We start from the raw sequence: 113,745 nt of genomic DNA on the forward strand, positions 1-113,745 counted from the left end.
CTCGGGCGCGATCCAGCATCTGGCCGGCATGAAGGACTCCAAGGTGATCGTGGCGATCAACAAGGACGAAGAAGCGCCGATCTTCAGCGTGGCCGACTATGGCCTGGTGGCCGATCTGTTTGAGGCTGTGCCCGAGATGGCCAGCAAGCTGTAAAAACGTGCCTGCAACCACCCCACGCCGCCACAGCATCCCGCTGACGCTGGATGTGAGGGGCAGCGTGGTGGTAGGCAAAAGCACATCAAGGCATCCCCTGGGGGATGCCTTTTTTTGTGTGTGCGGCGCACCCGAACCACGAGCAATGACAAGACGATAAGACGAGGAGACAACGATGAGCTACAAGGCACCTGTCAAGGACATGCTGTTTGCGATGGAGCACCTGGCCCGCATCGACCAGGTGGCACAGATCCCCGGTTTTGAAGAAGCGGGGCTGGAGACGGCGCAGGCCGTGCTGGAGGAATGCGCACGCTTTAACGAAGAGGTGGTGGCGCCGCTGAATGTGGTGGGAGACCTGCAGCCCTCGACCTGGAAGGATGGCCAGGTCAGCACCACGGCGGGGTTCAAGGAGGCCTTTGCGCAGTATGTGCAAGGCGGCTGGCAGGGCCTGCAGCACCCTGTGGATGCCGGCGGCCAGGGCTTGCCCAAGACGATTGGCGCGGCCTGCGTGGAGATGCTCAACAGCGCCAACATGAGCTTTGCGCTCTGCCCCTTGCTCACCGATGGCGCGATTGAGGCCTTGCTCACCGCCGGCAGCGATGCGCTGAAAACGACCTACCTGGACAAGCTGGTCTCCGGCCAGTGGACCGGCACGATGAACCTGACCGAGCCCCAGGCCGGCTCGGACCTGGCGCTGGTGCGCACACGTGCCGAGCGGCAGGGCGATGGCAGCTACCAGGTCTTTGGCACCAAGATTTTCATCACCTACGGTGAGCACGACATGGCCGAGAACATCGTGCACCTGGTGCTGGCCCGGGTGGTGGGGGCGCCCGAGGGCGTCAAGGGCATCAGCCTGTTTGTGGTGCCCAAGTTCCTCGTCAATGCCGATGGCACGCTGGGCGCGCGCAACGATGTGCACTGCGTGAGCATCGAGCACAAGCTGGGCATCAAGGCCTCCCCCACCTGTGTGCTGCAGTATGGCGACCACGGTGGTGCCACCGGCTTCTTGGTGGGCGAAGAGAACCGGGGCCTGGAGTACATGTTCATCATGATGAACGCGGCCCGCTATGCCGTGGGCCTGCAGGGCGTGGCCATTGCCGAGCGGGCCTACCAGCAGGCAGCGGCCTTTGCCAAGGAGCGTGTGCAAAGCCGCCCGGTCGATGGCAGTGTGGCCGGCAGCGCCACCATCATCCACCACCCCGATGTGCGCCGCATGCTGATGACCATGCGCGCCTACACCGAAGGCTGCCGCGCGATGGCCTTGACGGCAGCTGCCGCCTTTGATGCCGCCCATGCCCATCCCGACCAGCAGGTGCGCCAGGACAACCAGGCGTTCTACGAATTCATGGTGCCGCTCATCAAGGGCTACAGCACCGAGATGAGCCAGGAGGTGACCAGCCTGGGCGTGCAGGTGCACGGCGGCATGGGCTTTATCGAGGAGACGGGCGCCGCCCAGCACTACCGCGATGCCAAGATTTTGACCATCTATGAAGGCACGACCGCCATCCAGGCCAATGACCTGGTGGGCCGCAAGACCGCGCGCGACGGCGGCCAGGCTGCGCGTGGCATCGCCAGCCAGATTGCGCAGACCGAGCAGGCGCTGAAGGCCAGCAGCTCGGGCGCTGCCCAGGCTTTTGTGCGTGCGCTGGCGCAGGCGCGGCAGGACTTTTTGGCCGTGGTCGACTACGTGGTGGCCGGCAGCAAGACGGCGCCCAACGATGTGTTTGCGGCCAGCGTGTCGTATCTGATGCTGGCGGGCAATCTGGTGGCCGGTTGGCAGATGGGCCGGGCCTTGCTGGCAGCCGAGCAGCAACTGAGCCAAGGCGCGGGCGACAAGGCGTTTCTCGAAGCCAAGGTGACAACCGCGCATTTCTATGCCACGCATATTTTGGTAAAAACCTCGGCATTGCGTGAAGAAATCCTGCATGGTGCGGCCCCGGTGATGGCGCTGCCGCAGGACAGCTTCTGAGCGCCATGCCCCCACACAAAGCCCCCCGTGCGCCTGGGCCAAGGTGCACGGGGTCTGCGCCGCCCAAGCGACGCAGCAGGCTTTTGCCCTTTGAAGGAGACCTTGTATGTCCAAACTTCCCGGCGCGTTGCAGAACGTGCCTTTCCCGGTCATCGGCTCGCCGCTGTTCATCGTCAGCAACCCGCAGTTGCTGATTGCGCAGTGCAAGGCCGGCATCGTCGGCTCCATGCCGGCGCTCAATGCCCGCCCGGCCGAGCAGCTCGATGACTGGCTGGCCGAAATCACCGAAACCCTGGCCGCGCACAACCGCGCCCACCCAGACCAGCCCGCCGCGCCATTTGCCATCAACCAGATCGTGCACCGGACCAACGAGCGTCTGGAGCATGACATGGCGCTGTGCGAAAAGTACAAGGTGCCCATTTTGATCACCTCGCTGGGTGCACGCGAGGACGTGTTCCAGGCCGCCCATTCCTGGGGCGGTGTGGTGATGCACGACATCATCAACAACAGCTTTGCACACAAGGCCATCGACAAGGGGGCCGATGGCCTGATTGCCGTGGCCGCTGGTGCCGGTGGCCATGCGGGCATCAAGAGCCCGTTTGCGCTGGTGCAGGAAATCCGTGAATGGTTTGACGGCCCGCTGGCCTTGTCGGGCAGCATTGCCCATGGCCGTGCGGTGCTGGCAGCCCAGGCCATGGGCGCCGACTTTGCCTATATCGGCTCGGCCTTTATCGCCACCGATGAGGCGCGAGCCGTCGAAGAGTACAAGCAGATGATCGTCAGCTCCAACTCGGACGACATCATCTACAGCAACCTCTTTACTGGCGTGCATGGCAACTACCTGAGCCCGTCGATCCGCGCAGCTGGCATGGACCCGGACAACCTGCCGGTCTCCGACCCCAGCTCGATGAGCTTTGGCAAGGAGCGCAAGGCCTGGAAAGACATCTGGGGCAGTGGCCAGGGCATCGGCGCCATCAAGCAGGTGGTGCCCGCTGCCGAGCTGGTGGCCCGGCTCAAGCGCGAGTACTTCGACGCCCGCGACGCGCTGCTGGCTGGCGGCCCGAGCCGCGCGTCAGCCCCTGCACAGGCGGCGTAACGCGCAGATACCTACACCGGCCGCCTGGGCTGAACTTTGGCCCTGCGGCGCTGTCCAACCGCGCTTGACGGCTACGGTGTGATGCGATGGAGAATCAGTTTTTTGCCCAGGGTGCCCCCCAGCCGCTGCAGCGCCGCCGCTGCCTGGTATGGGCTGCCGCTGCCTTGGTGGCTGGGGCTGGCCTTATGACCAGCGTGGCGCAGGCTGCCGATGCCAGCCTGCCTGCCGGTGCACGCAGCATCCGCATCAGCCAGGCGCAACTGCAGCAGGCAGTCGCTGCGAAGTTTCCGCTGGCCCGCTCCTGGCAGGGCATGGTCGTCATCCAGCTGCAAAAGCCCAGCGTGCAATTGCTGGCAGCCAGCAACAGCCTGCGAGCCGCCTTCGATATCTGGGTGACCGAGAAGCTGATGGGCAACGAATACCCTGGCCAGATGACCCTGGATTTTGGCCTGGCCTTCGATGACGCCGACGCCAGCATTCGCCTGCACAACGTGCGTGTGCAGCAGCTGCAGATGCAGGGCGTGCCTGCTGCCTACCAGGGCATGTTCCAGACCTATGCACCCCGCCTGGCCGAGCAGGTATTGCAAGGCCTGCTGGTCTATGAGCTGCCGGCCAGCCAGCGCATGCTGCTGCAAGGCCTGGGCTATACGGTCGAGCGCATGGAGGTGCAGGAGCAAGGCCTGCGCATTGTGCTGGCGCCCAAGACAGCCACTGCTGTGCCAGCGCGTTAGGCCAGCGTGTAGGGATAGTGGGCGGATAAGCCTGGTGTCAGTTGCTCCATCAGCGCCAAGGCTTGCAGTACCACATCCTGCCCCTGGTCCAGCCCCTGGTCTTGCGCAGCTTCGAGCTGCGCCATCAGATCGGCCAGCTGCAGCCATTGCCCGGCATCGATACCCAGCGGCTGGGGCAGGGCATCAGGCCCGGCACCGTGGTCCAGAAAGGCGACGGCCTGCTGCTGGTCACGGCTCAGCAGCCAGGCGTCACCGGTGCCCGAGCAGGCAAACACCCACCAGTCCTGGCCCAGCATGGCCAACGGGGCGTCGCGCCCCCAGGTCTCTTGGGCCGCGGCCAGGTGGTCCAGCAGCACAAAATCGCCGGCGATCTCGGTCGTGGGCAGGCCATGACCGGGCATCAGGCCAGGCACCACAGCGGGCCAGGTGCTGCCGGGCCAGAGCCGCTGGGCAATGGCAGCCGGCGCTTGCAGGGCCAGCATCTCAGTCGTTGCCTTCCTTGCGGGCGGGCGATTTTCCGGTCAGCCGGTCCTTGAGGGTCAGCACCCGGGTGACGGCGCTGCCCATGCCCATCAGCTGCAGGGCGGTGTCGGGGTTGAGGCGCTGCACATCGTCAAACCAGGTCATCAGCTTGTCGATCAGGTCGTACATCTCCTGCATGCGCTGCTGGGCGTACTGCTCATCGGCGGAATGGGTTTCCTGCAGCAGGGCCGAGCGCAGCATCGACTGCGTGGGTTCGATCTCGCGGCGGCGGCGCTCTTCGGCCAGGGTGCGAAAGATCTCCCAGACATCAGCCGGCGCTTCAAAGTATTCGCGCCGGTCGCCCGGCTGGTGGCGCATATGCACCAGGCGCCAGGATTGCAGCTCCTTCAAGCCCATGCTGACATTGGAGCGCGAGAACGACAGGCCCTCGGCAATCTCGTCGGCATTGATCGGCTGGGGCGAGAGAAAGATCAGCGCGTAGATCTGGCCCACGGTGCGGTTGATGCCCCAGCGGCTGCCCATCTCGCCAAAATGTGACACGAATTGGCGGGTGAGCTCGGGCAGCGGCGTTGGGGCTTGTTTCATGGCTGTGATTATCGGTTTTTTCTGGAAGCACTGAAATGCCCAGGCCGCCGCCACCCGGCCAACCACCCGGCGCCGTGTAAAGAAGGCAGATTTCGCTCGATCAGCGGGGCGGCAGCGTCAACGGGCGCGGATCCCCAGGCGTTACACATGCAGTGGCACTGCGCGCGCGGTGCCACACCTTTGTCAGAACATTGCCAGCCTGCGCTGCCATGGCTTGCCCATTGTGGTGTCGCTGGCCAGAGACTATCTTGCCTACCACAACAACCCATAACAAACGAAATCTGTGGCTGGACATGACCAAAGGGGCTTGCTGTGCTGCCATCGTCTGGCACCACCTGGCTTTCTACGGCCCGATGTCGGATGTCGCAGCGCAAGTCACCCCCGGCATCATTGACTGGCTGGCGGAATATGCGCGCATTGCCGTGCAGATTTTTCTGGTCATGGGCGGCTTTCTGTCGGCGGCCAGCCTGGCCCCGCAAGGTGTGGCCCGCTTTGGCAGCCCGCTGGCCAAGATCGGCCAGCGCGCGCTGCGCCTGCTCGCGCCTTACTCCGTCGCGCTGTTGCTGGCCGTGCTCATCGCAGCGCTGGTGCGGCCCTGGTTTGCCCACGACTCCGTCCCCGCCGAGCCTACCTGGCAGCAGCTGATCGCCAATGCGCTGATGCTGCAGGACATCAGCGGCGAAGATGCGCTGTCGGCCGGCGTTTGGTACGTGGCGATTGACTTCCAGCTGTTTGCCGCCGTCACCTTGCTGTTTGCATGGAGCCGCCGCTGGGCCCGCCAGTGGCTGGGCCTGCAGCTGGGTCAGTGGGTGGTTCTGGCGCTGACGGCCATGTCGCTCCTGGTGTTCAACCGCCACAGTGAGCTGGACATGTGGTTTGTCTACTTTATCGGTGCCTATGGCATGGGCATGCTGGCCTTCTGGGGCAGCCAAAGCGCCAAGCCCTGGTCCTGGACGGCCTGTCTGCTGGCGCTGGGTCTCGTGTCACTGGAGGTCGATTTCCGCCTGCGCATCGCGGTGGCGCTGTGCGGCGCCGTCGCGCTGCTGTGGCTGACGCGCCTGCCGCACGACAGCCGCCTGGTCGACTGGCTGGGCCGCCAGGCGACCGTGCGCTGGCTGCAGTCGCTCGGCCAAATGGGCTACTCGGTGTTTCTGGTGCACTTTTCCATCGTGGTGCTGTGCAACGCGGTGGTCTCGCATGTCTGGCCCAGCCAGCCCTGGCTCAACTGGCTGGGCATGGGCCTGGCCTTTGCGCTGTCGCTGCTGGCCGGGCGCGCGCTCTACCTGGGGGTGGAGGCGCGCACGCCCAGCCTGCGCTCGGTGGCCCGCTGGGAGCTGGGCCTGGTCGGCGGCGGTCTGCTGGTGACCCTGGTGGGCGCACGCTTGTCGATGTAAGCACGCCCTTTGCCGGCGCTGGTCTGTTGGCCGCTCAGCGGTGCAGATCGCCAGCGCGCTCGGGCTGGTAGCTGATGCCGGTCACGCGCACGGTCATGGTCTTTCCTCCCACGGAGGGCCAGGCCAACTGGTCGCCAATCGCCAGGCCCAGCAGCGCACTGCCCACCGGTGCAAATACCGAAATCTTGCTGCTGGTGTCGTCCAGGTCCTTGGGGTAGACCAGGGTCAGCTGGAACTGCTTGCCCGATTCGGCAATGTCGAAGTTGACGCTGGAGTTCATCGTCACCACATCCGGCGGAATATCGCTGGGCTCCACGATATCGGCGCGGGCAATCTCGGCCTCCAGATCCGCCTTGCCGGGGAAGGCACTGGCCGGCATGGCCTCCAGCAGCGCTTCCAGGCGGTCCACATCCAGGGATGACAGGATGAGTTGGGGTTTGCGAGACATGAAAACTTCCTCCGGAGTATGTAATCCCCGAATGTAGGCTATGCCCCATTTCGCACCAAAACGGTGCGAATAGCCCTGGTGCAGGCGGCGCTTGCAGAGGCTGCCGGGATGGCGGACAATGCATGAAATACTGTATATAAAAACAGTCATAATCCGTTAGTATGCCTGCCCGCCATCCCTCCACCCACACCGTTGACTCTGCCCCGTTTGAAGACGCGCAGACCCTGCACCGCTGCGCGGACGAGCTGGACGGGCCTGTGCCGGTGCGTGTGCCACTGCCGGTGGCCCGCAAGGGGCGCGGCGCGGTTGGCACGCCCCGCCACCGTTTTGCCAGCGATGTGCGGGAATGGGCCGACGATGGCTGGACCCCAGCAGCTGCTCAAGCGGCCGTCGGCGCTGAGCCAGAATTGGATCTGGAAGAAGGCGCCTGGTGGCAGCAGGACGCCGAGAGCCTGCCGACCCAGGTGCACGCGGAGCGGGCGCGCAGCGCGATCCAGAAAAACGACTCACCCGATATCTTCTTTGATCACTCGGTCAACCCCTACCGGGGCTGCGAGCATGGCTGCATCTACTGCTATGCCAGGCCGTACCACAGCTACCTGAACCTCTCGCCGGGGCTGGATTTTGAAACCCAGCTGTTTGCCAAGACCAATATTGCCCAGGTGCTCAAGGCCGAGATCAGCCGCCCGCGCTACCAGCCGGCCTCGCTCAATATCGGCTCGGCCACCGATTGCTACCAGCCCATCGAGCGGGAGCTGGGCCTGACGCGGCAGCTGATCGAGGTGCTCAGTGAGGCCGAGCATCCTTTTTCACTGATCACCAAGAGCAGTGCGGTGGAGCGCGATATCGACCTGATCGCCGCTGCAGCGCGCAAGAATGCGGCGGCCGTCTACATCACGATCACCAGCCTGGACCCACAGCTGACCCGCCTGCTCGAGCCCCGGGCTGCGGCGCCGCACCGGCGGCTGCGCACCATACGCCAACTGGCGGAGGCCGGCATTCCGGTCGGGGTGAGCGTCGCACCCCATATTCCGTTTTTGACCGAGGACATGGAAGAGGTGCTGGCGGCCGCGCGCGAGGCCGGCGCCACCACGGCCTTCTACACCGTGCTGCGCCTGCCTTGGGAGCTCAACGGCGTGTTCCAGCAGTGGCTGCAGGCCCATTACCCGCAGCGCGCAGCCAGGGTAATGCAGCGGGTGCGCGACCTGCACCAGATCAGCGAGGCCGACCGGCTGCGCGGCAAGAGCTATGACAGCCAGTCGTTCAGCCGCATGAAAGGCCAGGGCCTGTGGGCCGACCTGGTGCGCCAGCGCTTTGTGCGGGCCTGCGCGCAGCTGGGCTATGGGCGCGAGCGGCAAGAGATGGATTGGCGCGGTTTTGAGGCCTGGCGCGCCCAGCAGCTGCAGCAGACAGTGCGCCAGGCGGGCGCCGCGCAGGCGCCGCACCCGGGGCAGGGCACGCTGTTTTAGCCGCGCTTGCGTGCAGCAGCGACCGTGGTCGGCGGCTGCGCTGCAACGGTTGCTGGAGCAGAGGCAGACGCCAGGTGCGCCAAAGTGGCGGGCGGTGCAGAGCGGCCCTTGCAGCTGGCAAAAATATCCAGATCGGGCTGGTGCAGCGCGGTCTGCACATCGGTGAGGCCCAGCATCGAGTGGAACAGGTTGTCGTGGCTGATGCGGGCAGTGCCCACGGCCTGCTGCAGGCAGCTGGTGCTGATGCCCATGCGTTGCTGCATCGCGGGCGAGAGCCAGGTGATCCAGGGCACATGCTTTTGGACATCGGGTGCGACGGAGTAGGGCAGGCCGTGCAGGTAGATGTTGTTCTCGCCCAGCGATTCGCCATGGTCGGCCACATACATCATCGCCGTGGGCTGGCGCTGGCCCTTGCTGGCGAGCCAGTCGATCAGGCTGCCGAGCATGCGGTCGGTGGCAACGACGCTGTTGTCATAGGCATTGATCAGCGATGCGCGGTCGCAGGACTGTAGGTTGACGTTGTTGCACTCGGGGCTGAAGCGCTTGTCCTGGCCCAGCGAACGCTTGAAATAGGCCGGGCCATGGCTGCCCATCTGGTGCAGCACCACCACCACGCCTTTGGCGCGTTGCTCGGCGGGCAGCGCATTGATGCGTTCATCGAGGCCTTCGAGCAGGGCCATGTCCACGCATTCGCCGTCCTGGCACAGCGCCTTACGGGCCGCGGCGGGCAGGTCCGTCTCGGTATTGGCGTTGTGCACGCGGGCGCAAACGCCCTTGCAGCCCGATTGGTTCTCGACCCAGAGCACAGCCAGGCCGGCGCGCTGCAAGACATCGAGCAGGTTTTCATAGGATTTGTTGCTGTCCTGGCTGCTGCGCCCCAGGTGGGAGAACATGCAGGGCACCGACACGGCGGTGCTGGTGCCGCAGGACCAGGCGTTGGTGGCGATGGCGAGGTCCTGGCGGGCGGACAGCAAAGGCGTCGTGGGACGCTCATAGCCATTGGTCGCAAAATTGCCGGCGCGGCCGGTCTCGCCGACGACCAGCGCATAGATCGGGAAGCTGGTCTGGCCAGCATAGCTGGCACCCAGCTTGGCATCTTCGCCAATCGGGTACAGCGTGGTGTCGCGGTGGTGAATTTGCTGGGCCACCAGGTTGCCTGCGGCGTAGACGGTGGACAGCGGGTTCATCATGTAGCGCAGGTTGGTGTGGTTACGCATGGCTGACGAGATGGGGCGAAAACCCGCCACCACCACGACGGCCATGGCCAGGACCGCCAGCAGCACCATGCCCAGCTGCTGGAGCACTGGGCGCCAGCCCTTGCGGTGGGGCAGGGTCTGGCGCCAGATCCACCAGGTGGGGGGAATAGCGATGGCGCCCACGGTGACCACCAAGCTCCAGTGCAGCAGGTCGGCCGCTTCCTTCACATCGGTTTGCAGCACATTGACGAGCATCGAGGCATCGATGGCAATGCCGTAGTTCAGCATGAAGCAGGCAGCAAACGCGGCGATCCAGCACAGCGCGATCATCACCGGTTTGGCGGCGCGGCCCCAGCTGAGCAGGTTCAAGAGGGCCCAGCAAGCGCAGGCAATGGCCAGGCCCAGGCTCAGGCCCAGCACCCACTGCTGGGCGCTGCTCAGGCCGTCTGCCTGCGAGAGGGCCTTCCACAAGGCCAGATTGCCCACGCTGGCCAGCCACAGGCTGACGACCAGGCTCCACAGCCACACGGGACGTGCGGGCGAGCTACTGCTGGTTGTGGCCAGGTCGGCGCTGAAGGGCAACGCGGCCGAGTGGGGCGGAAACGCCGCGGTGTCGGCGGCCTTGCCTGTGGGGGTGATAAACCGGGCAAAGAAATTCATCCCGCCATGGTCGGCAGGCTAGCTTAACAAGTGATTAATAGGACCAGCGCCATAAAAAAACCCGCCGAAGCGGGTTTTTGGAGAGGGTCTGGTGCAGGGCCAGGCAGCGCCTGGCCGGTGCTATCAGCGCTTGGCGATAGGTTGCACGTCGCGGGCCACCGAGCCAGTGTAGAGCTGGCGTGGACGGCCAATCTTGTACTCGGGATCGGCCATTTGCTCGTTGAGCTGGGCGATCCAGCCGACGGTGCGGGCCAGCGCGAAGATGCCGGTGAACAGCTTCACAGGGATGCCGATGGCGCGTTGCACGATGCCCGAATAGAAGTCCACGTTCGGGTACAGCTTGCGCGAGACGAAGTAGTCGTCTTCCAGAGCGATCTTCTCGACTTGCTTGGCCAGTGCGAACAGCGGATCGTTTTCCAGGCCCAGCTCGGCCAGGATCTCGTTGCAGGTTTCCTGCATCAGCTTGGCGCGTGGGTCGTAGTTCTTGTAGACGCGGTGGCCAAAGCCCATCAGCTTGACGCCGCTGGACTTGTCCTTGACCTGCTCCATGAACTCGCCGACCTTGGCGATGCCGCCGTTGGCCTGGATGTTTTCCAGCATGTTCAGACAGGCTTCGTTGGCGCCGCCGTGGGCAGGGCCCCACAGACAGGCAACGCCGGCGGAGATGGCCGCAAACGGGTTGGTGCCCGAGGAGCCGCACAGGCGCACGGTCGAGGTCGACGCGTTTTGCTCGTGGTCTGCGTGCAGGATGAAGATGCGGTCGAGCGCGCGCTCTACCACCGGGTTCACCACATACTCTTCACAGGGGTTGCCGAACATCATGCGCATGAAGTTGCCTGCATAGGACAGGTCATTCTTCGGGTACATGTAAGGCTGGCCCGTGCCGTACTTGTAGGCCATGGCCACCAGGGTTGGCAGCTTGGCGATCAAGCGGATCGCAGCGATGTTGCGGTGCTCGGGGTTGGTGATGTCGGTGCTGTCGTGGTAGAAGGCCGACATGCCACCCACCAGACCCGTCAGAACGGCCATGGGGTGCGCATCGCGGCGGAAACCACGCAGGAAGAACTGCATCTGCTCGTTGACCATGGTGTGCTTGGTCACCGTGTCTTCGAACTCGGCCTTCTGCGTGGCATTGGGCAGCTCGCCGTACAGCAGCAGGTAGCAGGTTTCGAGGTAGTTGCAGTTCTTGGCCAGTTGCTCGATCGGGTAGCCGCGGTACAGCAGCTCGCCCTTGTCACCATCGATATAGGTGATGGCCGACTGGCAGGCAGCCGTCGAGAGGAAACCGGGGTCGTACGTGAACATGCCGGTCTGCGCGTACAGCTTGCGGATGTCGATGACATCCGGGCCGATCGAGCCCTGGTAAACCGGAAGGTCTACGCTTGCTGCGCCGTTGCTAAACGATAGCGTGGCTTTGTTGTCTGCTAGTTTCATAAAACTGGTTCCTTCTCGAGTTAGTCCGCAAGAGATGCACGTGGTTTTCGGCTGCGCAGCATCTCCAGCACTTCATGAACATCTGGCGTGTCGAGGTCGCCTGTTGGTTCCTTGCGCTTGAGCATCAAGTCCAGCAGGTCGTTGTCCGACAGGTTCATCAAAGTGGTCAGCCCTTGCGCCTGGCGGACATTCAGGCTTGCTCCGTATGTGCGGAAGAACTGCTCGACGAAGATGTCGTTCTCCACCAGGCCTCGGCGGCTACGCCAGCGCAGCAGATCGCGCGCACGTTCATCCAGCAGTTCGTTTTCCATCATTGCTCAATCTGGTTCTTACACCGCACGGCGAACCATCAATTCCTTGATCTTGCCAATCGCCTTGGTGGGGTTGAGGTGCTTGGGGCACACGTCCACGCAGTTCATGATGGTGTGGCAACGGAACAGACGGTAGGGGTCTTCCAGGTTGTCCAGGCGCTCACCGGTGTGGTCATCGCGGCTGTCGGCGATGAAGCGGTAGGCCTGCAGCAAACCGGCGGGGCCCACGAACTTGTCGGGGTTCCACCAGAACGAGGGGCAGCTGGTCGAGCAACTGGCGCACAGAATGCACTCGTACAGGCCGTTGAGCTCTTCGCGCTCTTCGGGCGACTGCAGGCGCTCCTTCTCGTTGGCGACAAAGCTGTCGGCCATCAGGTAGGGCTTGATCGAGTGGTACTGCTTGAAGAACTGGGTCATGTCCACGATCAGGTCGCGGATCACGGGCAGACCGGGCAGGGGCTTCAAGACGATGTCACCCTTGAGGGTGTTCATGTTCGTCAGGCACGCCAGACCGTTCTTGCCGTTGATGTTCATCGCGTCCGAGCCGCACACGCCTTCGCGGCAGGAGCGGCGGAACGAGATCGATGGGTCGAGCTCCTTGAGCTTGACCAGGGCGTCCAGCAGCATGCGCTCATGACCGTCGAGCTCCACCTCCACCGTCTGCATGTAGGGCTTGGCATCTTTATCGGGATCGTAGCGATAGATTTTGAAAGTACGCTTCATTTTGGGATGTTCTTTCGTGGGCTGCGTGGATTTAGAAGGTACGGACCTTGGGCGGTACCGACGGCACGGTCAGCGGCTTGAGTTGCACTGGCTTGTACTCCAGGCTGTTGGCAGCGCTGTACCACAGGGTGTGCTTGAGCCAGTCGATGTCATTGCGGCCCAGTGGGTACTTGGGATCATCGGCAGGGTGCTCGTAGTCATCCACGGTGTGGGCGCCACGGCATTCCTTGCGGGCGGCGGCCGAGACCATGGTGGCTTGCGCCACTTCGATCAGGTTGGCCACTTCCAGCGCTTCCATGCGGGCGGTGTTCCAGACCTTGGACTTGTCCTTCAAGGTGACGCCACCGACGCGGGCGCGGATGTCGGCAATCTTCTTGACGCCTTCGTCCATGCTCTTTTGCGTGCGGAACACACCGGCGTGCAGCTGCATGCAGGCGCGGATGTCGTTGGCCACATCTTGTGCGTACTCGCCGCTGGTCGACTCGTCGAGCTTGTTGAGGCGTGACAGCGAGAAGTCCGATGCGTTCTCAGGCATCGGCTTGAACTCGCCATAGCCATTGACGTAGTTGACGATGTGCTTGCCAGCCGACTTGCCAAAGACCAGCAGGTCCAGCAGCGAGTTCGTGCCCAGGCGGTTGGCGCCGTGCACCGACACGCAGGAGCATTCGCCCACCGCGTAGAGACCGTTGACCACCTTGTTCTCTTGACCATCCCAGACAACGACCTGGCCGTTGATGTTGGTGGGGATACCACCCATCTGGTAGTGGATGGTGGGCACCACAGGAATCGGCTCCTTGGTGATGTCCACGTTGGCGAAGTTGTGGCCGATCTCTTCCACCGAAGGCAGGCGCTTGCGGATGGTTTCTGCACCCAGGTGGGTCATGTCCAGCAGGATGTAGTCCTTGTTCGGACCGCAGCCACGGCCTTCCTTGATTTCCTGGTCCATCGAGCGCGAGACGAAGTCGCGTGGCGCCAGATCCTTCAGGGTTGGCGCATAGCGCTCCATGAAACGCTCGCCATCGCTGTTGCGCAGAATAGCGCCTTCACCGCGGCAGCCTTCGGTCAGCAGCACGCCCGCGCCGGCCACGCCGGTGGGGTGGAACTGCCAGAACTCCATGTCCTGCAGCGGGATGCCTGCGCGTGCAGCCATGCCCAGGCCGTCGCCGGTGTTGATGAAGGCATTGGTCGATGCCTGGAAGATACGGCCTGCGCCGCCGGTGGCCAGCAGAACCGCCTTGGCGTGCAGCTCGTACAGGTCGCCGGTTTCCAGCTCGATGGCGGTCACGCCGATCACGTCACCGGATTCGTCGCGGATCAGGTCCAGCGCCATCCACTCGACGAAGAAGTTGGTCTTGGACTTGACGTTTTGCTGGTAGAGCGTGTGCAGCATCGCGTGGCCGGTACGGTCAGCCGCTGCGCAAGCGCGTTGCACGGGCTTTTCGCCATGATTGGCGGTGTGGCCGCCGAAGGGGCGCTGGTAGATCGTGCCATCGGGGTTGCGGTCAAAAGGCATGCCGAAGTGTTCCAGCTCGTACACCACCTTGGGTGCTTCGCGGCACATGAACTCGATCGCATCCTGGTCACCGAGCCAGTCCGAGCCCTTGATGGTGTCGTAGAAGTGCCATTCCCAGTTGTCGGGCGACATGTTGCCCAGCGAGGCGGACACGCCACCTTGCGCTGCCACGGTGTGCGAGCGGGTGGGGAAAACCTTGGACAAGGCAGCCACGGACAGGCCAGCCTTGGACAGTTCCAGCGCAGCGCGCAGACCGGAGCCACCTGCGCCGATGATGACGACATCAAACTTGCGCTTGGTGATGTTCTCTTTTGTATAGCTCATTGTTCTCTTTCAATCGCGGGTATCACAGACGCCACAGAACCTGCAGGCCCCAGCCGAGGCAGCCCACCAGCCAGACCAACACAAAAATCTGCAGCACCAGGCGCAGGCCGACGGGCTGGACGTAGTCCATGAAGATTTCACGCATGCCCACCCAGGCGTGGTAGGCCAGCGCCACCAGGGTGCCCACGGTGATGAACTTCATCCATTGCTGTGCAAAGATGCCAGCCCACTGTTCGTAGCCGATGGGGCCTTTGATGAGCAGCACCTGGGCCAGCAAGGCCACGGTGAACAAGGCCATCAGCAAACCGGTCACGCGCTGGGCCAGCCAGTCGCGCAAACCGTAGTGCGCACCGGTCACGACGCGTTTGGAGCCGTAATTGACGGACATGGGGAATCCTTTCTTATTTATCAGTAAATGCAGTCGCGGGCGATCAGTACAGGCCAAACAGCTTGGCACCCAGGATGGCGGTCAGCGCCAGGCTGATGGCAAAGCATGCGATGGCCGAGTTCTTGCCGAATTCCTTGTTGACCGACTTGTGCGAGACATCCATCCAGATGTGGCGCAGGCCAGCGCAGAAGTGGTGCAGGTAAGCCCAGATGAGCGCCAGCACGGCCAGCTTGATGAACCAGCCCGCAAAAATACCGGCGCCGGTGTTGAAGGCGGCGGTGAAGCGGGCGTAGGAGAATTCGGAAGAGATCGAGGTGTCGAGCAGCCAGATCACGAAGGGCAGCAGAAAGAACATCACCAGACCGCTGGCGCGGTGCAGGATCGACAGCTTGGCTGCTACCGGCAAGCGGTAGGTGGTGAGGTCCGAAATGGGGTTGATATTGCGAAACTCAGGCCGCTTCTTCGTGGTATCTGTCATGGTGTGAAATCTTTCGTGGATGTAACTGCTATGTAATCGCTAGGCTCAAACCTGCAAAATTTTATTGCAATGCAGCGCGCAGGTCTAAGGGTTTCTCTTTAACCCCGTGGTGACTACTCAGACTTGACCGGTGCATTAGCTCAGGGTATTGCTGTAATGGTGGGTGTCCGTCCGATAAAGACCTCGTCGTAATTCCATGGGAACATCGTTATAGGTGTAAGCGACACGCTCGACGCTCAGCAGGGGGGTCTGGCCGTCGATATCGAGCAATTGGGCCTGTGCCGCATCGGGTAGCACGGCACGCAGCTTTTCCTGGGCGCGCACCATGCGCACGCCGTACTCCACCTCGAACATCGCATAGGTGGCGCCGGGGTAGTCGCGCATCTGCTCGGCCGTCAGGCCCTTGAAGCTGCTGCTGGGCAGCCAGATGTCTTCGACAATCGTGGGAATGCCGGCAAACACCAGCACGCGGCGCACATGGATCAGCGACTCACCTGTGGGTACCTGCAGCAGCTTGCAGATCTCGCTGGCGCCCTTGATGCTGCGGCAGGAGATGATGTTGCGCTGTGCCGGGCCTTCTTCGTTGAGGTCGCCGCTGTCCGGAAGCAGACGCAAGAAGCGGTACTGCACATTGCGCTCGGCATGGGTGGCCACAAAGGTGCCCTTGCCCTGGCGGCGCAGCAGCAGGTTGTCGGCAGCCAGCTCGTCGATGGCCTTGCGCACGGTGCCTTGGCTGACGCGGTAGCGGGCGGCCAGCTCCATCTCGCTGGGGATCATCTCGCCCGGTTTCCAGGCGCCGGCCTCCAGGCTTTGCAGGATCAGGCCCTTGATTTGTTGGTAGAGGGGGCTGAATGCCGGGGTCGCACCACCCACGCTGTCGCCAGCGGACGTGATTCCGGTGTCGTTTGCATTGGGGGTGGAAGATGTCATGCGCTTGTCTTGGGAGAGATTCAATCTCTCAGGTGTCACAGTGGATGTGACATCCAACGGTTCAAATTTACAGCGCGCATTGTATAGCGCATCCGGGGTCAATCATATCTTATATAAGACATAAGACAAATTGACTGAGTGATCTGTTCAAGAGTACACTTACGCGCTGTTTACAGACCTGCCATCGGGGGATCCCGATCGCTGATTCCAGTCGTTTGACACCCTCTCCGATGCTGGCCTGCTTGGACACCTCATTTCTATTTTCTGGAGTTTTCCCATGAGCAAGAAGCCCGTACGTGTCGCCGTCACCGGTGCCGCTGGTCAAATCGGTTATGCCCTGTTGTTCCGCATCGCTTCGGGCGAAATGCTGGGCAAGGACCAGCCTGTCATCCTGCAACTGCTGGAAATTCCTGACGAGAAGGCACAGAACGCGCTCAAGGGCGTGATCATGGAGCTGGAAGACTGCGCTTTCCCGCTGCTGGCCGGTATCGAAGCCCACAGCGATCCGCTGCAAGCCTTCAAGGACACCGATTACGCGCTGCTCGTGGGTGCCCGTCCTCGCGGCCCAGGCATGGAGCGTGCTGACCTGCTGGCTGCCAATGCCCAGATCTTCACCGCCCAGGGCAAGGCCCTGAACGCTGTCGCTTCGCGCAACGTCAAAGTGCTGGTGGTCGGCAACCCTGCCAACACCAATGCCTACATCGCGATGAAGTCGGCTCCCGACCTGCCAGCGAAGAACTTCACCGCCATGCTGCGTCTGGACCACAACCGCGCTGCCTCGCAACTGGCTGCCAAGGCTGGCTTCAAGGTCGGCGACATCCGCAAGCTGACCGTCTGGGGCAACCACTCGCCCACCATGTACGCTGACTACCGTTTCGCGACCGTGGACGGCAAGTCGGTCAAGGACGCGATCAACGACCAGACCTGGAATAAGGACGTGTTCCTGCCTACCGTGGGCAAGCGTGGCGCCGCCATCATTGCCGCTCGTGGCCTGTCGTCGGCTGCATCGGCAGCGAATGCCGCCATCGACCACATGCGTGACTGGGCTCTGGGCTCGGCGGGCGAATGGGTGACCATGGGCGTGCCTTCGAACGGCGAATACGGCATCCCAGCGGGCATCATCTTCGGCTTCCCCGTGACCACCGAAAACGGCGAATACAAGATCGTCGAAGGTCTGGAAATCGACGCGTTCTCGCAAGAATGCATCGACAAGACCCTGGCTGAGCTGCAAGGCGAGCAAGACGGCGTCAAGCACCTGCTGTAATCCAAGGCCGATCCGCATGCTTGCATGGAATGCCCAGCTCTACAGCCGGTTCGAGGACGAGCGCACGCGCCCGGCCGCCGAACTGCTGGCGCGCGTGGCCCTGCCCAGCGATACCGCCTATGTGGTGGATCTGGGTTGCGGGCCGGGCAATTCCACCGAGCTGCTGGCCCAGCGCTTCGTGCAGGCACGGGTGCTGGGTATCGACCAGTCGCAAGACATGCTGGCCGCTGCGCGCCAGCGTCTTGCGCAGGTGCATTTTGAGCAGGGCGACATCGCCCACTGGCAGGCTCCACTGCACAACGGGCGTTTGCCCGACCTGATTTTTGCCAATGCGGCCCTGCAATGGGTGCCGGGCCACGCGCAGCTGCTGCCCCGCTTGATGGGCATGTTGGCCCCCGGTGGTGTGCTGGCCGTGCAGATGCCCGACAACCGCGATGAGCCCACCCACCGCCTGATGCGTGAGGTGGCAGCGCTGCAGCCCTGGGCTGCAGAAATCGGCGATCCGCATGCCTTGCGCACGGATTTGCTGTCTTTGAATGATTACTACGATGTGTTGGCCCGTGGTGCGCAGGTGGATGCCTGGCGTACGGCGTACCAGCACCCAATGGACAGTGCGGAGGCGATTGTCCAATGGGTTCGTGGCACGGGTCTGAGACCCTTTCTCCAGCCTCTGCGTGCCGAGTTGCAAACCAGCTTTGTGGCCGAGTACACCCGCCGCATCGATGCCGCCTACGGCCTGCGCAGCGATGGCCAGCGCCTGCTGGCCTTTCCCCGCTTGTTTTTGGTGGCCAAGCGCCCCATCTGACGATTAGTAGCCATGAGTGTCTCCGCCATCCATCCCGCACAGGTACTGCTGGGCGCCCAGTCTGGGGCCCTGGCACTGCCGGTCTGCGACCACTACAGCGGTGTGGAAGACCGCATGCGCAAAAGCCTGGCCTTGCAGGCACAGATGATGCAAGAGTTTGGCCGCTGCGTGTTCGATGTGACCTTGGACTGCGAAGACGGCGCGGCCGTCGGCCAGGAAAAGGCCCATGCCCGGCTGGTTGCGTCGCTGGCCAAGAACGCCGCGCCCGGCGCCCGGGTTGCTGCCCGCGTGCATGCGGCCGACCACGCCGCGCTGGCCGAAGATATCGCCACCATCGCCGGTGAGGCGGGCGAGCAGCTCTGCCACATTATGGTGCCCAAGGTCGAGTCGGTCGATGACATCGACCAGGTCGACCGCTTGCTGCAAGCGGCCACCAGCACCCCGGTGCCGCTGCATGCGCTGATCGAGTCGCCCCAGGCGGTGCACCGCGCTTTCGAGATTGCGGCCCACCCCCGCGTGCAAAGCATCAGCTTTGGCCTGATGGATTTTGTCTCTGCCCATGGCGGCGCCATCCCCTCGAGCGCGATGGGCGTGCAAGGCCAGTTCACGCATCCGCTGGTGCTGCGCGCCAAGCTGGAGATCGCAGCCGCCTGCCACGCCTACGGCAAGGTGCCCTCGCACTGCGTGGTGACCGAGTTCAAGAACCCCGATGCGATGGAGCAGGCGGCCCGCCGTGCCTACGGCGAGCTGGGCTACACCCGCATGTGGAGCATCCACCCCGCGCAGATCCGCCCCATCCTGCAGGCCTTCGCGCCCACGCAGAGCCAGGTCGATGAAGCGGCCCGTATTGTGCGGGCGGCGGCGGACGCCCAATGGGCACCGATCAGCGTCGACGGCGTCTTGCATGACCGTGCAAGTTATCGTTACTTTTGGCAAATTTTGGAGCGTGCCGCGCAGACGGGTTGTCCGTTGCCGGGTACAGTGCGGGAGTGGCTGTAACCATCCGGGTCCAGCCCTTTTCCTGTTTCTTGCGTTGTATCGCGGGAGTTGTTATGAAAAATCGCGTGATTTCTTTGTTGGTCCTGGTGCCTGCGCTGACGTTGTCCATGGGCAGCGTGCAGGCGCAAGAGAAAAAGGCGGCCAAGCCAGTGGCTGCCAAAACCACCGCCGCCAAGAAGGCACCGGCCAAAAAGGCCCCTGCCAAGCGTGCGTCCACCGCCAAAAAGGGCGCAGCGGTTGCCGCTGGTGCCGGCGCAGCCGCTGCGGCCGCGTCCATTCCTGCCCAGCAGACCCTGACCCCCGCCGAGCTGGCCATTGCCGAGCAGGTCTACCAAGGCCGCATCAGCTGCGAGCTGGGTGCCTCGATCAATATCGCCAAGGACTCGGTCAACCCCGGCTACTTCTTCGTTGAAGGCAAGGGCTTCAAGTACCACATGGCTCCCGTGGCCACCTCGACGGGCACCATCCGCCTGGAAGACCAGCACGCTGGCGCCATGTGGCTGCAAGTGGCCAACAAGTCGATGCTGATCAACCGCAAGCTCGGTCAGCGCCTGGCCGACGAATGCATGAGCCCTGAGCAAAACCAGGTTGCCGAAGCCATCAAGAAAAACCCACCTGCCGCACTGTTTGAAGGCAACGGCCGCTGATAAGAACAGCGGCGCGGCTGCCCGAGGCCTTGCGAGCGCCCCACCATTGAAATAGAGAACCGGAGAACGTATGTTGAAAGCCTACCGCGACCATGTGACTGAGCGTGCCGCTCTGGGCATCCCCCCACTGCCGCTGGATGCCAAGCAGGTCGCTGACTTGATCGAGCTGATCAAGAACCCGCCTGCCGGTGAAGAAGCATTTCTGCTCGATCTGCTGACCCACCGCGTGCCGCCAGGCGTGGACGATGCCGCCAAGGTCAAGGCTTCCTTCCTGGCAGCCGTGGCACATGGCGACCTGAAAGTGGCGCTGATCTCCAAGGCCAAGGCCACCGAGCTGCTGGGCACCATGGTGGGTGGTTACAACGTGCATCCGCTCATTGAGCTGCTCGATGACGCAGAAGTGGCCGCCGTGGCTGCCGATGCGCTCAAGAAGACGCTGTTGATGTTCGACTTCTTCAATGACGTCGCAGACAAGGCCAAGGCCGGCAATGCCAAGGCCAAGGAAGTGATGCAAAGCTGGGCCGACGCCGAGTGGTTCACCTCGCGCCCCGAAGTCGACAAGAAGATCACCGTCACCGTGTTCAAGGTGCCCGGCGAGACCAACACCGACGACCTGTCGCCTGCGCCAGACGCCTGGAGCCGCCCCGACATTCCTCTGCACTACCTCGCGATGCTGAAGAACACGCGTCCTGACGCGGCCTTCAAGCCTGAAGAAGACGGCAAGCGCGGCCCGATGCAGTTCATCGACGACCTGAAGAAAAAGGGCCACCTGGTGGCCTACGTCGGCGACGTGGTCGGCACCGGTTCTTCGCGCAAGTCGGCAACCAACTCCATCGTCTGGGCCACCGGCCAGGACATTCCCTTTGTGCCCAACAAGCGCTTTGGTGGTGTGACCCTGGGCGGCAAGATCGCTCCGATCTTCTTCAACACCCAGGAAGACTCGGGCTCGCTGCCGATTGAAGTGGACGTCTCCAAGCTGGAGATGGGCGACGTGATCGACGTGCTGCCCTACGACGGCAAGATCCTCAAGAACGGTGAGACCGTTGCCGAGTTCCAGCTCAAGAGCGATGTGCTGTTTGACGAAGTGCGCGCCGGCGGCCGTATCAACCTGATCATTGGCCGCTCGCTGACCGCCAAGGCCCGCGAAGCGCTGGGCCTGCCCGCATCGACCGTGTTCCGCCTGCCCCAGGCGCCTGCCGAATCCAAGGCCGGCTTCACCTTGGCGCAGAAGATGGTCGGCCGCGCTGTCGGTCTGCCAGAAGGCCAGGGCGTGCGCCCAGGCACCTACTGCGAACCGCGCATGACCACCGTGGGCTCGCAAGACACCACGGGCCCGATGACCCGCGATGAGCTCAAGGACCTCGCTTGCCTGGGCTTCTCCGCCGACATGGTGATGCAGTCCTTCTGCCACACGGCCGCCTACCCCAAGCCCGTGGACGTCAAGACCCACCGCGAACTGCCCAACTTCATCAGCAACCGCGGCGGCGTCGCCCTGCGTCCTGGTGATGGCGTGATCCACAGCTGGCTCAACCGCCTGCTGCTGCCTGATACCGTGGGCACCGGCGGTGACTCGCACACCCGTTTCCCGATCGGCATTTCCTTCCCCGCAGGCTCGGGCCTGGTGGCCTTCGGTGCTGCCACTGGCGTGATGCCGCTGGACATGCCTGAATCGGTGCTGGTGCGCTTCAAGGGCGAAATGCAGCCGGGCGTGACCCTGCGCGATCTGGTGCACGCGATTCCGCTGTACGCGATCAAGGCCGGTCTGCTGACCGTCGCCAAGGCCGGCAAGATCAACGAGTTCTCCGGCCGTATCCTGGAGATCGAAGGCCTGCCGGACCTGAAGGTCGAGCAAGCGTTCGAGCTGTCCGACGCGTCCGCCGAGCGCTCTGCCGCTGGCTGCACGATCAAGCTCAACCCCGAGCCGATCAAGGAATACCTGACCTCGAACGTGGTTCTGATGAAGAACATGATCGCCGACGGTTATGCCGATGCCAAGACGCTGCAGCGCCGTATCGAGAAGGTCGAAGCCTGGCTGGCCAAGCCCGAGCTGCTCGAAGCCGACAAGGACGCCGAATACGCGCACATCATCGAGATCGACCTGGCCGACATCAAGGAGCCTATCGTCTGCTGCCCCAACGATCCAGACGACGCCAAGTTCCTGTCCGAAGTGGCCGGCACCAAGATCGATGAAGCCTTCATCGGCTCGTGCATGACCAACATCGGCCACTTCCGCGCTGCAGCCAAGCTGCTGGGCGGCCAGCGTGACATCCCCGTCAAGCTGTGGGTGGCACCGCCCACCAAGATGGACCAGAGCGAGCTGATCAAGGAAGGCCATTACGCTGCCTTTGGTACCGCCGGTGCCCGCACCGAAATGCCCGGCTGCTCGCTGTGCATGGGCAACCAGGCCCAGGTGCGCGAAGGCGCGACGGTCATCTCGACCTCGACCCGCAACTTCCCCAACCGCCTTGGCAAGAACACCAATGTGTTCCTGGGCTCGGCCGAGCTGGCCGCGATCGCATCGCGCATCGGCAAGCTGCCCACCAAGGAAGAGTACCTCCAGGAAATGGGCGTGATCGATGCCGACAAGGCCTCCGTATACCGCTACATGAACTTCAACGAAATCTCGGAATACGCCGAGGTTGCCGAGAAGATCTAAGCCTTTTGGCCTGCGTGCAGGGGTTTGCAGCCTCTGCCCTTGCAACCCGCTTCGGCGGGTTTTTTTACGCCATTTGCGTGGGGTATGCATGCTGCGTCGTGCAGAAAAAACTGAGGTATGCACAATGTTCGCTGGCCGCAGGCTGGCGCCTGTGCGCCCGCGGGCCTGGCTGCGCCAGGTTTGCGCGCCCAAGTTTTGAAATGCCCGACTGGAGAAATGAGTCCGATGACGATGTGGAAATATGTGGTGGCGCTGCTGGTGCCTGGTGTGATGGCCAGTGCCAGCCTGGCGCAGGTGCAGAGTGGCGCCACGGACAGCGCAGCCTCTGCCGAGGTGACAACTGCGCAGGCGACGCCTTGCGACGGCGCGGTGATGTATGCGCTGGACAACTGGTACCAGGTGCAGCGCTGCGAAAGCGCGGGCTTCTTGCTGCCCGAAGACATTGCCCAGAGCAGCGCCGATTTTCTGGCCGCGCACCAGGGCATCGAGCAGGATGTGCGCAGCCAAAGCCCGCGCGCGCAGCAAGCGCTGGCCTTTGCCGGCACCAGCCCCTGGGACTGGAATGACCCGGGCAACCGCAGCACCTTGGAAAACCTCTGCCGCGATACCTTGCAGTCGCAAAAGCGCATGGTGACGGAGCCCAGCTGGCGCGAATCGCTCAGCTGCGCGCGCTGATAGAGCGGAGCGGGCAGGGCGCTCAAACTCCAAACGTCCAGCCTTTGTGGGGCTAACCAATCTGAAGCCTTGCAGCAGCCTGTAAAGCCAGGCTGCCCAGGCCGCCAGGGCCGTGTCGCCAAAGGATCCTCTGCAGAACCCTCGCCAAGCGGGATGGGCGTGGATCGCCCGAGACCGCGTTCAGACCACGGCAGGGAGTTTTGCAGAGGGTCCCTAGCCCAGGCGCACGTCGAAGTACGCCTCTTCCACGCCAATCCCCTGAAAGCCCGCCTGCCGCGCCTTGTCAAAGGCCTTGAGCCAGGCGCGTGCCAGCACCTCTTGCTGGGCGGAGATCTCACCGCCTTCGGCGGCATCGGTAAATGCACTCAGGGCTTCGCGCATGTCTTGTTGATCGGGGAAAAACTTGCCGATCTCTCTGGCAAAGCGCGCTTCTGCGCGGTGCTTGAGGGCGGGATCAATGCCGTGGCAATCCTGCAGGCTGATGGCGATCGGGGTAGAGACTTCCATAGATTAGGGTGACTGTTTAAATAAACAGTGTCTAGTATCCCTGCTAACTGTTTATTTGTACAGTTTTTTTATCGCGATAGTCACTGAATGTGTGTGTCGGCTGCGCTGCGCTGGCAAAGCGGGTGGGGCGGCCTTGGGCCCAGTGGCCACCCGGGTTTGCGCAGCGCGTATACAATACGGGCCCCTTGTGCCTGGGAACGCCGCATTGTTCCTGGGCCACTTTTCGTAGCCATGGGTTCCCTCGCCCCCATTGACCAAAAAGGAATGTCATGAACTCCGCTCATGCCGTGCAGACCCCTGTCTCGCGCGTGCCCTTCTATCTCTCCTTGCTGGTGGCCTTCCATATCGCCATCGTCATTGCCAGCAACTACCTGGTGCAGCTGCCCATCTCGCTGTTGGGTTTTCACAGCACCTGGGGGGCTTTCAGCTTTCCCTTTATCTTTCTGGCCACCGACCTGACCGTGCGTCTCATTGGCAAGGCTGAGGCGCGCCGCGTCATCACCCGCGCCATGCTGCCAGCGCTGCTGGTGTCCTATATCGTTGGCGTCATCTTTCATGAAGGGCGCTTCAATGGCTGGGAGGCGCTGCAGACCTTCAACAGTTTTGTCTTCCGCATTGCGCTGGCCAGCTTTGCCGCCTATGTGCTGGGGCAGTTGCTCGACATCCAGGTGTTTGACCGCATTCGCCAAAAGAGCCACGCCTGGTGGATGGCACCCGCTGCCGCCTCGGTGTTTGGCCAGGCGCTCGATACTGCTGCCTTTTTCTCCATCGCCTTCTGGCGCAGTGCCGACCCCTTCATGGCCGCCAACTGGGTGGAGATCGCACTGGTGGACTATGTGATCAAGCTGGCGGTGAGCCTGCTGCTGTTTGTGCCCGCCTATGGCGTGGTGCTGGCCGCGCTGGTGCGCTCGATGCGCATGCCGGCGGCGCCTGCTGCGGCATCCTGAGAGCCTTTGGCAGGTGCCAGCGCGCAGAAATCGCCCGATTTCACTCCAACCCGCAGGGACAGTGGCTTTGCGCTGCCCGGGAAGGGAGCGGTCTGCGTCGTTGCAAATCCTCGCAATAGCCGGGCTATTGCTGCGGTATTGCGCGGCTGGGCGCCCCCCTCGCATCCCATCTCGCAAAGACACTGTCGCGGCGCGAGGAGACTTTGAACAGGTTCTAAGCTACATGCCGCAATAACAAAGGCCGCCAGAATCAAATCTGGCGGCCTTATGCATGGGGCGGTGCGCTTTGGTGGCGCACGGCGCCGTACCAATCAGGTCTGGCTTTGCAGGTAGTTGGGCAGGCCCATCATATGGATCAGGCCGAGTTGCTTTTCCAGCCAGTAGGCATGGTCTTCTTCGGTGTCGCGCAGCTGGGCCAGCAGAATGTCGCGGCTCACATAGTCGCTGTGCTTCTCGCACAGTTCCATGCCCTGGCGCAGGCCGGCACGCACTTCGTATTCGGTGTCCAGGTCCTTTTGCAGCATCTCGGGCACGGTCGCGCCGGGCGTGAATTCCTTGGGGCGCATATCGGGGCGGCCGCCCAGCATCAGGATGCGGCGCAGCAGTGCGTCGGCATGCTGGGTCTCTTCCTGCATCTCATGGTCCAGGCGGGTGAACAGCTTGGTAAAGCCCTGGTCTTCGTAAATGCGCGAGTGGGCAAAGTACTGGTCGCGTGCGGCCAATTCGCCACGCAGCAGGTCCTTGAGGTAGTCGACGACGTCGGGATGGCCTTGCATGTTCTTGTTCTCGGGTGAGTTTGCGAAGCCTGCAGTATCGCGTGTCTGCGTGCGCTTGGTTGCGAAAGCAGCCAAATGCCCATGTAGCACCGCTCTGGATGCGGGCTGTAAGCAGATGCATTCGCATTGCCTATGCAGCCAGTGCGGCTCGGGTCAGGGCTGGGTCGCACCGGTTCTGGCAAGATCAACGGTTTTGAAGGGAGCGAGCGTGAACCCATCCGAAGCCTGGCAAGAGCAAGTGCACCCCATCGACCCGGCAGTGCGCGCCGACATCGAAGCCAAGCTGGCGCAGATCGAGATCGAGCACCAGGTGCGCATTCTGTTTGCCTGCGAGTCCGGCAGCCGGGGCTGGGGCTTTGCATCGCCCGACAGTGACTACGATGTGCGCTTTATCTATGCACCGCGCCTGCCCTGGTACCTGAGCGTGAGCGAGCAGCGCGATGTGATCGAGCTGCCTATCTCCGATGTCTTCGATGTCAATGGCTGGGAGCTGCGCAAGGCGCTGGGCCTGCTCAAAAAGGGCAATGCCACCTTGATCGAATGGTTTGATTCTCCCGTGGTCTACCAGGCCGATCCGCTGTTTGTGGCCGACATGCGCGCCGCCATCGAGCGCGTGCACCTACCCGAGCGCACGCACTACCACTACCTGCACATGGCGCGCAAAAACTACCGCGAGTACCTGCAGGGCGAGACGGTGCGGCTCAAGAAATACCTCTATGTGCTGCGCCCGCTGCTGGCCTGCCTGTGGCTGGCCGAGGGCCGGGGCGTGGCACCGATGCGCTTTCAGGATCTGGTCGATGGCACGGTCGCTGACCCGGCCGTGCTTGACGCGATTGCGGCGCTGCTGGTGGTCAAGCGCGCGGCCAAGGAGTCCGAGCATGGTGCCGCGATGCCGGTGCTCAATGACTTTATCGAGACGACCTTGGCGCAGCTGGAAGCCGCCCCCGCGCCGCAGACACCGAGCGTGGACTTTGCGCCGCTCGATGATTTGCTGCTGCGCACCGTGCTGAGCGGCCACACGGGTTGATCAGGCGCCTGGGTCAGGGGCTTGCACGGCCTGCACGGCGGATTGCAGGCTGAGCAGCAGCTTGTGCACCAGCGGGTTGTCTGGCTGGCTGCGCCAGACCGCCAGCAGCTCGGACTGCGGCTGCTCGCCCAAGAGCGGGATGAACACCACATCGGGCATGCCCACGCGCTGCAGCGCGGCGGGCACAATGGCCGCGCCCTGGCCCAGCGACACGAGCGACAGCACCGACAGCCAGTGCCGCACCTCATGCCGCACCTCGGGCGCAAAGCCATGGGCCATGCACATCTGGTAGATGCGCTGGTGGTAGAGCGGCGAGACAGCGCTGGAGAACAGCACCAGGCGCTCGTGCTTGAGCTGCGCCAGATCGAGCGCGGCATGGCCCGCCAGCGCATGCGGGCGCGGCAGGCAGGCCACAAAGGGCTCTTGCATCAGCAGCTGGCTGCGCAGGCCTTCGGGCAGCATCACCGAATGCACCAGGCCCATGTCCAGCTCGGCCTGCTGCAGGCCCAGCAGCTGCTCGGCGCTGTTGAGCTCGCGCATGTCGATGCGCACCTGCGGATGCGCGTTCTGAAAATGGGCCAAAGCCTGGGGCACGCCCCGGTAGAGCGCCGAGCCGACAAAGCCCAGGCGCAGATGGCCGCGCACGCCCTGGCCGACATCGCGCGTCTCCTGCGCCGCCTGCCCGGCCAGCGCCAACAGTTGGCGCGCGCGTGGCAGCAGGTGGGCGCCGGCAGCGGTCAGGCGCACGCCCTTGCTGCTGCGCTCAAACAGCGCAGCGCCAATTTCTTCTTCCAGCTGGCGGATGGCGACCGACAGCGGCGGCTGCGAGATGGACAGGCGCTGGGCCGCCCGGCTGAAGTGCAGCTCTTCGGCCAGCGTTGCAAAGTAGTTCAGCAGCCGCAGCTCCATGGGGGCTCCTATCTATATTTAATACGTATCGATAAAGATTTTAATAATATTTGACGCGAATAGCGCTGGCTGCTGAAATGGCGCAAAACCTCGCGACCCGAGCGCGAACCCGCGCACAAAACACGCCTAACCATGCGAGCCGGCAGAGCATCGCCGCCAGCCCGCCATCAGGAGACCCGCATGTCCGCACCGGACCCATCCCAGCGCAGCGCCATGGCGCAGGTGGCGCAAGCCCATGCCCACCCCGTGCCCGATCGCCACGGCAGCAATTTCTACAGCACCGACCCGGCTTTGCAGCAGCTCTTGCAGCTCTACCTGCCCGCCGATCTGCTGGCCCATCTGCAGCCCTATCTGCAGCGCATGGGCGAGCTCGCAGGCGGCCGCATCGATGAGCTGGCCAGCATTGCCGACAAGAACCCGCCCACGCTGGAGCACCGCAGCCGCGCCGGGGAAGACCGCCAGCGCATCATCAAGCACCCGGCCTATGAAGAGCTCGAACGCATTGCCTATGGCGAGTTCGGCCTGCAGGCGATCTCGCACCGCGACGACATGCTGGGCTGGCAGGGCAAGATGCCGCCCATCGTCAAATATGCGCTGACCTATCTCTTTGTGCAGTCCGAGTTTGGCCTGTGCTGCCCCTTGTCGATGACCGATTCGCTCACGCGCACCTTGAAGAAGTTCGGCGCGCCGGAGCTGGTCGCCAAGTACCTGCCGCAGCTGCTGTCGCTGGACTGGGACAGCCAGGCCCAGGGCGCCATGTTCATGACCGAGCAGGCCGCCGGCTCCGACATCTCCAACACCCAGACCCTGGCCCAACCGCAGGCCGATGGCAGCTGGCGCGTGACGGGTGACAAATGGTTCTGCTCCAACCCTGATGCCGAGTTTGCGATGGTGCTGGCCCGTGTCGAAGGCGCGCCCGCTGGCATGAAGGGCATCTCGCTCTTTTTGCTGCCGCGCAAGCTCGATGACGGCAGCCAGAACCACTACCGCATCATTCGCCTCAAGGACAAGCTGGGCACCAAGTCGATGGCCAGCGGCGAGATCCGCATGGAAGGCGCCACGGCCTACCTGATCGGCGAGCAGGGCCGGGGCTTTGTGCAGATGGCCGACATGGTCAACAACTCGCGCCTGTCCAATGGTGTGCGCTCGGCCGGCATGATGCGCCGCGCGGTCGCCGAGGCCGAGTTTGTCGCCAGCGAGCGCGTGGCCTTTGGCAAGCGCCTGCAGGACATGCCGCTGATGCAGCGCCAGCTCGACAAGCTGCGCGTGCCCGCCGAGCAGGCGCGCTCCATGGTGTTCCAGACCGCGCAGACCCTGATGCGCTCGGACGCGGGCGACAAGGAGGCCTATGCGCTGCTGCGCATCCTGACGCCGATGATCAAGTTCCGCGCCTGCCGCGATGCGCGCAAGGTGACCGGTGACGCGATGGAAGTGCGCGGCGGCTGCGGCTATATCGAGGAATGGACGGACCCGCGCCTGGTGCGCGATGCCCACCTGGGCTCCATCTGGGAAGGCACCAGCAATATCGTCGCGCTCGATGTCGTGCGCGCCATCCAGCGGGAAGGCTCGCTGCCGGTGCTGCAGGCCTATCTGCACGGCCTGCTGGCGCATTGCAGCATCAGCGCAGGCTACCGCCAGACGCTGGATGCCGCTCTGGCCCGCGCCAGCGCGCTGGCCGAGCGTGCCGCGCAAGACGGCGGCGCGGTGCTGGCCCGCCAGGCTGCCACCGGTCTGTACAACTGCACCACCGCCATTGCGATGGCCTGGGAAGCCGGCCAGATCGACTCGGCCGAGCGCCTGCGTCTGTCGCAACTGGTGCTGCTGCACCGCGTGTTGCCGCGCGACCCGTTGGCGAGCGACGCCATTCCCGCCGATTGGCTGGACTGAATAACAGATACGCAGACCGGCAGAGACACCCCCATCAATACGCAGGCAGCAGACCTGCATCCCTCAATACATGGAGACAAACATGCAAAAATTTTCCTTGAACACGGCGGCGCTCGCCCTCGCATGCCTGGCCGGGCTGGGTGGCGTGGGCATCGCCTCGGCGCAAGCCGCTGACAAATTCCCCGACCGTCCGATCATGTTCACCGTACCCTTCCCACCGGGCGGCCCCACCGATGCGATGGCCCGCATTCTGGCGACCGAGCTGACGCGCGAGCTGGGCCAGAGCGTAGTGGTGGAGAACCGCGCGGGCGCAGGCGGCAATATCGGCGCCGAGTATGTGGCGCGCGCCAAGCCCGATGGCTACACCATCATGTTCGGCACCTCGGGGCCGCTGGCGATCAACAAGAGCTTGTACAAGTCGATCAGCTACGACCCGCGCACCAGCTACGCGCCCATCATCTATGTGGGCTACCTGCCCAATATCCTGGTGGTGAAGGCCAGCCTGCCAGCCGACAACGTGCAGGGCCTGATCGCGCTGGACAAGGCCCAGCCCGGCAAGCTCAATTTCGCGTCATCGGGCAATGGCGCTTCGTCGCACCTGGCCGGGGTCATGTTCAACAACCTGGCGGGCACCAAGCTGCAGCACATTCCCTACAAGGGCACGGGCCCGGCGCTCAATGATTTGCTGGCGGGACAGGTCGACATGAGCTTTACCGATATCCTCACGGCCATGCCCTATATCAAGGCAGGCAAGGTCAAACCGCTGGGCGTAGCCACCGCGCGCCGCTCCAGCGCCTTGCCCGACATTCCCACCGTGGCCGAGCAGGGCATGGCCGGGTATGACGTGGGTGTTTTCTTCGGTGTCGTCGCCCCCAAGGGCACGCCGCCCGAGCGTGTGCAGGTGCTCAACCAGGCCTTCTCCAAGGCGCTGGATTCGGACAGTGTGAAAAAGGCCTTTGCCGCGCAGGGCCTGGAGGCATCACCGGACCGGTCGCCCGCCTATCTGGGGCGCTTTATCGGTACTGAAGTAGACAAATGGCAGGCAGTGGTGCAGCAGTCGGGTGTGACGCTGGACTGATCCAACGGAAAACGGAAAAACGGACCATGACAACAACACAGGCGGCCCAAGCAGGCGCTTTGCAGGGCATCAAGGTGCTCGATCTCTCGCGCATTCTGGGCGGGCCGCTGTGCGGCCAGATCCTGGGCGACCATGGCGCCGATGTGCTCAAGGTCGAGCCGCCGCAAGGCGACGATACGCGCAGCTGGGGCCCGCCGTTCCGCGAAGGCGTGGCCTCGTACTACCTGGGTCTGAACCGCAACAAGCGCGTGCAGTTCATGGACTTGGCGAGTGCCGAAGGCCAGGCCCAGGTGCGCGCTTTGATGGCGCAGGCCGATGTGGTGGTCGAGAACTTCAAGACCGGCACGATGGAGAAATGGGGCATTGGCTACGAGCAGATGCAGCAGCAGTTTCCGCACCTGGTCTGGTGCCGCGTCACCGGCTTTGGCGCCGATGGCCCGCTGGGCAGCCTGCCCGGTTATGACGCGGCCATCCAGGCCATGGCCGGGCTGATGAGCATCAACGGCGAGGCCGACCGCGACCCGCTGCGTGTGGGCCTGCCGGTGGTCGACATGGTCACCGGCCTCAATGCGGTGATCGGTGTACTGCTGGCGCTGCATGAGCGCGGCCGCAGCGGCCTGGGCCAGCTGGTCGATGCCTCGCTGTACGACGCGGGCATCTCGCTCTTGCACCCGCATGCCGCCAATTGGTTCATGAACGGCAAGATCCCCGGCCGCTCCGGCAATGCCCACCCCAATATCTACCCCTACGATGTGGTGAACACCGGCAAGGCGCCTATTTTCCTGGCCGTGGGCAATGACCGCCAGTTCCGCCTGATGTGCCAGCACCTGGGGCAGGAGGCCCTGGCCGATGACACGCGCTTTGCCACCGCCGGCCAACGCTCAATAAACCGTGATGTGCTCAAGCCGCTGCTTGAAAAAGCCTTTGCCGCGCACGACGGCGTGCAACTGGCCCAAGACCTGATGGCCATTGGCGTGCCCGCCGCGCCGGTGCTGAATGTGGAGCAGGCCTTGCAAGCGCCGCACACCGCGCACCGCGAGATGGTTGTGAAGATGGGCGACTACACCGGCCTGGGCGCCCCGGTCAAACTCAGCCGCACGCCCGCGTCCTACCGCTTTGCGCCGCTGAGCGAAGGCACGGCGTTTTTGGATGCGGCCAACGACCACTGAGCCGCACCATTCACCCGCGAAGGCCCATGTCTGCGCATTGCAGCATGGGCCTTTTTTCTGAGCCAGGGACTGTGCTCAGTCCAGCAGGCGAATGCCCGTGCGCTGCACAAACTCCGCGTAGCTGAGGGGCTTGCCCGCCTTGGTCGATGGCTGGTTGTCCTGCAGATGCACCCAGCGCTGGCCGGTCGCTGGGTCGTAGACCATCTTGAACACGGCATCGGGCACCCAGACCTGGCCGTCTCCGATGGTGCGGTGCTGCTTGCCAAAAACCGGGCCGGTGATGACAAAGACATCGCCCTTGGCGCGGCGGATATAGCGGCGCGTGTCCTGCTCGATCTGCGACCAGGGCTTGCCGTTCTGGGTCGGGTCCTGTGGCACCATATTCGCCAGCGAATAGCTTTGGGCCTTGCCGTACTTGGTGCTCATGTCACCGGCCGCAGCCATATGGCCACGGCTGAGGCCCGAGCGCCGGTAGTCCGACAGCTGGGCGCGTTCGCGCGCGGGCAGACGGGCTTCTTCGTAGAACTTGTCGCTGCGCTTCAAGTCCTTGGCCTGGTCCAGCATGCGGGCGTTCAGGCGCTGGGCCACAAAGATCGGCGTCTTGGTCTGGCCCGAATGCAGCACGGCAAACTCTTCAAAACACAAAGGACGCAATTGGCCGTAGGCACTGGTGCTGGGCGGCTTGCCCGAGAAGAACTGCGGGCAGTCATCAAAGCCTGCAGCCAGGGCAGGGGCGGCGGCGCACAGCAGCGCTGGCGCCAAGTAAACAGAGAGGCGGGAAAACATAAGCGCGCAAGTGTTGCACAAGATGGGCCCGCCGGGGACAAAGGCCGGGCAGGCCGTCGGCTATGCGGGCCGTGGATGGCGCTCGCTGCAATGCCTAGTGGGCCGCTTCCTGCAGAAAGGTCCATAGCTGCAGCGCCTGGGGCGGCAGCTGGGCGGGGTCGCGGCAGGCCAGCACCAGCTGGCGTGCGGCCCAGTCGGCGCTCAGCGGCCGCAGGCGCAGCCGGGCCTGGGGCCAGCGCAGAGTGGCGCATTCGGCAGCGGTGCGCGGCACCAGCGCAGCGCCCAGGCCCATCGCGACCCAGTCGCACAGGGCTTCGAGGTGCGGGGCCAGCGCGCGGTAGCGCAGCGCCACGCCCGCCTGCAGTGCCTGCGCGGCCATCAGCTGGTGCAGCGCATGCTGGGGCAGCAGGCCCAGGAGCGCAATGTCCTTGAGGTGGTGCAGTTGCACATCCTGGGGCAGGGCGGCCAAGAGGCGCGTCGTGCCCAGCAGCACCAGCGGGTCATCGCGCCAGACCTGGGTGTGCAGGCTGCCCGCAGGTACGGCGTTGGAGAGCACGCCCATATCCGCCTCACCGGCCATCAGCGCGCGCGCAATCGCATCGCTGGTGCATTCGCGCAGCTCCAGGCGCAGCTGCGGGTTGGCTTGCATAAACGCGCCCAGCGGCGCAATCAGGTGCTCGCTGATCGCTGAGGTGTTGGCCAGCAGCTCAATGCGCGTGCCCAGGCCCTGGCCAAAGGCCTGCATGTCGCCGGCGAGCTGCTCCATCTGCAGCAGCATGCGGCGGGCATGGGGCAGCAGCACGGCCCCCGCCTCGGTCGCTGTGACCCCGCGCTTGCTGCGGTGGAGCAAGGGCGCGCCCAGCACCGTCTCCATGCCGCGAATGCGCTCGCTGGCCGATGCCAGGGTGATATGGCAGCGCTCTGCCCCCTGGGTGATGGTGCCGGACTCCAGCGTATGGACAAAAAGGCGCAGGTCTTGCAGGTCAAAGCGCATGGCGGGCGGGAAGCGGTGTCGTGGGGGATGCGCCATGGTAGCGGTCTGCCGCGATGCTGGCTATGGATTTTCCATAGTGATCATTCGGAAGGCATCACCGTTGAAGGGATGGAACCGCATTCCTATGGAAAAGAAGAATGCTTTGGCCTCTGTATGCGTCGAATGGCAGGAGAGCGCGCAGTGCATGCAGCTGGCGACCCTGAACCCTCTTGCGCTGGGGTATGCTACGGCGCATGGCTACTTCGTCTTCTGAAAGCAGTGTTGCCGGCACGGCAGCGTTTTCCAAGTTCATGCGCGTGCTGCAGCTGGTGGCAGATGGCAGCGAGCCGCTGGGCATTGCCGAGATGGCCAAGGCAACGGGTTTTCCGCGCCCGACGGTGCACCGCATTGTGGCGGCGCTGCAGGCCGAGCGCATGCTGGTGGAAGTGGGGAGCACGCGCTGCTGGACCCTGGGCCCGCGCCTGGTGCAACTGGCCAGCCGCAGCTGGAGCCGCTCGGGCCTGCGCATGGCAGCGACCCAGGCGTTGCGTGATCTGCGCGATGCCACGCAGGAGACCATCCATTTTGCCGTGCCCTCGGGCCACAGCATGGTCTATATCGAAAAGCTCGAGAGCGACAGCGCCGTGCAGATGTCATCGCGCATTGGCACCAGCGTGAACCTGTACTCCACCGCCGTGGGCAAGGCCTACCTGGCCGCGCTGCCTCCCGGCGATGCCAGTGCGCTGATGGCAGAGCTGAGCTATGCGCCGCTGACGGCGCAGACGGTGGGCGATGCGCAGGCGCTGCAGCAGCAGGTGGACGCAGTGCGCCAACGCGGCTGGTCCACCGATGCGCAAGAAAATGAAGAGGGCATTTACTGCTTTGGCGCTGCGGTGCTGGGGCCGGACGGCAGCCCCGTGGCCGCCATCAGCGTCAGCACCTTGCTGTTCCGCCAGCGCGAAGATGTGCAGGCCGCCTATATCCAGCCGCTGCTGCGCACCTGCCGTGCGATTGCCCAGCAGCTGGCGCAAAACCCCAATCTGGTGCATGGCTGATAGTTTGTGCGCAGGCTGGCGCACTCCGCACCAACTACCGCTTTAGAGCATCACATTTGAATTGGTGATTTTTTTGACCGGCCGGATGGCGCTGTTGTCCGGCTGGATCGATGCGGCCGTATCACCGCTGTCCCAGTGCGGGTCGTCGATGCTGTCAAAGGCCTGGCGCAGCTTGTCACCCCAGGTGTTGCGCACCATGCGGAAGTACTGGTTGAACTCGTCGATGCAGGCGATGTTGTCGCAGGCGAGCTGGTCGGTTTCGTAGACTACCAGGTCCAGCGGCAGGCCCACCGACAGGTTGGATTTGAGCGTGCTGTCCATGGAGACGAGCGCGCATTTGGCCGCTTCATTGAGGGGGGTCTTGGGCGTCAGCACGCGGTCGAGAACGGGCTTGCCATACTTGGCCTCGCCAATCTGGAAGTAGGGGGTCTCGGCCGTGGCCTCGATGAAGTTGCCGGCCGAGTAGACCTGAAAGAGGCGCGGGCTCTCGCCAGCGATCTGGCCGCCAAACACCAGGCTGCAGTTGAAGTCGACGCCAGCGCGCTCGAGCGCCTTGCCATCGCGCTCCTGGATATGGCGCACGGCAGCGCCCAGCACGCGGGTGGCATCGAACATGCTCTTGGCGTTCCAGATGGTGATGGGCGGGCCGCCGTTCTCGTCTTCGAGCTGCTGGGTCTGCAATATCTCGCGCACCGATTGCGAGATCGACAGATTGCCGGCAGACAGCAGCACCATGAAGCGCTCGCCGCGCTTCTCATACACCATCATCTTGCGGAAGGTGCTGATATGGTCCAGGCCCGCATTGGTGCGGGAGTCGGAGAGGAACACCAGGCCGGCGTTCAGCTTGATGGCTACACAATAGGTCATGACTTGTCAGCGAGTCGCTTGAGTGAATACAGTAGATCGAGGGCGTCGCGCGGTGTCAACGTATCGGGTTGCAGCTCGCGCAATTGCGCCTCGACGGCGCTGGGAGTGGGGGTCTCGGCCGAGGCCGGCTGGGCAAACAGGTCCACCTGGGAGTCGCCCGCCTGCTGGCGCGCTTCCAGCGCGGCCAGTGCATGGCGGGCATGGCTGAGCACGGGCGCGGGCATGCCCGCGAGCTTGGCCACCTGCACGCCATAGCTGCGGCTGGCCGGGCCCGGTTGCAGTTCATGCAAAAACACGATGTCGCTGCCCGCTTCGGTCGCGGCCACATGCATGTTGATCGCATGTTTGGCCTTGGCCGGCAGCTCGGTCAGCTCAAAGTAATGGGTGGCGAACAAGGCCAGGGCCTTGGTCTTGTCATGCAGATGCGTGGCAATGCCGCTGGCCAGCGCCAGGCCATCAAAGGTGCTGGTGCCCCGGCCGATCTCGTCCATCAACACCAGGCTGTTGGGGGTGGCGCTGTGCAGGATCTGCGCGGCCTCGGTCATCTCCAGCATGAAGGTGGACTGGGCATTGGCCAGGTCATCGGCCGCGCCGATGCGGGTGTGGATCGCGTCGATGGGCCCGAGCAGGCAGCGCGTGGCGGGCACATAGCTGCCCATGCTGGCGAGCAGCGCAATCAGCGCCACCTGGCGCATATAGGTCGATTTACCGCCCATATTGGGGCCGGTGATGATCTGCAGGCGCTGCAGGCTCGACAGCCGCGTGTTGTTGGCGATGAAGGAAGCGTTGGAGGTTTCGGCCAGGCGCGCTTCCACGACCGGGTGGCGGCCGGCATCGATGTCGATGCAGGGCTCGGGCACAAACTGCGGCGCGCACCAGTTCAGGGTCAATGAGCGCTCGGCGAGCGCACACAGCGCATCGAGCGAGGCAATCGCCTGGCCCACACGCGTGAGGGCGCTGACATGCGGCTGCAACTGGTCGAGCACCTGCTCGTACAACCATTTCTCGCGCTGCAAGGCGCGTTCCTGGGCCGACAGCGCCTTGTCTTCGAAGGTCTTGAGCTCGGGCGTGATAAAGCGCTCGGCGTTCTTCAAGGTCTGGCGGCGGCGGTAGTCGTCGGGCACCTTGTCCTTGTGGCTGCTGGTGACCTCGATATAGAAGCCATGCACCTTGTTGAACTGCACGCGCAGGTTGCTGATGCCGGTGCGCGCTTTTTCGCGCGTCTCCAGGTCCAGCAAAAAGGCATCGCAATTCGTCTGGATCGCGCGCAGCTCATCCAGCTCGGTATCAAAACCGTTTGCAATCACGCCGCCGTCGCGCACCAGCGCTGCGGGCTCGGGATCGATCGCACGGATCAGCAACTCCATCGCCTCCAAGGGCGGCTGCAGCGCTTCAAAAATCTCGCCCAGCAGTGGCGCGGGCGCAGCGGCATTGCGCGCCAGCTGCTGGGCCTTTTGCAAGGTCAAACCCAGCGCTACCAACTCGCGCGGGCGCACCTGGCGCAGGGCGATGCGGGCGGTGATGCGCTCCACATCGGAGACACCCTTGAGCTCGGTGCGCAGAATCTGCCACGGCGCTGCCGACAGCGTGTCGCTGTCGCCGCGCAGCACGGCGATGGCGCCCAGGCGCGCACGCGCATCGCTGCGGTCGCGGCTGGGTTCGAGCAACCAGCTCTTGAGCAAGCGGCTGCCCATGCCGGTCTGGCAGGTATCGATCAGCGAGAACAAGGTCGGGCCGTCCTCGCCGCGCAAGGTCTTGACCAGCTCCAGATTGCGGCGGGTGGTCGCAGGCAGGTCGATCAGTGCATCGTCGCGCACCACATGGATGGTCTGCACATGAGGCAGGTTGCGGCCCTGGGTGTGCTCGGCATAGGTCAGCAGCGCGCCAGCGGCCGCATGGGCAGCATACAAGGTCTGCGCATTCCAGGCCTGCAGGCTGGCCGCGCCCAGTTGCTCGAGCAGCTTGCGCTCGCCCAGCTTCTCGTCAAACTGCCAGTCGGGGCGCAGCGCCAGCGGGCAGGTCAGCACGCCGCTGCTGCGCAGCTGGTAGAGCGATTGCTCAAAGCGCTGCGAGGCACCGGCGCTGTAGGCCACTTCGCTGGGCGCAATGCGCGCAATCCAGGCGGGCAGCTCTTCATGCGTGCACTCGGCCAGAAAAATCTTGCCCTGGGTGACGCTGAGCCACGCCAGGCCACAGCGGGCGCGCTGGGCCTGGTGCACCACCAGCAGCATGGCCTCGGCCTTGTCGCTCATCAGCTCGCTGTCGGTCACCGTGCCGGGCGTGACCACGCGCACCACCTTGCGCTCGACGGGGCCCTTGCTGGCCCCCACTTCGCCCACCTGCTCGCAAATCGCCACCGATTCGCCGAGCTTGAGCAAGCGCCCCAGGTAGTTCTCCAGCGCATGGAAGGGCACGCCCGCCATCGGAATCGGCTGGCCGGCCGACTGGCCGCGCTGGGTCAAGGTGATATTGAGCAGCTGCGCGGCCTTCTCGGCATCGCCATAAAACAACTCGTAAAAATCCCCCATGCGGTAGAACAGCAAGGTGTTGGGGTGGTCAACTTTGGCAGCATGGTATTGCTGCATCATGGGCGTATGCGATGAAAAATCGGCTTTTGTCAGCGTTGGATTTTCCATTGGGTTTGAACTCATCTATTGGTATGGGTTGGTATGCATCCAACTTGGCATGGCATGGGTGATGGGGTTGGCACCGGGCCCATAAAGGCGGGCACCACCGGCGGTGCATCAGGGGGCAGGGTGGCTGCGCCTGTGTGCGTCTGGCCGCTATGCGCATCATACAAGGCTGGCTGGGGGGCGATTGGCCTGGGCGGGGTGAGCATATTAACGCAATTGGCGAATAAAGTTGGCGGTCACTCGCATGCAGCGCATGGAAATATCTGGCAGATCTGCCATGCAAGGAGTTCTCGGCGCGGGTGGGCGCCGCAGCGGCAAGCGCCGCTATCTTTGAAGAGATTTAACACCCCGATGCGAATGTAAAGCCCATCGCACCGCCTCGAAAATCTCGGTAAAGCTGCCCGATTCCTACCACCTTGCCCTCAGGCTTGCGCCATCATGGGTTGCAAGCAAGGCGGTTCTGCCTTGTGCTCTACAAGGATAGGAGGTCCTCAATGACAAACGCAACGACAACATGGATGAGCCGTATCGCCGCCGCTGCACTGGTGGCTACGATGGGGGCTGGAGCAGTCGGCGTGCAAGCGCAACCGCGCCCGCCGCAGGAGGTGCACCGCCATGATGACCGGGGTCGTGCGCAGCCCGATCGCCGCCATGATGCGCACCGGCCCGATGCGCGCAACCACCGCGGTGCGGGGCCGGACCACCGCTGGGTCAAGGGCTCGCGCGTGCCGCCCCAGTACCGGGCGCATGGCTATGTGGTCAATGACTGGCGCGGACACCGCCTGAGCTCGCCTCCGCGCGGCTACCACTGGATCCAGAATGGCGGTGACTACCTGCTGGTGGCCATTGCGTCTGGTGTGGTTGCGCAGATCGTGTTTGGCAACTGACAGACAGAGGCGGTTTTCTGATCGCCCTACGACAAAGCCCACAGGCCTGGCCTGTGGGCTTTGTCGTAGGAGAGTGCGGAAATTTACTCGGCTTGCTCGGCGTCGGGCTCGGCCGGGGTGTCCGCAGCGGGCTCGGCGCCGTCGTCGTTCAGCGCCTGGCGCACGGCAGCCTTGTCGCCTGCGCTGGCAAACTTGCTGTACTTGGCGAGGATGGGCACCAACTGGCCGTAGATGCGGGGCGTGCCGGCCAGCACTTCGCGCTGCTCCAGGAAGTCGGCTTCACCGGTGAAGTTGCCGACCAGGCCACCGGCCTCGGTCACCAGCAGCGAGCCCGCTGCCACGTCCCAGATGCTCAGGCCCGTTTCAAAGAAACCATCGCTGAAGCCGGCGGCCACATAGGCCAGGTCCAGCGCCGCTGCGCCGGGGCGGCGCACGCCGCTGGTGCGCTGCATCACATCGCCGAGCATGGCCATGTACTGCTTGAAGTTGTCGCCCGGACGGAAGGGGAAGCCGGTGGTGATCAGTGTGTCGCGCAGCTGGGTGCGCTTGGACACGCGGATGCGGCGCTCGTTCAGGAAGGCGCCACGGCCACGGGTTGCGGTGAACAGGTCGTTGCGGGTGGGGTCGTACACCACGGCTTGCTCGACGCGGCCGTTCACGGCCAGCGCGATGCTGACGCAGTAGACGGGGAAGCCGTGGATGAAGTTGGTGGTGCCGTCCAGCGGATCGATGATCCAGATGTGGTTGGAGCGGGGGTTGCCGTATTCGTTGCCCGATTCTTCGGCGAGGATGCCGTGGTCCGGGTAGGCGGTCAGCAAGGTCTCGATGATCGCTTGCTCGGAGGCCTGGTCCACTTCAGTCACAAAGTCGTTCACCTGTTTGGTCGATACCCGCACCGATTCCACGTCAAGCGCGGCACGGTTGATGATGGCGCCAGCAGCGCGAGCGGCCTTGATGGCCATGTTGAGCATGGGGTGCAGGGAGGAGGACGACATAAATTGTGTGGGCGTAAGTGGGGCAGCAAAAACGCTGCGAAACGCTGGGGCAAGAGCGGCAAGTAGACCGCGGCCGGCGATGCGGCAGCGACAATAGGGGCTAGATTGTACCTGCGGTCGATTTTTTTCGCTGGTGCATGTCCATTTTTGCTCGACCTGTCTATGAAAACCCGTTTTGTTCTGATCGAAACCAGCCACGCCGGCAATGTGGGCGCCGCCGCCCGCGCCATCAAGACCATGGGTTTCGATGACCTGGTACTGGTGCGCCCGCGCTGGAGCAATGTGCTGCGCAAGGAAGAAACCATCCAGCGCGCCAGCGGCGCACTGGATGTGCTGGCCAACTGCCGCATTGTGGCCACCGTGGAGGAAGCGCTCGATGGCATGAGCCACCTGTGCGCCACCGCGATGACCCCGCGTGACTTTGGCCCGCCCGCGCGCACTCCGCGCGAGCACTTTGCGCTGCTGCTGCAAGGCGCGCTGGCCGCCCAGGCCGGGCCGGGTCCGCTGGATGAAGAGACCACCCCCGCAGCCAGCGACGCCGCAGCCGCCAACCCCAGCGGCGAGAGTGGCGTGGCCTTTTTGTTTGGCTGCGAGCGCTATGGCATGGCCAATGAGGATGTGTACCGCTGCCATGTGGCGCTGTCGATTCCGACCAATCCGGATTTTGGCTCGCTCAACTTGGCCTCGGCCGTGCAGGTGGTGGCCTATGACTGGCGCCAGGCACTGGGCGGCTATGGCGTGAGCGATGTGGCGGCGCGGGGCGAGCGGGCCGATGCGCAGCAGGTGGCGGGCATGCTGGCGCACTGGCAGCAGGCGCTGGCCGAGATCGGCTTTCTGGACCTGGATGCGCCCAAGAAGCTGATGCCCCGGCTCAACCAGATGTTCAACCGCGCGCAACTGACCCAGGAGGAAATCCATATCCTCAGAGGTGTTGCCAAGGCCATGCTGCGCACGGCCGAGGCCACAAAACGCTAGACTGGCGGGCCCTCGAATACTTATATAACCATTGTTTCCATGCTTGACCGCCTGCGCTCCGATATTCAGTGCATCCTCGACCGCGATCCTGCTGCCCGCAGCCGTTGGGAGGTCATCACCTGTTATCCCGGTCTGCATGCGATCTGGATGCAGCGTCCTGCGCACTGGTGCTGGAGCCATGGATTCAAATGGACGGGCCGTTTCATCTCGCACATGGCCCGCTGGCTGACCGGCATCGAGATCCACCCCGGCGCGCAGATTGGCCGCAATGTCTTTATTGATCACGGCATGGGTGTCGTGATTGGCGAGACCGCGGTTGTCGGCGACGGCTGCACCATCTACCACGGCGTCACCCTGGGCGGCACCACGCTCTACAAGGGCGCCAAACGCCATCCCACCTTGGGCAAGAACGTGGTGGTGGCTGCGGGTGCCAAGGTGCTGGGCGGCTTTGAGGTGGGCGACGGCGCCAAGATCGGCAGCAATGCCGTGGTCATCAAGCCGGTGCCTGCGGGTGCCACCGCCGTGGGCATCCCCGCGCGCATCATTGCCTCGCGCCAAGGCGCCAGCGCCGATGTGACCGAGGCCCAGCCTGAGCAGAAGTTTGCCGCCTACGGCGTGACGCAGGAAGACGATCCTCTGTCCAAGGCCATGCGCGGCATCATCGACAGCGCGGCCGGCCATGAGCAGCAGATCACCATGCTCTGGGCTGCCATCGAGAAGCTGTCGCTGCAAAGCAAGCTGGGCGATTGCGTGCCTTGCGATGCGCAGCGAGAGACAGAATTTGAAGCCCAGAAGCTGAGCGACCTGGTCGGCAAGTAAGGCCCTGGCCTGTCTTGCTAATAAGCGGCTAGCCCAGCTTGCGCACCATGGCGGCGCTGGGCGCCAGCACCTGGCCATCGGCGGTTTGCGGCTGCATGCGCGCCACGGGTTTGCCGCTGGCTTTTTCCACCAAACTCGAATGCGCCTCGCCCGGCGCGAACAGCTGGTCCTCGCCCCATTGCCTGAGCGCCACCACCACCGGGAACAGGCCCAGGCCCTTGGCCGTCAGCGCATATTCCTGGTAGGCACTGCCGTCGGATGCGGGCTGCGTCTGCAGCACGCCCGCGTCCACCAACTTGCGCAAGCGGTCGCTCAGGATATTGCGCGCCATGCCCAGGTTGCGCTGCAAATCGCCGAAGCGCTGCACGCCGTCAAAGGCATCCCGCACGATCAAGAGCGACCAGCGGTCGCCAATGGTATCGAGCGCTCGCGCAACGGGGCAGGGCTCAGGCTGGGTCATGCGGTATCCTCCAAGTTTTCATTTGAGTTGCATTTTAAAACTGGAATGCCTAGAATTCATCTGGTTTTAAATTAAAACTAGATTGTGATGACTCGATGACTTCCTATTCCTGTGTTGATACCCCGGGCCGGCACGTCCAGCATCCTGTCGTGCCATCAGGCCTGGTGGGGCTGTTCGCCGTGGCCGCTGGCGCCAGCGTGGCCAATGTGTACTACGCCCAGCCCTTGTTGGATGCGGTGGCGCTGGACCTGGGCATACCGCTGGCTGCGGTCGGTGGCGTGATCACCGCCACGCAGCTGGGATCGGCCCTCGCCTTGCTGCTGCTGGTGCCCTTGGGCGACCGGGTCAACCGGCGCCCCTTGATGGCCTGGCAATTGCTGGCCCTGGTGATGGCGTTGCTGGCCGTGGCCATCGCGCCTTCTGCGCCGCTGTTGATGGGGGCGATGCTGGCGGTGGGCTTGCTGGGCACCGCGATGACCCAGGGCCTGATCGCCTACGCCGCCAGTGCAGCGCCGCCCGATGCCCAGGGCCGGGTGGTGGGGGGCGCGCAAAGCGGAGTTTTTATCGGCCTGCTGCTGGCGCGGGTACTGGCCGGGGCCGTGGGCGATGCCTGGGGCTGGCGCAGCGTCTATATGGCATCGGCGGCGCTGATGCTGGCGATGGCGCTGCCACTGTGGTGGTGGTTGCCAGTGCTGGCGCATCGGCCATCCACCCTGGGCTATAGACAACTGGTGGCGTCGATGGGCAGCCTGCTGCGGCGCGACCGGGTCCTGCAGGTGCGCGGGGTGCTGGCCTTGCTGATGTTTGCCGCGTTCAGCATTTTCTGGAGCAGCCTGGTGCTGCCGCTGCGCGCAGCGCCTTTTGGTTTTTCGCACACTGCCATTGGCCTGTTTGGCCTGGTAGGTGCCGCCGGCGCGTTGGCAGCGACGCTAGCAGGGCGCTGGGTGGACAGGGGCCAGGCGCAGCGCGCATCAATGTGGGCCTTGCTGGCCTTGCTGCTGGCCTGGCTGCCCTTGGCCGGTTTGGGCGGGCTGCCCGATCCGCGCTGGGCGATCACAGCCTTGGTGTTGGGCATTGTGCTACTGGATCTGGGGGGCCAGGCCTTGCATGTCAGCAACCAGGGCCTGATCTTTGCGCGCAGCAGCGATGCGCACAGCCGCGTGGTCGCCGTCTACATGCTGTTCTATGCAGTAGGCAGCGGCCTGGGCGCCATCAGCGCCACCAGCGTCTATGCCTATGCGGGGTGGCTCGGCGTGTGTGCGCTGGGTGCGGTGGTCAGCGGCAGCGCGCTGCTGTTTTGGCGGGCGACCTGCGACTGGATGCGTGCGGATCCTGCGAACGCCGCTGCGAACGCTTAGGCCGCTGCAGGTTGTGCCTGGCCCAAGGCGGCTAGCACCGCAGGTGCAATGCGCCGGTGCATCGGCGCCACCGGCAGCATATACAAGTGGCCGAGCAGGTTGTGGACATGCACCACCGTCGTGATGGTGATGGCGACCTGGTCCTGGCGGCCCGCCACAGGCGCGCGGTGGACGCTGAGCACCACGTTCAAATGCTTGTCGCTGTCGCCGATCAGTGCTTCACCTGCGCTGTTCTCTAACACCGTAAAAACGCCCACGCGCTCGCCAGGCTGGTAGGCGCTGGCGGGCCGCTGCGGGTCGATCTGGGAGAGGGTGCCCAGGTTCTTGAGCCCTACCAGCTGTCCAACCCGGTTGCGGGCCTGCATGCACCACTCAATCCAGCGCGGCGTGCGCGCGACTGCGGCCAGAAAATAGGCCAGCGCCGGCTCGCCGGTCTGCGCGGTGTGGATGCACCAGGCATCCTGAAAATGCGCGCCGGCTAGGCGCTCGGCGATGCGGCTGCCCGCAGGCGGCCGTGTTTCTTGCGGTTGGGTGGGCATGGTGTGGGCCCGCGTTTAGGCGCCAGCAGCGGCGAGCCGGGCGCTGGCGGCGCGCAGCCATTGGTCCAGCGCACCCGGCGCATCGCAGGCAATCGCTTGGCGGGCGGGCATGCTGCGCAGCCAGGTGATCTGGCGCTTGGCCAGCTGGCGCGTGGCGGCAATGCCTTGCTCGCGCATCTCGGCCCACAATGCGGGCGGCACGTCGCGCTCGGTGTGCACGGCAATGCCTCGCTCTGCGCAGCGGTCGAGCATCTCCCACATCTGGCGGTAGCCCACGCAGCGCATCGATGGCAGATTCAGCTGCAGATCGCCGCGCGCGCGCAGCTGCTGCACCTCGGCCAAGAATCCCTGGGCCAGCATCTGGTCGTAGCGCAGCGCAATGCGCGCATGCAGCCAGGCGCGGTCGCTGGGCTCCAAACTGAAGAGCTGAAAACTGGGCGCCAGCTGCAGCAGTGGCGACGGCCGCTTTTGCTGCGCATGGAAGTGCGACAGCGGCTGGCCGCTGATGCGCCAGACCTCCAGCGCGCGCTGCACCCGCTGGCTGTCGCCCGGCGCGAGGCGCTGCGCGGTCACCGGGTCAACCTGCGCCAGCAGCCCATGCATATGGGGCCAGCCATGGAGGGCGGCTTCGGCATCAAGCTGGGCGCGAACTGCCGGGTCGGCGGCGGGCATATCGTCCATGCCATCCATCAGCGCCTTGAAGTACAGCATGGTGCCGCCCACCAGCAAGCTGATGCCGCCCCTCGCATGGATTTGCGCGACCAGCGCCAGCGCATCGCGCACAAACTCGGCCGCGCTGTAGGCGTCCAGCGGGTCGCGGATATCGAGCAGGTGGTGGGCAATGCCGGCCTGCTCCTGCACGCTGGGCTTGGCCGAGCCAATGTCCATGCCCCGGTAGATGAGGGCCGAGTCCACGCTGATGATCTCGACGGGCCGCGCCGCGCCCAGTTGCTGCGCCAGCGCAATGGCAGCGCCGGTCTTGCCGGAGGCGGTGGGGCCTGCCAGGCCCAGGCAGAGAGGAGAGCTTGCAGCGGATGGCACGGTAAAGAAGCGGTGAGCTGGCCACGCAGGGACCCTATGCAGGCATGGGGGCTGGCGCAGACAGCTATCAATACAGGAGTGATGTCTGGCCGCCAGTGTAGGGCCAAAGCGAAGCCAACTGGCTGGGCGGGAGTTTTCGATGCAGGCCTGACGCTGGTTCTACAGAGTGGCGAGGTAAATGGGTTGGCGCGCGTGGCGCCTTGCCTCTTCTTCGCTGGCCGGCTCGCCCGGGCCCACGCACATCACCAGCAGCATGCCGGGCAGGTCGATATCAGCGTACAGCGCGCGGCGCAGCTCGCTGCGTTGCTCTTCATGGAGGCGAGGGGCCTGCACCAGCAGCAGATGGATGCGCAGCTCGGGCATGCTTGATTCTGGTTTGCTGAGCAGCCAGGCTTGGCTGATCGGCTTGAACAGGGCCAGCTCGCCGCGCAGATCGGCCAGCTCGAAGGCGCTCAGATCGTTCACGCGCGTGCCCTGGAACACAGGGGCCTGCTGCAAGCGGTCAAAAAATTCCTGCTGTTGCTGTTCGGCCTCGCGGGCGCGGTCACGCCACAGGCGCATGGCGGCAGCGTCGTAGCTGCTTTGCTTGGCCTGGGCCTCCAGCATGCCCACCATCGCCCGCGTGGCATAGGGACGGTAGCTCGGGGCGGTCTGCCACAGCGCCTCCAGGCATTTTTGCTGCAAGGCGGTATCGCTGGTGGGCAGGCAGGCGGACAGTCCGGCCAGCGCGCCGGGGTGCTGCGCATCACGGGCCAGCACCTGCTCGTAGAGCTGGCGCACGGGGGCCTGGCAGTCGATCTTGCGCTCAATGCGCGCGCGCTCGATCAGCTCTGCATTGCTGGAGTGGGCCGCATTGGCACGCAGCTGCTGGGCATGCTGCTGCCAGCGCGCCATGCGTGCATGGTGCTGCTTCCAGGTGCTGGCGTTGTCCTTGCACCAGCGGGCGTCGAACTGCTGCATCCATTCCGCAGCCTTGGGGCCCAGCAGGCTGACGGCGCCTTTGGTGGACCAGCTGGGCAGGCCAGGGCGCTCGCCACTGATGGCCTCCACCCGGTCGCGCAAGGCGGGATGGGTGTCGTCCACATCGCTGATCCGCGCGAGCGCCTGGCGCAGGGCCTGTTGCGCAAATGCCGGCTCGGGCTTGAGGCGCAGCAGGGCCTGCATGGCACTGAACGGCCCCTGGGGCAGCGGGTGCTGGGCTGCGCTGCGCCAGTGCTGGCCCCAGAAGGCATCGCTCAGCCAGGCGGCCTTGATCTCCAGCTCGGTCAGTGTGGCAGCCGCCACGTCGGCCCCCAGCAGCTGGGCGGCGATGCGGTCGGCCTCGTACTCGTCCTGCCGGGCCATCGCAAAGGTCTTGGCGGCAAAGCGCGGAAAGTACCAGTTCAGGAACGAGCGGGTGGCTGCGGCCATCGGGCCGTCATCTTCGCGCATGCTGTAGTAAAGCTTGAGCCAGGCGCGCCGCGAGCGGTACACCCAGGCGCTGAGGCGATTATGGTTCTCGCGCAGATGGCCGTATTCATGGGCCAGCACGGCCATCACCCTGGCCTTGTCGAGCGCCATCAGCAGCGGCAGGCCAATCATCAGGTAGTTGACCGAGCCGCCCAGCATGCCAAAGCGGGGCCGCTGCCAGATGGCGGCATTGAAGTCATCTTGCAGGTAGACGGCATCGATGGCCGGGCCCTTGACCTTGCGGCGTATGCGATCGAGCGCCTTGAACAGCTCCGGAGCCTCGGCCTCGGTAATGGCAATGCCTTCGGGCTCGTCGGCCGGGCCCGTCCACAGTGCTTTGAAGCTGGTCCACAGCAGGCCCAGCGCAAACACCAGCGCCAGCACATAGCCGCCGCGAAACTGGCCGCGCACTGCCTGGGCCACGACAAAGCCGAGGACGCCCAGACTGAGCACCAGGCAGCCCACCACCCAGAGGTAGCCCAGCAGCGCAAACCGGATGACGCTGCGCCGGTAGGCGGCGCTGTCGTTGGCGCTTTCTATTTCGCTCTCGCGCACCAGATGGATAAAGTCCGCTTGCTCCATGGCCCGCCCCTCATACCTTGTCGTTGTGGTTGTCGTTGTGATGTTCTGGCGCGCAGCAAAAAGCCCCCAGCGCGCTGAACGATGGGGGCATTGTGCAGTGGGTGCTGACCGGGCGCTATGCCCGGGCGTTTTTACAACACGCCTTGGGCCAGCATGGCGTCGGCCACCTTCACAAAGCCGGCGATATTGGCGCCGTCGATATAGCTCATGGTGCCGTCGTCGCGCTGGCCGTACTTGACGCAAGCCGAGTGGATGCCTTCCATGATTTCAAAGAGGCGCTGGTCGACTTCGGCAGCGGGCCAGCTCAGGCGCAGCGCGTTCTGGCTCATCTCCAGGCCGGAGGTGGCGACGCCGCCGGCGTTCGATGCCTTGCCGGGCGCGTAGAGCACGCCGGCCTTTTCAAAGGCCTTGACCGCTTCGATGGTACAAGGCATGTTGGCGCCTTCGGCCACGCACAGCACGCCGTTCTTGATCAGGGTCTGGGCGTCGGCCAGTTCCAGCTCGTTCTGGGTGGCGCAGGGCAGGGCCACGTCGGCCTTGATGAACCAGGGGGTTTTGCCTTCGTAGTACTCCACGCCCGGCACTTGCTTGGCGTAGTCGCTCACGCGGCCGTACTGCTTGTTCTTGATGTCCATCAGCTTGACCAGCTTGTCACCGTCAAAACCGGCCGCGTCGTAGATGGTGCCCGAGGAGTCAGAAGCCGAGACCACCTTGGCGCCCAGTGCCATGGCCTTGTCGATGGCGAACTGCGCCACATTGCCCGAGCCCGAAACCGAGACCGTCAGGCCTTCGAAGCTCTTGCCACGGGTCTTGAGCATTTCCTGCGCAAAGTAGACGGTGCCAAAGCCGGTGGCTTCGGGGCGGATCAGCGAGCCGCCAAAGGCCAGGCCCTTGCCGGTGAACACGCAGTCGGCGCGGTTGGCCAGCTTTTTATACATGCCGGCCATGAAGGCCACTTCCCGGCCGCCCACGCCGATATCGCCGGCGGGCACGTCAGTGTCCGAGCCCACATGGCGGAACAGTTCGCTGATGAAGGCCTGGCAGAAGCGCATCACTTCGGCATCGCTCTTGCCCTTGGGGTCGAAGTCCGAGCCGCCCTTGCCGCCGCCCATGGGCAGCGTGGTCAGCGCGTTCTTGAATGTCTGCTCAAACGCCAGGAACTTGAGCACCGACAGGTTGACCGAGGGGTGAAAGCGCAGGCCGCCCTTGTAGGGGCCGATGGCCATGCTGTGCTGGATGCGGTAGCCACGGTTGACCTGCACCACGCCCTGGTCGTCCACCCAGCTGACGCGAAAACTCACCACGCGCTCGGGCTCGACCAGGCGTTCGAGCAGGCTGTGCTGGGCGTAGCGGGGGTTCTTCTCGATGAAGGGCCACAGGCTTTCCATGACTTCGGTCACGGCCTGCAAGAACTCGGGCTGGCCGGGGTTGCGCTGTTCGACGTAAGCGAGAAACTGGGCCAGGGATTGGTGTTGCATGGACAAACTTTCAAGGTCTAAAGCCGGCTTGCACTGATTTTGTGCGAGGGCCGAGGTGTGCACAGCGATGGTGCGCCATCGCGCCGAAAACCGACATTATGCCGAATCCGCATGCATTAATGCATAAAACCCACATGGAATGACCCTGAACAATCAGCGGTTCGCACTGGTTTGGTGCTTTTTGAGGGCGCGAGCGGCTTTGCGGGCCTGCTGCCATGCCCTGAAATGGGGCTGTGCTGGGGGCTGGCTGTCACCCCGGGCGCTGCAGTGCCACAAATCTGTGTGCCGATTGTGGTCTTTGCCTCTTCAACAATTGCCTAGGCAATGAATGATTGGATAATCATTGCCTTGTAAACCATTTCAGAAAGGGCCTGCGGCATGACCGATTCGCACCAGGAAAATCCCGCGTCTGCTGGCGAGGACCAAGAAGCGCTGGCGGGCGGCTTTCCCGAGATTGAAGCCATCCGGCCGGTGGATTTCCCCTGCTGGCTGATGCGCATCATCTCCACTGTGGTGCGTGCCGAGGTGGACCGCCGCATGGAGCCGCTGGGCCTGACGCAGGCGCAGTGGATTCCTGTGCTGCACCTGGCCAGCGGCAAGGCCCATACGGCGGCCGACTTGGCGCGCCGCACCTTGCAGACCCCGGGCGCGATGACGCGGCTCATCGACCGCCTGGTCGACAAGGGCATCATCGAGCGCGAACGCTCCACCGACGACCGCCGCGTGGTCAGCCTGTGCCTGACCGAGGAGGGGCTGGCTGCTGCAAGGCAGGTGCCCGATATCGTCAAAGGCGTCAACAGCGCCGCGCTCAGCCCGTTGTCACCCGATGAATTGACCCAGTTCCACGGTTACCTGCGCCGCATCTATGAGGCCATGCCCAACACCTTGTCGGTGGACATGTGCCTACCCCCCGATGGCTGCGCCGGTGACGCCACCGACAACTCCGACAACACAGCACAGCAGCCCGGCAAGGAGAGGGCAGTATGACCAGCAGTTTTTCATTTGTGGGCGCCGACCGCCGGCTGGCCCTGTCAGCCATTGCGCTGGCGGCCAGCACGTTCATCGCCGGATGCGCCGATATGCGCGGCATCGATACCCATGCCCAGATGCGCTCGCCGCAGTCCGTCGGCTTGCTCACTGAGCCTTCAGCGGCAGACCAGGCCGCGACCGTGGCCCCGGTCGATGCGCAGTGGTGGAAGGCGCTGGGCGATGCGCAGCTCAATGCGCTGATCGATACCGCCTTGGCCGACAGCCCCAACCTGCAATCGGCGCAGGCGCGCATCCGCAAGGCCTGGTCGCTGGCGCAGGTCAGTGAGTCAGCAATGGGCCCGCAGGTCAATGGTCAGGCCAGTGCCGCGCGCAACCATGCGCCGGCCAATGGCATGATTCCGCCGCCCCTGGCGGGCAACAACTACAGCACGGCAGAGGCGCGTATCAATGGCAGCTGGTCGCTGGACCTGTTTGGCAAGCACCGCGCTGCGCTCGATGCCGCCGTGGGCTCGGCCCGCGCGGCCCAGGCCGACATGGACGCCGCCCGCGTGCTGCTGACCAGTTCCATGGTGCAGGCCTATGTGCAGCTGTCCCGTCTGCAGGCGCAGGAAGAGGTGGCCATGCGCGCCATCGACCAGCGTGCCCACACCTTGCAACTGGTGCGTGACCGCTATGACGCAGGCCTGGACACCACGTTGGAAGTGCGCCAAAGCGAGAGCGGCGTGCCGCAAGCCAAGGTGCAGCTGCTGCAAGTGCGTGAGCAAAAGCAGCTGGCACAAAACGCGTTGGCCGCGCTGATGGGCCAGCCCGCACGCGCCCAGGAATTGGTCGCATCGCCTATCACACAACTGAGCCTGCCGCGTTTTCCGTCGCAGCTGTCATCCAACCTGCTGGGGCGCCGTGCCGATATTGTGGCCGCGCGCTGGCGCGTGGAAGCGGCCGAGCAGGGCATTCGCCAGGCCAAGGCCGAGTTCTATCCCGATATCAATCTGACCGCGTTCCTGGGTCTGTCGAGCATAGGCTTTAACAACTTTGCCAAGGGCAGCGCGCGTGAATGGGGCGTGGGCCCGGCGCTGAGCCTGCCGATCTTTGATTCGGGCCGGCTGCGTGCCAACCTGAGCGGCACATCGGCCGACTACGAGCTGGCCGTGCAGGCCTACAACCAGGCGGTGATCACGGCGGTACACGATGTGGCCGACCAGGTCGCCAGCGTGCGCGCCGCGCAGGCCCAACTGCCCGAGCAGCGCCGCGCTGCCGATGCCGCGCAAAGCGCGCTCGATATTGCCAACCAGCGCTATGCCGCAGGGCTTGGCACCTATTTGAATGTGCTGTCGGCCGAGACCAATGTGCTCACCCAGCGCCAGCAGATGGTGGATGTCGAGGCCCGCATTCTGTCGACCAATGCTGCGCTGGCCCAAGCTTTGGGTGGGGGCTACCAGCAGCAGACCCAGAGCAGCAGCAACAGCGACAGCAATGCCGAATTGGACGGCAACTTCCCCACCCAGACCAACGCCCCGATGGACAGCGCCAAGAGCTGACCTGCCCACCTCGCGTGCAACACACATAAGCAAGACCTTGAAGGCCAAGCCTCTCGTCACATAACTCGCTACGCAATACCATGTCGAACAACAACACCTCCGCTTCTCCCTCCGCCGCGCCCGCTGCCCCTGAGGCACCGGCAGCCCAGCCGCGCAAAAAATGGCTGCTGCGCCTGACGGGCATCGTCATCGTGCTGGGCGCCGCCTACGGCATCTATGACTGGATGGTCAACAGCCACTTCGAAGAAACCGACAACGCCTATGTGCAGGGCAATCTGGTGCAGATCGCGCCGCAGACCGCCGGCACGGTGCAGTCCATCCTGGCCGATGACACCGACTATGTGAAGGAAGGCCAGCCGCTGGTGCGCCTGGACCCGGCTGATGCCAAGGTGGCCTTCGAGCAGGCCAAGGCCAACCTGGCCCAGGCGGTGCGCCAGGTGCGCACCCTGTATGTGAACAATGGCTCCTACACTGCGCAGATCGCGCAGCGCCAGGCCGAGGTGGCCAAGGCCAAGAACGACCTGGTGCGCGCGCAAAGCGACCTCAAGCGCCGCCAGGCTCTGACGGGCAATGGCGCCGTATCGAAGGAAGAGCTGAGCCATGCGCAAAGCCAGGTCGATGCCGCCCAGGCAGCGGTCAATGCGTCGCAGGCCGCCGTCAACACGGCGCGCGAGCAACTGGCCAGCAACCAGTCGCTGACCGAAGGCATCAGCGTGAACGACCACCCCAATGTGCTGACCGCTGCGGCCAAGGTGCGTGAGGCCTATCTGGCGATGCAGCGCAATGAGCTGGTCTCGCCCGTCTCGGGCGTTGTGGGTAAGCGCTCGGTGCAGGTGGGCCAGCGCGTGGCTCCCGGCACGCCGCTGATGACCGTGGTGCCGATGAACCAGCTCTGGGTGGAGGCCAACTTCAAGGAAAACCAGCTGCGCAACCTGCGCCTGGGCCAGCCCGTCAAGATGACGGCCGATCTCTACGGCAAGAAGGTCGAGTACAGCGGCACGGTTGAAGGCCTGGGGGTGGGCACCGGCTCGGCCTTCTCGCTGCTGCCCGCGCAAAACGCGACGGGCAACTGGATCAAGGTCGTGCAGCGCGTGCCGGTGCGCATTGCGCTCGATGCCAAGCAGGTGCAGGAGCACCCGCTGCGCGTGGGCCTGTCGATGCTGGTCGATGTGGACATCCAGAACCAGGACGGCAAGCTGCTGGCCGATGTGCCGCGCAAGGAGCCCCTGGTGCAGACCAATGTCTATGAGGTGCAGGACGAAGGCGCCGATGCGGTGATTGCGCAGGTCATCGCCAGCAACGCCGGCAAGAAGCTGTAATTTTTGACCAGGGGCCGCCCAGAGGGTGGCCCAAGGATGCGTTATGGCAACTTCCAATCCCTCGCTACCCCACCCGCCGCTCGAAGGCTCGGCGCGCCTCATCGGCACCCTGGCGCTCTCAGCTGCGGTGTTCATGAATGTGCTGGACACGTCGATCGCGAACGTGTCGCTGCCGGCCATTGCCGGTGACCTGGGCGTCAGCGCCAACCAGGGCACCTGGGTGATCACCAGCTTTGCCGTGGCCAATGCGATCTCGGTGCCGCTGACCGGCTGGCTGTCGATGCGCTTTGGCCAGGTGCGCTTGTTCATGCTCAGCGTGACCTTGTTCGTGATCTCGTCCTGGCTCTGCGGCCTGGCCCCAAACATGACGACCTTGATCGCGTTCCGCATCTTGCAGGGCTTTGTCGCCGGGCCGATGATTCCGCTGTCGCAGTCGCTGCTGCTGGCCAGTTACCCGCGCGCGATGGCGGGCACGGCCATGGCCTTCTGGTCGATGACGACCCTGATCGCGCCGGTGATGGGGCCGCTGCTGGGCGGCTGGATCACCGACAACATGTCCTGGCCCTGGATCTTCTACATCAATGTGCCGGTCGGCATGCTGTCCGTGGGCGCCACCTGGGCGATCTTCCGCAACCGGGATTCGGTCCGCAAGGCCTTGCCGATCGATGCGATCGGTCTGGGGCTGCTGGTGGTCTGGGTCTCGGCGATGCAGATCATGCTCGATATCGGCAAGGAGCACGACTGGTTCCAGTCGCCGATGGTGGTCGCCTGTGCGGTGATTGCGGTCGTTGGCCTCTTGTACTTCCTGATCTGGGAGCTGGGCGACAAGCACCCGGTGGTGGACCTGCGCCTGTTCAAGAACCGCAATTTCTGGGCGGGCACCCTGGCCATCTCGGTGGGCTATGGCCTGTTCTTCGGCAATGTGGTGCTGCTGCCTTTGTGGCTGCAGCAGTTCATGGGCTACACGGCAACGGACGCGGGCCTGGTGCTGGCGCCGGTGGGCTTGCTGGCGCTGGTGCTCTCACCGGTGGTGGGCAAGACCATCCACAAGGTCGATCCCCGGCGCTATGCGACGGCCTCGTTCATCGTCTTCGGTCTGGTGATGTGGATGCGTTCGCGCTTCAACACCCAGGTGGACCTGACGACCATCATGATCCCGACCATCGTGCAGGGTGCGGCCATGGCAGGCTTTTTCATCCCGCTGATGACCATCACCTTGAGCGATATCCCGCCCGAGAAAATGCCCAGTGCATCGGGCCTGTCGAACTTTGTGCGGATCACTGCCGGTGCCGTCGGTACCTCGGTCGCCACCACCCTTTGGGAGCGCCGCGCCACCTTGCACCATGCGCAACTGGTCGAGCACATCAGCCTGGGCGATGGCCCCACCGCGCAAGTGGTGCAAGGCCTGCAGGCCAGCGGGCTTACGCTGCAGCAGGCGCTCGCCCGGGTCGACCAGCTGGTCAACCAGCAGGCCTTTATGCTGGCGGCCAATGATATTTTCTGGGCCTCGTCGATGCTGTTCCTGCTGCTGATCCCGCTGGTCTGGCTGGCCAAGGGCCCCAAGAAGGGCCAGGGCGGCGGCGGATCGGAGGCAGCATCGGCTGCGCACTGATCCAGCACTGCACACGGCTGCATACATGGAAAAAGGAAGCCTCGGCTTCCTTTTTTCGGTCTGGGCGCTGGGGCGCGGTTTAGCGGCCGCGCAAGAACAGCGCGTCCAGCTCCTTCATGCTCAGCTGGCGCCAGGTGGGCCGGCCATGGTTGCACTGGTCCGAGCGCTCGGTGTGCTCCATATCGCGCAGCAGCGCATTCATCTCGTCGATGGTGAGTTGCCGGTTGGCGCGCACGGCGCCGTGGCAGGCCATCGTCCCCAGGATCTCGTTGCGGGCGCGCTGCACGACGGTGCTGGCATCGTGCTGGGCCAGCTCAGCGAGCACGCTGCGCGCCAGCTCTACCGGGTTGCCCTGGGCCAAGGTGGTGGGTGTGGCGCGCACGGCCAGGGTCTTGGGCGAGAAGGGCACGACCTCTAGCCCCAGCTGGGCCAGGGTCTCGCTGTGGTCTTCGGCGGTGGCCACTTCTTCGGGTGTGGCCGAGAAGGTCGCGGGAATCAGCAGCGGCTGGCTGGCAATGGCGCTGTTGGCATCGCCGTCATCGAGCTGGCTTTTGAGGCGCTCGTAGACGATGCGCTCATGGGCGGCATGCATATCGACAATGACCATGCCCTGGGCGTTTTCTGCGAGGATATAGACGCCATGGATTTGCGCCACGGCGCGGCCCAGCGGCCAGGGGTTGTCGGCAGATTCCGGAGGCAGGGTGGGCACCAGCGGCGCGCCGGCGGCCATCGCGCCGGCAGCGGGTTGCGGGTTCCAGCGCGGGCTCGCTTCCTGCACCTGCCAGGGCGTGGCATCGATGCTGGTCGCTGTGTTGCTGGACATGCCTGCCAGCGCTGCATCCGGCGTTGCAGCGCCCCCGCCCTGGCCCCAGAGCGCAGCCGTTTGCTGCAGCGCCTGCAGGCCGTTGACGCGGGGCGGGGCCTCAAAGCGCATCGCAGTCTGTGCCTGGGGGGCTGGCGCATAGGCCTGGCCGGGCAAGGCGGTGGGCTGGCCCGCAGCGGCGGCTGTGGGTGCGGCGGCCGCTGCATCCAGCAACTGCTGGGCACGCGGGGCGGCCAGCGCGTTCTCCACGCCATGCAGCACCGCCTGGTGCACCTCGCGGCTATCGCGAAAGCGCACCTCGATCTTGGTCGGGTGCACATTCACATCGACGCGCATCGGATCGAGGCTGATATAGAGCGCATAGACCGGCTGGCGGTGGCCGTGCAGCACATCTTCATAAGCGGCGCGGGCCGCATGGGTGAGCACCTTGTCGCGCACAAAGCGGCCGTTGACATAGCAGAACTGCTGGTCGGCACGCGAGCGAGCGGCATCGGGCAGACCCGCGCGGCCGCGCACCTGCACATGGCCAGCCTGGTAGTTCACAACAATCGATTGCTCGAGAAAATCGGGGCCCAGCACATCGGCCAGGCGCTTGTCCATCGCGCGCTGCTCCAGCTGCTGCCAGGCAGCGTCGTCGGGCTGGTCTTGATCGTTGCGGGGCGGCAGCGTGGCGCGCCATTGTTCCACCAGCTTGCCCTCATGCCAGATCGCAAAGCCCACGCCCGGGCGGGTGAGCGCATGGCGGCGCACGGCCTCGACGCAATGGGCGAGCTCGGTGGCATCGGTTTTCAGGAACTTGCGCCGCGCAGGCGTGCTGAAAAACAGCTCCTTGACCTCCATCGTCGTGCCGGGGTTGCGGGCGGCCGGGCGCAGCTCGCCACTGCGGGCATCGAGCAGGTAGGCGGACTCTTGCTGGGCGGGGCGCGAGAGCACGCTCATCTCCGACACCGAGGCAATGGCTGCCAGCGCCTCGCCTCGGAACCCCATGGTCGCCACCGACTCCAGGTCATGCAGGTTGCGGATCTTGCTGGTCGCGTGGCGGCGCAGCGCAATCGGCAGCTCTTCGCGCGGAATGCCGCAGCCGTCGTCTTCGACGGTGATCAGCCGCACGCCACCGGCGAGCAGGCGCACGGTGATGCTGGTGGCGCCCGCATCGAGCGCATTGTCGACCAGCTCGCGTACGACGGAAGCGGGGCGCTCGACCACCTCGCCGGCCGCAATCTGGCTGACCAGCTCATCGGGCAGATCCTGGATGGGTCGGCGCGCGGGCGCCGCGCTGCTGCCACTGTCGGCTGCAGGCGTCAGGGCGTCGTTGGGGGCGTCTGCCGGGTCAAGGGTGGCGGGTGCGGTATCAGCGGTCATGCAGGGATTTTAGGCAAAGCCGCCTGGCATTCGGGGTAAAGTGTGCAATCGCCACTTTGGGCTCTGGGGCTGTGCCTCTGAGGGCTGGGAGGGTGGCATCCAGATGGTTTGCCGCAGGGTCTCATGACCGCTGCGGTTTTTGTGTAGAGAGGTTGTGTTTTGGAATTCTTCAGCTGGTTCATCGATGCAGGCATGCATTTGATTGACTTCATCTTGCATGTCGACAAGTACCTGGAAGCTTTTGTAACGACCTACGGCATGTGGGTCTATGCGCTGCTGTTTCTGATCGTCTTTGTCGAGACCGGTGTCGTGGTGATGCCCTTCTTGCCCGGCGATTCGCTGCTGTTCATCGTCGGCGCCATGTGCGGCGCGGGGCTGATGAGTTTTCCGCTGGCTACCGGCTTGCTGTTTGCGGCGGCCTTCCTCGGCGACCAATGCAATTACCAGATCGGCCACCATTTGGGGCCCAAGGTGTTCAAGTGGGAGAACTCGCGCTGGTTCAACCGCAAGGCCTTTGACAAGGCCCATGCGTTCTACGAGCGCTATGGCGGCATCACCATCATCCTGGCGCGCTTCATGCCATTTGTGCGTACCTTTGCGCCCTTTGTCGCGGGCGTTGCCAACATGAACCGTGCCAAGTTCATTGCCTACAACCTGATTGGCGCGGCCATCTGGGTATTTGGCATCTGCGCGGCGGGCTACTTCTTTGGCAACCTGCCCTGGGTCAAGGCCAACCTGGAGAAGATCATCTGGGGCCTGATCCTCGTGCCTGGCCTGCTGGCCATCTTTGGCGCCTGGCGCGCCGGCAGGAACGAGAAGGCCGCTGGCGCCGTCTGAGCAGCGACTGCACGATGAGCAAGGGACCGCCGAGGCGGTCCCTTTTTTGTGGCTGCAAAGGTGGATCGAAGCTTATACCGTGCGGTTGCGCGCCAGCGGCGGGTTCTTCGCAAAGTAAGCCTGGATGCCGCGCATGATGGCATCGGCCAGCTGGTTTTGGTAGGCGGTGGTGCGCAGCTTGGCCTCTTCTTCGGGGTTGCTGATGAAGGCGGTCTCGACCAGCACGCTGGGGATGTCGGGCGCCTTCAACACGGCAAAACCGGCCTGCTCCACGCGGGGCTTGTGCAGGCGGGCGAACTGGCCCAACTGGCCCAGCACATGGGTGCCGAGCTTGAGGCTGTCATTGATCTGCGCGGTGGTGCTCATGTCCAGGAGCGCGCGCTGCACATGGGCATCGCTGCTGCCGACGCCGGCCACGTTCAGGCCACCCACCATGTCGGCCTGGTTCTCCTTGTTGGCCAGCCAGCGCGCGGCCGAGCTGGTCGCGCCGCGCTCGCTCAGCGCAAACACGCTGGCGCCGTTGGCCGATGGCTTGGTGAACGCATCGGCATGGATGCTGATGAACAGGTCGGCCTGCACACGGCGGGCTTTTTCGACCCGGGTGTTGAGCGGCACAAAGAAGTCGGCATCGCGTGTCATGAACGCGCGCATCGGGTTGCCGCCCACGCTGCTGTTGTTGATGCGCTCGCGCAGCATATGGCCGATCTTGAGCACAATGTCTTTTTCGCGGATACCGCTGGGGCCGGTGGCGCCAGGGTCTTCACCGCCATGGCCGGGGTCGAGCGCGACGATGATGAGGCGGTCGGTGCGCGATGCCGGGCGGCCGCGTGCGGGCGGTGGAGGAGGTGGCGGCGGCGGGGGCGGAGGAGGGGCTGCAGCCACGACGGTGGGCGGCGGCGCGACCGGTGCAACCGGGGGTGCCACCGGGCGGTTGCCACTCTTGGCAATCAGCTCGGCCAGCGGGTCGGCAGCCTGGGCAGCGGCTGCTGGCGATGGAGGGGTGGCGGCCACCACGGTGCCCAGTGCAGCGGGCGCGGGCGGGTCGCCGGCAATCGCAGCAGCTACCGACGGCGGCAGGCTGCTGCCGGCAGCCGGCGGGGGCACAGGGGCCTGCGCTGCTGCCACGGCGCTGTGGCTGTTTTCCATCATGCGCTCGGTGATCAGGCTCTCGAGCGGATCGCTGGGCTTGGCCGGGTACAGGTCCAGCACCAGGCGGTGCTGGTAGGGGGCGACCGGCTTCAACGTAAACACCTGGGGCTTGGCTTCCTGCTTGAGGTCGATCACCAGGCGCACGACATTGGGCGAGTTCTGGCCCACGCGGATGCCGGCGATATTGGGGTCGTCCGAGCGGACCTTGGCCACCAGCTCGCGCAGCGCGGGGTTGAGATCGATCCCTTCGATATCGACCGCCAGGCGCGGCGGCTCGGGCACAAAGCGCTGCTCGGTCTTGAGAGGGGTGTCGGACTCGATCGTGACGCGGGTGTAGTCCTTGGAGGGCCAGAGGCGAACTGCAACGATGCTGGCGCCAAAGGCCAGGTGGCTGCTGCCCAGCAGCAGCACCAAGCTGCCGCCGCGCAGCAGATCGCGGCGCGAGAGACCGTGGTGGCTGGCGGGCGCGCCGTCAGCGGTGGTGAAAGGGGCAGAGGCTGGGAGATATTGCGGGGTGTCGCTCACGCTGAAAACCCTTGGACGATGGCGGCACCTGCCGGGGTGAAGGCCTGCAGATGCACCTGGCGTTCTGATTCGTTGATTGCTTCAATACTGATAGCTACATCGGCAATGGGTGTTACCGCTGCAGCCTTCTGCGGCCATTCTGCCACTTTCAGGCCTGGGCTGGCAAAAATATCCCGGAAGCCGGCGTCTTCCCATTCGCGCGGATCGTCGAAACGGTAGAAGTCAAAGTGCCAGATGGGGAAGTCGCGCCCTTCATGGGGCTCGACCACCGCATAGGTGGGGCTTTTGATGCGGCCCTGCACGCCCAGCGCACGCAGCAGGTGGCGCACCAAGGTGGTTTTGCCCGCGCCCAGATCGCCATGCAAAGTTAGGTAAACATTCGACAGCGCTGCCTGCGCGGCCAGGCGCGCGGCAAAGGCTTCCGTATCGCGCTCGTCTTTCCAGACCAGGTGGAGCGCGGGGTAGGAGGGGCTGGCAGTAGCGTTCAAAATGTCGTTCCCGGGCCGCGCGGGCCCTCAGGTTTTTTACAATGGCAGCACATGGACGCCGCTGATCCCACTTTCATTCAACAGATCAACGACTGGGCGCTGGAGCTGGGATTTTCCCAAATCGGCGTGGCAGGCGTGGATTTGTCGACGGCGGAAACTGGATTGATGCAGTGGCTGGAAAAAGGTTTCCATGGCGAGATGCATTACATGCAGGCCCATGGCCTCAAGCGCGCCCGGCCGGCCGAGCTGGTGCCCGGCACGCTCAGTGTGATTACAGCACGCATGGATTATCTGCCGCAAAACACCCCTGCCGACTGGCAGCGGCTGGAGTGGGAGCGCCATGCCAGGCCTGGCGAGGGGCTGGTGAGCGTCTACGCCCGGGGCCGTGACTACCACAAGGTGCTGCGCAACCGGCTGCAAAAGCTGGCCGAGCGCATCGATGCAGCGCTTGGCGAACACAACCTGGCGCACCGCGCGTTCACCGATTCGGCCCCCGTGCTGGAGGCCGAACTGGCCAGCCGCAGCGGCCAGGGCTGGCGCGGCAAGCACACGCTGGTGCTGAGCCGCGATGCCGGCTCGATGTTTTTTCTCGGTGAGATCTTTGTCAATATCGCCTTGCCGGCGACTGCGCCGGTGACTGCGCATTGCGGCCAGTGCACGGCCTGCATCGATGTCTGCCCGACGGCGGCGATCGTGGCGCCGCAATCGGTCGATGCGCGGCGCTGTATCTCCTACCTGACGATTGAGCTTGATGGCGCCATTCCGGAAGAATTTCGCGCCCCCATGGGCAACCGCATCTACGGCTGCGATGACTGCCAGCTCGCCTGCCCCTGGAACAAGTTTGCCCAGCGTGCGGCGCTGCCCGATTTTGATGCGCGCGGCGCGCTGATGGACCAGCAGCTGCCCCATCTGTTTGCATGGGACGAGGCGACGTTTTTGCGCATCACCGAGGGCAGCCCCATACGCCGCATCGGCCATGCGCGCTGGCTGCGCAATATTGCCGTGGCGCTGGGCAATGCCTGGCGCCAGACGGGCGAGGCGCGCTATGCGCAGGCGCTGCACAGCCGCGCGGGCCACGACAGCGCCATGGTGCGCGAGCATGTGGCCTGGGGGCTGGGCCAGCGTAACGCCTGAGCGCTGGCCGGCCCCCTGATCAGCCGCTGAGAAAGCCCGAGGCCTTGAGCTGCGCGACCAGCAATTCGGTAAAGCGCGCATAGCCTGCCGCATTGGCATGCACCTGGTCGGCGCGCATCGCGTCGTTTGCCAGCACCTCGCTCCAGGCGTTGGCGAGCAAGGGTACTTGCTCGTCCTTGGCCAGCGCCTCGTAGATCGGGTGGTCCTGGATGCGGCCGGTCAGCGCGGCGCTCATGCTGAACTCGGGCACCGCCACCAGCAACACCGGAATGTGCTGCGCCTTGCACTGCTGCAGCATGCTGGCGATCTGCGCCTGGGCCGCTTGCGCGCTTTGGCGGCGCAGCCAGTCATTGCCGCCGGCGCAAACAATCACCAGGGCCGGTTGGTGGGTCTCCAACAGCTGCGGCAGGCGCTGCGCAATCTGGCTGCTGGTTTCGCCGGAGATGCCGGCGTTGATGACGTTCCAGCCGGTGCGCTCGGCCAGCAACTGCGGGTAGGACTGCGCGGCGTTGGCGCCGACGCCCTGGGTCAGCGAATCGCCCAATGCGAGCACCGTGGCGCCAGCGGGCAGCGCAGCGGCGAGTGGCACCTTTTTGCTGCAGGCGGCCAGCCCGGCTGCGGCCAGGCCCAGAAAGGGGATGAGCGCCAGGCGCTGGAGGCTATGGCGGCGTGCGGAATCAATGGTTTTCTCCATAGCCGCCGAGCTTAACCGATGGCCTTGGCAGGCCGCGTTGTTAAACCGGCCACCAGCCCAGCAGGCTGAGTGCAAACGGCAGACTGGCCACGCCGCAGATGGTGGACAAGGTCACCAGCCCCGCGACATAGGCGCCGTTGTAGCCCATGCGGGCGGCCAGCACATAGCAGGTCGATGCGGTCGGCAAGGCCGAGAAGATCAGCAAAATGGCGGCCTGCTGGGCCGACAGCGCCAGCCAGTGGGCCATGCACAGCGCAATCAGCGGCGTGACAAAGTGGCGGATGGCCAGCACTGCGCCGCTGAGCAATTTGCCGCGCGCCAGCAGTCCCAGCTGCATGCCGGCGCCCGCCGACATCAGGCCCAGCACGATGGAGGCCTGGCCGATGCGGGCGACGGTGGGCTCGACGATGGCGGGCAGGCGCAGCCCCAGCAGGTTGCAGATGAGGGCCGTGAGCGTGGCGACGATCAGCGGGTTGCGCAGCAGCTCGCGCATAAAGCCATTTTGCGAGCCCTTGGCCATCGGGTAGACGGCGGCAATATTGAACATGGGCACGCAGACGCCAATCAGCACCGAGATCAGCTGCAGGCCTTGGGGGCCGGCGAGCCGGTCGGCCAGCGCCAGGCCGATAAAGGAGTTGAAGCGAAACGCGATCTGCGCGCTGGCAGCGGCGTCGCGGCTGTCCACCCGCCGGCCCAGCCAGGGCCAGCGCGGCAGGGTGTAGGTCAGGGCCACCGCGACGAGGCCCGTGGCCACGCCGGCCAGCATCAGGTTGGAGGTGCCGTGCCAGTCGATCGGGCTTCTGATGATCGAATAGAACAGCAAGGTGGGAAAGAGGAAGTAGTACACCAGGCTTTCCACCGGCTGCCAGATGGCCCGGTTCAGCGCCGTGTAGCGGCAGACCAGGTAGCCGATCAGGATCAGCGAGAAATCAGGGAAAAGCAGTTGGGCGTAGTTCACCGGCGCAAGCATAGCGGAAGGGCGCTGGCCCCTGCCCGTGCCCTGTCGCCACCGTGTGGGTGCAAGCCCTGCCAAAGCAGTTGCCAATTGCGCTATCCGCCTCCCCGATGCGGGAAAACACGGGCCATCCGCGGCGCGCTTTGGGGCAGAACCGCCAGGCAACACCGCTAGCATGGGAGCTACGTCCAAGCTGGCCCCAGCCAGCGCCCCAGATCCCGAGGAGACCTCCACCATGATGAAACGCCGACTGTGCCTGGCCATGGCACTGGCGCTGGGCAGCAGCGCTGCCCTGGCCGCTGATCCCTATCCCAACAAGCCCATCCGCCTGATCGTGCCGTTTGCCGCAGGCGGCACCACCGACATCGTGGCGCGCGTGATCTCGGAGCCGCTGTCCAAGGCCCTCGGCCAGCCGGTGGTGGTGGACAACAAGAGCGGTGGCGGCGGCACCGTGGGCGCGGCCGAAGCCGCGCGTGCCCAGCCCGATGGCTACACCCTGAGCATCGCGACGGTGTCGACCACGGCCACCAACCCGGCCGTCAACCCCAAGATGCCCTACAACGTGCAGCGCGATTTCACACCCATCATCAATGTGGCGGCGACGCCCAATGTGATTGCGGTGCACCCGAGCTTTCCGGCCACCAACTACCAGGAGTTCATTGCCGAGCTCAAGAAGAACCCCGGCAAGTACTCGTATGCAACGCCCGGCACCGGCAGCATTGCCCATTTGCTGATGGAAATGCTCAAGTCCGAAACCGGCGTGAACGTGGTGCACATTCCCTACCGGGGCGGCGGCCCGGCGCTGAACGACACGGTCGCCGGCCAGGTCAACATGATTTTTGACAACCTGCCCTCGGCCTACCCCTTTATCCGCGACAAGCGCCTGCGCGCCATCGTGGTCGCCGCGCCCAAGCGCGTGGCCGGGCTGGAGTCCATCCCCACGTTCACCGAAGTGGGCGTTCCCGTGGTCAACCGCAGTGCCTATTACGGCATCGTCGGCCCCAAGAACCTGCCCAAGGAGATAGTTGACAAAATCAACGCGGCCACCAAAAAGGCGCTGGAAGACCCGAACGTGCAAAAGCGCATCGCAGAGACCGGCTCGGACATTCTGGGCACGACGCCTGAGGTGTTTGCCCAGCAGATGAAGGACGAATACGCGGCCTACAAGGCGGTGGTGGACAAGCAGGGCATCCAGCTGGACTGATCCCCGTCCCTCGTCTGTTCTGCCTCAAAGCGCGTGCGCTTTTCTAGGGAAATCCTAGGGAAATCACGCGCTTTTTGTGCGGTTGCAGCACGGTTGCGGACGTATTAATCCGGTATAAACGCGCTGTGCTGAAAAAGCATTACGTGGCCGTGCGCCATGCGGGTCATCCACCGGCACGCGAACGACGGCCACACCATTTCAAATGAGGAGATTCATCATGCAACGTCGCTCTCTCGTGGGCCTGACCTTGATCGCTGCTGCCGCAGCCACCTTGAGCACTGGCGCTCTGGCCGATACAAAATACCCTAACAAGCCCATTCGCCTGATCGTTCCTTTTGCAGCTGGCGGCACCACCGATATCATTGCGCGCGTGATCGCTGACCCCCTGGGCAAGGAGCTGGGCCAGCCCGTGGTGGTGGACAACAAGGGTGGTGCGGGCGGCACCATCGGTGCGGTGGAAACGGTGCGCGCAGCGGCCGACGGTTACACCCTGGGTATTGCGACCGTCTCTACGGTGGCCACCAACCCGGCGATCAACCCCAAGATCTCCTACGACCCGATCAAGGACTTCACGCCCATCATCAATGTGGCGGCTACGCCCAACATCATTGCGGTGAACCCGAAGTTCCCAGCCAAGGACTACAAGGAGTTCGAGGCCGAGCTCAAGAAGAATCCCAACAAGTACGCCTACTCGTCGTCCGGCACCGGCGGCATCCAGCACATGCTGATGGAGCTATACAAGAGCCTGACCGGCATCCAGATGACCCACATCGCCTACCGCGGTGCGGGCCCGGCACTCAACGACACAGTGGCCGGCCAGGTCAACATGATCCTGGACAACCTGCCCTCAACCCTGCCTTTTGTGAAGGACAACCGTCTGGTGCCTATCGTCGTGGCCGCGCCCGAGCGCCTGGCGGTGCTGCCCAATGTGCCGACCTTCAAGGAAGTGGGCCTGGAGCCGGTGAACCGCATGGCTTTCTACGGCATCCTCGCGCCCAAGGGCGTGTCCAAGGATGTGGTGGACCGCATCAATGCCGCCACCAAGAAGGTGCTGGCCGACCCTGCGGTGAAGAAGCGCATCGAAGACACCGGCTCGCTGGTGGTGGGCAACACGCCCGAGCAGTTCGCCGAGCAGATCAAGGCCGAGTTCGACGTCTACAAGGACGTGGTCAAGAAGCAGGACCTGAAGCTGGACTGATCCCGACTCATAAAGTCCCAAGCCGCCCGCGCAAGCCGGCGGCTTTTTTCATGCCATGATGCCGGGCATGGCAAGCGCTCCACGATCTGCAAAACCCCCGATAGCCCCTTCAGCCCCTGCCGCCGACCCGGCCCGCACTGCAGCGGCGCACCCGGTGATTGACCGCTTTATCGATGCGGTGTGGCTCGAAGACGGCCTGGCGCGCAACACCTTGGCGGCCTACCGGCGCGACCTGGCGCTCTACGGCCAGTGGCTGGCCGAGGAGCACCGCGGCCAGGCGCTCGAGCGCAGCGATGAGGCCCAGCTGCAGGCCTTTTTTGCCACGCGCATGGGCGACAAGGCCAGCACGGCCAACAGGCGCCTCACAGTGCTGCGGCGCTTTTTCCACTGGGCGCTGCGCGAGTCGCTGATCAGCGCCGATCCCACGTTGCGCATGCTGGCAGCGCGCCAGCCGCTGCGCGTGCCCAAGACGATGACCTCGGCCATGGTGGAGGCCCTGCTCGAAGCCCCCGACGCCGGCAACCCGCTGGGCCTGCGTGACCGCGCGATGCTGGAGCTGATGTATGCCAGCGGCCTGCGCGTGTCGGAGCTGGTCGAGCTGCAAAGCGTGCAGCTCAGCCTGGCCGACGGCATCGTGCGCGTGGTGGGCAAAGGCAGCAAGGAGCGGCTGGTGCCCTTTGGCCAGGTGGCCCAGCAGTGGCTGGAGCAGTACCTGGCCGAGAGCCGGCCCGCCATTCTGGCCGGGCGGCAAAGCGCGGACCTGTTTGTCACCCAGCGCGGCAGCGGCATGACGCGGGTTGCGTTCTGGATGATCGTCAAAAAATATGCGCAGCGCGCTGGCATCACTGCGCCGCTCTCGCCCCACACCCTGCGTCACGCCTTTGCCACGCACCTGCTCAACCATGGCGCCGATCTGCGCGTCGTGCAGCTGCTGCTGGGCCACGCCGACATCTCCACCACCACCATCTACACCCATGTGGCGCGCGAGCGCCTCAAGGTGCTGCACAGCCAGCACCATCCGCGTGGGTGATCGATCTGCGATCTTGGGCTTGCGGCAGTTGACGGAACCGCCGACGCTATTCCACGGAGGTCCACAAAGCAGGTGTTGGCTCCCAATCGGCAGAGGGCTCCCGATCGAGCAGCGCACACACCCAGGCGCCCAAGGCAATATCCAGGCAGTCGCTTGCCGCTTGGGCGCCACCATCTTGCTGGTGGGCCTGCAATGCAAAGGGACGGAAGGCTGTCCAATCCGCCGCCAGGTGGGAGACCAGCAAGCGCGCCAGATCGTAGGACAGCTCGTTCGACGCACCGGTTTGCGAGAACGATTGGCCATTCCAGAAGGACTGGATGCGCCCGGCATTCCAGAACGATTGGTGGCGTGCATGCATCTTGGGGAGGTCTGGGCGCATGCCGGCCGCCGGACTCAGGCGCTGCTCGGTATTGACGGCCAAGCCTTCGTTCAGCCAGGTGGGCAGCGGCAAGTGGTGGACGTAGGCGTGGCTGAGTTCATGCACGATGACAGGCTCCAGCGCTTGGAGGCTGTCGGCCATGGTCACAAAATGCCCGCATCCGGCCTGGATGTACATACCGCTGCTTTCTGCATACTCACCCGCGTCCGGGTAATAGTGCGCGACATAGCGGTAGTAGCTCTCCTTGTCCTGGAACACGATGACCAGGTCATGGCCCCAGAGCGGTACTTCGGCCACGCCCTCCAGCACCTGCAGGATCCGCTGGGCGCTTTTATCGATGTAGCTCAGCATGGCCTTGGAGACCACCGGATCGAGGTTGGACAGCAGGAGCGCCGTGCCGTGTTCGCGCACCCGAAAGTCTGGCCCCAGCGCTATGGACAGATGGTCAAACCAAGCGCGCTCTGCCATGCTCCAGGCCTGGGCCTGTTCCTCAGGGTCTGGCAGATGCGAAACCCATTCGGACACCGCCGACCAGTCGAACAGGGGCAGCCCGTTGGCATCCTGCATGACGGAGGCCAAGACGAGTGGCTCGCCCTGAGACATGGCAATCTGGGCCGCAGCGACAGGCGGCCGGGCTGCTGTATCTGCAGCGGAGTTGGGTACAAGAAAAGAGGTCAGCCAACGAAACATGGAGAGCAGGGTGTCATGAAAACTCTGCCAACTATAGGTTGCGCGGCTTGGCTTGAAGCTCTTGGCGGACTACAGCGTTGTGAATGCGCCTGGCCATGCATCAAATCCCCAGCGGGTTCTTGCGGCCCTTCTCGACCGGGTTGGCCAGCAGCTTTTGCGCGGGGTAGGCGCGCAGAAATTCCTTGGCCTTGTAGGCCGATGAACGCAGCCAGGCGTCATAGGCGCCTTCGTTGAGGATGGCGGGCATGGTCTTGTCGTTGCCGGGCTGCTGGTAGCGGTTCATCAGCGCATGGGCATTGGCGTTGACGGTAATGATCGCGTAGCTGAGCAGCTCGGTGCCGTTGTCGTCGGTCCAGCGGGACCAGATGCCGGCGACACCCATCGGCAGGCCGTCAACGCGGGCAATGCGCGTGGGCTTGGCCTTGCCGGTGCGGTAGTCGTCGGTGACAAAGGCCATCATCGGCACGATGCAGCGCTGGTTGTTCAGCCATGCATCGCGAAAGGCGGTGCTGGTGGAGGCGTTGTCGGATTTGACATTCACCAGCTTGGTGGCGCGCAGCTGGCCATCGGAGGCCGATTTGACCCAGTGCGGCACCAGGCCCCATTGCGCGGGCACCAGCAGGCGGGGTGTGACCAGCGGCGCAGCAGCGGGCGCGGGCTCGGCATCGGCGGGGGCGCCGCTCGCTGCCGCTTCTGCAGCAGCCTGCTCGGCCAGGGCCGCCTTGCGCGCGGCGTTCTCGGCATCGGTGGCGCCTGTCAGGCTGGTGGTGATAAAGAAGCCGGGCCGGCGCGGCGTCATCTTGCGCTCGCCCATCTCTGCAGGGGGCTCTACCTGGAAGGCGCTGAGGTACAGCTCGGGGGCTTTGAGGGCTTCGTATTGGGTGCTCATGGGCGCAATGGTACGTGAAGGCTGCAGCAGCATTCGCTGGCGCCGGTTTCTGGCAGAAGATAAAAAGCCCACCCTGGGGCAGGGTGGGCTCGGTGGCAAGCCTTGCAGCCGCAGTGCGTATTTTAAATCAGAGCGACTGGCCCAGCTTGCGCAGGAAGCGCTCGCAGGCCTCGAGCTGGCTGATCTCGACAAACTCGTTGGGCTTGTGCGCCTGCTCGATATTGCCGGGGCCGCAGACGACGGTGGGGATGCCCAGGTTCTGGAACAGGCCTGCCTCGGTGCCATAGGCCACCTTGCGCGTGGCCTGGTCGGCGGTCAGCGCACGCACCAGCGCGGTGATGGCCGCTTGCTCGCTCGCTTCCAGCGCGGGGGCGGCGGGGCCGGTTTCGATGTCGATGCGGGCATCGGCAAACTCGCGGCGCATGCGCGGCAGCAGCTCGCCGGTCACATAGCTTTGCACCTTGGCCTGGATGCTCTCGGCCGTCATGCCCGGCAGGTTGCGGAACTCGTAGTTGAACTCGCACAGCTCGGGGATGGTGTTTACGGCGATGCCGCCCGAGATCTGGTTGGTGGTCATGGTCGTGAACGGCACGTCATAGAACTCGTCATAGGGGCCGTTGGCCTTGAACTGGTCGGCCACATCGCGGATATGGCAGATCAGGCGTGCGGCGTACTCGATGGCATTGCAGCCCTTGGGGGTCAGCGACGAATGCGCTGCCTTGCCATGCACCTTGCAGCGGTACAGGTTGATGCCCTTGTGCGCGACCACCACCTGCATGCTGGTGGGCTCGCCCACCACGCAGCCATCGGCCTGCTGACCGCGTGCCTTCAAGGCGCGCAGCATCACCGGGGCGCCTGCACAGCCCACTTCCTCGTCATACGACAGCGCCAGGTGGATGGGCTTTTTGCGCGGCATGGCGAGGAACTCGGGCACCAGCGCGACCGATGCGGCGATAAAGCCCTTCATGTCGGCGCTGCCACGGCCGTAGAGCCGGCCTTCCTTTTCGGTCAGGCTGAAGGGATCGCTGTCCCAGTTCTGGCCGTCGACCGGCACCACATCGGTGTGGCCCGACAGCACGATGCCGCCCTGGGTGCTGCCGTCATCGGCAGGCAGGGTGGCAAACAGGTTGGCCTTGTCGCCTTCGGGTGAGTGGATCAGCTCAGCCTTCAGACCCTGGAGGGCCAGTGCGTCACGCACGGTTTCGATCAGGGCGAGGTTGGAGTTGCGGCTGGTGGTGTCGAATGCGACCAGCTTTTCCAGCCAGGAGCGGGTGTTCATAGCGCTTCACTTGGTGTTACATGCAAGTGACTGAGTGTAGGGTGCTTGGGCCCTGGCGGCAGGGCGCGCTGCCTAAGCTGGGGTTGGGTGTTGGGGTTTTAGATGAGATGGCCCAGCGGCTGGGACAGAACGGAAAACGGGAGCACATGGCTCCCGTTGTTGTGCGGCCGGATCGGACGGGGCTATCAGCCCAGCACTTCCAGCAGGCGATCGAGCCCGCCGGTGTTGATCGCCACCTTGGCTTCGGCGCGCACGCGCGGCTTGGCGTGGAAGGCGACCGACAGGCCCACGGCCCGCATCATCGGCAGGTCGTTGCTGCCATCGCCCACGGCAATCACCTGCTCGGGCGTGATGCCCATCAGCGACGCCAGGCCCAGCACGGTGCTGCGCTTTTCTTCACCGTCGCAGATATCGCCCCAGCTCTGGTCGATGAGGCCGCCGGTCAGCTGGCCGTCCTTGACCTCGAACTGGTTGGCGCGCACAAAGTCGATGCCCAGCAGGCTTTTGACATGGTCGGCAAAAAAGGTGAAGCCGCCCGAGACCAGCAGCACCTTGAGGCCGGCCGCATGCGCCGCATCGACCAGGGTCTTGGCGCCGGGGGTCAGGGTCAGGCGCTCTTGCAGCACGCGCTCGATGGCGGCCATCGGCACACCCTGGAGCAGGGCCATGCGCTGGCGCAGGCTGTCCTTGTAGTCGGTGATCTCGCCGCGCATCGCCGCCTCGGTGATCGCGGCCACCTCGGCCTTCTTGCCGGTGATGTCGGCGATCTCGTCGATGCACTCGATGGTGATCAGGGTCGAGTCCATGTCGAACGCGATCAGCTTGTAGTTGGACAGCTTTTGCGGCGTGGCCAGGTTCTGGATCGTCAGGCCAGGGGCGAATTCGGTAGAGGCACTCATGGGAGCTTTTGAGGGGTGAGGGTAGGGGAATGATAAACGGGCTGCGGGATGGGCAAAGGCCGCTCAGGCCGTGGCCACAGCGGTCTGAGCGGCCGAAACGGGCTTGCCCAGGCTGCGCACCACATCGCGCACCATCTGCACGCGGTCCTTGACCTCGGGCAGCGCGCGCTCGATGCGCAGTTTGTCGTTGCCCGCCAGCTTGATGGCCTTGTTCTTCTGGATCAGGCCGATGATGGTCATCGGCTCGATCGGCGGGTTGGGGTGGAAGGTAATGTTGATCACACCGGGCGCGGCATCGACCTTTTGCACGCCAAAGGGCTCGCAGAGCACGCGCAGGCGGTGTACATCCACCAAGGTCTGGGCCTGCGATGGCAGCTTGCCAAAGCGGTCCACGATCTCTTCGAGCAGGTGGTCGATCTGCTCGCTGGTCTTGGCAGTCGCCAGCTTTTTGTAGAACGACAGGCGCAGGTGTACATCGCCGCAGTAGTCGTTGGGCAGCAGCGCCGGGGCATGCAGGTTGATGTCGGTGGCAGCAGACAGGGGGCTGAGCAGGTCGGGCTCCTTGCCTTCCTTCAAGCTGCGCACGGCCTCGGACAGCATCTCGTTGTAGAGCTGGTAGCCGATCTCCATCATGTTGCCGCTCTGGTTGTCGCCCAGCACCTCGCCCGCGCCCCGGATCTCCAGGTCATGCATGGCCAGGTAAAAACCGCTGCCCAGCTCTTCCATCTGCTGGATGGCTTCGAGGCGCTGCGCAGCCTGCTTGGTCAGGCCGTCCAAGTCCGGCACCATCAGATAGGCATAGGCCTGGTGGTAGCTGCGGCCCACCCGGCCGCGCAGCTGGTGCAGCTGCGCCAGGCCAAACTTGTCGGCGCGGCTGATGATGATGGTGTTGGCGCTGGGCACGTCGATGCCGGTCTCGATGATGGTCGAGCACAGCAGGATGTTGTAGCGCTGGGCCACAAAGTCGCGCATCACGCGCTCGAGCTCACGCTCGGGCATCTGGCCGTGGGCCACGGCGATGCGGGCCTCGGGCAGGATCTCTTCGAGCTTCTGGCGGCGGTTCTCGATGGTCTCGACCTCGTTGTGCAGAAAGTAGCACTGGCCGCCGCGCTTCAACTCACGCAGCACGGCTTCGCGAATCACACCGGTGCCTTCGCTGCGCACAAAGGTCTTGATCGCCAGGCGGCGCTGCGGCGCGGTGGCAATCACCGACAGATCGCGCAGGCCATCGAGCGCCATGCCCATGGTGCGCGGAATCGGGGTGGCCGTCAGCGTGAGCACATCGACCTCGGCCCGCATGGCCTTCATCGCCTCTTTGTGGCGCACGCCAAAGCGGTGCTCTTCATCGATGATCAGCAGGCCCAGGTTCTTGAACTGGGTTTTTTCGGACAGCAGCTTGTGCGTGCCGACAACGATGTCGACGGTGCCGTCATCGAGCCCCTTGATCGTGGTGTTCACTTCCTTGCCCGAGCGAAAGCGCGACACCAGCGCCACCTTGATCGGCCACTTGGAGAAGCGGTCGGCCAGGGTCTGGTAGTGCTGCTCTGCCAGCAAGGTGGTGGGCGCGAGCAGGGCCACCTGCTTGCCACCGGTGACGGCCACAAAGGCCGCGCGCAAGGCGACCTCGGTCTTGCCAAAGCCCACATCGCCGCAAACCAGACGGTCCATCGGCTGGGGCGAGATCATGTCCTGGATCACCGCATGGATGGCGGCGCGCTGGTCGGCGGTTTCCTCAAAGCCGAAGTCGTTGGCGAACTGCTCGTAGTCCTGCGGGCTGTAGCGGAAGGCATGGCCTTCGCGGGCGGCGCGGCGGGCATAGATGTTGAGCAGCTCGGCGGCGGTGTCGCGCACCTGCTCGGCGGCCTTGCGGCGGGCCTTTTCCCACTGGCCGCTGCCCAGCTTGTGCAAGGGGGCCTCTTCGGCCGACACGCCGGTGTAGCGGCTGATCTGCGCGAGCTGGCTGACTGGCACATAGAGCACGGCCTTGTCGGCATATTCCAGGTGCAGGAACTCCTGCAGCGCCGGTGTGCCATCGGGGTTCTTCTGGCCCACATCCATGTTGATGAGGCCATGGTAGCGGCCGATGCCGTGCTGGGCATGGACGACCGGGTCGCCCACCTTGAGCTCGGACAGGTCCTTGATCAGCGCCTCGACATCGCTGGCCTGCTCCTGGCGGCGCTTGCGGCGGGCGCCGCCGGTGGCAGCAAACAGCTCGGTCTCGGTGACAAAGTCAATGCCTTGCTCGGCCCAGCGAAAGCCCTTGGCGAGCGCCGCTGTGGCAATGCCGACGGGCTCATCCGTGGTCTGCTGGAACTCGGCCAGCGAATCAAAGGCTGGCGGGTTGAGGCCGCTGGCGCGGAAGAAGTCGAGCAGGCTCTCGCGCCGGCCATCGCTCTCGGCCAGCAGCAAGGTGCGGGCCTGGCGCTGGGCAATGTGCTGCTGCAGCTTGGCGAGCGGGTCCTCGGCGCCGCGCACCACAGCCAGGTCGCCCAGCTTTTGGAAGATGGCGCTGTGCTCCACGTCTTCCAACTGCGGACGCAGCGACAGCTGGGCCATCTGCTTGGCGGTGGCGTAGAACTGGTCGGGGCTCAGGAACAGGCTGTCGGGCGGTAGCACCGGGCGCTCGGGGTCACCCTGCACCAGGCGGTAGCGGTCGCGTGTGTCCTGCCAAAAGCGCTGGAAGGCCGGCTCGATATCGCCATGCAGCACCAAGGTGGCCTGGCTGCCCAGGTAATCAAACACGGTCGCGGTCTCGTCAAAGAACAGCGGCAGGTAGTACTCGATACCGGCCGTGGCCACGCCGTTGCCCATGTCCTTGTAGATGCGGCTCTTGGTCGGGTCGCCTTCGAGCATCTCGCGCCACTTGTTGCGAAAGCGCGTGCGGGCCTCGTCATCCATCGGGAATTCGCGCCCGGGCAGCAGGCGCACATCCTTGACCGGGTAGAGGCTGCGCTGGGTGTCGGGGTCAAAGGTGCGGATGGAGTCGATCTCGTCATCGAACAGGTCGACCCGGTAGGGCACGAGCGAGCCCATCGGGTACAGATCGATCAGGCCGCCGCGCACCGAGTACTCGCCGTGGCTCACCACCTGGGAGACATGGTTGTAGCCGGCCAGCGTCAGCTGGGCCTTGAGGCGCGCCTCATCGAGCTTTTGCCCAGCCTGGAACGCAAAGGTGTAGCCCGCCAAAAAGGAGGGCGGTGCCAGGCGGTACAGCGCCGTGGTGGCCGGGATCAGCACCACATCGGCTTCGGCCTGGCTGATGCGCCACAGCGCAGCGAGCCGCTCGCTGATCAGGTCCTGGTGCGGCGAGAAAGTGTCATAGGGCAGGGTTTCCCAGTCCGGGAACAGGGCTATGCGCAGCTCGGGGGCAAAAAACGCCAGCTCGTCCTGCAGGCGGTGGGCATCGCCCGCGTCAGCGGTGATGATGGCCGTGACGCGCTGTGCTGCGGCCTCGCGGGTGGCCAAGGTCGCGAGCAGCAAGGCATCGGCGCTGCCCGGGGGCATGGGCAGTTGAAAACGTTTTCCGGCGTTGAGTTTGGGGAGTTCCATAGGGGTCCGAACCAGTCCATACACGGACGACAGCCCGGGGCGGCATGCCGCGCCTGGGCCTGTGCAGCCAAGGCCACCCCCTACAAGGGCGCCCCTGGCCGCTTAATAAACAGCAAAAGCACGGGTCTGGCTGACAGCACCGTGCAACCGCTCCATTCTAAAATACCCCCATGAACCAGACCACCCGCAACGAATTGATCCCTGCTGTACCCAGGGCTGCACCCGAGGTGGCTGCGCCGGTGACGGTGCCAGCAGCCGTCTTGCCGGCTGACCCGGGCGCCCAGACCCAGGCGCTGGGCGAGATGCGCCAGGAGGTGGTGGCCAAATTCTGGGCCTTTTTGCCATGTGCCGGCGTGGGCGCCCGTGCGGTGGATGCCGCGCGCCCCGCCCATCTGCCCAAGCAGTACCAACAGGTGGCGGGCTGGCCGCTGGTGCTGCATACCTTGGCCGCCTTCATGGCGGCCAAGCCGCTCTCGGGTGTGCTGGTCGGTGTCAGCGCGGGCGATGATTTTTTGCAGCGCTACCAGCGCCCGGGCTTTGCCATCAGCGCCTGCGGAGGCCCCACCCGGGCCGATACCGTGGCTGGCGGTCTGCGCAGCCTGCTGGGTGATTCGGGCCTGGGGGCCCAGCCCCATGACTGGGTGCTGGTGCATGATGCGGCGCGCTGCCTGATCAAGCCCGGCCAGATCGAGCAGCTGATGCAGGAATGTGCGGCCGATACGGTGGGGGGCCTGTTGGCACTGCCATTGCCCGATACACTCAAGGCCGCTGCCACCGATGCCCATGGCCAAAGCCGCGTCAGCAGCACCTTGCCCCGGGTGGACAAGTGGCTGGCGCAGACGCCGCAGATGTTCCGCATCGGTACGCTGCTCGAAGCGCTGGAGCGCTGCAACGATGTGACCGACGAAGCCAGTGCCATCGAGGCGCTGGGCTTGCAGCCCCGGCTGGTGCCGGGCAGCAGCTTTAACTTCAAGGTCACCTTCCCCGATGACTTTGCGCTGGCCGAGGCCTTGCTGCTGCAGCGCATGGCCAGCGGCGACAGCCAGGTGGCGGCACTTTTTGATTGAATCCCCGGCGACGCGCTGCACAGCCTCGGCTCCTTAGGCGGGCCTGTGGTGGCTCGCGTTGGGGTACGGATGTAAACGGACGAGATAAGGGATACACATGCTGCAAATGCGCATTGGTGAGGGTTGGGATATTCATGCGCTGGTGCCCGGCCGGGACCTGATTTTGGGCGGCATCCAGGTGCCGCACACCACCGGCCTGCTGGGCCATTCGGATGCCGATGTGCTGCTGCATGCGATCACCGATGCCTTGGTGGGCGCCGCTGGCATGGGCGATATCGGATCGCACTTTCCCGATACCGATGCCGCTTTCCGGGGTGCCGATTCGGCCGTGTTGCTGGCCGAGGCCATGCGCCGTGTGGCGGCCCAAGGCTGGCAGGTCAACAACGTGGATAGCACCGTCATTGCCCAGGCGCCCAAGCTGGCGCCGCATATTCCTGCGATGCGGGCCACTATTGCCAAGACCTTGGGCATTGATGAAACCCAGGTCAATGTGAAGGCCAAAACGGCCGAGAAGATGGGCCCGGTAGGCCAGGGTGCGGCGATGGAAGCCCGTGCGGTGGTGCTGCTGGTGCGGGCTGGCGAGCAGGCCTAAGTCAAGCGCTGGCAAGAAAGGATGACGGCCCGCGAGAGGCGGTCATCCTTTCTTGCCGTGAGGCACCAGCTCAGGTCTCTTCGTACTGCGCCAACACCTGCGCCCCAGTGAGCTTGGGGGTGTCATTGGCCAGGTCGTAATAGGCAGGCTTTTCGTCAATGAAGATCTGCGAGGCCAGCCGCATTCCGTCCTCGTCCTGGAACAGGCCAGCCGACAGAAAATGCTCGTTGGTGGCCAGCAGGCGGTAGAACAAATGCGTGCCGCAATGGCTGCAAAAGGCGCGCTCGGCCCAGGGGGAGGAGGCATAGCGGGTGACGGGGCCCGTCAACTCCACCTCGGTGCCGCCATGCAAGGTGAAGGCGGGGCCCTCGCCCCAGCGCCTGCACATGCTGCAATGGCATACATGGACATCTTGGACAGTCGGGGCAGTCACATGGACCGCACCGCAAAGGCACTGGGCTTGCATGTCAACTCCTAGGCGGGCAACGGGGTGCCTGCATTCTATGCACAGACGTGGCTTTGTGCCAGCGGCGCGTGCCGCTGGCAGGCGAGGGGGCTTATTGCAGATCGGCCAGGTTGGTAGGGGCTCCCGGCAGGTGCCGCTTGATCTGTGGGCGCAGCAGGCGGCGCTTGGGCTCCTTGCCGATGGCCTGGTCGGGCGCGCGGCGCAGGTAGATGCTGGTGACCAGGCCCGTGCTGCCATCCGAGGCATTGACCATGCTCAAGCGCCCGCCCATGCGCTGCACGGTTTTCTCGACGATCGACAGACCCAGGCCCGCACCAGCGGCTGCCGTGCGGGCTGTGTCACCCCGGTAAAACGGCTTGGTCAGGCTGCTCAGCTGGTCCTTGGAGACGCCCGGGCCATGGTCGCGCATGCGGATGGTGACGGTGCTTTCGCTGAACTTGACGGTGATGTCCACGCGGGTGTGCGAGGCGCCTGGCGTCTTGCCATAGCGGCGGGCGTTTTCCAGCACGTTGGACAGCACGCGCGAGAGCTCGATCTCATCGGCATTGACCATCAGCTCTTCGGGCACCTTCATGTGCACCTGCAGCTCCTGGTGGTCCTGCACGGCGTAGACGCAGGAGGACACGACGCCGTAAACATTGACCGGCGCGAGCTTGGCGGCATGGTCGGGGCGGGCGTAATCGAGGAACTTGTCGATGGTGGCATCGAGCTGCACGATGTCGGCCACCATGTGCTCGCGCGCGACCTGGTCGAACACGCTCATCTCGGTCTCCAGCCGCAGGCGGGCCAGCGGCGTGCGCAAGTCGTGCGAGATGCCGGCCAGCATGACCGCGCGGTCTTGCTCGAGCTTGGACAGGCGCTCGCTCATGCGGTTGAAGCCGATGTTCACTTCACGGATTTCGCTGGTGACGGCATCTTCGTCGAGTTGCGCGGCAAAGTCGCCTTCGCGCAGCCGGTTGGTGGCGCTGGACAGCTGCTTGAGTGGCCGGTTGATAAGGCCTGCGATCACCGCTGCACCAGCGAGCGACAGCGCTGCGGCCGTCAGCACCCACACCAGCCAGGTCTTGCCGCCAGCCGGGTTGAAGCGCGAGGGCTCGATCAGGAACCAGTTCTGGTCACCATCGATAGTGAAGCCCACCCACAGGCCTTCTTCGCCATTGACGCTGCTGGCCACGATGGTGCTGGGGCCCAGGCGTTTGGTCACTTCCTGCGTCAGGCGCGCGCCCAGCGGGGTGGAGTTGTCGATGGACTCGTACACATCCTTGGGCTCACGCGGCACAATGCGCACGCCTTCCTGGTCGGCCATGGTCTTGACGAGGGAGACGCGGGCGATGGCATCGGAGTGCATCAGCGCCGCACGGCTGAGGTTTACCAGCGAGGCGATCTGCTGGGCCGTCTGGATGGCGCGGGGTTCGGTCTCGAGCGAGCGCAGGGTCTGCACCCAGGCCAGGATGCTGCCGGTCAGCAAGATGGCGAGCAAAAAGAAAGTGCGCCAAAAAAGATTGAGGCCGACGCGGGTGCGCTTGTTGCTGTGCGCGGCCGCTGCGGCGCTGCCATCCAGAGGGGCCAGACCGGATTGGTCGGCGTCGTTAACAGGGGTGGGAGCCATGGCCGTGTGCGTGTAGAAAAGTCGGGTCAATAAAGGCCGGAAGTGCCTGTACATTCTCGCTGTAAAGCGGGCGGGACACCATGCTGTGCCCGGCAGTGGGGGTATAAAAAAACCGCCCCGCAGCCAAGCTGGGGCGGTTTTTGGGGCGCCAGGCTCAACAATCAGTTGGCGCCATCGGGTACGAACACATAGCCCACGCCCCAGACGGTCTGGATATAGCGAGGAGCTGCCGGGTCGACCTCGACGAGCTTGCGCAGGCGTGAAACCTGCACGTCCAGACTGCGGTCGAAGGGCTCGAACTCGCGGCCGCGCGCGAGCAGGGCCAGCTTTTCACGCGACAGCGGCTGGCGTGGGTGGCGCACCAGGGTCTTGAGCATCGCGAATTCGCCAGTGGTCAGGGGAAGCTCTTCGCCGTCCTTGGTCAGCACGCGGGTGCTCATGTCAAAGGTGAAGGGGCCGAAGTTGACCACCTCGTTCTCGCCCGATGGCGCGCCCGGCGCTTCTTGCGGTGGGCGGCGGCGCAGCACGGCGTGGATACGGGCCAGCAGTTCGCGCGGGTTAAAGGGCTTGCCGATGTAGTCATCGGCGCCGACTTCCAGACCCACGATGCGGTCCACGTCCTCACCCTTCGCGGTCAGCATGATGATGGGGGTGCGGTCGTTGCTGGCGCGCAGGCGGCGGCAGATGGACAGTCCGTCTTCACCGGGCATCATCAAATCGAGCACGATCAGATCCACGGTCTCACGCAGCAAGATGCGCTGCAGGCCCTTGCCATCCTCGGCAATCATGACTTCAAAGCCTTCATGCGACAGATAGCGGCGCAGCAGATCGCGAATTCGTGCGTCATCATCAACGACCAAGATTTTGTCGACGCGATTGGTTGCTGTAACCATGGGTGGAATCCTCCGGTTGATATGTAACTTTTACATTTTGACCGGTTTTTGCGAAAAATGCGCAACTGGCATCGCTTTTTTGACCCATGGTTACAAAGTTTGCGTTACATATGCAGTTTGGGAGGACGGTTCTTACGCCAAAAATCGACTTTTTCCTGCATTTTTTGCTGAGATTGCCTCTTTTATGGAAGGAGGAATGCTGTTTTTCAAAAATGTTTCATATCTATGCGTTTAATGCATTGGTGGCTTAGGGCCTGAAAAAAGGCGCTTTCGCGCCTTGTTGTGGCTGGGCTGGGCCGCCCAGACTGGAGATTATTGCGCTACCCAGCCGCCATCCATGTTCCAGGCCACGCCGCGCACATTGTTGGCGGCCGGTGAGCAGAAGAACACGGCCAGCTCGCCCAGCTCTTCGGGCGTGGTGAACTGCATCGAGGGCTCCTTCTCGCCCAGCAGCAGCTTTTTGGCCTCTTCATTGCTGACACCCATTTGGGCAGCTTTGGCATCGACCTGCTTTTGGACCAGGGGCGTGAGCACCCAGCCCGGGCAGATGGCGTTGCAGGTGATGCCGCTGGCGGCGTTCTCCAGCGCGGTCACCTTGGTGAGGCCCACAATGCCGTGCTTGGCGGCGACATAGGCGGATTTGCCGGCCGAGCCGACCAGGCCATGGACCGAGGCGATATTGATGATGCGGCCCCAGCCCGACTTTTGCATGGGCGGCAATGCCAGCCGGCTGGTGTGGAAGGCGCTGGTGAGGTTGATGGCGATGATGGCATCCCAGCGCTCGACCGGAAAGTCCTGTACGTTGGATACATGCTGGATGCCGGCGTTGTTGATCAGGATGTCCACCCGGCCAAAGGTCTGCGTCGCATAGGCAAACATGGCCTCGATGTCGGCAGCCTTGCTCATGTCGGCGCCGTGGTAGCCCACCCGAGCGCCGGAGCCGCTGCTGGTGATCACGTCCTGCACTTCCTTGATGGGCCCTTCTGCGTCGCCAAAGCCATTCAAGATGATGTTGGCGCCCTGGCGCGCCAGCGCCTTGGCAATCCCCAATCCGATACCGCTCGTCGATCCGGTGACGAGCGCTGTTTTTGCTTTCAACATCCAATATCTCCAGTTACTCGGTTAGTATTCATGCAAACGCATGCATCCATCCTAAGGCAAACCCCAGCCACGGTTCGCCCGGTAGCGCTGCGTTCTTCTATATAAGAGGGGCCATGTACCAAGATCCACGCTTGCAGTATGTCACCTGTGCGGTGGCGGGGAATACGGACACGGGTCGCCAGGGTGCCACGCACCGGATGGCCTATTGGGAGTGGAACGATACGGGCGATCTGCATCACCCGCATGTGATCGTCTGCGCCCATGGCCTGACCCGGCAAGGGCGTGATTTTGATGTGCTGGCGCGGCAGCTGTCGCTGCAGGCGCGGGTGATCTGCCCGGATGTGGTGGGCCGCGGCTACAGCGATTGGCTGGAAGACCCGGCCGGCTACCAGGTCCCCTTGTATGTGGCCGATATGCTGGCCTTGCTCCAGCAGGTGCACGGCGCAGCGCCCATTGGCAAGCTCGATTGGGTGGGCACCAGCATGGGTGGCCTCATCGGCATTGGCCTGGCCGGTGAGCCCAGCATCCGGCCCCTGATGCCCGCACCCATCCGCCGCCTGGTGCTCAATGATGTGGGGCCGACCATCGAGGCCTCTGCGCTGGCACGTATTGGCAGCTATGTGGGCCAGCACATGCTGTATGGCTCCGAGCAAGAGGCGGTTGCGTCCATGGGCCAGCTCTCCAAGGGTTTTGGCCCGCACAGCGATGAGGAATGGCTGGCGCTGTCGCGCCCGATGCTGCGGCCCGAAGCTGGCGGCAGTGTGCGCCTGCATTACGACCCCGCCATTGCGCAGCCCATGCAGGCGATGACCCCAGAGATGGCTGCCGCCGGCGAGCAACTGCTGTGGCGCCTCTACGACCAGATCGAGGCTGTGACCTTGGTGCTGCGGGGTGCAGATTCAGACTTGCTTTCTGCGAAAACGGCCCAATCTATGGCAGAACGCGGCCCCAAGGCGCGGGTGGTGGAGTTCCCCGGTGTCGGCCATGCGCCCACCTTGGTATCTTTTGATCAAACGGCTGCCGTGCTGGCTTTTTTATGCGGTGCGTAGCGCACGCCCCGGAGGGGGTGTGATGGTGGTGACAACATGAAAAGTCTTACGGCAGTCGCTCAGCCCGCGCCAGGCGCGGAATATCTTCCCCCGGAGCCCGTCTCCCCGCTGGTGGCTGCCACTGCCAATGCCTTGCCGATGCAAGACAACGTGCTGGCCCGGGCGCGCGCTTTTTCCGTACCGCTGATCGCCGAGGAGACCCTGGATACGGGCGAGAACGCACTGCAGCACGCTGATGCCGTCGCTGCCATCCTCAAGCACATTGGTGGCTCCGAAGCGATGCAGGCGGCTGCCTACCTGGTACACACCAGTGAGCAGCTGAACAAGCCGCGCGAAGTCATCGGCAAAGCCTTTGGCGAGAGCTATGCGGTGCTGGCGGTGGAGACCGTGGCGCTGATGAAGGTGCAGGCGCAGGCGCGCCAGGCCGATGCCGGCCACTTGGTCGATGACCCGGCTACGCAGACCGAGAACATCCGCAAGATGCTGCTGGCGTTCTCGCGCGACTTGCGCGTGGTGATGCTGCGCCTGACATCACGCCTGCAAACCTTGCGCTGGTATGCGGCCACCAAGGGGCCGGTGTCGCCCGCGGTGGCGCGCGAGAGCCTGCAGGTTTTTGCGCCGCTGGCCAACCGCTTGGGTATCTGGCAGATCAAGTGGGAGCTCGAGGACCTGGCTTTCCGCTTTCTGGAGCCCGATACCTATAAGAAGATCGCCAAGCTGCTCGATGAGACCCGGGTCGAGCGTGAGCTCTATATGGTGGGCCTGCGCGAGCGGCTCGAATCCGACCTGCGCGCGCACAGCATCAGCGCGACAGTCGCTGGCCGCCCCAAGCATATCTACAGCATCATCAAGAAGATGCGCGGCAAGTCGCTGGGCTTTGACCAGCTCTTCGATATCCGTGCGCTGCGCGTGGTGGTGCCCACGGTCAAGGACTGCTATGCAGCCTTGTCCTTCGTGCACGAGGCCTTCAGCCCGGTGGAGTCGGAGTTTGACGACTACATCGCCCGGCCCAAACCCAATGGCTACCAGTCGCTGCACACGGTGGTGCGGGACGAGCACGGCAAGGCCATCGAGATTCAGATCCGCACCCAGGCCATGCACGACCATGCCGAAAACGGTGTGGCCGCCCACTGGGCCTACAAGGAAGCGGGCACCAAGGGCTATGCCGGCGTATCTGCCTCCAGTGATTACGACGCCAAGATTGCGGTGCTGCGCCAGCTGCTGGCCTGGCGCAAGGACATGGTCGGCCAGACCCAGGACAGTGGCCTGTTTGACGACCATATCTATGTGCTGACGCCCAATGCCGCCGTCATTGAGCTGCCCCAGGGCGCTACACCGGTGGACTTTGCCTATTCGGTGCACACCGATCTGGGCCACCGCTGCCGGGGTGCCAAGGTCGATGGGCAGATGGTGCCGCTCAACACACCGCTGCAAAACGGGCAGACGGTGGAGGTCGTCTCCGTCAAGGAAGGGCGGCCATCGCGCGACTGGCTCAATGCCGAGCTGGGCTACCTGGTCAGCTCGCGCGCCAAGGCCAAGGTGCGCGCCTGGTTCAATGCCCAGGTCATGCACGAGACGGTGAGCCGGGGCCGCGAGCTGGTCGAGAAACTCCTGCAGCGCGAAGGCAAGACGGCGCTCAAGCACGATGACCTGGCCGACCAGCTGGGCTTCAAGACCGCAGAGGCACTGTTTGAGGTGGTGGGCAAGGACGAGTTGTCGCTGCGCACCATTGAGAACATCCTGCGCCCCCCGGAGCCTCTGCAGGCCGATGATGAAATGGTGCTGAGCCGCCCGCGCAAGGCCACCGAGGGCTCGGGCAAGGGCGGCGTGCTGGTGGTGGGCGTTGATTCGCTGATGACCCAACTGGCCAAATGCTGCAAGCCCGCACCGCCCGATCGCATCGGGGGCTTTGTGACGCGGGGCAAGGGCGTGAGCGTGCACCGCCACGACTGCAGCAACTTCCGCGAGATGTGCGCCCGCAATCCCGAGCGCAGCATTGATGTGGAGTGGGGCCTGCCCACCCATGGCCAGCGCTCGACCGAAGCGGTCTACCCCGTCGATGTGGCCGTGGAGGCCCACGACCGCCAGGGCCTGCTGCGTGACATCTCTGAGCTGTTCGCGCGTGACAAGACCAATGTGATCGGTGTGCAGACCCAGTCTGTCAAAGGCACTGCCTGGATGACGTTCACTGTAGAGGTGTCGGACTCGGGCAAGCTGGCCAAGGTGCTGGCCTCTGTGGCGACGGTATCGGGCGTGCGCTCGGTGCGCCGCAAATAGGGCCGAAAAGCACTATTTTCAAAAAAAGCCTCAACTTTCCATTTGGGCCGTTTTTTCTGGCTATAATTTGAGTCTTCAACGACAGGCGCGTAGCTCAGCTGGTTAGAGCACCACCTTGACATGGTGGGGGTCGTTGGTTCGAGTCCAATCGCGCCTACCAAATTTTCCCTCTGAAGAGAACCAGACTTCAGGATCACAGGGATTTGGTATGAAACCTCTCCAAGGTTTCTATTTTGAACAAACCGCCTTCTGGGCGGTTTTTTCATTCCTGGCCTCTTTTTGCAGAGGGTGGCAAGGTTTTCTCTACGAAATCTCAATATTCCTAACGCGGGTGTTTCTTCAAATGCCGCGCCAGCGCTTCAAACGCAGGCAATGACATCGGATCATTTGCCGCATTAGCAGCCACCGGGTGCGAGCCGTATCTCGCAATGACCATCTGCGCGGTCGGATCGATATAGAGCGCCTGCCCATGCACGCCGCGTGCGGCAATGGCGCCGTGGGCATTGTGCGTGACCCACCACATATTGCGGTAGCTCCAGCCCGGCAAGAGGGCGTAGCCGGCTTTGGCAAAGTCGGCAGGCTTGCCGCCTTGGCGGATGTCGGCGATCGCGGCTGCAGGGATGATTTGCTGGCCATTGAAAAAGCCGTTGTTGCGCACCATCTCGCCAAAGCGCGCCAGGTCGCGCAGGCCGGTGTTCAAGCCGCCGCCGGCAAACGGGGTACCGGTCGCGTCGACGGACATATAGGCATCCTGCTCGGCGCCGAGGCGGCTCCAGATGCGGCTGGACAAGAGCTGCGCGACGGACTGGCCGCTGGTGCGCGCAATGATCCAACCCAGCGCATCGGTATTGGCGGTGCGGTAGCCAAATGCCTCACCGTGCATGCCTTGCGGCTGGACCGTTTGCAAAAACTCATAGTAGCTGCGCGGGCCTGTGAAGTCCTTGGGCTTGGGCAGTGGATTGCCTGCGGCCGCATGGGCCCAGACCTCTGCCTGGGGGTCGGCATAGTCTTCGCTGAACCGGATGCCGGTGGTCATGTCCATCACCTGGCGCACCGTGGCGCTGCCAAAGGCAGACATGGCGAGTTCGGGCACATAGTCTGCGGCCTTGCGGTCGGGGTCCAGTGTTCCCTCTGCGACCAGCATCGCTGCCAAGGTGCCGACAAAGGACTTGGTGACCGACATCGCCGCATGCTGGCCATCGGGCTGGAGTGCGCCGGCATAGCGCTCGTAAACAATGCGGCCTTGGTGCAGCACGACGATGCCGTCGGTGTAGTTGGCGGCCAGTGAGTCCCGCCAGCGCATTGTTTCACCGGTATCGAGGCGCTTGAATTCCACGCCGTCAATATCATCGCGCAAGGCGCTGCGCAGCGTAGCGGCAGGCCGCAGTCCTCGCGAGATATTGACGGTCGGCATCAGCTCGCGAAAGTGCGAGACACTCCAGCGCATCGCCGGGAATTGGAAATACGAGCCGTCGTCAAACCGCAGAATGCGGTCTGCAGGCGGCGGCGACCCCACCATCCAGCCCAGTTTGACGGGGTCGCTGTCTGCAGCGTCGGGATAGGGTTGCGGAGGCGAAGCGGGAGCCGCAACGGCGTTGACCGCCCCCAAAAGCGATGCGGCGACAAGGCGTGATGCGCGATTCAACCATTGCGGTGCTGCCATGCTCTAGCTCCATGCAGATGTGTTTATCGCAGTATCTTACAGAGCACGATATGCTGATGGTTTCATCGCGCGCCATAAATACTTCCCCGACCGCATCCGAATACCGCAGCCATCAAGGGGGCGCATATTCAGCGTTTGGTGCGTTTTGCTGCAGCGAAATAGCCCCAGAGTGGGCGGCCTGTTGATCGCTGGGCGCATGTACATGCTGAGGCTGCGCTGGCGTCGGCGGTGCGGGGCTATGGGCCGCATGCGCTACAAGGCGCTGTCTCCTTGCGAGATGGCCGCTTCGTTGTTGAGCAGGTCAGCTTGGCCTGGGGCATGCAGCACACGCTGGCGCTGGCGCTGGCGATATGGGGATCGCATATCGGCCCGTCAGCGGCTCAGGCCGCCGTGGCCAGGCCCAAGGCAGCCAGCGGGGCGCCATGCATCTTCTTGGTGGGGCGTTGCCCATCTTTGAGTTCAGCCAGATAGCACTGACCTGGAAAGAAAACGGCCTCCACCTCGCGCAGGGACTGCAGGCCAAAGCCGGCCAGTTTGAGCAGCCGCTCGGGATAGGCGGCGATGACTTCTTCCACGGTCGTGATGTTGTGGCGGGCCAGGGCGTTGAATGCGCGGTTGGAGAGCTTTCCTGCAAGCGGAGTGGCGTGCGCGGCTTGCGCACCGTTCAGCGGAGACATCAGATAGAGACAGGGTTGTGTTGCGAGCCGCAATCCTAGCACCCGAGTCCTCATACAAGCTTACAACCCCGCGGGCTGCTGCGAGAAGCGGCGCATGCCGCGCTGTGCAAGAAAAAAGCCCTCCAAGAGGGCTTGCAAAAGTGGCAAGGGTGGGTGGAGGATCACCCGTCAACGGGCCAAGGTTTAGTGCACCAAAGGCATGGCGCTAAGAACCTGTTCAAAGTCTCTACGCAGCCGAGTTGGAGTGCAATCGGGATGAGTTCGAAGGGATGGAGCGCAGCTTGCACCGGGGTGCAAGCAAGGGCCAGCACGCAGAAATCGCCCGATTTCACTCCAACCCATAGGGACAGTGGCTTTGCGCTGCCCGGGAAGGGGCGCCCGGCTAGGGCCGCCCGGGCAGGGGCGGTCTGCGTCGTTGCAAATCCTCGCAATAGCATCATGGCTATTGCTGCGGTATTGCGCGGCTGGGCGCCCCCCTCGCATCCCATCTCGCAAAGACACTGTCGCGGCGCGAGGAGACTTTGAACAGGTTCTAAGAGGGGATGGTCGGACTTGCCGAGCTGGCCAAGGTCACGATCGTCTTGGGCTTTTGGCCCCGGTAACTGAGTTCATTGCCTTTGTACTCTGGCCTTTCTATCCAGGTGATACGGGAGTGGGGAACACCGTCGGGGTAAGAAATTCGGTCCTTTTCATAACGGGCTTGAATCTCTTCTTGGCTCAGTGCCTGAGCCGGAAGGGGTTTGGATGCATAAGTCATGGCTTTCAACTCCTTGAATATCGCTGGAATGCCGGTTCTATGCGAGGCCGCTCCTCGTCGCCACCCCCAGTATGCGCTTTACAAGATGTACTGGGTATGGAATGGCTATAGACAAAGCCATGCTCTGTTGTATAGGGGGCGCAAATCCGCCGTGTTCGCCACGCTGTGGGAGAGTCCCTACGGTAATGCTGCTTGCACGACTGCAATGCGGGGGCCGTGAGGGTGTGACACTGAAACCACACAAGCCGATTAACCCGCAAACCCGCAAGGAGTGACAGATGAACGAAGACACGATCAAAGGCAACTGGAAGCAATTCAAGGGCAAGGTCCAAGAGCAGTGGGGCAAGCTGACCAATGACGATCTGGACGTGGTCGACGGCAAGCGCGAGCAGCTGGTGGGCCGCATCCAAGAGCGTGAAGGTATTGCGAAAGATGCTGCCGAGCAGCAGGTCAAGGATTGGGAAACCAAGAACAATTACCGCTGGTAATTCAAGCAGCCTCCCTGGCTTTTGCGAGGGAGGTCTTTTTACTTTCTGCATGCAGGCGGCCATGGAACGTGGCCGCCTTGCTGCGTGATGCACCAAGGCCCGAGCCATGAATGCTTCTGACTCCGCGTTCCAAACCATCATTCACACCATCGCTGGCGAGCTGTCTGATCTGACCGATCTGGCGCAGGCCACGCGCATCATTTTCAAGCTGCTGCTTGCGGCCCTGCTGGGCGGCATGCTGGGCTATGAAAGAGAGGCCAGCGGCAAGGCTGCCGGCCTGCGCACGCACATGCTGGTGGCCATGGGTGCTGCCACCTTTTTGGCCGTGGCGCAACTGATGGGCATGACGCCGATGGACTCCAGCCGTGTAATCCAGGGGCTGATTGCTGGCGTGGGCTTTTTGGGCGCGGGCGCCATCTTGAAACCCGCCAAGGAAAACACCGAGGATGTGAAGGGCCTGACCACCGCCGCTGGCATCTGGTTCACCGCAGCGATTGGCATGGCGGTGGGCGCAGGTGAAGAGGCCGCTGCCATTTTGTGCACCTTGTTTGCGCTCTTTGTGCTGATGGTGCTGCCCAAGAATGTGGTGCCCAAAAAAGGCAATTGACGCGCCGCTGCAGGGCGCGCGGTGCAGACCCTGACGATGTGTCGGAATGCACCTAGGCCGCTGCCGTGGCAAGGCCTACGCAGGCCGCTTGCCATCGGCGGTACAAAAGGGTTTTGTTGGAAGGAACCCTCTTATGCGCCGCACACCTGAGGCATCGGCCTCCTCCAGAACCTCCTCCTTGCCGCTGGCCATAGCCTTGACGGCAGCAGTGTCTGCGCTGTGGTACACCGGCCAGCGGGTGAGGGTGCCCAAGAATGTTCGCCCTGTGCAGGACTTCGATGTCCGGCAGTACATGGGCCACTGGTATGAGCTGGCACGGATTGACTATGTGTTTGAGCGCGGACTGACCTCCTGCACCGCAGACTACTTGTTGCAAGACAATGGCACGGTGCAGGTCACCAATCGCGGTTTTGACCCGGAGCGTGGCCAATGGAAGTCGGCAACTGCGGTGGCCAAGCTGCTGTCCGGCCCGGAACTGGGCTCGCTGAAGGTGTCGTTCTTTCGCCCTTTATATGCCGGCTACCATGTGGTCTATGTCGACCATGATGCAGGACACGCCGTGGTGGTCGGTGATGCGGCCAAGTACGCCTGGATTCTGTCGCGCACGCCGAGCATCGATGAAGCTACCTACACACGCCTGGTGGCCATCGCCGCCAGCAATGGGGTCGATGCCCATCGGCTGATCCGGGTGCCGCATGGCGCGGCGCTGGAGATGGTCGAGAGCAGCAAGGCGGCGTAAGATCAGTGCATAGCTGGCTGCAAAGGCTGCGTGAAAGGTATGGGTATTAAATGATATTCATTCTCAACTGATTTATGATCCCGCCATCGAGAGCGTCAGCCACAGCGCGGCTCTTTGCTTCCGTTTCATCGTGGGGCGACCCGGGACCTCAGCGTCTCCAAGGTCGTTTTTGCTAGCCACCGGCAGGCCCTTGCGGTCTGTCAGCCAGCCAAGCTCTTTTCTCCACGCACTCGATGGCCCATGCGGTCTGTGTATCGATGTCCCATTCCTCCGCTTCTCCCAACCCATCTTCCAGCCCAGTGGCCGCGCAGGCGCCTCGCGACCAGGAGCACCAGCGCGGACTGCACCAGATCGATGCCACCATCGTCTCGCTGCAGCGCCCGTCGCCCCACACCTTGCGCGTGGGCATGCATCTGGGCGATGTCGGCAACGACCCGGTCTGGGATGAGGCGAATGTGGCTTTCCGTGTGTACCCGGATCTTCAGGCACCTGCGGTCTCGCGCGTCTATACCGTGCGAAGCTTTGCGCCGCACAGCCGCTGCGCCGAGTTTGATGTGGTGATGCATGGCGGCGACAGCCCCATGATGCGCTGGGCCGCGCAGGCTGCCATTGGCCAGCAGGTACGGCTGACAGGCCCCCGCGTCAACATCGTGCTGCCCGACGCCAAGGGCCGGCCTGTGGCGCTGTTTTGTGATGATTCGGGCCTGCCCGCGCTCTACTCGATCTTGCAACGCTGGCCCGCAGGGCTGGGCGGCGTAGGCTGGATTGCCAGCGACGATCTGCATGGGATTGCGGAGCTGCCACGGGTGGCTGGCCTGCAGCTGCAGCGCTTGCCAGGGCATGGGCGCGACCCGTTGCTGCAGCAGGCGCGCCAGTTGGCGGGCGCAGCTGGCCATGTGATCTGGGGCGCGGGTGAGCGCGATGAGATGCGCGCGATGCGCAAATACTTCCAGTCGGAGCTGGGCATGGACAAGGCCGATGTGTCGATTGCTGGCTACTGGAAGCGTGGCGCGAGCAATACCGAAATCGATGCCGAACGCCAAAGCGCGTACCAAAAATTCACCGCCGCTGGCGGCAAGCTGGCGGACTGGGATGACCTGGGGATTGCGATTTAACGCCAGGGCGATGTAAGCACGCGCCAGCCGCATTCACCCACCGGGCGAGCGGCCCGGTTTTTTATCGGCGGATGGGCGCTGGCGCTGCTTGGCAAGTGACTGCCCAATACATTGAATTGCGCGGTGCTTCGCGGCACAATCGCGCTTTTTGCCCTGCACTGCAGGCGCGCGTTCTTCCCGCTCTCTGCTGCCCATGTCTGAACTCAATCTTTCGCTGGTGTTTCTGTTTGCGCTGTCGGTCATTACCTTGCTGATCACCCCGGGCCCCGTGACCTTGCTGGTGGCCCGAGCGGGCCTCGTGGGCGGCATGCGCCATGCGTTTGCCACCATTTGTGGCACCAACCTGGCATCGCTGGTGCTGATTTTTCTGTCGGCGCTGCTGATCAAGGGCTTGCTGGTTATCGATGAATCTGCGTTCAAGCTGGTGCGCGTGGCCGGCTGCCTCTACATTGTCTGGATTGCCTGGGGCATGATCCGCGACGCCTGGGTGATGGATGCCCAGCCCGGCAGGGCCATGACTGCGGAACCGGCCACCGGCAGCCAGCAAGGCGGCTTCAGCCAGGGCTTTATCCTTGGTGTCTCCAACCCCAAGGACATCATTTTCTTTGCCTCGTTCTTGCCTCAGTTCATGGGCGTGTTGCCTGCGCCCGACCACAGCCTGGCGGTGCTGACCGTTGTCTGGGTGGTGCTGGATTTCAGCATGCTGGGCCTCATTGCGCTCCTGGTGCGCAGCTTGATTTCGCCCGCCCGCGAAAAGCGCATCTTGCTGGTGGCCTCCTGCCTGCTGCTGGCCATTGGCGTTGCCGGGTTGGGCTATGGGCTCTATGACCTGCTGGCTTAGGTCTGCCTAAATCCTGCACCACTTCTTCGCTGATACCAAGCCAACAGGCCTGCTACATGCAGGCCTGTTTTTTTATGTCTGCACACTGCTTGGCGGGGACTCAGCGGCTGTCCACTGGCTGTGCAGGCTCTGCCTCATGGGCGGGCGCGGGGCGGCATACCGGCAGCGGTGCAGGTGCTGGCAAGCCAGCGGCCAAGGTCTTGTCATAGGCAGGGATGCGGCGGCGCTGCTCGGCCAGGGCCTGGGGGTCCAGATCGGCGCTGCATGGGGGCAGGGTGGGCGCAGCGGCCAGCGCGGAGGCAGATTCTGATGCAGCCGGTGCTGCGGCTATCGGTGGCGCTGGCCGCTCGGCCGCGCGTTTTTCTTCGGCGGCCTGCTTTCTGGCAGCGGGTGAGACAGCAGGGTATGCGGGTGCAACGGCGGCTGTAGCGGGTGCCGCAGGTGCTGGCATCGGCGGCGCTACTGGCGTAGGCGCGGCTGCCGGCGGCATGCGGGGCTCTGCCTGCGGGGCGGGTGCGATGGCTGGCGCGGGTGCGGTATTGGCGCTGCTCGCGCCTGCGCCAGCAGAAGCGGGGGCAGGCGGGGGCGCTGCATCGGCGGCAGAGCTTGCTGCTTGGCCCATGGGCGCCACTTCGCTGCGCATCTTGGCGCTGTCGGGGCTCGCCGCCCTGTCGGCGGCGGTGGGTGCGGCGGGTGCGCTAGGTGGTGGAGGCGGTGCCGATGCAGCGCTGGGCGCGCTGTCCATCTGCGGCGCCTCCAGCTGCGGCGCGCCGGGCTCATTCAGGTGCTGCAGCGCCAGCCAGCTGACCAGGCCAATGGCAGCCAGGCTGCCCAGGGCCTGCAGCCACCAGCGGCGGTCATTGGCGGCCTCGCCCCGGAAGTGCTGGCCTGGCTGACCGGGGCTGTCCAGATCGGTAGGCGTAGCGGCTGGCCCGGGGCCCTGTGCGGCTTTGGCGCGCGCATGGGCCAGGATCTGCGCCGTGCTGGCGTCACTCGGGCCGGCGTCCTGCGCGCTGGCCTCGCGGTACAGGTCGACCAGGGCATCGGGCCGCTTGGGGTCTTGCGGTGTGTTCATGCGGTCACCTCGATGGCCTGGCGCAGTTTGGCGCGGGCATAGCGCAAGCGGCTTTTGGCGGTTTCCTGGGTCACCTGCGTAGCCGCGGCAATGTCGGCCACCGACATATCGGCCTCAGCCTGCAGCAAAAAGGCCTCGCGCTGTTCGGGCGGCAACTGGGCCAGGGCAGCGAGCAAAGCACGCGCCAGGTCCTTGCGGCCTTGCAGGCGCTCGGGGTCAAAGCCGGAGTTGGCAAACAAGGTCTCGGCCAGGCGCATGCCTTCGCTGTCCTCTTCATCGAGGCTGCGGTGGGCTTTGTGGCGGCGCCAGTGGTCCACCAGTTTGTGGTGGGCCAGGGTAAACGCCCAGGTCGTGAACTGCGCCTGGGGTTGGTAGCGCTGGGCGCCATCGACCACGGCAAACCAGGTCTCCTGCGCCAGGTCATCGGCGAGCGCAGCATTGCCGGTATTGCGGAAAAAATAGCGCCACAGGCGCTGGCTGTGGCGTTGGTAGAGCTGCTCAAACGCCGCGACTTGGCCGCCGGCGTAGGCCAGCATCAGCGCTTGGTCGTCTTGCAGTGCATCTACCATGCGGCAGATTATGCAAAAGCCTGCGCCCGCTGGTGGCCCATGTGGAGAAAATCGCACGCCGCAGCACGGCGATGCCTGCGGCTGCTGGCCCTCAATAGGCAGGCGGATCAGGTACATAGCCAGAGGGCGATGCCGGAAAGGGGCGGGGCGCCGGCTGCACGGCGGGCTGCGGCGCGCGGATGACGCCCTGGGCCACCAGGTTGGCATAGCTGTCGTAGCGTATGCGGATGATCTGCGCCGGGCTGCTGCTGGCGCTGTGGAACTCGGTGGTTCGTGTGGCGGAGCGCTCCAGCGCGCCATGGCCGGTGCCCAGGCGCGGTGCCACCGGCGTGGGCGCGGCGGCCGGCGCGCTGGCCTGGCGCGATTCTGCGGCGGCCGAGGCACTGAGGGCCGCAGATGCCGCAGGAGCGGCTGTGGGCGGCTGCACCGAGGCGCTGGGCATCGCAGGCGCTGCACTATCGGCGATGCTGGCTTCGGCAGCCGGTGCCGTGCTTTTTTGCGCGGCACTGTTGCGTGCGATCGGGGGCTGGGGCAGGGGGGCGCGCTCGCGGAACACCGCGACGCCGATCACGCCGATATCTCGCGGCCGGCCGGTGCGTGCGGCATAAGCGTCTTCGCTGTGCGAGAAATAGAAGGCCGCCACCTGCTGGTCGCTCTTGCGCCAGCCTGCAATGGCCCATTGCTGGCCGCTGCCCAGCACATAGCCATCGTCGGGCACGGCTGCGGCGGCCTGGCCGCTGATGGCGTTGATGCCATCAATGCTGAGCACGGCCAGGATGCGGCCCCGGCTGCGGTTGTTGATATCGACCGCATAGCTGCTGCCCGGCTGGCCCGCCACCCAGTATTCGCCCTGGTGGTAGTACAGCGGCAGGCGCTGGCCGCTGCTGCGGTCAATGATCTGCACATCAGCCAGCTGGCTGGCCTGTGCGGGCAGACTGCCCAGCAGGATGCTGGCAAGCAGGGCCCATGCGGCCAGTGCGTGGAGGCTACGGGGCTTGCGTGCGCGGCACGAAGCAGGGGCGGGGGGGAGGATGGTGTGCATGGCAGGGCGCTGCAGAAGTGGTGGTCTGCCCTGAATCGCGCTGCCCGCCCGCAAGGGGTTAAAAGGCCCCGCCCGCAATCGTATTTATTTGTAAGTCGCCTTGGCAGGTGCTTTCGCAGGCGCTCCCACGGCGCCTGCGCTGCAACCGCGCTTACTTCTGCGTGACCAGCGAGCAGGTGCTCTTGGACAGCGGCTGGAAGGCCTGTTCGCCCGGGATGGTGTCGAGGACCTTGTAGTAGTCCCAGGGGCCCTTGGATTCCTTGGGGGTCTTCATCTGCACCAGGAACATGTCATGCACCATGCGGCCATCCTCGCGCACATAGCCGTTTTGCGAGAACATGTCGTTGATCTTCATGGTCTTGAGCTGCTTGGTCACGGCCAGGCCGTCGTCGGTGCCCGCCGCCTCGATGGCCTTGAGGTACTGGGTGACGGCCGAGTAGACACTGGCCTGGTTCATCGAGGGCATCTTCTTCATGCGGGCCTGGTATTTTTTGGCCCATTCGCGCGAGGCATCGTTGCGGTCCCAGTAGAAAGCGGTCGCAAAGGTCAGGCCCTGGCCCAGCTCCAGCCCCATCGCATGGGCATCGTTGATGTAGATCAGCTGGGGCACAAAGGTGAGGTTCTTGGTCATGCCAAACTCACGCGCCGTCTTGATGGAGTTGACGGTGTCCTGCGTGGCATTGGCCAGCGCGATCACCTGCGCCTTGCTGGCCTGGGCCTGCATCATGAAGGACGAGAAATCGCTGGCATTGAAGGGGTGGTAGACGGTGCCCAGCACCTTGCCGCCTCCTTCCTTGACGAAGTCGGTGACCGTGGCTGCCGTTACCTTGCCGTAGGCGTAATCGACGGCCACGATGTACCAGTCCTTCTTGCCCTGGGCCAGGATACTTTGCACCGCCGACTTGCCCAGCGAGTACGAATCGACCGTGTAGTGGATCGAGGTGGGGCCGCAGAATTCATTGGTCAGCCCGGTGGACAGTGCGCCCGTGCTGATGGCGACCTTGCCGCGCTCCTTGGCCATCGTGAACACCGCGCCGGCGATGGCCGAGTTGTTGATGTCGACGATCATGTCCACACCTTCGGCATCCCACCACTGGCGTGCCTTGGTGCCGCCGATATCGGCCTTGTTCTGGTGGTCGGCAAAGACCACTTCCACCGGCTTGCCCAGTACCTTGGCGCCAAAGTCTTCGACCGCCATCTTGGCCGCCTCGACCGAGCCTTTGCCGCCCGAGTCTGCGTACTGGCCCGACATGTCGCTGAGCACGCCGATCCTGACTTTGTCATCGGAGATGCCGGCGGCCTGGACGGCCAAGGTGGCGCATGCCAGCAAGCTGGCAGCAGCGGTCGATGTGCGAAGGGTCATGCTTGTCTCCTGTCTGTTTTTTGTCGTCGTTGGCAGTGCCCGGCTTTGCTGCAGCGCGGCCCAAGCCTGTGCAGGCATTATCAAAAGCGATGTCGCGGGCGATCACGGTGCTTCCCCTAAGGCGCTGGGCAAACCAGTCCCATCTGCGACAAAATGCAAGAATGCGGGCTGCAGCCTGCTGCTGTCTCAGTCATTCGGCTTGAAAGGCCCCGATGGATCCCTCGCACCCCAACCCTGCCCCTTTTGAACCCATGCCACTCAACGCGATGAAGCTGCTGGTCTTGCTGGTGCTGGTGCTCAGCACCTTTGGCGGCCTGTACTGGGCGCCCGAGATCGATGCGATCTGGGGCAATGGCACGGCCTACCTCTATGGGGCATCGGTGCTGCCGGTGCTGTATGTGCTGCTGGTTGCCGGCTACGCCTTGTACATGCACCGCCATCCGGAGAAAGACGTGCAGGTTGCCCGCAGTCACCATGGCACGAAACCATAAGTTCTTTGTGCTGTACCTGCTGGGCCTGGGCTGCTTCATCGGCCTGGTGGCCTGGGCCGAGCGCGCCGGTCTGTCGCGCCAGTGGATCGGCCCGCTCTTTCTGTTTGTGCCGGTGATGATGTATGCGGCCATTGGCGTCTGGGGGCGCACGGCCGATTCGGAGGAGTACTACGTCGCGGGGCGCCGCATTCCGCCGCTCTACAACGGCATGGCCACTGCGGCCGACTGGATGAGCGCGGCGTCCTTTTTATCGCTGTCGGGCGCGCTGTATTTGCAGGGCTTTGCCGGCACCAGCCAGCAAGCCGGGGGGTTGGCCTACCTGCTGGGCTGGAGCGGCGGCTTTGTGCTGGTGGCGCTGCTGATTGCGCCGCAGCTGCGTGCGCTCAATCTCTACACCTTGCCCGATTTTTTCCAGCTGCGTTATGGCGGGCGCTGGCCGCGCGTGATTGCCGCTGTCGCTGCGGTGATGTGCTCGTTTTCCTATGTGGTGGCGCAGATCTATGCGGTGGGCCTGATCGCCTCGCGGCTGACCGGCGTGCAGTTCGAGATCGGCATCATGCTGGGGCTGGGCGGCGTGCTGGTCTGCTCCTTTCTGGGCGGCATGCGTGCCATCACCTGGACCCAGGTCGCGCAGTATGTGATGATCCTGCTGGCCTTTCTGATTCCGGTCTCCTGGCTGGCCTACCAGCGCCTGGGCAGCCCGGTCGCCGCCGTGGCCTACACCCAGGATCTGGGCAAGATCGCCGAGTACGAGAAGGGGCTGCTGAGCGATTCGGCCGAGCGCGATGTGGAGCTGGTGTTTTTGCAAAAGGGCATGCTGTATGAATCGCGGCTGCGCAATATTCCCGCCGCACTGGAGGCCGAGCGCACGCGCCTGCAGGAGAAGGTGCAGCAGCTGCGCATCAGCAATGCTGACCTGAACCAGGTGCTGGCCGCCGGGCGGGAGCTGGCAGCGCTGCCGCAGGACGAGACCAGCGCGCGCGAGCTGTGGACGGCGGCGATGCGCGAGAACTATGCCCGCGCCCAGCCGCTGGGCGGCATGCCGCAGCACACCTTGCCCTATGCGCCGATGCTGGGCTCGGAGCAAAGCGCGCAGGAGCAAGAGAGCCTGTCGCGGCGCAACTTCATGGCGCTGATGTTCTGCCTGATGCTGGGCACCGCCGGCCTGCCGCATTTGCTCACCCGCTACTACACCTTGCCCAGCCCGGCTGCCGCGCGCAGCTCGGTGGTCTGGACCTTGTTCTTTGTGGTGCTGCTCTACACCAGTGCGCCCGCGCTCGCCGCCCTGGTCAAGCTGGAGGTGATGCAAGGCCTGGTGGGCAGCCATTTCGATGCGCTGCCGGCCTGGATTGCGCAGTGGACACGCATGGACAACGCCTTGCTGTCGATCGAGGATGTGAACGGCGACGGCATTGTGCAGTGGGGTGAGATCCATCTGGGCGCTGACCTGATCATGCTGGCCACGCCCGAGCTGGGCGGCCTGCCATTTGTGGTCTCGGGCCTGGTGGCGGCCGGCGGGCTGGCCGCTGCGCTATCGACAGCCGATGGTCTGCTGCTGACCATCAGCAATGCGCTGGTGCGCGATCTCTACCTGGTCGAGCGGGGCAAGTCGGTCACGCCGCAGCAGCGCGTGATTCTGTCCAAGTTCACCTTGCTGCTGGTGGCGCTTGCGGCCGCGGCCGTCGCCTCGGTGCGCAGCTCGGGCATTTTGGTGCTGGTGTCGGCCTCGTTCTCGATCGCTGCAGCGGCCTTTGTGCCAGCCATGCTGCTGGGCCTGTACTGGCGCGGCGCTACGCGGCGGGGCGCTGTCTGCGGCATGGCAGCGGGCCTGGGCATCACCTTGTACTACATGGTCGTCAACATGCCGATCAACAGCCTGGCGCCCGGGGCGCAGGCCTCGGCCCATCTGTGGTGGGGCATCCAGCCCACGCTGGCCGCGGTGTTTGGCGTGCCATTGGGCGTGTTCGTGACCTGGGCGGTGAGCTGCTGCACCCGGCAGTCCGAGCCCCTCGCCAAATAGCCTCCACTAGGCGGGCCCGGATATGAAAAAACTGCACAGGTTGGGCGCCATGTGCAGTTTTTGGGAAGGTGTAGATCACAGGCCAGGGGGCCTGCGTTGCTTAGACCTTCAGCAGTTCCACGTCAAACTTGAGCGTGGCGTTGGGAGGAATCACGCCGCCTGCGCCGCGTGCACCATAGCCCAATTCAGCGGGGATGATCAGCGTGCGCTTGCCGCCCACCTTCATGCCCTGCACGCCTTCGTCCCAGCCCTTGATGACCATGCCGGCGCCCAGGGGGAACACGAAGGGGTCATTGCGGTCCTTGCTGGAGTCGAACTTGGCGCCTTGCTCGCCATTGTTGAAGAGCCAGCCGGTGTAGTGCACGGTGACTTGTTGGCCCTTGGCCGCTTCGGCGCCGGTGCCAACTTCCGTGTCTTCGTACTGCAGGCCGGAGGGGGTGGTGACGGTGGTCATGTAAATCCTTTGTGAGTGCTTTGCTACCAGCAGCGATCATACCCGCCTGCCAAACACAGAGCCCGCACAAGGCGGGCTCCAGGGGGCAAAAAAGGGCTTCGGCGGGCGGGAATTTACTTCTTGGTCTGCGCCGCCACCCAGCGCGTGGCAAAGGCCTGCACGTCGGACAGGCGCTTGAGCAGGTCTTGCCCGGAGGGGGTGACCGTGTAGCCATCGCTGTTGTGGTCGAGAAAGCCGGCCTCGCGCAGCTCCTTGATGCGGGTGTTGAGCGTGTTGGGCGTGATGCCGCCCACGCTGTCTTGCAGCAAGCGGAAGGTCTGGGGATGTCCGTCCCGCAATGCCCAGAGCACACGCAAAGCGTAGCGGCACTCCAACCGCTCGAAGAGCTGGTTGATGGCGGTGTTTTCCTTGGCGCTCATGTAAGGGTCTCCTTGCGCTGTGTTGAGGAGCGAGGCCCAGGCCTTCGCATGCAAATCCACTGAGAGGGTGCGATCGGCGTCGCGGCAACATCTGCTACAAGTTTAATAGCTCTTCAGCCAAGATGTATAGGCGCAGCTGACGATTGGACCCAGGCGGCGGCGGAAGTGTTGTTCAATTGCTACGGTTTTTGAGTGTGCAAAGGCCGTCCGCAAGGCGCTGCAGCGCCGAAGTGGCACCGGTGCGCCGCCGGGCCAGCGCCCGGTTTTGCCGCTGTCTGGCACCCGTCTGGTGCCTGTTTGGTACCTGTCTGGAACTTGTCAGAGGGTGCTGTAGCGCACCACACGCGGGCCCCGGCACAGGCCAAACAGGCGCATACCGGCCTGGTTGGCCACCTGGATGGCGAGCGTGGTGGGCGCGGAGATGGTGGCCAGCACCGGCAGGCCCATGCGGGCGCATTTGCGCACCAGTTCGTAGCTGGCGCGGCTGGTCATCACCACCAAGCCGGGCTGGCCCAGCATCTGCTGGTGCGCCATATGGCCCAGCAGCTTGTCCAGCGCATTGTGGCGGCCTACGTCCTCCAGGGCGACCTGCAATTGCCCGGCCGGCGTGGCCCAGCCAGCGGCATGGACGGCGCCGGCCTGCTGGTTGAGCAGCTGCAGCTGGGGCAGCTGAGAAAACGCCGTCTGCAAGGCCGCCAGGTCCAGGTGCTGGGCCCAGTCGGGCAGCTGCGGCAGGGGCTCGGGCACCAGATCGAGGGCGTCCATCGAATCGATGCCGCAGATGCCGCAGCCAGTGCGGCCGGTGAGGGCGCGGCGCCGCTCCTTGAGGCGCACAAAGCAGCGGCTGGCGATCTGCATCTCCACGCTGATGCCCGGTGCTTCCGGGTCCGTGCCGCAGGGCGCCAGCGACTGCACCTCGATGCCATAGCAGTCGGCTGCCTGGTCGATGATGCCCTCGGACAGCGCAAAGCCCAGCGCAAACACCTCCAGGTCCTGCGGGCTGCACATCATCACTGCATGCGAGATGCCATTGAACACCAGCGCCACCGGCACTTCGGCCGCAACCGCATCCAGCCGCAAAAGCGCGCCCTCAGGCGTGATCACGGTGGCGGGCAGGGGCTGGACGGCGCGGGGCAGATCGGAAGGCATGGCGCTGATTGTGACGCAAAGCGAATGACGGCGTCTGCGCCGTGGGCAGTCTGCGCCCAAAAACAAACCCCGCCGAGGCGGGGTTGGGTGGGAAGATCCGGATCTTGCGATCCGCAGGTCTTGCAGGGCTGGGCAAGCGCTTAGATGAAGCTGCGCAGCTTGTCCGAGCGGCTGGGGTGCTTGAGCTTGCGCAGCGCCTTGGCTTCGATCTGGCGGATGCGCTCACGCGTCACGTCAAATTGCTTGCCCACTTCTTCCAAGGTGTGGTCGGTGGACATCTCGATACCGAAGCGCATGCGCAGCACCTTGGCTTCGCGCGGGGTCAGGCCATCGAGGATGTCCTTGACCACATCGCGCAGACCGGCCTGCATCGCTGCATCGACCGGCGCCGTGTTGGCGCTGTCTTCGATGAAGTCACCCAGGTGGCTGTCGTCATCATCACCGATCGGCGTTTCCATCGAGATCGGCTCTTTGGCGATCTTCATGATCTTGCGGATCTTGTCTTCCGGGATCTCCATCTTCTCGGCCAGGATGGAGGCATCGGGCTCAAAGCCGAACTCCTGCAAGTGCTGGCGGCTGATGCGGTTCATCTTGTTGATCGTCTCGATCATGTGCACCGGAATACGGATGGTACGGGCCTGGTCCGCAATCGAGCGCGTGATCGCCTGGCGAATCCACCAGGTCGCATAGGTCGAGAACTTGTAGCCGCGGCGGTATTCAAACTTGTCCACGGCCTTCATCAAGCCGATGTTGCCTTCCTGGATCAGATCCAGGAACTGCAGACCCCGGTTGGTGTACTTCTTGGCAATCGAGATCACCAGGCGCAAGTTCGCCTCGATCATTTCCTTCTTGGCATTGCGCGATGCGCGCTCGCCGTCGTTCATGCGCTTGTTGATGAGCTTGAGCTCATCGAGCGGCACAACGACGCGGGCTTGCAGATCGATCAGGTTCTGCTGCAGCTCTTGCACCGGCGGGATATTGCGGCCCATGATGGCGCTCCAGCTGTTGCCCGCTTGCGCTTCCTTCTCGATCCATTGCAGGTTGAGCAGGTTGGCAGGGAACAGCTGGATGAACTTCTCCTGGGGCAGACCGCACTTCTCGACAATGATCTTGCGCAGGGCACGCTCTTTCTGGCGCACGCTGTCGACCTGCTCGCGCAGCATGTCGCAGAGCTTTTCAATGGTCTTGGCGGTAAAGCGGATGGTCATCAGCTCGGCCGACAGCTGGTCCTGCACCTTGGTGTACTGGGACGAGCCGTAGCCGCTCTTGTCATAGGCCGCGTGCAGTTGCTCGAACAGCGACTGCAGCTTGGCAAAGCGCGACAGCGCCTCGTTCTTGAGCTCTTCGAGCTTCTTGGTCAGCGCCTTGGAGCCGCCCTTGCCGTCGTCGTCGTCCTCTTCGTCGTATTCGTCGAAGTCTTCTTCGGCCACGTAGTCGTCGTTTTCGTCGGCGTCGGAGAAGCCGTCCACCACGGTGGAGATGACCACCTTGCCTTCGCGGATCTCTTCGCCCATTGCCAGAATCTCGGCAATGGTCGCGGGCGATGCGCTGATGGCCAGCATCATGTCCTGCAGGCCGCCTTCGATGCGCTTGGCGATTTCAATTTCGCCTTCGCGCGTCAACAGCTCGACCGTGCCCATTTCACGCATGTACATGCGAACCGGGTCGGTCGTGCGGCCGAATTCGGAATCGACCGTCGACAAAGCCGCTTCGGCTTCTTCTTCGGCTTCTTCTTCGGTGGTGGCCGATTGACCGGTGTTGTTCAGCAGCAGGGTCTCTGCGTCGGGCGTCTGTTCGTAGACGGCCACGCCCATGTCGTTCAACATGGAGATCACCACTTCCAGCGTCTCGGCATCGACCAGCTTGTCGGGCAAGTGGTCGGAGATTTCGGCGTTGGTCAGGTAGCCGCGCGTCTTGCCCAGCTTGATCAGCGCTTTGAGGCGCTGGCGGCGGGTGGACATTTCCTCTTCGGTCAGCACGGCTTCGTCGAGGCCGAACTCCTTCATCAAGGCGCGTTCCTTGGCCTTGGAGACCTTCATGCGCAGCGGCTTGACCTTTTCGGTCGGCGCGTCTGGCGATGCGGAGACCTCTACGACCTCTTCGCTGTCGCCCGCGATGTCCTCTTCGATGTCCGAGAAATCGGTATCGTCGATATCTTCATCGCCCTTGTCCTTGGCTTTGGCCTTGGTGGTCTTGGCGGCGGTCTTGCGCGGCGCCTTGGGCTTGTCGTCTTCGGCCTTGGCGGTCTTGGCCTTGGTCGCAGTCTTGGTGGCGGCCTTGGCCTTCACCGGGGTATCTTCTTCGGCGGCTTCGCTTTTCTTGGCGGCACGCTTTTTGGGGGCGCCTGCATTGAGCAGGGCATCGGCTGCCTTGAGCAGTTCGGCCTGGGACAGGCGTTGTTTTTCGGACACGGAGCTAACCTTCTTCGTCGCTGCCTTGGCTGGGGTGGGCGCAGCACTGGCTTTTACGGTTTTGCCTGCTGCAGCAGTCGCGCGTTTGGCCGCCGGTTGGGCGGCAGGGCTGGCTGCTGTAGCTTTGGCACTTTTGGCCGCGCTGGTGGTAGTGGACGACTTGACGGACGACTTCGCGGACTTTGTAGCTGGCATGGACACCCTCAGAGCAAAGAGAACACACAAAGAAAACTGGCAAGCGCCATCACCGGCGCATTGAAACTGCAGCGGTAAAACGCAACAAAATGTGGCGAATAACGCGGCTGCACGAGGCGCTAAGCCTCAAGGCAAGATGTGGGGGCGAACATTTGGAATGCAGTCCTTGCGGTATTTTGGGCACTTGCGCTGGTGGCAAATCGCATGATTCTTCATACGGGCCCGGTCCGGAGGTGCTGCTGTCGCTCTTGCCGATGTGTCAAATATTATACCTTTTTGGCCAATGTCAAGGGCCTGTACGGCAATCGGGGCAAATATTTTTATATGCCCCCTGGCAATTTGGAGCCGCGCCTATTTATTGACCTGGCGCTTGAGCAGGCCGATGCGGTGGAAATTGCTCTGGTAGCGGCGCAGCGCCTGCGGATCGGAGGCCTGGGTAACCAGCTGGCGGTTTTGCTCCTCGAGCTGGTCGAGCACGATGCGGCTGAGGGAGTCGCGCAGCTCGGCGCGGATCTCATCGAGCGGGCCATCAATCTGGGCATGCTGGCCCCGCATCAGCGCGGTGGCAAAGGCCTCGACCGCATGGCCTCGCAGGTGCTCGCGCAGCACGGCCCAGGACTGGGCGCCGTGGCTGAGGAACTGCTGCTCGACCCAGGCGAACAGCGGCCCATGGGGGGCGGGCAGCTGGGCAAGGGTGGCGGCGTCTTCGGGCGAGAAATTCTCCAAAAATGCCATGTGCGACAGCAGCAGGCGCGCGGCCTGGTCTTCGCGGGTCACCGCTACGCTGGGCATTGGCGGTTGCGGCTCGGGGCGGGGCTGCCAGCCGCCTTTGCGGCCCCCCTGGCCGGGGCGCCACTCGCCACTTCGCTTGGTGTAGCCGTTGCCGCTGCCATGGGCGCCGCGCGGCTCGCCAAAGCTGTCGTTGCGCTGGCCGGGGTAGCGGTCCATGGCCGTGTCGCTGCCCCAGGGCGGCGCATCGCCATAGGCGGGCATGCTGTCAGCGCCCACCGGCGGGGCATCCCAGGAGGGCGCGTGGCGCGGGCCGCTGCTGGCCGCGGCCTGGCCAGCGCCGCTTTGGCGCGCCTGCTCTTGCGCAGTGGCCTTTTGCCACAGGCCTTCCAGCTCGGCGGCGGGCAACTGGGCCTTGTCGGCGATCTCACCGAGCAGCTGGCGCTTGAGGGCGCCATCGGGCAGCAGGTTCCATAGCGGGCGGGCGTTGCTGGACATGCGGGCCCGGCCTTCGGCCTGGCCCAGGTCGCACAGCTCGCTGGCCGCTTCGAGCAAGAAGCGCGACAGCGGCGTGGCGTCATGCACATGGCGGGCAAAGGCGTCGGCGCCATATTCGCGCACAAAGCTGTCCGGGTCGTGCTCGGCGGGCAAGAAGAGAAACTTGATGCTACGGGTGTCGCTGGCATAGGCCAGCGCGCCATCGAGCGCCTTGCGGGCCGCGCGGCGGCCGGCGGCATCGCCGTCAAAGCTGAAGACGACGGTGTCGGTAAAGCGGAACAGCTTGTGCACATGGTCGGGCGTGCAGGCGGTGCCCAGGGTGGCCACCGCATTCGGAAAGCCGAGTTGGGCCAACGCCACGACATCCATATAGCCCTCGGTCACCAGCACATAGCCATGCTCGCGGATGGCGGTGCGGGCCTCAAACAGGCCATAGAGCTCGCGGCCCTTGTGGAAGACCGGGGTTTCGGGCGAGTTCAGGTATTTGGGCTTTTCATCGCCAAACACACGGCCGCCAAAGCCGATGCATTCGCCCTTGATATTGCGGATGGGGAACATCACCCGGTCGCGAAAGCGGTCGTAGCGCTTGCCTTCGCCGTCGTCCGATTCAATCACCAGGCCCGCTTCGACCAGCTTGGGATCGTCATAGGCGGGGAAGATACTCGCCAGGCTGCGCCAGCCCTCGGGCGCATAGCCCAGGCCAAAGCGCTTGGCGGTGACGCCGCTGACGCCCCGGCCTTTAAGGTAGGCAATCGCCTTGGGCGACTGCGACAGCTGCTTGCGGTAGGCGTCACCCGCTTTTTCGAGCAGGTCGGTGAGCGAGGCCTGCTTTTCGCGCGCCTGCGCCGCGCGCTCGCGCTGCTGAGGCGAGACATCGTCCTCGGGCACCGGCAGGCCCACGCTCTGGGCCAGGTCGGTCACCGCTTCGCGAAAGCCCATGCCGGTGTGGTCCATCAGAAAACCGATGGCATTGCCGTTTTTGCCGCAGCCAAAGCAGTGGTAGAACTGCTTGGAGGGGCTGACGCTGAAGGAGGGCGATTTCTCGCCATGGAAGGGGCACAGCCCCATGAGGTTGGCGCCGCCTTTTTTCAGCTGCACATAGCGGCCGACCACATCGACAACGTCGACGCGGGAGAGCAGCTCCTGGATAAATGACTGGGGGATGGACACCCGGCTATTGTCGCGCATGCCGGGCTGCGCCGCCGCAGCGCCACCCCAATCTGCCCCTGGGCAATGGCAAATCCCGGCAATCGATCGTGTGACAGCGTGCAATGTTCGTGTCAGCCGCTTGTGGCACAGTGTTTGCCGAGGAGACACGCACTGATGAACAGCATTTTTGACACCGGGCTCGAGCAAAACGGGGCCAACCACACCCCCATGACCCCGCTGGGCTTTATCGCCCGCAGCGCCGAGGTCTACCCCGAGCGCCTCGCCATCATCCATGGCGAGCTGCGCCAGACGTGGGCGCAGACCTATGCGCGCTGCCGGCAGCTGGCCAGCGCCTTGCAGCAGCATGGCATTGGCAAGAACGACACGGTGGCGGTGATGCTGCCCAACACGCCGCCGATGGTGGAGGCGCATTTTGGCGTGCCGATGGCAGGGGCCGTGCTCAACACCCTCAACACCCGGCTCGATCCGCAGACGATTGCCTTCATGCTCGAGCATGGCGAGGCCAAGGCGCTGATCGTGGACCCCGAATACGCCAGCGTCGTGGCCAAGGCCTTGGCGCTGCGCCAATCGCAGGCGCCCATCCTGCTGGTGGATGTGGAGGATGCGCTCTACGGCGAGGCCAGCGAGCGGCTGGGGAACCTCAGCTACGAGGCCTTGCTGGCCCAGGGCGATGCCGGCTTTGACTGGCAGCTGCCCGGCGATGAGTGGGACGCGATTGCACTGAACTACACCAGCGGCACCACGGGCAACCCCAAGGGCGTTGTCTACCACCACCGGGGCGCGGCGGTGAATGCCATCAGCAATGTGCTGGAATGGGACATGCCCAAGTTTGCGGTCTATCTGTGGACCCTGCCGATGTTCCACTGCAATGGCTGGTGCTTTCCCTGGACGGTGGCGCTGCGCGCCGGCGTCAATGTCTGCCTGCGCCGGGTCGATGCGCAGGCCATTTTTGCGGCGATCAAGCACCATGGCGTGAGCCATTACTGCGGCGCGCCGATTGTGCACAGCCTGCTGGTCAATGCACCGGCCGCCTTGAAGGAAGGCGTGCCCGCTGGCGTCAAATGCATGGTGGCCGGTGCTGCGCCGCCTGCAGCGATGATCGAGGGCATGGAGCAGCTGGGCTTTGACCTGACCCATGTCTACGGGCTGACCGAGGTCTATGGCCCGGTGATGGTCTGCGCCCAGCAGCCCGACTGGCAGGGCATGGATGTGGGTGAGCGTGCCCGTCTCAACGCCCGCCAGGGCCTGCGCTACCACCTGCAGCGCGATGCCCAGGTGCGCGACCCGGAGACGCTGGCTCCGGTGCCGCAGGATGGCCAGACCATGGGCGAGATCATGCTGCGCGGCAATATCGCGATGAAGGGTTACCTGAAAAACCCCGAAGCCACGCAGGAGGCGTTTCGCGGTGGCTGGTTCCATACCGGTGACCTGGCGGTGCAGGACCCCGATGGCTATATCAAGATCAAGGACCGCAGCAAGGACATCATCATCTCGGGCGGCGAGAACATCTCGTCGATCGAGGTCGAGGATGTCCTCTACCGCCACCCCGCCGTGCTGGCTGCGGCCGTCGTGGCTAAGCCCGATGCGCGCTGGGGCGAGACGCCTTGCGCCTTTGTCGAGCTCAAGCCTGGCGCCCAGGTGAGCGCCGAGGACATCGTTGCCCACTGCAAAAAGCATTTGGCCGGCTTCAAGATCCCGCGTGCGGTGGTGTTTGGCGAGCTGCCCAAGACCAGCACCGGGAAGATCCAGAAGTTCGAGCTGCGCAAGCAGGCGGGGTCTGCAGACGCGATAGACAGCTGATCCGGCCTGAACACCCATGAAAAAACCCGCCGCAGCTTGCTGGGGCGGGTTGGGGTTCAGCGGATCAGGCCTGGCGCTTACTTGCCCCAGGAATCCTTCAAACCGGTGATCTTGTTGAACACCGGCTTGTCGCTGCGGTGGTCATGGCGGTCGGCCACAAAGTAGCCAAAGCGCTCGAACTGGAACTTGTCATCGGGCTGCGCAGCCTTGAGCGAGGGCTCGACATAGGCGGTCACGACCTTGAGGCTATCCGGGTTGAGCAGGGCCAGGAAGTCCTTGCCGCCGGCATCGGGCTGCGGATCGGTGAACAGGCGGTCATAGAGGCGCACTTCGGCTTGCACGCCATCGGCTACGCCCACCCAGGTGATGGCGGCCTTGACCTTGACGCTGTCCGCACCAGGGGTGCCGCTCTTGGTGTCGGGCACCACGGTGGCCAGCACCTTGGTGATCACGCCATCGGCATCCTTCTCGCAGCCGGTGCACTCGATCACATAGCCGCCCTTGAGGCGCACCTTGTTGCCGGGGAAGAGGCGCTTGTAGCCCTTGGGGGGCACTTCGGCAAAATCTTCGCGCTCGATCCAGACCTCGCGGCCCAGGCTGAAGTGGCGCTCAGGCGCGGCCTGGCCTTCTGCCGGGTGGGGCAGGGCGGGCAGGCTGCAGGCTTCGAGGTGCTCGGCACTGCCAAACACCTCGGCCCAGTTGCTCAGCTCCAGCTTGACCGGGTCCAGCACCACCATCGCACGGTGGGCCTGGTTCTCCAGGTCTTCGCGCAGGCAGCCGTCCAAGGTGGCGTAGTCGATCCAGGCGTAGTCCTTGGTGACACCAATGCGCTCGCAGAAATTGCGGATGGACGCGGGCGTGTAGCCACGGCGGCGCAGGCCGACGACGGTGGGCATACGTGGGTCGTCCCAGCCGCTGACCAATTGGTTGTCCACCAGGTGCTTGAGCTTGCGCTTGCTGGTGATCACATAGGTCAGGTTCAGGCGCGAGAACTCGTACTGGCGCGGCTGGGGCGCATCGATCAGGCCGCCGCTGCGCAGGTGGTCCAGCAACCAGTCGTAGAAGGGGCGCTGGTCCTCGAACTCCAAGGTGCAGATCGAGTGGGTGATGTGCTCGTAGGCGTCCTCGATCGGGTGCGCAAAGGTGTACATCGGGTAGATGCACCATTGGTTGCCGGTGTTGTGGTGCTCGGCATGGCGCACCCGGTAGATCGCAGGATCGCGCAGGTTGATATTGGGCGCCGTCATGTCGATCTTGGCGCGCAGCACGGCCGCGCCATCGGGCAGCTTGCCATCCTTCATGTCGGCAAAGCGCTGCAGGTTCTCGGCCACGCTGCGGTCGCGGAACGGGCTGTTGACGCCCGGGCGCGTGAAGTCGCCCCGGTTGGCGCGCATCTCGTCGGCCGACTGCTCGTCGACATAGGCCAGGCCTTGCTCGATCAGGTAGACCGCGCAACGGTACATGAAGTCGAAGTAGTTGCTGGCGTAGTAGAGGTTTTGCTCGCCGCTCGGGTCCTTCCAGTCAAAGCCCAGCCAGCGCACGGCATCGATGATGCCGTCCACATACTCCTGGTCTTCCTTTTCCGGGTTGGTGTCGTCAAAGCGCAGGTGGCAGACGCCGCCAAAGTCGCGTGCGAGACCAAAGTTCAGGCAGATCGACTTGGCGTGGCCCACGTGCAGGTAGCCGTTGGGCTCAGGCGGAAAGCGGGTGCGGATCTTGGCCTGGTCGACCGGGCCCTGCTGGTGGTGCTGGGCATCGCCAGGCGTGCCACCCCAGTGGCGCTGGGCGTAGCTGCCTTTTTCGAGGTCGGACTCGATGATTTGTCGCAGGAAATTGGTGGGTTTGACCACTTCGTCACTACCGTTGTGCGAAGCGCTCGGGGCAGGTGCATTCATAGTTATGTATTCTAAGGGAGTACCCTGATGGCTGGAACGTATTGCGGTTTCTGGGGCTCTGACCCGAACTTGGGCATGCCATTTACGCTTTGCAACAGGATATCTTGTCTTGAAACCATAATTTGCAGAGCCTTTGGTATCTTTCTGCCTGCTTGCCGCGTTGAAAGTTCAATGACATTTTTCAGGGATTCTCGCAAGGAGATCAATATGCGCAATTCGATGCTGAAACAAGGCTCTCGCTGGGCCGCCGCTGCGGTGCTGACTGGCTTGGCGCTGATGAGCGTTGGCGCCCATGCCAGCCGGGTGTCCTGGTCGGTGGGTATCAACGTGCCCGCACCGGTGTACGTGGCCCCCGCGCCGGTGTACGCACCCCAGCCCGTCTATGTGGCGCCTCCCCCTGTGTATGCACCCCAGCCGGTCTATGTGGCGCCGCCACCCCCTGCCGTGGTCTACCGCCCCGCACCCGTGTACCGCCCAGCGCCCGTGTACTACGGCCCACCTCCCGGCCGCTACTACCGCCACCATCGCCACGACCGCGATTACTACCGCTATTGAGCTGCATGGCAGCTTGCGCAACCGATGCCCTGGCCCGCCAGGGCTTTTTTATGGGTGCTTGCCGGGGGGGGGCCAACCGCCCAGCTGTCGCTTGGGCTGTGCGCTGGGGCGCCGAATGCTCGGATAATCCACAGCTGTTGTCCGTTGTGGAAGCTGAGATGAAAACTGTTTTTGTACTGAACGGCCCGAACCTGAACCTGCTGGGCCTGCGCGAGCCCACCATCTATGGTGCCCACACCTTGGCCGATGTCGAGCAGCTGTGTGCCCAGGCGGCCGCCCGCAACCAGCTGGCGCTGCGTTTTCACCAGAGCAACCATGAAGGCGCGTTGATCGACTGGCTGCACGAGGCGGGCCAGCTGCAGCGCGAGGGCCAACTGGCCGGCGTGGTGCTCAATGCCGCGGCCTACACCCACACCAGCGTGGCCTTGATGGATGCGATCAAGGGCGCGGCGCTGCCGGTGATCGAGCTGCATATCAGCAACGTCCATGCCCGCGAGGCCTTCCGCCACCATTCCTATATTGCGCCGGTGGCCAAGGCGGTCATCTGCGGCCTGGGGGTGCAGGGCTACAGCATTGCGATCGATGCGGTGACCCAGGTGTTGTTGGCTCCCACGGCCTGAGCGTTGCGATGTCCCATGTTCTAGACACCCGCGCTGCGGGCTTGCTGCCGCTGCCTGCGCTCTACGAGACGCTGTTGGCCCAGGCGACACGGCGGACCACCGTTTTTGAAGGACAGACCGTGGTCTGGCATAGCTGGGGCGAGCGCCGCCCTGGCACGCTGCCCTTGGTGATGCTCCATGGCGGCAGCGGCAGCTGGACCCACTGGATCCGCAATATCGATGCGCTGCTCGCCCAAGGCTATGAACTCTGGCTGCCCGATCTGCCCGGCTTTGGCGACTCCGACCCGCCAGCGGTGGGTACCGACGCCGATGCCATGCTCGCGCCCTTGCATGCCGGCATGGCGCAGCTGAATCTGCTGCCTTGCCAGCTGATGGGTTTCTCCTTTGGCGGTATGACGGCGGCCATGCTGACCGCCGCCTACCCGCAGGCGGTCGAGCGCCTGGTGCTGGTGGGGGCCCCTGCCATGGGCGTGGTGCCGGAGAAGCAGTTCAGCTTGAAGGGCTGGCGCCATCTGAGCGACCCTGCCGAGCAGATGGAGATGCACCGCTACAACCTGGGCGCGTTGATGCTCTGGGATGCCGCCAAGATCGACGACCAGGCCCTGGCCGTGCACCAGCACAATGTCGTGCGGGACCGCCTGCCGCGCCGGCGCCTGGCCAACACCGATATCCTGGCGCAGTCGCTGCCGCAGATCGCCTGCCCGGTCGCTGCGATCTATGGCGTCTATGACGCCCTGTACAAAAGCTATATGCCCGCGCTGGAGCACCAATACCGCGCGGTCACGCCCCATCTGCAGGCCTTTGTGCGGCTGCCCGACAGCGGCCATTGGGTGCAGTATGAGCAGCCCGAGGCCTTTATCGCCACGCTGCTGCCGCTGCTCTCTTCCTGATTGAACCACCTGGAACCGGCTGGCCGCGCAACGACGCGAGCGGCCCAAGCACTATGACCATCTCTACCTCCTCCTTTCGCCCCGTGATCGCCATCCATGGCGGCGCCGGCACCATCACCCGCGCCTCCATCACCCCCGCGCAGCATCAGGCCTACCGGGAGGCCTTGCGCGATGTGCTGCAAGGCGCGCAGCAAAAACTGGCCGCCGGTGCCCCTGCCGAAGCCGTGGCCGTGGAGGCCGTGCGCCTGCTCGAAGAATGCCCGCTGTTCAACGCCGGGCGCGGCGCCGTGTTCACGGCCGACGCCACGCATGAGATGGATGCCTGTGTGATGCGCGGGCGCGACCTGGCCTGCGGCTCGCTCGCCGGGGTCAGCACCGTGCGCAACCCGGTGCGTGCCGCCTTGGCGCTGATGGAGGCGGGCGGGCCCGTGTTCATGATTGGCGAAGCGGCCGAGCGCTTTGCCCAGGCCCAGGGCTGCGAGATGGTGGCGCGCGACTGGTTCTCGACCGAGCAGCGCCTGACCCAGCTGCGCACGGTGCAGGCCGCAGCGCTGGCCTCCGGCCGCGAGCAGGTGGCGCTGGACCACACCGCGCAAAGCCAGACCCAGACCCAGGCCGCGCCGCTCGATGAGCGCAAGAAGATGGGCACCGTCGGTGCGGTGGTGCTGGATGTGCATGGCCAGCTGGCTGCCGCCACCTCGACCGGTGGCCTGACCAACAAAAAGCCCGGGCGCGTCGGTGACTCGCCCGTGGTGGGCGCGGGCACCTATGCCAAGCATGGCGTGGTGGCTGTGTCCTGCACCGGCGTGGGCGAGGCCTTTATCCGGGGCTCGGCCGCCCACACGGTGGCCGCGCGCGTGGAGCTGCTGGGCGAGTCGGTGGCCCAGGCCACGGCCGAGGTCATCCACCGCGTGCTGCCACCGCTGGGCGGCGACGGCGGCCTGATTGCGGTGGGCGCCGATGGCGAAGTCTCGCTGTGCTTCAACTCCGAAGGCATGTACCGGGGCCAGATCGGCATCGATGGCGAGGCGCTCGTGGCCATTTATGCCAACGACGCCTTGGCTCCAGCGTGATCGTGCATCGCTGAGGCAGGGGGCCACCAACGGGCCCTGACCCGACCCCGGCGATGACGGGGTGGCTTGCCTGCAACGGGCAAGCCGCCGCACCACGATGGTGCGCGCCTCTGCGGCAATTGCGTAGGTGAAAACCATAGGCCGTTTTGCCTCCAAACCCGCCCCCCGGCTTTCTACAATTGCAAACACTGTCACCCAGGTGAATATCTATGCCTCAGTGTTCTTGCCAACACGGGGATTTTTCTCAAGGATTTGTCCCAACCCGGGTGCCTGTCCTGCTTTACGGCTTGTGCCTTCTTCGCGAAGCCCCGCACTGCCCCTTCTACCTATGTCCAACCCCAGTTCTACTCCCGTCCACGATGACCTGACGCCGCCCGTTTTGCAGGTGCGCGATCTGTCCGTGAGCTTCAAGACCGAGCAGGGGCGGGTGCAGGTGGTCAAAAACCTGAACCTCGATGTCTACGCCGGCCAGACCCTGGCAGTGGTGGGCGAGTCGGGCTCGGGCAAGTCGGTCACGTCGCTGGCGCTGATGCGGCTGGTGGAGACCGGCGGGGGCCAGATCGACAGCGGTTCGATGCTGCTGCGCGGCCGCCATGCCGGCACGATCGACCTGGCCAAGGCCACCTCCGCCCAGATGCGCCAGGTGCGCGGGGCCGATATGGCGATGGTGTTCCAGGAGCCGATGACCTCGCTCAACCCGGTGTTCACCGTGGGCGAGCAGATTGCCGAATCGATTCGCTTGCACCAGGGCAAGTCCAACAGCGCCGCGATGGCCGAGGCGCTGCGCATGATGGAGCTGGTGCGCATTCCCGAGGCCCGCAATGTGCTCACGCGCCACCCGCACCAGCTGTCTGGCGGCATGCGCCAGCGCGTGATGATCGCGATGGCGCTGTCCTGCAAGCCCTCGCTGCTGATTGCCGATGAACCGACGACGGCGCTGGATGTGACCATCCAGGCCCAGATTCTGGCGCTGGTGCAGGAGCTGCAGCGCGAGATGTCCATGGGGGTGATCTTCATCACCCACGATATGGGCGTGGTGGCCGAGGTGGCCGACCGCGTGCTGGTGATGTACCGCGGCGACAAGGTCGAAGAGCAGGACTGCGTGCAGCTGTTTGCCAACCCGCAGCAGACCTATACCCGCAACCTGCTGGCCGCCGTGCCGCAGCTGGGCGCCATGCGCGGCAAGGATTTGCCCGAGCGCTTCAGTCTGCTGGGCCAGAGCGCGCAGGCCGACACCACTGCGCCCGAGACATCGACCGTGCAAGCCGGTGAGCCGGTGCTGCAGGTCAACAAGCTCGTGACGCGTTTCCCGATCAAGGAAGGTCTGTTTGGCGGCGTCAAGCGCCAGGTCTATGCGGTTGAGCAGGTGAGCCTGAGCCTGCAGCCGGGCGAGACCTTGGCGGTGGTGGGCGAATCCGGTTGCGGCAAATCCACCACGGGCCGCGCGCTGGCCCGTTTGATCGATTTCCAGTCCGGCGATGTGCAGGTGGCCGGGCGCGATATTGCCAAGCTGCAAGGCGCGCAGCTGCAGGCGCTGCGCCGCGATATCCAGTTCATTTTCCAGGACCCGTTTGCCTCGCTCGATCCGCGCCTGACCGTGGGCTACAGCATTCTGGAGCCCATGCTGATCCACAAGCTGCTGCCGCGCGAGCAGGCCGAGAAAAAGGTGGAATGGCTGCTGGAGAAGGTCGGCCTGCCCCCGGTTGCTGCCAACCGCTACCCGCATGAATTCTCGGGCGGCCAGCGCCAGCGCATCGCCATTGCCCGCGCGCTGGCCCTGAACCCCAAGGTGGTGATTGCCGATGAAGCGGTCTCTGCGCTCGATGTGTCGATCCGCGCGCAGATCATCAACCTGATGATGGACCTGCAGCGGGAGTTTGGCATTGCCTTTTTGTTCATCTCGCACGATATGGCCGTGGTCGAGCGCGTCAGCCACCGTGTGGCCGTCATGTACCTGGGCCAGATCGTCGAGATCGGGCCGCGCCGCGCGGTGTTCGAGAACCCGCAGCACCCCTATACCAAGCGCCTGATGGCGGCCGTGCCGATTGCAGACCCGACGCAACGCCGCCAGCACACCTTGAATGTGGCCGAGATCCCCAGCCCTGTGCGCGGGGTGGACGACCCGCCGCGCGTGCTGCCGATGCGCGAGGTGGGCCCGGGCCACTGGGTGGCCCAAGAGATGCCGCAGCCCGCGGTGCCTGCCGGCCAGGTGCAGGATCTGCAGCCGGCTTGAGCCCGCGCAGGATTGCCAAGCCGAGTAACGCCAAGAATGTAGTGGGTCTGGTCGCCGCCGTGGTGGGCCAGCCGATGCAAAACCTGAAGAGGAGAGTTGATATGCAACGACGTTTGACTTCGATCGCCGCCGCCATGCTGCTGGCGGGTACTGCGTTTTCGGCCCATGCGGCCAAGGAGGTGGTGGTAGCGGTGGCTTCCACCTTCACGACCACTGACCCCTATGACGCCAACGACACCTTGTCGCAGGCCGTGGCCAAGTCCTTCTACGAAGGCCTGTACGGCTTCGACAAGGACATGAAGATGGTCCCCGTGCTGGCCACCGGTTTTGAGGTGAGCAAGGACGGCCTGGTCTACACCTTCAAGCTGCGCAGCGGCGTGAAGTTCCACGACGGCACGCCCTTCAACGCAGAAGCGGTCAAGCAGACCTTCGAGCGCGTGATCAACCCGGACAACAAGCTCAAGCGCTACAACCTGTACAAGAACATCGCCAAGATCGAAGCGGTGGACGATCTCACCGCCAAGTTCACGCTCAAGGAGCCGTTTGCGCCTTTCGTCAACTCGCTCGCCCACCCCTCGGGCGTGATCATCTCGCCCGCTGCGCTCAAGCAGTATGGCAAGGACATCGTGCAGCACCCCGTGGGCACGGGCCCCTTCAAGTTTGTCGAGTGGAAGCCATCCGACTACATGAAGGTTGCCAAGTTTGATGGTTACTGGCAAAAGGGCCTGCCCAAGGTCGATTCGATCACCTGGCGCCCAGTGGTGGACAACAACACCCGTGCCTCGATGATGCAGACCAACGAAGCGCATTTCGCGTTCCCGGTGCCACCCGAAGCCGTGGCCAATCTGGAAAAGAAGCCAAGCCTGGAAGTCACCAAGGCCCCGTCCATCATCCATCGCTACATCTCGATGAATGTGACGCAAAAGCCGTTTGACAACCCCAAGGTGCGTGAGGCGCTGAACTACGCGATCAACAAGGAAGCGCTGTCCAAGGTGGCGTTTGCCGGCTCGGCCATTCCTGCCGAAGGCGTGCTGCCCAAGGGCGTGGAATTTGCCACCAAGCTGGGCCCCTGGCCCTACGATCCTGCCAAGGCCAAGGCCTTGCTGAAGGAAGCCGGCTACCCCAATGGCTTTGAGAGCACCCTGTGGTCGGCCTACAACCACTCCACCGCCCAGAAGGTCATCCAGTTTGCCCAGCAGCAACTCGCGCAGGTGGGGGTGAAGGTGACGGTGCGTGCGCTCGAAGCGGGCCAGCGCGTCGCTGAAGTGGAATCGGTGCAGGATCCAGCCAAGGCCGCAGTGCGCATGTACTACGTGGGTTGGTCCTCGTCCACCGGCGAGGCAGACTGGGCGATGCGTCCGCTGCTGGCCGGTGAGAGCGCGCCTCCACGGGGCTTTAACACCGCCTACTACAACAACGCCGAAGTCAATGCCGACATTGCCAAGGCGCTGGTGACCACCGACACCGCTGCACGCGGCAAGATCTACGCCGATGCCCAGCAAAAGATCTGGAAGGATGCGCCCTGGATCTTCCTGAACACCGAGCAACTGGTGTCTGTGCGTGCCAAGAACCTGTCTGGCTTCTACGTCATCCCTGACGGCAACTTCAACTTTGTTGACCTGGACCTGAAGTAATCCATGTATCGCTACCTGCTCAAACGCTTGCTCGGGCTGATACCGACACTGCTCATCGTGGCGGTGCTGGTGTTCGGTTTCGTGCACATGCTGCCCGGTGACCCCGCGCGCCTGGCTGCTGGCCCCGAAGCCGGCCCGGAGACGATCGAACTGGTCCGCAAGGACCTGGGGCTGGACCTGCCCCTGCACCAGCAGTTCGTGCGTTTCTTCAGCAATGCGTTGCAGGGCGATTTTGGAAAATCCATCCGGACCAAGCGCCCGGTCTCGCAAGAGATTGCCGAGCGCTTTGGCCCGACCTTCTGGCTCACCGTGATGGCCATGGCCTGGTCGGTGGTGCTGGGCATGTTTTTGGGCATTGTCTCGGCCGTCTGGCGCAACCAGTGGCCTGACCGGCTGGGCATGACCCTGGCAGTGTCGGGCATCTCGTTTCCGTCGTTTGCGCTGGGC

99 protein-coding genes, 1 tRNA gene and 1 pseudogene (1 of these 101 only partly in view) are annotated in these 113,745 nt (G+C 64.2%); 51 read left to right on the top strand and 50 right to left on the bottom strand.

Going from position 1 to position 113,745, the window contains the following annotated elements:
* The 4 genes and pseudogenes from DCO45_RS05670 to DCO45_RS05685 form a co-directional block, all read left to right on the top strand.
* Positions 1-154, top strand: a pseudogene (locus DCO45_RS05670) (electron transfer flavoprotein subunit alpha/FixB family protein); the annotation flags it as partial.
* A 175-nt stretch (positions 155-329) separates the two neighbouring features.
* Positions 330-2,123: an acyl-CoA dehydrogenase gene (locus DCO45_RS05675; protein ID WP_116924939.1), complete on the top strand. Its 1,794-nt coding sequence runs from the start codon at positions 330-332 to the stop codon at positions 2,121-2,123.
* 106 nt (positions 2,124-2,229) lie between these two features.
* Complete coding sequence (locus tag DCO45_RS05680; RefSeq protein ID WP_116924940.1) at positions 2,230-3,219, top strand: nitronate monooxygenase family protein; 990 nt, start codon at positions 2,230-2,232, stop codon at positions 3,217-3,219.
* Positions 3,220-3,305: 86 nt separating this feature from the next.
* Entirely contained in the window at positions 3,306-3,950 is a 645-nt protein-coding gene (locus DCO45_RS05685) for a DUF1439 domain-containing protein (protein WP_116924941.1), read from the top strand.
* On the opposite strand, the gene DCO45_RS05690 is transcribed toward DCO45_RS05685, so the two are convergent.
* Together DCO45_RS05690 and DCO45_RS05695 are read right to left on the bottom strand one after the other, a co-directional pair.
* Entirely contained in the window at positions 3,947-4,432 is a 486-nt protein-coding gene (locus DCO45_RS05690) for a hypothetical protein (protein ID WP_116924942.1), read from the bottom strand. The genes DCO45_RS05685 and DCO45_RS05690 overlap by 4 nt on opposite strands.
* Position 4,433: 1 nt before the next feature.
* A complete protein-coding gene (locus DCO45_RS05695; protein WP_182345264.1) occupies positions 4,434-5,018 on the bottom strand; it encodes a GbsR/MarR family transcriptional regulator in 585 nt (194 codons plus the stop codon).
* A gap of 209 nt (positions 5,019-5,227) precedes the next feature.
* On the opposite strand from DCO45_RS05695, the gene DCO45_RS05700 reads away from it, so the two are divergent.
* On the top strand, positions 5,228-6,412 hold the full coding sequence (locus DCO45_RS05700) for an acyltransferase (protein WP_347707639.1): 1,185 nt from the start codon (positions 5,228-5,230) through the stop codon (positions 6,410-6,412).
* Between the two features lie 34 nt (positions 6,413-6,446).
* Here DCO45_RS05700 and rnk read toward each other — a convergent pair whose 3' ends face one another.
* Positions 6,447-6,860 (bottom strand): nucleoside diphosphate kinase regulator, encoded by a 414-nt coding sequence (rnk, locus tag DCO45_RS05705; RefSeq protein WP_116924943.1) that lies wholly within the window; start codon positions 6,858-6,860, stop codon positions 6,447-6,449.
* 257 nt (positions 6,861-7,117) lie between these two features.
* Here rnk and DCO45_RS05710 point away from each other — a divergent pair, with 257 nt between their 5' ends.
* Positions 7,118-8,329 (top strand): PA0069 family radical SAM protein, encoded by a 1,212-nt coding sequence (locus tag DCO45_RS05710; RefSeq protein WP_243419278.1) that lies wholly within the window; start codon positions 7,118-7,120, stop codon positions 8,327-8,329.
* Here DCO45_RS05710 and DCO45_RS05715 read toward each other — a convergent pair.
* The 8 genes from DCO45_RS05715 to DCO45_RS05750 form a co-directional block, all read right to left on the bottom strand.
* Positions 8,326-10,185 carry a phosphoethanolamine--lipid A transferase gene (locus DCO45_RS05715; protein WP_116924945.1) on the bottom strand — a complete coding sequence of 620 codons (1,860 nt, stop codon included), beginning with the start codon at positions 10,183-10,185 and terminating at the stop codon, positions 8,326-8,328. The two genes, DCO45_RS05710 and DCO45_RS05715, sit on opposite strands and share 4 nt — an antisense overlap.
* A gap of 123 nt (positions 10,186-10,308) precedes the next feature.
* On the bottom strand, positions 10,309-11,619 hold the full coding sequence (locus DCO45_RS05720) for a citrate synthase (protein ID WP_116924946.1): 1,311 nt from the start codon (positions 11,617-11,619) through the stop codon (positions 10,309-10,311).
* Between the two features lie 20 nt (positions 11,620-11,639).
* Positions 11,640-11,933, bottom strand: coding sequence for a succinate dehydrogenase assembly factor 2 (locus DCO45_RS05725; protein ID WP_116924947.1), 294 nt, complete (start codon positions 11,931-11,933; stop codon positions 11,640-11,642).
* A 15-nt stretch (positions 11,934-11,948) separates the two neighbouring features.
* On the bottom strand, positions 11,949-12,653 hold the full coding sequence (locus DCO45_RS05730; RefSeq protein ID WP_021026927.1) for a succinate dehydrogenase iron-sulfur subunit: 705 nt from the start codon (positions 12,651-12,653) through the stop codon (positions 11,949-11,951).
* A gap of 31 nt (positions 12,654-12,684) precedes the next feature.
* Entirely contained in the window at positions 12,685-14,490 is a 1,806-nt protein-coding gene (sdhA, locus tag DCO45_RS05735; RefSeq protein ID WP_116924948.1) for a succinate dehydrogenase flavoprotein subunit, read from the bottom strand.
* 22 nt (positions 14,491-14,512) lie between these two features.
* The gene (sdhD, locus tag DCO45_RS05740; protein WP_116924949.1) at positions 14,513-14,878 is read right to left on the bottom strand and encodes a succinate dehydrogenase, hydrophobic membrane anchor protein; all 366 of its coding nucleotides are present in this window, start codon (positions 14,876-14,878) and stop codon (positions 14,513-14,515) included.
* Positions 14,879-14,921: 43 nt separating this feature from the next.
* Positions 14,922-15,356, bottom strand: a complete 435-nt coding sequence (sdhC, locus tag DCO45_RS05745) for a succinate dehydrogenase, cytochrome b556 subunit (protein WP_116924950.1) — start codon at positions 15,354-15,356, stop codon at positions 14,922-14,924.
* A 135-nt stretch (positions 15,357-15,491) separates the two neighbouring features.
* Complete coding sequence (locus DCO45_RS05750) at positions 15,492-16,286, bottom strand: GntR family transcriptional regulator (protein WP_021026923.1); 795 nt, start codon at positions 16,284-16,286, stop codon at positions 15,492-15,494.
* 277 nt (positions 16,287-16,563) lie between these two features.
* On the opposite strand from DCO45_RS05750, the gene DCO45_RS05755 reads away from it, so the two are divergent.
* From DCO45_RS05755 to DCO45_RS05780, 6 genes are all read left to right on the top strand, one after another.
* Complete coding sequence (locus DCO45_RS05755) at positions 16,564-17,550, top strand: malate dehydrogenase (RefSeq protein WP_116924951.1); 987 nt, start codon at positions 16,564-16,566, stop codon at positions 17,548-17,550.
* Between the two features lie 16 nt (positions 17,551-17,566).
* Complete coding sequence (gene tam / locus DCO45_RS05760; protein ID WP_116924952.1) at positions 17,567-18,355, top strand: trans-aconitate 2-methyltransferase; 789 nt, start codon at positions 17,567-17,569, stop codon at positions 18,353-18,355.
* Positions 18,356-18,367: 12 nt separating this feature from the next.
* Positions 18,368-19,354 carry an aldolase/citrate lyase family protein gene (locus DCO45_RS05765; protein ID WP_116924953.1) on the top strand — a complete coding sequence of 329 codons (987 nt, stop codon included), beginning with the start codon at positions 18,368-18,370 and terminating at the stop codon, positions 19,352-19,354.
* Positions 19,355-19,407: 53 nt separating this feature from the next.
* A complete protein-coding gene (locus tag DCO45_RS05770; protein ID WP_116924954.1) occupies positions 19,408-20,001 on the top strand; it encodes a hypothetical protein in 594 nt (197 codons plus the stop codon).
* Between the two features lie 70 nt (positions 20,002-20,071).
* Complete coding sequence (gene acnB / locus DCO45_RS05775) at positions 20,072-22,657, top strand: bifunctional aconitate hydratase 2/2-methylisocitrate dehydratase (protein ID WP_116924955.1); 2,586 nt, start codon at positions 20,072-20,074, stop codon at positions 22,655-22,657.
* Positions 22,658-22,882: 225 nt separating this feature from the next.
* Positions 22,883-23,332, top strand: a complete 450-nt coding sequence (locus DCO45_RS05780; RefSeq protein WP_116924956.1) for a hypothetical protein — start codon at positions 22,883-22,885, stop codon at positions 23,330-23,332.
* 213 nt (positions 23,333-23,545) lie between these two features.
* Here DCO45_RS05780 and DCO45_RS05785 read toward each other — a convergent pair whose 3' ends face one another.
* The gene (locus tag DCO45_RS05785) at positions 23,546-23,839 is read right to left on the bottom strand and encodes a hypothetical protein (protein WP_116924957.1); all 294 of its coding nucleotides are present in this window, start codon (positions 23,837-23,839) and stop codon (positions 23,546-23,548) included.
* A 269-nt stretch (positions 23,840-24,108) separates the two neighbouring features.
* On the opposite strand from DCO45_RS05785, the gene DCO45_RS05790 reads away from it, so the two are divergent.
* Positions 24,109-24,786, top strand: coding sequence for a 7-cyano-7-deazaguanine/7-aminomethyl-7-deazaguanine transporter (locus tag DCO45_RS05790; RefSeq protein WP_116924958.1), 678 nt, complete (start codon positions 24,109-24,111; stop codon positions 24,784-24,786).
* Between the two features lie 311 nt (positions 24,787-25,097).
* Here DCO45_RS05790 and bfr read toward each other — a convergent pair whose 3' ends face one another.
* A complete protein-coding gene (gene bfr, locus DCO45_RS05795; RefSeq protein WP_116925234.1) occupies positions 25,098-25,562 on the bottom strand; it encodes a bacterioferritin in 465 nt (154 codons plus the stop codon).
* Between the two features lie 208 nt (positions 25,563-25,770).
* On the opposite strand from bfr, the gene DCO45_RS05800 reads away from it, so the two are divergent.
* Entirely contained in the window at positions 25,771-26,589 is an 819-nt protein-coding gene (locus DCO45_RS05800; protein WP_243419258.1) for a nucleotidyltransferase domain-containing protein, read from the top strand.
* Here the strand turns inward: DCO45_RS05800 and DCO45_RS05805 are convergent, their stop codons facing one another.
* Positions 26,590-27,498, bottom strand: a complete 909-nt coding sequence (locus DCO45_RS05805; RefSeq protein ID WP_116924960.1) for a LysR family transcriptional regulator — start codon at positions 27,496-27,498, stop codon at positions 26,590-26,592. It abuts the gene before it with no gap.
* 180 nt (positions 27,499-27,678) lie between these two features.
* On the opposite strand from DCO45_RS05805, the gene DCO45_RS05810 reads away from it, so the two are divergent.
* The 3 genes from DCO45_RS05810 (at position 27,679) to DCO45_RS05820 (ending at position 31,632) form a co-directional block, all read left to right on the top strand.
* Positions 27,679-29,385: an acyl-CoA dehydrogenase family protein gene (locus DCO45_RS05810; RefSeq protein ID WP_116924961.1), complete on the top strand. Its 1,707-nt coding sequence runs from the start codon at positions 27,679-27,681 to the stop codon at positions 29,383-29,385.
* Between the two features lie 82 nt (positions 29,386-29,467).
* Positions 29,468-30,463, top strand: a complete 996-nt coding sequence (locus DCO45_RS05815; protein ID WP_116924962.1) for a tripartite tricarboxylate transporter substrate binding protein — start codon at positions 29,468-29,470, stop codon at positions 30,461-30,463.
* Between the two features lie 26 nt (positions 30,464-30,489).
* Positions 30,490-31,632: a CoA transferase gene (locus DCO45_RS05820; RefSeq protein ID WP_116924963.1), complete on the top strand. Its 1,143-nt coding sequence runs from the start codon at positions 30,490-30,492 to the stop codon at positions 31,630-31,632.
* 75 nt (positions 31,633-31,707) lie between these two features.
* Here DCO45_RS05820 and DCO45_RS05825 read toward each other — a convergent pair whose 3' ends face one another.
* Together DCO45_RS05825 and DCO45_RS05830 are read right to left on the bottom strand one after the other, a co-directional pair.
* Positions 31,708-32,418: a DNA/RNA non-specific endonuclease gene (locus DCO45_RS05825; RefSeq protein ID WP_116924964.1), complete on the bottom strand. Its 711-nt coding sequence runs from the start codon at positions 32,416-32,418 to the stop codon at positions 31,708-31,710.
* A gap of 94 nt (positions 32,419-32,512) precedes the next feature.
* On the bottom strand, positions 32,513-33,412 hold the full coding sequence (locus tag DCO45_RS05830; protein WP_165841126.1) for a LysR substrate-binding domain-containing protein: 900 nt from the start codon (positions 33,410-33,412) through the stop codon (positions 32,513-32,515).
* A 233-nt stretch (positions 33,413-33,645) separates the two neighbouring features.
* Between DCO45_RS05830 and DCO45_RS05835 the strand changes: the two genes are divergently transcribed.
* Entirely contained in the window at positions 33,646-34,446 is an 801-nt protein-coding gene (locus tag DCO45_RS05835) for an IclR family transcriptional regulator (protein ID WP_021027677.1), read from the top strand.
* 42 nt (positions 34,447-34,488) lie between these two features.
* On the opposite strand, the gene DCO45_RS05840 is transcribed toward DCO45_RS05835, so the two are convergent.
* The gene (locus tag DCO45_RS05840; RefSeq protein WP_116924966.1) at positions 34,489-35,313 is read right to left on the bottom strand and encodes a proteasome-type protease; all 825 of its coding nucleotides are present in this window, start codon (positions 35,311-35,313) and stop codon (positions 34,489-34,491) included.
* Positions 35,310-37,901: a DNA mismatch repair protein MutS gene (gene mutS / locus DCO45_RS05845; protein WP_182345279.1), complete on the bottom strand. Its 2,592-nt coding sequence runs from the start codon at positions 37,899-37,901 to the stop codon at positions 35,310-35,312. Before mutS ends, DCO45_RS05840 begins: the two co-directional genes overlap by 4 nt.
* 539 nt (positions 37,902-38,440) lie before the next feature.
* On the opposite strand from mutS, the gene DCO45_RS05850 reads away from it, so the two are divergent.
* Positions 38,441-38,833 (top strand): RcnB family protein, encoded by a 393-nt coding sequence (locus DCO45_RS05850; RefSeq protein ID WP_116924967.1) that lies wholly within the window; start codon positions 38,441-38,443, stop codon positions 38,831-38,833.
* A gap of 83 nt (positions 38,834-38,916) precedes the next feature.
* On the opposite strand, the gene DCO45_RS05855 is transcribed toward DCO45_RS05850, so the two are convergent.
* Positions 38,917-39,828 carry an inositol monophosphatase family protein gene (locus DCO45_RS05855; RefSeq protein ID WP_116924968.1) on the bottom strand — a complete coding sequence of 304 codons (912 nt, stop codon included), beginning with the start codon at positions 39,826-39,828 and terminating at the stop codon, positions 38,917-38,919.
* Positions 39,829-39,990: 162 nt separating this feature from the next.
* Between DCO45_RS05855 and DCO45_RS05860 the strand changes: the two genes are divergently transcribed.
* Complete coding sequence (locus DCO45_RS05860; protein ID WP_116924969.1) at positions 39,991-40,803, top strand: RNA methyltransferase; 813 nt, start codon at positions 39,991-39,993, stop codon at positions 40,801-40,803.
* A 39-nt stretch (positions 40,804-40,842) separates the two neighbouring features.
* Positions 40,843-41,622: a serine O-acetyltransferase gene (gene cysE, locus DCO45_RS05865; RefSeq protein ID WP_116924970.1), complete on the top strand. Its 780-nt coding sequence runs from the start codon at positions 40,843-40,845 to the stop codon at positions 41,620-41,622.
* Positions 41,623-41,650: 28 nt separating this feature from the next.
* On the opposite strand, the gene DCO45_RS05870 is transcribed toward cysE, so the two are convergent.
* Entirely contained in the window at positions 41,651-42,082 is a 432-nt protein-coding gene (locus tag DCO45_RS05870) for a helix-turn-helix domain-containing protein (protein WP_116924971.1), read from the bottom strand.
* 149 nt (positions 42,083-42,231) lie between these two features.
* Here DCO45_RS05870 and DCO45_RS05875 point away from each other — a divergent pair, with 149 nt between their 5' ends.
* Positions 42,232-43,440 (top strand): MFS transporter, encoded by a 1,209-nt coding sequence (locus DCO45_RS05875; protein WP_243419259.1) that lies wholly within the window; start codon positions 42,232-42,234, stop codon positions 43,438-43,440.
* Here DCO45_RS05875 and DCO45_RS05880 read toward each other — a convergent pair.
* The 4 genes from DCO45_RS05880 to gdhA form a co-directional block, all read right to left on the bottom strand.
* A complete protein-coding gene (locus tag DCO45_RS05880) occupies positions 43,437-43,979 on the bottom strand; it encodes a DUF2867 domain-containing protein (RefSeq protein WP_116924973.1) in 543 nt (180 codons plus the stop codon). The genes DCO45_RS05875 and DCO45_RS05880 overlap by 4 nt on opposite strands.
* Positions 43,980-43,994: 15 nt before the next feature.
* Positions 43,995-45,020, bottom strand: a complete 1,026-nt coding sequence (miaA, locus tag DCO45_RS05885; protein ID WP_116924974.1) for a tRNA (adenosine(37)-N6)-dimethylallyltransferase MiaA — start codon at positions 45,018-45,020, stop codon at positions 43,995-43,997.
* A gap of 159 nt (positions 45,021-45,179) precedes the next feature.
* A complete protein-coding gene (locus tag DCO45_RS05890) occupies positions 45,180-47,051 on the bottom strand; it encodes a M48 family metallopeptidase (RefSeq protein WP_116924975.1) in 1,872 nt (623 codons plus the stop codon).
* A gap of 131 nt (positions 47,052-47,182) precedes the next feature.
* Positions 47,183-48,529 carry an NADP-specific glutamate dehydrogenase gene (gene gdhA, locus DCO45_RS05895; protein WP_116924976.1) on the bottom strand — a complete coding sequence of 449 codons (1,347 nt, stop codon included), beginning with the start codon at positions 48,527-48,529 and terminating at the stop codon, positions 47,183-47,185.
* 378 nt (positions 48,530-48,907) lie between these two features.
* On the opposite strand from gdhA, the gene DCO45_RS05900 reads away from it, so the two are divergent.
* The 4 genes from DCO45_RS05900 (at position 48,908) to DCO45_RS05915 (ending at position 53,988) form a co-directional block, all read left to right on the top strand.
* Positions 48,908-49,516 carry a MarR family winged helix-turn-helix transcriptional regulator gene (locus DCO45_RS05900; protein ID WP_116924977.1) on the top strand — a complete coding sequence of 203 codons (609 nt, stop codon included), beginning with the start codon at positions 48,908-48,910 and terminating at the stop codon, positions 49,514-49,516.
* Entirely contained in the window at positions 49,513-51,057 is a 1,545-nt protein-coding gene (locus DCO45_RS05905) for an efflux transporter outer membrane subunit (protein WP_116924978.1), read from the top strand. The genes DCO45_RS05900 and DCO45_RS05905 overlap by 4 nt, the downstream gene beginning before the upstream one ends.
* A gap of 80 nt (positions 51,058-51,137) precedes the next feature.
* Entirely contained in the window at positions 51,138-52,376 is a 1,239-nt protein-coding gene (locus DCO45_RS05910; protein WP_116924979.1) for an HlyD family efflux transporter periplasmic adaptor subunit, read from the top strand.
* Positions 52,377-52,419: 43 nt separating this feature from the next.
* Positions 52,420-53,988 (top strand): DHA2 family efflux MFS transporter permease subunit, encoded by a 1,569-nt coding sequence (locus DCO45_RS05915; protein ID WP_021027661.1) that lies wholly within the window; start codon positions 52,420-52,422, stop codon positions 53,986-53,988.
* A 79-nt stretch (positions 53,989-54,067) separates the two neighbouring features.
* Here the strand turns inward: DCO45_RS05915 and mutL are convergent, their stop codons facing one another.
* Positions 54,068-56,173 carry a DNA mismatch repair endonuclease MutL gene (mutL, locus tag DCO45_RS05920; RefSeq protein ID WP_116924980.1) on the bottom strand — a complete coding sequence of 702 codons (2,106 nt, stop codon included), beginning with the start codon at positions 56,171-56,173 and terminating at the stop codon, positions 54,068-54,070.
* A 192-nt stretch (positions 56,174-56,365) separates the two neighbouring features.
* Between mutL and DCO45_RS05925 the strand changes: the two genes are divergently transcribed.
* Entirely contained in the window at positions 56,366-57,010 is a 645-nt protein-coding gene (locus DCO45_RS05925) for a VTT domain-containing protein (RefSeq protein WP_116925236.1), read from the top strand.
* Positions 57,011-57,082: 72 nt separating this feature from the next.
* Here the strand turns inward: DCO45_RS05925 and DCO45_RS05930 are convergent, their stop codons facing one another.
* Positions 57,083-58,591: an N-acetylmuramoyl-L-alanine amidase gene (locus DCO45_RS05930; RefSeq protein ID WP_243419279.1), complete on the bottom strand. Its 1,509-nt coding sequence runs from the start codon at positions 58,589-58,591 to the stop codon at positions 57,083-57,085.
* 89 nt (positions 58,592-58,680) lie between these two features.
* Positions 58,681-59,172 carry a tRNA (adenosine(37)-N6)-threonylcarbamoyltransferase complex ATPase subunit type 1 TsaE gene (gene tsaE, locus DCO45_RS05935; RefSeq protein ID WP_243419260.1) on the bottom strand — a complete coding sequence of 164 codons (492 nt, stop codon included), beginning with the start codon at positions 59,170-59,172 and terminating at the stop codon, positions 58,681-58,683.
* 84 nt (positions 59,173-59,256) lie between these two features.
* Between tsaE and queG the strand changes: the two genes are divergently transcribed.
* Positions 59,257-60,306 carry a tRNA epoxyqueuosine(34) reductase QueG gene (gene queG / locus DCO45_RS05940; RefSeq protein WP_116925237.1) on the top strand — a complete coding sequence of 350 codons (1,050 nt, stop codon included), beginning with the start codon at positions 59,257-59,259 and terminating at the stop codon, positions 60,304-60,306.
* A gap of 19 nt (positions 60,307-60,325) precedes the next feature.
* On the opposite strand, the gene DCO45_RS05945 is transcribed toward queG, so the two are convergent.
* Entirely contained in the window at positions 60,326-61,000 is a 675-nt protein-coding gene (locus DCO45_RS05945) for a GDSL-type esterase/lipase family protein (RefSeq protein ID WP_116924983.1), read from the bottom strand.
* A gap of 40 nt (positions 61,001-61,040) precedes the next feature.
* Entirely contained in the window at positions 61,041-61,970 is a 930-nt protein-coding gene (locus tag DCO45_RS05950) for an AEC family transporter (protein WP_116924984.1), read from the bottom strand.
* Between the two features lie 247 nt (positions 61,971-62,217).
* Here DCO45_RS05950 and DCO45_RS05955 point away from each other — a divergent pair, with 247 nt between their 5' ends.
* The 3 genes from DCO45_RS05955 (at position 62,218) to xerD (ending at position 65,387) form a co-directional block, all read left to right on the top strand.
* The gene (locus DCO45_RS05955; protein ID WP_243419280.1) at positions 62,218-63,159 is read left to right on the top strand and encodes a tripartite tricarboxylate transporter substrate binding protein BugE; all 942 of its coding nucleotides are present in this window, start codon (positions 62,218-62,220) and stop codon (positions 63,157-63,159) included.
* Between the two features lie 217 nt (positions 63,160-63,376).
* A complete protein-coding gene (locus tag DCO45_RS05960) occupies positions 63,377-64,357 on the top strand; it encodes a tripartite tricarboxylate transporter substrate binding protein BugE (protein WP_027011016.1) in 981 nt (326 codons plus the stop codon).
* 67 nt (positions 64,358-64,424) lie between these two features.
* The gene (gene xerD, locus DCO45_RS05965; RefSeq protein ID WP_116925239.1) at positions 64,425-65,387 is read left to right on the top strand and encodes a site-specific tyrosine recombinase XerD; all 963 of its coding nucleotides are present in this window, start codon (positions 64,425-64,427) and stop codon (positions 65,385-65,387) included.
* 46 nt (positions 65,388-65,433) lie between these two features.
* On the opposite strand, the gene DCO45_RS05970 is transcribed toward xerD, so the two are convergent.
* From DCO45_RS05970 to mfd, 5 genes are all read right to left on the bottom strand, one after another.
* Positions 65,434-66,333, bottom strand: a complete 900-nt coding sequence (locus DCO45_RS05970) for a hypothetical protein (protein ID WP_165841127.1) — start codon at positions 66,331-66,333, stop codon at positions 65,434-65,436.
* A gap of 223 nt (positions 66,334-66,556) precedes the next feature.
* Complete coding sequence (locus tag DCO45_RS05975) at positions 66,557-67,345, bottom strand: SOS response-associated peptidase family protein (protein WP_116925240.1); 789 nt, start codon at positions 67,343-67,345, stop codon at positions 66,557-66,559.
* 127 nt (positions 67,346-67,472) lie between these two features.
* The gene (gene argE, locus DCO45_RS05980) at positions 67,473-68,624 is read right to left on the bottom strand and encodes an acetylornithine deacetylase (RefSeq protein ID WP_116924986.1); all 1,152 of its coding nucleotides are present in this window, start codon (positions 68,622-68,624) and stop codon (positions 67,473-67,475) included.
* Positions 68,625-68,809: 185 nt separating this feature from the next.
* Positions 68,810-69,523 carry a phosphoserine phosphatase SerB gene (gene serB, locus DCO45_RS05985; RefSeq protein WP_116924987.1) on the bottom strand — a complete coding sequence of 238 codons (714 nt, stop codon included), beginning with the start codon at positions 69,521-69,523 and terminating at the stop codon, positions 68,810-68,812.
* A 63-nt stretch (positions 69,524-69,586) separates the two neighbouring features.
* Positions 69,587-73,072 (bottom strand): transcription-repair coupling factor, encoded by a 3,486-nt coding sequence (mfd, locus tag DCO45_RS05990; protein WP_116924988.1) that lies wholly within the window; start codon positions 73,070-73,072, stop codon positions 69,587-69,589.
* Between the two features lie 302 nt (positions 73,073-73,374).
* Here mfd and DCO45_RS05995 point away from each other — a divergent pair, with 302 nt between their 5' ends.
* Both DCO45_RS05995 and ispF read left to right on the top strand, forming a co-directional pair.
* Positions 73,375-74,139, top strand: coding sequence for a 2-C-methyl-D-erythritol 4-phosphate cytidylyltransferase (locus tag DCO45_RS05995; protein WP_116925241.1), 765 nt, complete (start codon positions 73,375-73,377; stop codon positions 74,137-74,139).
* A 106-nt stretch (positions 74,140-74,245) separates the two neighbouring features.
* Complete coding sequence (gene ispF, locus DCO45_RS06000; protein ID WP_116925242.1) at positions 74,246-74,731, top strand: 2-C-methyl-D-erythritol 2,4-cyclodiphosphate synthase; 486 nt, start codon at positions 74,246-74,248, stop codon at positions 74,729-74,731.
* A 70-nt stretch (positions 74,732-74,801) separates the two neighbouring features.
* On the opposite strand, the gene DCO45_RS06005 is transcribed toward ispF, so the two are convergent.
* The 4 genes from DCO45_RS06005 to DCO45_RS06020 all read right to left on the bottom strand — a co-directional run bounded on the left by DCO45_RS06005 (position 74,802) and on the right by DCO45_RS06020 (position 78,800).
* A complete protein-coding gene (locus DCO45_RS06005) occupies positions 74,802-75,197 on the bottom strand; it encodes a GFA family protein (protein WP_116924989.1) in 396 nt (131 codons plus the stop codon).
* Positions 75,198-75,288: 91 nt separating this feature from the next.
* Positions 75,289-76,806 (bottom strand): sensor histidine kinase, encoded by a 1,518-nt coding sequence (locus tag DCO45_RS06010; protein ID WP_116924990.1) that lies wholly within the window; start codon positions 76,804-76,806, stop codon positions 75,289-75,291.
* A gap of 161 nt (positions 76,807-76,967) precedes the next feature.
* On the bottom strand, positions 76,968-77,699 hold the full coding sequence (ompR, locus tag DCO45_RS06015) for a two-component system response regulator OmpR (protein ID WP_021027409.1): 732 nt from the start codon (positions 77,697-77,699) through the stop codon (positions 76,968-76,970).
* A 312-nt stretch (positions 77,700-78,011) separates the two neighbouring features.
* A complete protein-coding gene (locus DCO45_RS06020; protein WP_116924991.1) occupies positions 78,012-78,800 on the bottom strand; it encodes a 3-hydroxybutyrate dehydrogenase in 789 nt (262 codons plus the stop codon).
* 113 nt (positions 78,801-78,913) lie between these two features.
* Here DCO45_RS06020 and DCO45_RS06025 point away from each other — a divergent pair, with 113 nt between their 5' ends.
* From DCO45_RS06025 to DCO45_RS06035, 3 genes are all read left to right on the top strand, one after another.
* The gene (locus DCO45_RS06025) at positions 78,914-79,849 is read left to right on the top strand and encodes an alpha/beta hydrolase (RefSeq protein WP_243419261.1); all 936 of its coding nucleotides are present in this window, start codon (positions 78,914-78,916) and stop codon (positions 79,847-79,849) included.
* A 138-nt stretch (positions 79,850-79,987) separates the two neighbouring features.
* Positions 79,988-82,126 (top strand): bifunctional (p)ppGpp synthetase/guanosine-3',5'-bis(diphosphate) 3'-pyrophosphohydrolase, encoded by a 2,139-nt coding sequence (locus tag DCO45_RS06030; RefSeq protein ID WP_243419281.1) that lies wholly within the window; start codon positions 79,988-79,990, stop codon positions 82,124-82,126.
* An 83-nt stretch (positions 82,127-82,209) separates the two neighbouring features.
* Positions 82,210-82,286 (top strand) — tRNA-Val (locus DCO45_RS06035).
* 162 nt (positions 82,287-82,448) lie between these two features.
* Here DCO45_RS06035 and DCO45_RS06040 read toward each other — a convergent pair.
* A complete protein-coding gene (locus DCO45_RS06040) occupies positions 82,449-83,645 on the bottom strand; it encodes a serine hydrolase (protein ID WP_232539661.1) in 1,197 nt (398 codons plus the stop codon).
* A gap of 524 nt (positions 83,646-84,169) precedes the next feature.
* Entirely contained in the window at positions 84,170-84,466 is a 297-nt protein-coding gene (locus DCO45_RS06045) for a DNA-directed RNA polymerase subunit alpha C-terminal domain-containing protein (RefSeq protein ID WP_165841128.1), read from the bottom strand.
* Between the two features lie 1,035 nt (positions 84,467-85,501).
* On the opposite strand from DCO45_RS06045, the gene DCO45_RS06050 reads away from it, so the two are divergent.
* The 5 genes from DCO45_RS06050 (at position 85,502) to DCO45_RS06070 (ending at position 89,013) form a co-directional block, all read left to right on the top strand.
* The gene (locus DCO45_RS06050; RefSeq protein ID WP_116924995.1) at positions 85,502-85,711 is read left to right on the top strand and encodes a CsbD family protein; all 210 of its coding nucleotides are present in this window, start codon (positions 85,502-85,504) and stop codon (positions 85,709-85,711) included.
* Between the two features lie 106 nt (positions 85,712-85,817).
* A complete protein-coding gene (locus DCO45_RS06055) occupies positions 85,818-86,318 on the top strand; it encodes an MgtC/SapB family protein (RefSeq protein ID WP_116924996.1) in 501 nt (166 codons plus the stop codon).
* A 133-nt stretch (positions 86,319-86,451) separates the two neighbouring features.
* On the top strand, positions 86,452-87,057 hold the full coding sequence (locus DCO45_RS06060; RefSeq protein WP_165841129.1) for a lipocalin family protein: 606 nt from the start codon (positions 86,452-86,454) through the stop codon (positions 87,055-87,057).
* A 257-nt stretch (positions 87,058-87,314) separates the two neighbouring features.
* A complete protein-coding gene (locus tag DCO45_RS06065) occupies positions 87,315-88,172 on the top strand; it encodes a siderophore-interacting protein (protein WP_182345299.1) in 858 nt (285 codons plus the stop codon).
* Positions 88,173-88,365: 193 nt separating this feature from the next.
* Positions 88,366-89,013, top strand: a complete 648-nt coding sequence (locus tag DCO45_RS06070) for a LysE family translocator (RefSeq protein ID WP_116924998.1) — start codon at positions 88,366-88,368, stop codon at positions 89,011-89,013.
* Between the two features lie 100 nt (positions 89,014-89,113).
* On the opposite strand, the gene DCO45_RS06075 is transcribed toward DCO45_RS06070, so the two are convergent.
* From DCO45_RS06075 to DCO45_RS06090, 4 genes are all read right to left on the bottom strand, one after another.
* Entirely contained in the window at positions 89,114-90,088 is a 975-nt protein-coding gene (locus tag DCO45_RS06075; protein ID WP_116924999.1) for a hypothetical protein, read from the bottom strand.
* Positions 90,085-90,657, bottom strand: coding sequence for a sigma-70 family RNA polymerase sigma factor (locus tag DCO45_RS06080; protein WP_232539570.1), 573 nt, complete (start codon positions 90,655-90,657; stop codon positions 90,085-90,087). Before DCO45_RS06080 ends, DCO45_RS06075 begins: the two co-directional genes overlap by 4 nt.
* A 91-nt stretch (positions 90,658-90,748) precedes the next feature.
* Complete coding sequence (locus DCO45_RS06085; protein ID WP_116925000.1) at positions 90,749-91,699, bottom strand: hypothetical protein; 951 nt, start codon at positions 91,697-91,699, stop codon at positions 90,749-90,751.
* Positions 91,700-91,850: 151 nt separating this feature from the next.
* The gene (locus DCO45_RS06090) at positions 91,851-93,062 is read right to left on the bottom strand and encodes an ABC transporter substrate-binding protein (RefSeq protein ID WP_116925001.1); all 1,212 of its coding nucleotides are present in this window, start codon (positions 93,060-93,062) and stop codon (positions 91,851-91,853) included.
* 212 nt (positions 93,063-93,274) lie between these two features.
* Between DCO45_RS06090 and DCO45_RS06095 the strand changes: the two genes are divergently transcribed.
* On the top strand, positions 93,275-93,553 hold the full coding sequence (locus tag DCO45_RS06095) for a hypothetical protein (protein ID WP_116925002.1): 279 nt from the start codon (positions 93,275-93,277) through the stop codon (positions 93,551-93,553).
* Entirely contained in the window at positions 93,537-95,573 is a 2,037-nt protein-coding gene (locus DCO45_RS06100; protein WP_116925003.1) for a VC_2705 family sodium/solute symporter, read from the top strand. Before DCO45_RS06095 ends, DCO45_RS06100 begins: the two co-directional genes overlap by 17 nt.
* A gap of 100 nt (positions 95,574-95,673) precedes the next feature.
* Here DCO45_RS06100 and DCO45_RS06105 read toward each other — a convergent pair whose 3' ends face one another.
* The 5 genes from DCO45_RS06105 to dnaG form a co-directional block, all read right to left on the bottom strand.
* On the bottom strand, positions 95,674-96,027 hold the full coding sequence (locus DCO45_RS06105; protein ID WP_116925004.1) for an FKBP-type peptidyl-prolyl cis-trans isomerase: 354 nt from the start codon (positions 96,025-96,027) through the stop codon (positions 95,674-95,676).
* A gap of 113 nt (positions 96,028-96,140) precedes the next feature.
* A complete protein-coding gene (locus tag DCO45_RS06110; protein ID WP_027010615.1) occupies positions 96,141-96,446 on the bottom strand; it encodes a winged helix-turn-helix transcriptional regulator in 306 nt (101 codons plus the stop codon).
* Positions 96,447-96,764: 318 nt separating this feature from the next.
* On the bottom strand, positions 96,765-97,595 hold the full coding sequence (gene fdhD / locus DCO45_RS06115) for a formate dehydrogenase accessory sulfurtransferase FdhD (protein ID WP_116925005.1): 831 nt from the start codon (positions 97,593-97,595) through the stop codon (positions 96,765-96,767).
* A gap of 140 nt (positions 97,596-97,735) precedes the next feature.
* Positions 97,736-100,201, bottom strand: coding sequence for an RNA polymerase sigma factor RpoD (rpoD, locus tag DCO45_RS06120; protein WP_116925006.1), 2,466 nt, complete (start codon positions 100,199-100,201; stop codon positions 97,736-97,738).
* Positions 100,202-100,552: 351 nt separating this feature from the next.
* On the bottom strand, positions 100,553-102,616 hold the full coding sequence (gene dnaG, locus DCO45_RS06125; RefSeq protein WP_232539571.1) for a DNA primase: 2,064 nt from the start codon (positions 102,614-102,616) through the stop codon (positions 100,553-100,555).
* A 135-nt stretch (positions 102,617-102,751) separates the two neighbouring features.
* On the opposite strand from dnaG, the gene DCO45_RS06130 reads away from it, so the two are divergent.
* Positions 102,752-104,398, top strand: coding sequence for an acyl-CoA synthetase (locus DCO45_RS06130; protein ID WP_116925007.1), 1,647 nt, complete (start codon positions 102,752-102,754; stop codon positions 104,396-104,398).
* Between the two features lie 77 nt (positions 104,399-104,475).
* On the opposite strand, the gene DCO45_RS06135 is transcribed toward DCO45_RS06130, so the two are convergent.
* Positions 104,476-106,293, bottom strand: coding sequence for a glutamine--tRNA ligase/YqeY domain fusion protein (locus DCO45_RS06135; protein WP_116925008.1), 1,818 nt, complete (start codon positions 106,291-106,293; stop codon positions 104,476-104,478).
* 207 nt (positions 106,294-106,500) lie between these two features.
* Here DCO45_RS06135 and DCO45_RS06140 point away from each other — a divergent pair, with 207 nt between their 5' ends.
* From DCO45_RS06140 to gsiC, 7 genes are all read left to right on the top strand, one after another.
* Positions 106,501-106,848, top strand: coding sequence for a hypothetical protein (locus tag DCO45_RS06140; RefSeq protein ID WP_116925009.1), 348 nt, complete (start codon positions 106,501-106,503; stop codon positions 106,846-106,848).
* Between the two features lie 158 nt (positions 106,849-107,006).
* Complete coding sequence (aroQ, locus tag DCO45_RS06145; RefSeq protein WP_116925010.1) at positions 107,007-107,468, top strand: type II 3-dehydroquinate dehydratase; 462 nt, start codon at positions 107,007-107,009, stop codon at positions 107,466-107,468.
* A gap of 8 nt (positions 107,469-107,476) precedes the next feature.
* Complete coding sequence (locus DCO45_RS06150; RefSeq protein ID WP_116925011.1) at positions 107,477-108,358, top strand: alpha/beta hydrolase; 882 nt, start codon at positions 107,477-107,479, stop codon at positions 108,356-108,358.
* Between the two features lie 53 nt (positions 108,359-108,411).
* Positions 108,412-109,431, top strand: coding sequence for an isoaspartyl peptidase/L-asparaginase (locus DCO45_RS06155; protein ID WP_116925012.1), 1,020 nt, complete (start codon positions 108,412-108,414; stop codon positions 109,429-109,431).
* Between the two features lie 328 nt (positions 109,432-109,759).
* Positions 109,760-111,664 (top strand): dipeptide ABC transporter ATP-binding protein, encoded by a 1,905-nt coding sequence (locus tag DCO45_RS06160; protein WP_116925013.1) that lies wholly within the window; start codon positions 109,760-109,762, stop codon positions 111,662-111,664.
* A gap of 101 nt (positions 111,665-111,765) precedes the next feature.
* The gene (gene gsiB / locus DCO45_RS06165; protein WP_116925014.1) at positions 111,766-113,298 is read left to right on the top strand and encodes a glutathione ABC transporter substrate-binding protein GsiB; all 1,533 of its coding nucleotides are present in this window, start codon (positions 111,766-111,768) and stop codon (positions 113,296-113,298) included.
* A 3-nt stretch (positions 113,299-113,301) separates the two neighbouring features.
* Positions 113,302-113,745 carry the beginning of a glutathione ABC transporter permease GsiC gene (gene gsiC, locus DCO45_RS06170; protein ID WP_116925015.1) on the top strand. Its footprint extends 477 nt past the window's final position, so only the first 444 of its 921 coding nucleotides appear in the window; its start codon is at positions 113,302-113,304; the stop codon falls past the right edge of the window.

It is taken from the genome of Comamonas sp. JNW (assembly GCF_003105075.1).
GTDB lineage: Bacteria > Pseudomonadota > Gammaproteobacteria > Burkholderiales > Burkholderiaceae_C > Comamonas > Comamonas squillarum.

Coding starts and splice junctions, on each gene's coding strand:
- DCO45_RS05675 (WP_116924939.1), top strand. CDS start 330: ATGAGCTACAAGGCACCTGTCAAGGACATGCTGTTTGCGATGGAGCAC.
- DCO45_RS05680 (WP_116924940.1), top strand. CDS start 2,230: ATGTCCAAACTTCCCGGCGCGTTGCAGAACGTGCCTTTCCCGGTCATC.
- DCO45_RS05685 (WP_116924941.1), top strand. CDS start 3,306: ATGGAGAATCAGTTTTTTGCCCAGGGTGCCCCCCAGCCGCTGCAGCGC.
- DCO45_RS05690 (WP_116924942.1), bottom strand. CDS start 4,432: ATGCTGGCCCTGCAAGCGCCGGCTGCCATTGCCCAGCGGCTCTGGCCC.
- DCO45_RS05695 (WP_182345264.1), bottom strand. CDS start 5,018: ATGAAACAAGCCCCAACGCCGCTGCCCGAGCTCACCCGCCAATTCGTG.
- DCO45_RS05700 (WP_347707639.1), top strand. CDS start 5,228: ATGGCTTGCCCATTGTGGTGTCGCTGGCCAGAGACTATCTTGCCTACC.
- rnk (WP_116924943.1), bottom strand. CDS start 6,860: ATGTCTCGCAAACCCCAACTCATCCTGTCATCCCTGGATGTGGACCGC.
- DCO45_RS05715 (WP_116924945.1), bottom strand. CDS start 10,185: ATGAATTTCTTTGCCCGGTTTATCACCCCCACAGGCAAGGCCGCCGAC.
- DCO45_RS05720 (WP_116924946.1), bottom strand. CDS start 11,619: ATGAAACTAGCAGACAACAAAGCCACGCTATCGTTTAGCAACGGCGCA.
- DCO45_RS05725 (WP_116924947.1), bottom strand. CDS start 11,933: ATGATGGAAAACGAACTGCTGGATGAACGTGCGCGCGATCTGCTGCGC.
- DCO45_RS05730 (WP_021026927.1), bottom strand. CDS start 12,653: ATGAAGCGTACTTTCAAAATCTATCGCTACGATCCCGATAAAGATGCC.
- sdhA (WP_116924948.1), bottom strand. CDS start 14,490: ATGAGCTATACAAAAGAGAACATCACCAAGCGCAAGTTTGATGTCGTC.
- sdhD (WP_116924949.1), bottom strand. CDS start 14,878: ATGTCCGTCAATTACGGCTCCAAACGCGTCGTGACCGGTGCGCACTAC.
- sdhC (WP_116924950.1), bottom strand. CDS start 15,356: ATGACAGATACCACGAAGAAGCGGCCTGAGTTTCGCAATATCAACCCC.
- DCO45_RS05750 (WP_021026923.1), bottom strand. CDS start 16,286: ATGACATCTTCCACCCCCAATGCAAACGACACCGGAATCACGTCCGCT.
- DCO45_RS05755 (WP_116924951.1), top strand. CDS start 16,564: ATGAGCAAGAAGCCCGTACGTGTCGCCGTCACCGGTGCCGCTGGTCAA.
- tam (WP_116924952.1), top strand. CDS start 17,567: ATGCTTGCATGGAATGCCCAGCTCTACAGCCGGTTCGAGGACGAGCGC.
- DCO45_RS05765 (WP_116924953.1), top strand. CDS start 18,368: ATGAGTGTCTCCGCCATCCATCCCGCACAGGTACTGCTGGGCGCCCAG.
- DCO45_RS05770 (WP_116924954.1), top strand. CDS start 19,408: ATGAAAAATCGCGTGATTTCTTTGTTGGTCCTGGTGCCTGCGCTGACG.
- acnB (WP_116924955.1), top strand. CDS start 20,072: ATGTTGAAAGCCTACCGCGACCATGTGACTGAGCGTGCCGCTCTGGGC.
- DCO45_RS05780 (WP_116924956.1), top strand. CDS start 22,883: ATGACGATGTGGAAATATGTGGTGGCGCTGCTGGTGCCTGGTGTGATG.
- DCO45_RS05785 (WP_116924957.1), bottom strand. CDS start 23,839: ATGGAAGTCTCTACCCCGATCGCCATCAGCCTGCAGGATTGCCACGGC.
- DCO45_RS05790 (WP_116924958.1), top strand. CDS start 24,109: ATGAACTCCGCTCATGCCGTGCAGACCCCTGTCTCGCGCGTGCCCTTC.
- bfr (WP_116925234.1), bottom strand. CDS start 25,562: ATGCAAGGCCATCCCGACGTCGTCGACTACCTCAAGGACCTGCTGCGT.
- DCO45_RS05805 (WP_116924960.1), bottom strand. CDS start 27,498: ATGGAGCTGCGGCTGCTGAACTACTTTGCAACGCTGGCCGAAGAGCTG.
- DCO45_RS05810 (WP_116924961.1), top strand. CDS start 27,679: ATGTCCGCACCGGACCCATCCCAGCGCAGCGCCATGGCGCAGGTGGCG.
- DCO45_RS05815 (WP_116924962.1), top strand. CDS start 29,468: ATGCAAAAATTTTCCTTGAACACGGCGGCGCTCGCCCTCGCATGCCTG.
- DCO45_RS05820 (WP_116924963.1), top strand. CDS start 30,490: ATGACAACAACACAGGCGGCCCAAGCAGGCGCTTTGCAGGGCATCAAG.
- DCO45_RS05825 (WP_116924964.1), bottom strand. CDS start 32,418: ATGTTTTCCCGCCTCTCTGTTTACTTGGCGCCAGCGCTGCTGTGCGCC.
- DCO45_RS05830 (WP_165841126.1), bottom strand. CDS start 33,412: ATGCGCTTTGACCTGCAAGACCTGCGCCTTTTTGTCCATACGCTGGAG.
- DCO45_RS05835 (WP_021027677.1), top strand. CDS start 33,646: ATGGCTACTTCGTCTTCTGAAAGCAGTGTTGCCGGCACGGCAGCGTTT.
- DCO45_RS05840 (WP_116924966.1), bottom strand. CDS start 35,313: ATGACCTATTGTGTAGCCATCAAGCTGAACGCCGGCCTGGTGTTCCTC.
- mutS (WP_182345279.1), bottom strand. CDS start 37,901: ATGATGCAGCAATACCATGCTGCCAAAGTTGACCACCCCAACACCTTG.
- DCO45_RS05850 (WP_116924967.1), top strand. CDS start 38,441: ATGACAAACGCAACGACAACATGGATGAGCCGTATCGCCGCCGCTGCA.
- DCO45_RS05855 (WP_116924968.1), bottom strand. CDS start 39,828: ATGTCGTCCTCCTCCCTGCACCCCATGCTCAACATGGCCATCAAGGCC.
- DCO45_RS05860 (WP_116924969.1), top strand. CDS start 39,991: ATGAAAACCCGTTTTGTTCTGATCGAAACCAGCCACGCCGGCAATGTG.
- cysE (WP_116924970.1), top strand. CDS start 40,843: ATGCTTGACCGCCTGCGCTCCGATATTCAGTGCATCCTCGACCGCGAT.
- DCO45_RS05870 (WP_116924971.1), bottom strand. CDS start 42,082: ATGACCCAGCCTGAGCCCTGCCCCGTTGCGCGAGCGCTCGATACCATT.
- DCO45_RS05880 (WP_116924973.1), bottom strand. CDS start 43,979: ATGCCCACCCAACCGCAAGAAACACGGCCGCCTGCGGGCAGCCGCATC.
- DCO45_RS05890 (WP_116924975.1), bottom strand. CDS start 47,051: ATGGAGCAAGCGGACTTTATCCATCTGGTGCGCGAGAGCGAAATAGAA.
- gdhA (WP_116924976.1), bottom strand. CDS start 48,529: ATGCAACACCAATCCCTGGCCCAGTTTCTCGCTTACGTCGAACAGCGC.
- DCO45_RS05900 (WP_116924977.1), top strand. CDS start 48,908: ATGACCGATTCGCACCAGGAAAATCCCGCGTCTGCTGGCGAGGACCAA.
- DCO45_RS05905 (WP_116924978.1), top strand. CDS start 49,513: ATGACCAGCAGTTTTTCATTTGTGGGCGCCGACCGCCGGCTGGCCCTG.
- DCO45_RS05910 (WP_116924979.1), top strand. CDS start 51,138: ATGTCGAACAACAACACCTCCGCTTCTCCCTCCGCCGCGCCCGCTGCC.
- DCO45_RS05915 (WP_021027661.1), top strand. CDS start 52,420: ATGGCAACTTCCAATCCCTCGCTACCCCACCCGCCGCTCGAAGGCTCG.
- mutL (WP_116924980.1), bottom strand. CDS start 56,173: ATGACCGCTGATACCGCACCCGCCACCCTTGACCCGGCAGACGCCCCC.
- DCO45_RS05925 (WP_116925236.1), top strand. CDS start 56,366: ATGCATTTGATTGACTTCATCTTGCATGTCGACAAGTACCTGGAAGCT.
- DCO45_RS05945 (WP_116924983.1), bottom strand. CDS start 61,000: ATGGAGAAAACCATTGATTCCGCACGCCGCCATAGCCTCCAGCGCCTG.
- DCO45_RS05950 (WP_116924984.1), bottom strand. CDS start 61,970: ATGCTTGCGCCGGTGAACTACGCCCAACTGCTTTTCCCTGATTTCTCG.
- DCO45_RS05955 (WP_243419280.1), top strand. CDS start 62,218: ATGGCACTGGCGCTGGGCAGCAGCGCTGCCCTGGCCGCTGATCCCTAT.
- DCO45_RS05960 (WP_027011016.1), top strand. CDS start 63,377: ATGCAACGTCGCTCTCTCGTGGGCCTGACCTTGATCGCTGCTGCCGCA.
- xerD (WP_116925239.1), top strand. CDS start 64,425: ATGGCAAGCGCTCCACGATCTGCAAAACCCCCGATAGCCCCTTCAGCC.
- DCO45_RS05970 (WP_165841127.1), bottom strand. CDS start 66,333: ATGCAGGATGCCAACGGGCTGCCCCTGTTCGACTGGTCGGCGGTGTCC.
- DCO45_RS05975 (WP_116925240.1), bottom strand. CDS start 67,345: ATGAGCACCCAATACGAAGCCCTCAAAGCCCCCGAGCTGTACCTCAGC.
- argE (WP_116924986.1), bottom strand. CDS start 68,624: ATGAACACCCGCTCCTGGCTGGAAAAGCTGGTCGCATTCGACACCACC.
- serB (WP_116924987.1), bottom strand. CDS start 69,523: ATGAGTGCCTCTACCGAATTCGCCCCTGGCCTGACGATCCAGAACCTG.
- mfd (WP_116924988.1), bottom strand. CDS start 73,072: ATGGAACTCCCCAAACTCAACGCCGGAAAACGTTTTCAACTGCCCATG.
- DCO45_RS05995 (WP_116925241.1), top strand. CDS start 73,375: ATGCGCCAGGAGGTGGTGGCCAAATTCTGGGCCTTTTTGCCATGTGCC.
- ispF (WP_116925242.1), top strand. CDS start 74,246: ATGCGCATTGGTGAGGGTTGGGATATTCATGCGCTGGTGCCCGGCCGG.
- DCO45_RS06005 (WP_116924989.1), bottom strand. CDS start 75,197: ATGCAAGCCCAGTGCCTTTGCGGTGCGGTCCATGTGACTGCCCCGACT.
- DCO45_RS06010 (WP_116924990.1), bottom strand. CDS start 76,806: ATGGCTCCCACCCCTGTTAACGACGCCGACCAATCCGGTCTGGCCCCT.
- ompR (WP_021027409.1), bottom strand. CDS start 77,699: ATGGTTACAGCAACCAATCGCGTCGACAAAATCTTGGTCGTTGATGAT.
- DCO45_RS06020 (WP_116924991.1), bottom strand. CDS start 78,800: ATGTTGAAAGCAAAAACAGCGCTCGTCACCGGATCGACGAGCGGTATC.
- DCO45_RS06025 (WP_243419261.1), top strand. CDS start 78,914: ATGTACCAAGATCCACGCTTGCAGTATGTCACCTGTGCGGTGGCGGGG.
- DCO45_RS06030 (WP_243419281.1), top strand. CDS start 79,988: ATGCAAGACAACGTGCTGGCCCGGGCGCGCGCTTTTTCCGTACCGCTG.
- DCO45_RS06040 (WP_232539661.1), bottom strand. CDS start 83,645: ATGGTGGGGTCGCCGCCGCCTGCAGACCGCATTCTGCGGTTTGACGAC.
- DCO45_RS06045 (WP_165841128.1), bottom strand. CDS start 84,466: ATGTCTCCGCTGAACGGTGCGCAAGCCGCGCACGCCACTCCGCTTGCA.
- DCO45_RS06050 (WP_116924995.1), top strand. CDS start 85,502: ATGAACGAAGACACGATCAAAGGCAACTGGAAGCAATTCAAGGGCAAG.
- DCO45_RS06055 (WP_116924996.1), top strand. CDS start 85,818: ATGAATGCTTCTGACTCCGCGTTCCAAACCATCATTCACACCATCGCT.
- DCO45_RS06060 (WP_165841129.1), top strand. CDS start 86,452: ATGCGCCGCACACCTGAGGCATCGGCCTCCTCCAGAACCTCCTCCTTG.
- DCO45_RS06065 (WP_182345299.1), top strand. CDS start 87,315: ATGTCCCATTCCTCCGCTTCTCCCAACCCATCTTCCAGCCCAGTGGCC.
- DCO45_RS06070 (WP_116924998.1), top strand. CDS start 88,366: ATGTCTGAACTCAATCTTTCGCTGGTGTTTCTGTTTGCGCTGTCGGTC.
- DCO45_RS06075 (WP_116924999.1), bottom strand. CDS start 90,088: ATGAACACACCGCAAGACCCCAAGCGGCCCGATGCCCTGGTCGACCTG.
- DCO45_RS06080 (WP_232539570.1), bottom strand. CDS start 90,657: ATGGTAGATGCACTGCAAGACGACCAAGCGCTGATGCTGGCCTACGCC.
- DCO45_RS06085 (WP_116925000.1), bottom strand. CDS start 91,699: ATGCACACCATCCTCCCCCCCGCCCCTGCTTCGTGCCGCGCACGCAAG.
- DCO45_RS06090 (WP_116925001.1), bottom strand. CDS start 93,062: ATGACCCTTCGCACATCGACCGCTGCTGCCAGCTTGCTGGCATGCGCC.
- DCO45_RS06095 (WP_116925002.1), top strand. CDS start 93,275: ATGGATCCCTCGCACCCCAACCCTGCCCCTTTTGAACCCATGCCACTC.
- DCO45_RS06100 (WP_116925003.1), top strand. CDS start 93,537: ATGGCACGAAACCATAAGTTCTTTGTGCTGTACCTGCTGGGCCTGGGC.
- DCO45_RS06105 (WP_116925004.1), bottom strand. CDS start 96,027: ATGACCACCGTCACCACCCCCTCCGGCCTGCAGTACGAAGACACGGAA.
- DCO45_RS06110 (WP_027010615.1), bottom strand. CDS start 96,446: ATGAGCGCCAAGGAAAACACCGCCATCAACCAGCTCTTCGAGCGGTTG.
- fdhD (WP_116925005.1), bottom strand. CDS start 97,595: ATGCCTTCCGATCTGCCCCGCGCCGTCCAGCCCCTGCCCGCCACCGTG.
- rpoD (WP_116925006.1), bottom strand. CDS start 100,201: ATGCCAGCTACAAAGTCCGCGAAGTCGTCCGTCAAGTCGTCCACTACC.
- dnaG (WP_232539571.1), bottom strand. CDS start 102,616: ATGCGCGACAATAGCCGGGTGTCCATCCCCCAGTCATTTATCCAGGAG.
- DCO45_RS06130 (WP_116925007.1), top strand. CDS start 102,752: ATGAACAGCATTTTTGACACCGGGCTCGAGCAAAACGGGGCCAACCAC.
- DCO45_RS06135 (WP_116925008.1), bottom strand. CDS start 106,293: ATGAATGCACCTGCCCCGAGCGCTTCGCACAACGGTAGTGACGAAGTG.
- DCO45_RS06140 (WP_116925009.1), top strand. CDS start 106,501: ATGCGCAATTCGATGCTGAAACAAGGCTCTCGCTGGGCCGCCGCTGCG.
- aroQ (WP_116925010.1), top strand. CDS start 107,007: ATGAAAACTGTTTTTGTACTGAACGGCCCGAACCTGAACCTGCTGGGC.
- DCO45_RS06150 (WP_116925011.1), top strand. CDS start 107,477: ATGTCCCATGTTCTAGACACCCGCGCTGCGGGCTTGCTGCCGCTGCCT.
- DCO45_RS06155 (WP_116925012.1), top strand. CDS start 108,412: ATGACCATCTCTACCTCCTCCTTTCGCCCCGTGATCGCCATCCATGGC.
- DCO45_RS06160 (WP_116925013.1), top strand. CDS start 109,760: ATGTCCAACCCCAGTTCTACTCCCGTCCACGATGACCTGACGCCGCCC.
- gsiB (WP_116925014.1), top strand. CDS start 111,766: ATGCAACGACGTTTGACTTCGATCGCCGCCGCCATGCTGCTGGCGGGT.